This window comes from Nodosilinea sp. LEGE 06152 (genome assembly GCF_015207525.1).
Classification (GTDB): domain Bacteria; phylum Cyanobacteriota; class Cyanobacteriia; order Phormidesmidales; family Phormidesmidaceae; genus Nodosilinea.
Window position 1 is genome coordinate 114,881 of the sequence record NZ_JADEWR010000011.1, and the last position, 115,343, is coordinate 230,223.

Below are 115,343 nucleotides of genomic sequence, written 5' to 3' on the forward strand. Positions count from 1 at the left end.
CGAAGCCGGATTTACCATACTGGCGGCTCCGCCGAAAGCTACCACCGGCTGCTGTAAGTCCGGCAGGGGCAGAGTCATGGGGAACAGGCAGCGCTCCACCTCGTGGACTTCTCTAACTTCGATACCATGAAACTTGAGACGCTGGTGTAGGCGGCGCTCCAGCACATCTAGGCCCATGGCCGGAGCCAGAGCTAAGGAAGTTTCTTCTATGAGGTAAACATCCTGGCCGAAGTCCATGGCGTAGAGAAAAGTGGGCGGGGTTGAGGCTTTTTCCAAATCGGAGAGGTGATCGCTCCGAAAGTCCTGATGGACGAATCGCTCGGGCTGCACTGGCGGGGCCGAGAAACGTCCCACAATGCCGTAGGCGGCTTGATAGGCCACTGGCCCTCGGTTCTGGCGCTTAACGAAGACCGGATTGTGACCGCTGGCGTCCACCACCACCCGCGCCTTTAATTTCACACCAACATCAGTAGTGACGATTGACCCCAAGTCTTGATGAGTAATACCTTGGGCTTGGGCCATCTGCCAGCTCACTCCACCCGCCGCGCAGCGATCAAGCAGATAGCGCTGGAACTTAATTTTGTCGATCAGGCCGTAGGCGCGATTGTGCTTTACTTCCCCTTTAGCATAGTAAGAAACAGTGTTCTCCCAGCGATGACTCAAGAAGTCGCTCAAACCTAGAGCCGTTAGCTCATCTTCCCAGATGCCGTAGGTGTTGGGCCAAGGTTTATCCACGGGCGTAGCGGTCAAACCACCCACCTTGAGCCCCCGTTCTGCGAGGCTAGCCGCGATGAGGGTGCCCGCTGGTCCCGACCCAATGACTAAAACATCAAAATCGCACATGGTAAAACTTCAAGGAGATTTTACGAAATTTGTGTCGTCTTTTCCACATCTCAATTTGAATTCAACTGAACCCATTTGCCCATATTTATGGCTCAATGTAATGCGAGGCGCTACAGTACGTTATCTGGCTAGCAACAGGCTGAGTAATCGCTCAACACCGCTCATCCCACGATTACTATAAGTTAACGTGGCATGACGTCATTCAGCCGTAGCGTTAGCTGGGGCAACAGTGGCGAATCGATCGTCTCACCCAGTCGATACTGCTGTTGTTGATAATCTTCGCCAACCAATCGACACACGGTAAACGTAGGCTGCTTAGGGCTGCCAATAAACACCCGCCCACCCAAACCTCGATAATCCACAATCCAATATTCCGGAATGCCAAACAGGGCATACTCTTCTACCTTGCGAGCATAGTCTGTTTCCCAGTTAGTGCTCACCACCTCCGCCACCAGCTTTACCGAAGTGCCCAGGGTAATCACAGGTTCTCGTTCCCATAGCGGCTCATGTACCAGAGCTGGTTCGTCAAGCACCACCACATCCGGGCGGCGAGCCGTCGCAATATCGGCAAACGGTCGCAGCAAACAAGTGCGAGGAATAATCCACGGATGGCCCTGGCGATCAATTTCAATGCTGAGCTGGCTGGCAATCTTTCCGGCAGTGGTTTCGTGGAGGCCGGTAGGTGACCTGTCTATTAGCTCTCCATCGGCCAGTTCATAGCGCGGGTTATCGCCATAGCGGGTCAAAAATTCGTCAACGCCAAGTACCAGCGACGATGAGGTCTGAGTCATAGAAAAGACTCCCAGAGCTAAGCAGTCATAGAACAATGGTAGAGAATTAGAGAAAACTTGACAGACATCTCGACAGGTAGCAATTTTGACTTGATTTGAAGGCTTGAATGCAGTAAGTTACTGAGCTATGGCTGTGTGCGAGCAGTCTGAGCTTCCCAAAAATTTGGTCTAACGCCACTGGAAGGTGCTTGCAACACCAACCAGCAGCTAACCCCGTCGACTGAGCTAACCAGTCTCGGAGGCTAAGGTAAATTTTACCTGGCCGCCCTGAACTGCACATGTCTGGGGCGGCCAAGTTTTTGGGATTCCTTACCCACCGTTAGAAAAGGAATCCCTCAACTATGTTGTGTTTACCTTATCTGGTGTCGTCGGCCCGTTGGGGTGAGGCGACCAATCCACTGCTGCTGTCAAAGCCAGAGACCCAGCCGGGGCGCGAGCGATTGCGCCATTTGGTGATTGGCTCACCCACAGGTGTGAGAGGGGCTATCAACTACCTGCATCTGCTCCAGTACGCCGAGCAGCGCGAGTGGAGCCAGTTCGTGACAATCCCACCGTCTGGGATTTTGATTACCCCAGAGCAAGGCGAAGTGTTTAGTCTGCTGAGGCGCGATGGTCAAAGACCGGCTCCCTAGGGCCATCGGCAAATAGGTTAGTAGCAAATTACATTCCTGGGGGCTTGAAGCCCCTAGGAATCTTCCCTATTAGGCAAATAGAAGTAGGGTGGGCACTACCCACCGTCCACACACTGATACACACACAGCTGCAACAGTTCAAAACGCCTCAACTCCAGTACGAGTTGAGAGTTTACTGGCTTTGGGTATGGCTCAGACGTAGTAAGAGATGCTCCTCATCAAAATAGGTGCCGTCAACGCATAGGGAATCTCGCTCTAAACCAAACAGCTCAAACCCGCGCGACTGGTAGAGCGCGCTAGCTGCAACGTTACCCGCTGTGACGCTGAGCACGAGCTGCCGCAGGCCGTCTAGATCTTGGGCGTAGGCGATCGCGCGATCGAGCAGTGCCGAGCCGACGCTTTGACCGCGAAACTCCGGCAAAACATACATGCTCCACAGCGACCCAACGTGAAGCCGCTTTGGGCGGTTCTCCCGCGAAAAACCGAGCATGCCAATTAGCCGGTTGCTGTCGTCAAAAGCGCCCAACATGTGGCTAGCGGCATTCTCAGAGTTGGGGTGTAGCCTAGCGGCAAAATCGCTCAAAGAAAAACGCGCCTCCTGCTCGTAGCTGGAGGCAAACGCCGTGGGCGACTCCTGCAAAGCGTGAAGCCGGAGATCGCGGTAGGCGATGACATCCCCAGAGGTTAGGCGGCGAATTTCCATAGTGCAGTTGAGCTACGACCTGGCCTAGCTACTGTTCTAGCCCCTTGCTGCCACCTCGACCCATAAACTGCCCGTGAATGCTGACAGCGTAGGGCACCAGGTAGGTTAACCCGGCTGAGATCCATCGCGCCTGGGTCATGGTGCGCGATCGCACCGCTGCCCCGTGGTTAATGGCAAAAAGTAGCGTGCCGATCACAAAAGCCACTCGTACAGCGCGGCTGGCCAAATGCGGCGTTACCAGTGCCCTTAAGTAGCCGTTTACTGCTTCCATGCGCTCGTTTCCCAACCTGTAGTAAAGGAATCTACAGCACTAGCTCGTTAAGATTCTGTAACATGGCACCCAATCTACTCAGCCGTACAGGTTTTGAGCGCAACAGTAACAGCCCCTCTCCCGGGGGGAAAGGGGCTGCGATCAGGCATGGCCGGTAGGCTAAGACACCAGTTCCTTGGCTCGGTTTTCTTCCCACTTGCGGGGGGGGCTGGCGCGGCGAATGGTGCGCCAGATCTGGGTGGCGGCCAGGGTGCCGTCAGCCACGGCCACCGTCACCTGGTTAACGCCCTGCTTCAGGTCGCCGATCGCAAAAATGCGATCGTGGGTAGTTTGGCACATGTTGTTGGTGACTAGATTCTCGCCATCCCACTCCAGGTTGGGAATGCCCTTGAGGTACTGGTTGTGGTAGATCGAACCCATGTTGATCAGGCCAGTGGTGGCCTCAATGACGGTGCCATCGCTCAGCTCTACGCCGCTCATTTTGTGGTTCGCGCCAAGGAACTTGGCGATCGGGGCTTCGTAGAGGGGGTAGCCGTAGTCGGCCAGCTTCGCCCGCATCTCGTCGCCGACGGTGCAGAGACCGTGGGTAAGCACCGAAATGTAGGGGGTAAACCAGTCGAGCACAAAGGCGGCATTGATCTGCGACTCTTTGCCAGCAATCAGCACCGCTTTTTGATCCCACATGTCGAAGCCATCACAGATCATACAGACGTGCAGGGTGTAGCCCGCGTAGTCGTAGACGTTTTGCATGTCGTCAAGCTGGGGCAGCACGTCGATGACGCCCGAGGCCGCAATTAAGTACTTGGTGCGAAATACGGGGTAAATACTGTCCACTTTGCCCACCTTGACCTGCACTGCCAGGTGGTCGCCCTCGTCAACGACATCTTCGACGAAGCCGCGCAGGTAGTCGGCTCCCCACTCTACCGCCTGTTTAGCGCCGTGGATGAGCATATCGCGACCGGGAGTATCGGGGTTAATGCCGACCACGTTGCGAACCTCCTGCATCCACAGCGATCGCCCCTTGCCCTTTTCAATCACCAGGCACTTGAGCCCGTAGCGGGCCAGATAAATAGCCGCCGACAACCCCCCCATACCGCCGCCGACAACAATGGCGTCATAAACTTGGTCTGTCCGTTCATGAAGATTTTGACGGGATAATTTCATAGCGGTGATGGATGGAGAGGACTGCGATCGGCCTAATCTGTAGGGATGAGTTAGGCCATATCTCTAGGCTAAAGGATTTCAGAAAATCGAGATGAGAATTACCAAAGACGCTACCTAGGGGCTGTTATCAATTACCAGCTGACGGCCTAAGAATCAGCGGTTACAGCCCCTAGCCTGCTCTTCTGCGTCGAGCGTGGCAAGCTGCCAAAATAAGGATCGTAGCGGAAGTGGATGACACACCCCAGGTCAACAGAGTGCGGGCGCAGGCTAGCTTTACCTCTGATGTAAAAAGGCAAAGGGAATTGAACCAACCCCCTTTGCCTCAAAATCACTCAGGGTGAGCCAAAGAGCAATTAGCCGACGAAAGCCAAACGAGGCTCAGATACCCCAGCCGACTCGGTGCCCTTTAGGTAAGCCAGCATGGTGTCAGCATCAGACACCTCAAAGGGGTCGATGGGGCAGTTGTCGCCGAAGTCAGGCTCAACGAAAATCTTTTCGATGTTGCCGTCTGTGGCGAGCATGGAGTAGCGCCAGGAGCGCATGCCAAAGCCCAGGTTAGATTTGTCGACCAGCATGCCCATCTTGCGGGTGAATTCGCCGTTGCCGTCGGGCAGCAGGAAGACGTTCTTCGCGCCGACCTTTTGGCCCCACTGGAACATCACAAAGGCATCGTTGACAGAGACACAGACGATAGCGTCAACGCCGTGGGCCTTGAACTCTTCGTACAGCTCTTCGTAGCGGGGCAGGTGGTTGGAGGAGCAGGTGGGGGTAAACGCGCCGGGCAGAGAAAACACCACAACCTTCTTGCCAGCGAAGATATCGCTAGTGGTCAGATCTTGCCAGCGGTAGGGGTTGGGACCGCCCACAGACTCATCGCGCACACGGGTCTTAAAGACAACGTCAGGTACGCGTCCAGTAGCAACCATAGCAACCATAAATTACCTCGTTCGTAGTTCTACAACAGTTAACTGCGTTTCCAGCCTTAGCTGCTTAACCCAGAATAATTCTGAGTTAAGAAATCTTCAATAAGCATATTAACTCAAAAATCATAATTTTTATCAAGGCACATTGATTCTTAAGTGGGAATGCTAATCTATTAGAGATGAGTTATCGTGGTATGCCTAGCCTGAGCGGGTGTTGGGCAGAGTTGTCGTAGCGCTGAAGTTCCGGAGCCAGGGAAAATGCTGTCCCAAGCTGATCAAATCGTTACTGTGCTAAAGTCTCGGGGGCTGCGCGTCACTCCCCAGCGCTTTGCCGTGTATGCCAACCTGCTGGGCCGCTGTGACCATCCCACCGCCGACGATATTCTTCACGATCTAAATCAAGACGCGCCAACTTCGTCCCAAGCAACGGTTTACAGCTCTCTGCAAGCCCTGCGCAGCGCCAATCTGGTACGCGAGGTGCTGCTCGAAGAAGGGGTATGCCGCTACGACGCCAATGTTGGCCCCCACCACCACTTTCGCTGCCAGTCCTGCGGCGCGATCGCCGATATCCCCTGGGAAACTCTGTCTAGCCTCAACCTGCAAACCCTTAGCCCCCGCTGGCAGATCGAAGGCTATGAGGTAACTGTGCGCGGAGTCTGCGATCGCTGCCAACCCGAGTAGGCAATTTTAGATTTGCGATTTTGGATTTTGGCTTAGGTGACCTGCCTAGGCTATAAACTGCTGCTAGACAAGCCATAGAATGAGTCGGTACTGCCCGAGCCAGAATCGCAAATCCAAAATCCAAAATTGACTAAAACGATGACTGACCCTGCCCCAATCACCAGCCCCTGGCAGCTCAAACCCTGGTGGTGTCAACCCTGGTCGATCGCGCTAACAGGAGTGGCGATCGTGGGCGGCAGCTGGGCCTTGCTCCATCGTCTCTGGCTTACGGCCCTAATTGCAGTTCCTATCGGGGCGTGGATGGGCTTCTTTTTGCTGCTCTGGCCCCGCCTTATGCGCGAAGCCGGGCTGCTGGAGCCCCACCAAAACGCTGAGCATCCTAACGTTTGATCCCCTACGGCTGGTTGAGGTATGCCGGCGATATTGTCAAAAAATCGTGGGAAGATCTGCCTTATGCTGCGCCCCAAGCTGATAGTTCTTGCGGTCTTTGCCTGCTTGGTGCTGTGGTCGGGCCGGGGTATGGCGATCGCAGCTTCCAGTATTCTGGGCCAAGGCGCAGCTCCCCAAACCCATCACTGCGCCCTGGCTCGCTGGCTCAGGTTGGGCAGCGGGCCAACCCTGGCCGATCTGGCGCGGGGGCAAGACCTGTACGTGGGCACCGCCGTCAACTCAAAGGCTCTGGAACGCGATCGCCAGTATCGCCGCCTTTTGGCCCAGGAGTTTAACCTAGTTACCGCCGAAAATGACATGAAGCTAGAGCGGCTGCAACCTCGCCCCAACGAGTTTGACTTTAGCCGGGCCGACCGCCTGATCGCCTTTGCCTCCCACCACCACATGGCGGTGAGAGGCCACACCCTGGTGTGGCACCAGGCAATCCCCGACTGGTTAGAGCAGCAGGACTGGAGCCGAGCCGAGCTGATGGCGCTCTTAGAAAACCACATCAAAACCGTTGTCGGTCGCTATCGCGGACAAATAGTGGCCTGGGATGTGGTGAATGAGGCGATCGCCGATGACGGTACCCTGCGTGACACCCTCTGGCTGCGGGGCATTGGTCCCAACTATATCGAAATGGCCTTTCGCTGGGCTCATCAGGCCGACCCAGACGCTCTGCTGATGTATAACGACTACGGCGGCGAGGGACTGAACCGCAAGTCTGACGCTATCTACGATCTGGTGCAGTCGCTACTGGCTAAAGATGTGCCCATTCACGGGGTGGGGCTGCAAATGCACATTCAGAACAACGGCTCCCCCAGCCCCCAGGCGGTTGCTGACAACATGGCGCGGCTGGCCGACCTGGGCCTTCAGGCCCACATTACCGAAATGGATGTGCGAGTTCAGCAGCCCTCTAGCCTCGACGATGCTGACCGGCAGGCCAACATTTACCAAACCATGCTGCAAACCTGCCTACAGGCCGAAAACTGCAACACCTTTGTAACCTGGGGCTTCAGCGATCGCTATTCCTGGGTGCCTGGCCATTTTGAAGGCTGGGGCGAGGCCCTCATATTTGACCACGACTACCAGTCTAAGCCCGCCTACCACAGCTTAATAGAGGTGCTAACAAACTACTCAACCACAGGCGCAGACTAAAACGGCAGCTTTTTCTTGCTGGCTTTTTCGCTGTCGTAGTCCAGTTCCTTCAGCTTTTTCATAATGCGGCTGAAGTACTCCTGCATGTAGTCTTCGAGGGTGGTAATCTCCTCTTTGGCAATGCCAAACACCTCATAGACCTCGTCCATAGGGGCATCAAGGGGCTGACTGCCGGCTACCACCTCCACAAAGGCGAGGCGATCGGCAAAGTTCCAGCCCCACTGAAAGAACTGCGCCACCTTGCGAATGGCCCGCAGCAGTTCCAGCGAAATGCGAGAAACTCTCGCCTCCTGGCCGCACTTGCGCTCGCACAGGCGCATGATCTCGTAGCCCCCCCAGGCGCGGGTGCCCGCCAGCGGAAAACTGCGGTTCTCGGTTTCGGGTACCGACAGGGCCTTGACGGCAAAGCGGGCTATGTCCTGGGTATCCATGTAGGCGATCGGGGCGGCTTCACCCATCACCCAAATCGGCTGCTTTTCCAAAATGGGAATGGCGTACTGGCCAATCAGTCCCTGCAAGAAGCCGCAGGGCTGCAAGATGGTGTAGTTGAGCCCCGACTCGGCCAAAAACTTCTCAGTGCAGCGCTTGACATTCATCAGCGGCACGTGGGGAAACTTTTCGGAGTTAAGAATTGAGAAAAAGATGAATCGCTGAATGCCAGCGTCGCGGGCAGCCTTGATTAAGTTAACCTTGCCGCGCCAGTCAACCTCCATCACCGACTCCGATGGACGAGCGGTGGAGGCATCGATGACGGCGTCAACGCCCTCAAGGGCGGGGGGCAGGCTTTCTGGCCTTAACAGGTTGCCCCGCACCAGTTCTACCCCCCACTCTCGCAGAAAAGCAGCTCGTTGAGCACTTCTGACCAGGCAACGAACCTCGTGCCCCTCATCCAAGGCACGGCGGGCGATTTGCCTGCCAAGGGTGCCAGTAGCGCCAACAACCAATACTTTCATGAGGGAAATGATACAAAAGTTTAACTTCCTCTAAGAATATCAGATGGCTTCACCGGATACACCCCCGGCAGCAAAATCTACTCCTCGCCGCCCTGCACCCGCAGCATCAGAAACCCAATGCCCAGGCCCACTAGGGTGAGGGTAAAAATTATGATCGCCGTATTAAAAATTTCGCCGCCCATACGCTCTCCTTCCACAGCACTATAGTAATTGGGCCAGTTGCCCAGCCCGCCAGCGGTTGACATAACCCCTAGCCGCCCTCATTTTAGACCAGTTTGGTATCACCCCCTGCGCCTATGACCACCCCTACAACCCCGACTTTGAGCCAGCCTCCTGGGCCTCCCCGGCTGGCAATCACCCTGGGCGACCCGGCGGGCATTGGCCCAGAGGTCGTGCTAAAGGCGCTGGGGGCAAAAGACTGGGCCGCGATCGCAGGTATCTCGCTCCTGGGCACGCGATCGCTGCTCGACCAAACCCTCCAAGCCCTCCAGCGATCCGCCTACAGAGGGCCAGTGCCCCAACTCGACTCCCTAAACTTTGTGGATGTTTTCCCGCCGCTGCCCCTGGAGACAGTGACCCTTGGCCAGGCCAGTGCAGCCACTGGGGCGGTTAGCTTTGCCTACCTGAAAGCCGCTATCGAGGGAGCCGTAGCGGGTCAGTACGATGCGATCGTCACAGGGCCGATCGCAAAATCGGCTTGGAAAGCAGCAGGCCATCCCTATCCCGGCCAGACTGAACTTCTGGCCGAAGGCGCTCAGGCCGATCGCTTTGGGATGGCCTTTATCGCCCAGTCGCCCCATACGGGCTGGTGGCTGCGCGCCCTGCTGGCGACAACCCACATTCCCCTGCGCCAGGTGCCCGATGCCCTTACGCCAGCGCTGCTGACCCAAAAGCTCGATCTATTGATTTACAGCTTGAAACAAGACTTTGGCCTCAGCCAGCCCCACATTGCCGTAGCCGGTCTCAACCCCCACAGCGGCGAGGGCGGACAGCTAGGCCGTGAAGAAGTTGACTGGCTAATGCCCTGGCTGGAGACCCAGCGCCAGCGCTACCCCCAGGTGCAGATTGATGGCCCCATCCCCCCCGACACGATGTGGGTACGCCCAGGTCAGGCCTGGTTCGGCACTGAGGGTAGCGCCGTGGAGACCGCCCACGATGCCTACCTAGCCCTGTACCACGACCAGGGACTCATTCCGGTAAAGTTAATGGCCTTTGACCGAGCGGTAAATACCACCGTGGGGCTACCCTTTGTGCGCACCTCTCCCGACCACGGCACCGCCTTTGACATTGCGGGGCAGGGAGTTGCCGACGCCAGCAGCATGGTGGCGGCGATGGAGCTAGCGGCGGCGGTGGTGAGGGAGAGGAGGGGTGGATGAGGGGATGGGTAGATGAGGGGTTGTAGACGCTAAGCGGCTTCCCGAAGGGTGGGGATGAGGGGATGGGTAAAGTAAAGTAGGGTGGGCAATGCCCACCAGGCCTATTCATGCCTATTCTGAATAGGCTTCAGACTTGAGTTACAGGCAAATTACGCTGCTCTATGGCTACGCAAGAGGTTCTCTACGACCAGCTCTACCGCCTAGATGGTCAGGGCTACGGGGCTTACAAGTCGCTTAAGGGGGAGTACGATTTTGAGAACTTTACCCTGCACATCGACCATGTGCAGGGCGACCCGTTTGCGGCTCCGAGTCGAGTGAGGGTGCGGGTGTCACAGGCGGTAGCGGGGTTCCCTGACAGCCTGTGGGAACTGCCCTGTCGGGCGATCGCCCTAGCCGACTACCTGACCCGCGAGTTTTACCGCACCGCCGAGGGCAGCCAGCAGAAATCGGGTTCTGGCAAAAGCGGGCTGATTAGCATTGTGCGACCTAGTCAAGCCGTGCTCAACCGCAGCGCGGCCAGGGTGACGGCGGAGGCGGTAGAACTGAGGTTTACCGTGGGCCTGCCGGCCTTTGGGCGACGAATTGCGGGTCGGCAGGCGGCGGAGCTGTTGTGTCGCTCGGTACCTGCTCTGGTAACTCGAACGTTGCTCTACAAAGCGTTGAACGCCGCCGAACTTGAGCACTATGTCGATACGGCGGAGGACGCGGAGGCGCTGCGATCGCAGCTCTCCGCCCGTAACCTCGTTGCCTTTGTCGCCGATGGAGCCATTCTGCCCCGCCGCAGCGGCGTCGATGAGCGCCCTTTAACGGATCAGGCCATTCCCTTCAAGTCTCCCGACTCGCTGCGGGTGACGCTACGCTGCCCCCACGCTGGGGAGGTCACGGGCATGGGGGTGCCCCAGGGGATTACGCTGATCGTGGGGGGCGGCTACCACGGCAAATCGACCCTGCTGCGGGCGATCGAGGCGGGGGTGTACAACCACGTGCCGGGCGACGGCCGGCACCAGGTGGTGACAGATCTGGCAGCGGTGAAGGTGCGGGCCGAGGATGGTCGCAGCATTGCCGGGGTGAATATTTCGCCCTTTATCGGCAGCCTACCCCAGGGCAAATCGACCCAAAGATTCTCGACGCCCAACGCCAGCGGCAGCACCTCCCAGGCTGCCAATATTGTCGAGGCGATTGAAGCCGGAGCGACGGCACTGCTGGTGGATGAGGATACCTCGGCAACCAACTTCATGATCCGCGATCGCCGCATGCAGGCCCTAATCTCTAAAGATCGCGAGCCGATTACCCCTTTTATCGACAAGGTGCAGCAGCTCTACACCGACTGCGGCATCTCCACAGTGCTGGTGATGGGGGGCAGCGGCGACTACTTTGACGTGGCCGATACGGTGATTGCCCTGGACGAGTTTGTGCCCCAGGATGTGACCGATCAGGCTAAGGCCATTGCGGCGAAATTTAGAACGGAACGCGATCGCGAGGGCGGGCAGTCCTTTGGCACGCTCTCCCTCCGCACGGTGCAGCCCGACAGCATTGACCCCAGCCAGGGTAACCGCAGCGTTAAGCTCCGGGCGCGGGACGTGGACCAGCTCCAGATCGGCACCGAAGCCATTGACCTATCGGCGGTGGAGCAGCTGGTGGAATCGGGGCAGGTGCGGGCGATCGCGGCGGCGATCGTCTACGCCCAGCGCTACCACCTGACGGCAACAACCTCTCTGTCCGAGGCGATCGCCGCCGTCATGACCGACATAGCACAGTACGGACTCGACTGCTTGACCGAGTGGCCCACGGGCGACCTGGTTTGCTTTCGTGGCCTAGAACTCGCCGCCGCGATTAACCGCCTGCGCACCCTGCGTACCGTCTAATGAGTTAACAGGGGCGACGGCAGACCATAAGCTTTGGAACCTACGACAACAATCAAACCGCTTTTGCTTCTGCGACCATAGGCGAATCTACCGTCACGCTGTTGGCCACCCGCTGCAGCAGGCGAACGATCTGCTCAATGTGGTACTCACTCGTATGGTTTTCCAGAAAGTATTTGTAGGCCGCCTCTGCTCTGGCGCTAGCTTCCTCAGGATGGTCGAGGATGTATTCGACAGTCGCTTTCATTTGATTAGGGGAATCGGGTTGCACGCCCCAAACAAGCCCTTTATTAACCATCTCAGTGGCTAAGCCGGTTGTTTTGGTGATCACAACTGGTCTACGGCAGGCTATAGCTTCCATTAAAACCGTCAACCCGGCAGAATAAGTGTTGTCAATTAAGCTAATGACAGTTATATCTGCGCTGCGGTATAGATCGCGCAACTCGACCCAGTCGAAATAGCGCATTTCCATATTTTTAGGCAAAGGCTCTGGAATTCGGCACCGGGTTTTGGAGGTAGCATTGGGCGATACGGCACAGACTTTGATATCTAAGTCTAAGTCCTGCAATGCCTTAGCCAGGGTGACATAGTCCCGCTGCTCTAAACCAGCGCTAGCAATTAAAGGACGATGTTTTTGACCAGCCCCAGGCGCAGGGTAAAAGAACTGCCTGTCCGTTTGCTCAGCCAAGCACAGTACACGGGCCTCAGGTAACTTGAGCATGGCTCTCATCGTCTCAGCCTTGAGAACCGTGTTCACCATAAAGGTATGAACGAGACGATGGAGTTGCAGCCCCTTGAGCAGCAGACGCGGTCGCCAGCGTTCGGGGCACATCACGTTCATAACTAAGTGGGGGCGATCTTTTTTAAGCAATGCAAGAAATGCCAGCGGTAGACCCGCATCCTCGCCACAGCAGTAAACTATATCCCCTGAGCCGGTCTGAGCCAAAACTTGCCTTGCCAAAGTCCATTGCTGAGGACGGCCAATAATCTTGGCGAGCAGTTTGTCTAAAGCCGTAACGGCACTATCATCTTCAAAGTCTGGCTGGTGAACCTGCGCATCTAAATATTCTTTAAGTTGTAGCACCACATGCCTTGGGCCTTTGCCGAGGCTAGCTCGGGTTTTGAAGTGCTCAAAATCAATTTTTGTGCTCGTCAAAAGATGGAACTTAGCTGAAGATTTTGCAGTCATCTTTATAACCTTCTCTCGGTGCCCAAATCAGGAAAAACATGTGTGTAAAGTAAGTTATCACCAGCTACGCAATAGCTAGAATTCAATATTGGTCTCTCACGGCAAAAAACTAGAAACTGAGTCAGACCGGATAACCATGGGGGACCCATTAACAGAGACAGAATCCCTACAAGCTGTAGAAGAGTTCTGCAGAGGCACAAGTACACTTAAACCTCTGGAATCGCCAGGAGATTAGAGGAATTAGCGTAAGCAACCTTATTTCGCAGGTGCAATCTAAAAGTTGTAGGTGCTTGTTTCGGTAAGATATCACCCTGAGCCCTACAGGCGGTTCCCATACTTACGTATTCAACCAATCTTAATCAAGCCAGGTGATTTGGCAGTGGCTTATAAAGTTCCTGTGTTACGGCTTGTTCAACTGATGAAGGACTGGGGCAGATAGGCTCAGGAGGGCAGGGCAAAATCTCCTTCTTCTGATTGACTGCATAATTGACGGTATTTTCGCAACCGTGAAATCACAGAACCTTGACCAGGTTCTTGTGAAAGATTAATATACACTACTACTTGAGCACCTCCCTGTGTGGAAGAGCAGTAGCAGTCGTGCAGACTAACCTGTTCCCCACCGCCCTGCCGGAGACAGGAGGGCCGGGTGATAGTGTTGGCGGTTAAGTACTGACGCAAGAGCCGAAACTTCATCTCAAACCTGTTTGGGGAGCTCCAACTCGGTTAGGCAAACGACAGCCCGACCCCAAAGGACTGCCAGTTTTTGGCCAAAGATGAACCTGGCACCGTACCAAGTCCTATAGAAATACCCCTTAGGAGCATCGCACCGCAATGCCCTTAAGGGGTATCTATCGACCGCTGAGGTCTAGTCCTGTTACGGCACCACTGAGCGATGCCGTAACAGACAAATTTGTACAGAACAGTCTTTACTCGGCAAAGAGGCGCTCGCCAAAGTCTCGCTGGTGTAGATAGTCTCTAATGGCTTCCCGGTGGGCCAGCGTTCTCTTCACAAATTTAAGCGGGCGACCAACGGTTTTTTCAACCAGTGATTGCCGTAGCCAGCGCTCGTACCCCCAGGTAATGGGGCCTTGCAAGAGGTCGTACCACTTAGCGGATATACGGTCAGCCGTGTACTCTTGAGCCCTCATAAAGCCGTTTTCTACCACCGCCTGGTACAGATTGGGCATTTCCTTCAGCTTTTGAAGAGCCGCTATGGCATCCTCGGGGCTATGGACTTCAAAGTAGTCTAGTTCTGACTGTCGCAGTGCCTGGAAACTAGGTTCAGGGCCTAGAATAGCTGGGCAGCCGCCGTGCCAGGCATTGATGAGTTTGGTGGGCGGTTTTAGCTTGAGGTCGGTGTTGGTGATGTTGCGAACCGCAATGACCGCATCGCTACGGGAGTAGTCGGCAAAATCAATCAGTCTTTGGACCGGATCAGTGGAACTGTGAACAAACTGAATACCCAGCTTTTCTAGGCTAGCCAAAAATTCGGGAGACTGAAATGGCTTGGCCAGGTTGTACTGCACATCTCCTTTAAAGTCGAGAATCTCTAACCTGGTGCCCCTTGACTGATCTCGTGGAATCAGGTTGGTCTGAGGCCATTGGGGAATGAAGTAGTCATCCTGCGTGTGGAGGCAGGCTGGGCTTAGCACAGTGCGCTGCTCGCAGATTTCTGGACGGGCAGAATCTAGCTGACTACCGACCATGTAGCTGTGAAAGGCAAAGTCTTTGATGTAAAGGAAGTGATAGGGAGCTATGCAGATCTGGCCTCGAATTGGGCGGGGTACGAGATGAACATTAAGCCCCCTGGACTTGAGCTGAAGATAGGTTTGAACGCCCCAGATATCGTTACCGCTGGCTACCTTTCTGAGTTCGGTGTCGAGGTCAATCGTAGAGAAATCTGCATTAAACAGATGTTGCCACCTATCGACATCTTTAGTCAGAAAATAGACAGGATATTTTAAGGGCTCTAGCTTCATGACGAACTTAACTCCTAAAAATAAAATAACTGAGAACCCACAGCTTCAGAGTTTTGCAGAAAGAACTCATTACCCAGGATGGAACACAACTGCACTATAGATAATAAATGCAGCTGTTCGGGTGGTCTCTTTTGTATTTCAAATAAATAAAACTGTTCGGTATATCATCGATTAAACCCTCAGCAAACCTATCATACCCACTTACCAAAGGTGAGTTTACCCGAGGCTAAATGACAAAAACTTAACCAGCTAGCAGGGGTTTTGGGGTTTCTATAAAGTTTTTATGTCCCGTTCTGCTAGTTTGAGAGGGTGTCTGGTACTATCCAAGCCTCCAGGCGCAAGTGAGCAATTTTTTGAATTTCTTGTAGGGCGATCGCGATTTCAGCTTCCGTAGAATTGCGTAATCTGTGAACAAAATTCTCCAGGATGGAGGCTTTAGTGTGCCCTGCTACCGCCAGGATGAAGGGAAAGCCAAATTTATCTTTGTACTGCTGATTGAGGGTTTGGAACTGGTGGTACTCCTTTGGGCTGAGGTTGGTGAGACCAGCTTTGGTCTGTTCGGCCACAGAGGCCTGGGCCATGGTCACCCGAGTGCCCAAGTCAGGGTGAGCGCGGATCAGCATCAGCTGGTCTTCGGCAGCCATAGCCTGCACAAGGTTGACCATACGCTGGTGGAGATCGGCCACCGATGCAAATGGACGCTGGGGCCAAACCCGAGCGGCGATATGGGGCGTATCCTCAAAGGCCGGGCCGATCGCAGCCACAAACTCGGCCTCGGTCATGGTGTTGAGCTGGTCTAGGGTGTAGGGCATTGAGCGTAGGTGAGTCGGTAGGTTAAGGGAGTACGCGCCTTTTTTTCTGGAACGCTACGTGGGTGGGTGGCCAGAGAACATCATGGCCCATACCAAACGGCTTCGATCGCAGCGGCAGCGGCGGTCAGATCATCGCCAGGGCCAAGCCGCTGGGTGAGGTGGCCGAGCTTGCGACCGGGGCGAATGTCTTTGGTGTACCAGTAGAGGGTGGCGTTGGGCAGCTGTTGGAGGGTTTCAAGTCTTTGGTGGTGGGTGGCTTCGTCTGCCTCTAGGCCCAGCAGGTTGACCRTCACCGCCCGGGGGCAGGTGAGGGCGGTGGGGCCGAGGGGGCGATCGCTAACTGCCCGCAGCTGCTGCTCGAACTGAGACGTTTGGCTGGCATTGAGAGTGTAGTGGCCCGAGTTGTGGGTGCGGGGGGCAATTTCGTTGATGAGTATGCGATCGTCTTGAGTCAAAAAGCACTCGATACCGACGATGCCCACCAGCTGTAGCGCCTCGACCAGGGTGCGGGCGATACCCTCCATACGGCTGTCAACCCCAGCTCTGATCCTGGCCGGGGCCAAGACCCGACGGCAGACTTGGTTTACCTGCTGGGTTTCGACGGTGGGATACACGGCAATGGCACCGCTGACGGAGCGGGCCACCATGATCGCCAACTCTTGCTTAAAGCGCACAAACTCCTCTAGCAGCACTGGCGCATGGTTGAATTTGTCCCAGGTGGGGCTGAGTTCTGCCGCCTCTTTGACAATGGCGGTGCCCTGGCCGTCGTAGCCCAGGCGGCGAGTTTTCATCACTAGCGGAAAGCCAATGGTTTCTGCTTTGGCGGTTAGTTCTACCTCGTTTTCGTCACCTTCCAGGCAGTCGTAGCGGGGGTTGGGTAGGCCAATTTGCGCAAAGAACTCTCGCTGGTGGCGCTTATCGAGCACCAGGGCCAGCACGTCGAGGCCGGGACGAAAGATCGTGCCGCGATCGGCTAGGGATTGCAGCCCCTCGCGGTCGATGAATTCGTTCTCAAAGGTAATGACGTCGCACTGGGCGGCCAGAGCGGCGGTGGCGGCGACGTCGGCGACAGGGGCGAGAACGGTGGAATGGGCGATCGCAACGGCTGGATCGGACTCCTGGGGAGTTTGTACTACCAGCTCCAGGCCCAGCTTTTGGGCCGCTGCTCCCATCATCCAGGCTAGCTGGCCGCCGCCAATCACGCCGACTCGCTTAGCTGGGTTAGCCGTTTCCTGCGCCATAGTTCTGCACTGCCGTGCTGTTGTCGTATATGCAAGCTCCCATTATTCCACGGCGCTAGGGTTTCATAGCACCGACCTGGCCGTGGCCCGCGCAGTAGGGTCGTCAGAAATTAGTGGGAGAGCTGCAATCACGTAGGATCTGCAAGAGGCTTTGCAGTTTTGATTCATACCTGTACTCAGCAAATCCTACTTTAACTATGGGTAGCTGGCTTGGCTGTCCGTAGTTAATGCAGTCCCTAGGCTCTAGCCGCCCTGGCTCATGCGGCGGATCTTGAGCACGTCGGTCATTTTGCGGATTTGCACGAAGGTTTGATCGAGGTGGGCATGATCTTTGACGTCGAGCCCCAGGTCAATTTCGGCGGTTTGGCCAGGGAAGGTTTTAACCTGAGCCTTGTGAACGTTGATCTGCAGGTCCGACAGATGCGACAGAATATCCTTTAGCACGCCCACTCGGTCGATCACCTCGATGCGCACCTCTACTGGGTAAGTCTGGCGGGTGCCGTTGTGGTCGCCACAGTTCCAGCTGACTGGAATAATGCGATCGCCCGGAATGTCGGCCAAATTTGGGCACCCCTGACGGTGGATGGCAATACCCCGGCTGCCCAGCGACACGCTGCCCATGATCGGCTCGCCAGGCAGCGGGTTACAGCAGCCGGCGATGTGGTGCATTAGCCCCTCAATGCCCAAAATTGGGTCTTTGGAGGGGGCCTGACGGTGGCGATGGGGACTGGTGACGGCCCCGGCCAAAAACTGGTCAGAACCTTGCAGCGATGACTCGGGCGACAGCACCTCCAGGGGCTGCTTGGTCTTGATCGCCTCCCGCAGGCGGTTGACGAACAGATTGAGGGTGACCTCGCCGTAGCCCAGCCCGGCCAGCAGATCGTCGACGCTTGGGTAGTTGCAGCGCTCAGCCGCCATCTGGGCCGGTTCAGACTTGAGCAGGGCATCAAAGCCGCTGCGACCCAGCTCTTTTTCGAGCATGTCGCGGCCACGGGCAATGTTTTCATCGCGGTGGGATCGCTTATACCACTGGCGAATCCGATTGCGGGCGCTGGGGGTAACGGTAAAGTTGAGCCAGTCGAGACTGGGGTGACTGTTCTTTTGGGTGATGATTTCGACAATGTCGCCGTTCTCTAGCGGCGTGTCGAGGGTGACGATGCGGCCATTGACCTTGGCCCCGGCGCAGTGGTTGCCCACCTCCGTGTGAATGCGGTAGGCAAAATCTACCGACGTTGCCCCCCGGCTGAGGGGCACCACATCGCCATCGGGGGTAAATACGTAAACATCTTCGTCAAACAGGTTGCCCTTAACGTTCTCAAGAAATTCTTGCGCATCGTCTTTGAGGTCGTTTTGCCACTCTAAAAGCTGCCTGAGCCAGGTAAACTTTTCGTCGTCGGCGTTGATGCGGGTGTTGACCGAAGCCCCTGTTTCTTTGTACTTCCAGTGGGCGGCGATGCCGTACTCGGCCACGTGGTGCATTTCTAGGGTGCGAATCTGCACCTCGATTGGTTTACCCTTGGGGCCAATGACTACCGTATGAAGCGACTGGTAGCGGTTGGGCTTGGGCAGGCCAATGTAGTCTTTGAAACGGCCCGGCACCGGACGAAAGGCATCGTGGACAATGGCCAGGGCGCGGTAGCACTCTTCGTTGGTGCCCACAATTAGTCGGATGGCGGCGATGTCGTAGATTTCGCTGAAATCTTTTTGCTGCCGCTCCATCTTGCGGTAAATGCCGTACAGATGCTTGGGGCGACTGCTGACATCCACCACCTGAATGTCGGACTGGTGCATGCGCTGGCGCAGGGTTTCGGCCACCTGCACCAGCCGCGCCTCGCGATCGGCCCGTTTTTCGGTGATGTGCCGCTGCATCTGCCGGTAGGCGTCGGGCTCCAAATACTTAAAGGAGAGATCTTCGAGTTCCCACTTAAACCGCCCGATCCCCAAGCGGTTGGCCAAGGGGGCAAAGATCTCCATGGTTTCGCGGGCAATGCGGCGGCGTTTTTCGTCGCTGAGGTGCTCCAGGGTGCGCATGTTGTGGAGGCGATCGGCCAGCTTCACCACGATGACGCGAATATCCTGAGCCATCGCCAGGAACATGCGGCGAAAGTTTTCGGCCTGACGCTCGGTTTTGCTCTCGAAATTGAACTTGGAGAGCTTGGTTACCCCCTCGACTAGCCGCCGCACCTCGTCGCCAAAATGGGCCTCAATTTCTTCTGGGGTGATGTCGGTGTCTTCGACAATGTCGTGGAGAAAGCCTGAGGCAATCATGGCGCTGTCGCCGCCCAGGTCGCGCAGCAGCCCGGCCACGGCGATGGGGTGACAGATGTAGGGTTCGCCCGAGGCTCGGTACTGCCCCTTGTGGAGGGTGTAGGCAAACTCAAACGCCTGGCACACCAGCACATTGTTTGACTTGTCTTCGGGGTCTTGGGCAAGGTCATCCAGGTGGTCGTCGTGGTGAGTTAGCACACAGGTTTCGAGCCAACCGGGCAGGGTGCAGTCGTCGGGTAGAGGGGGATGAACCGTTGCAGTCATACAGATGCCAGTGACCTCTCAGGGAGACGGATAAGCTAAAAAGGTGCCAGGTTGAATGGCAGCTATTTGAACCAACTACTTGAACACGGCGTTCAGGTATGAACAGGGTTCAGGGATGGTAAATGCGGTGTAGAACGACTGGCCACCTCAATAGGAGGAAGATAACCGTTTCGGCGGATGGATTAAAGTTGAAAACTTCGACAGAACTCGTACAGGTGTTCTGCCTAAGTGTTCTGCTAAAGCGTGAGATGCTACTGCCCGAGGGCAGCCCGGTGAGATAGAGATAACCTACACCATAACCCTGAGGAAATTGCCTCTTCTGGCTAGGCCGCAATAAATGCATATAGCCAGTTTCAAGTTGATGGAGTGTTATGTATTAACCTTAACATTTGTCCCCCCCAGGGGGAATCAGTAATTTGCCTTTGGCGGCAATAAAACGCCACCAGGAGGCTTCATTTACGGCCCTAAAGGGGACATATATACATGATAAGTGCGCTGTCAAATCTGCGATCGCAGCTGCAAGACCTAGAGACCCTGGCGCGCTCGGCCAACCCCAGTGGTCGTCAGCTTCAGGAGCAATTTTTGCTGGCGCAGCAACACTTTCAGCAGCAGATTTTGCCCCTGGGCAACGAGTTGGCAAGCCTCCAGCCAATCCTCACCGAAATGAACCGCACCCTGCGACTGTTGGCGATGGACGTTGCCTTTTTGCAGGCGGCGCGCCAGTCGAGTACCGCCCAGCAGCGGCAGCGGCAGCTGATTGACAAACTTGAGCAACTGCTGAGCTTTTGCGATGCTCTAGAGCAGGCGATCGACGGTGCTAACTAACGCCCCCAGCCCAGGTGGTTTACCCAAGTGGTTTAATAGTAGGGGTTCGTTGGCCCCTGGTTCATAGCGCGGTGGAGAGTAGGTACGTTGTATCAGTGCCCTAAGGAAGGCAGTATTGACCTTCAAGACAGTCAGCTGGCCCCGGGTCTGCCGGTCAAGGCGTGCTCAAGCTGTGGCGGAGCCTGGATTCCGCCGGAGGACTATGCGAATTGGCAGCGATCGCAGATTGATCCCGATGCGCCCGTCAGCGTAGCGGTGCTGCCCCTGTCGCTGAGCACCTCCTTTCAGCCCGCCGACCTCGACAACCGGGCCGCCCTCTGCCCCGACTGCCGCAGCTACCTGGTGCGGGGACGCATTACCCTCAAGCAGGGGTCGTTTTATGTCGAGCGCTGCCCCAGCTGCAACGGCATCTGGTGCGACGCGGGGGAGTGGGAGCTGCTGGGGCAGCTCGATTTGCAGACCCACATCGACTATATTTTTTCTGCCGACTGGCAGGGGCAGGTGCGCGAGCTGGAGCATGGCGAACGCGAGCGGCAGGCCACCATCGACAAGCTAGGCGATGACATTGCCCACCGGGTTTTTGAGCTGGCTGAGCTACTGGAGCAGCACCCCAACGGGGATTTTGGGGTGGCTTACTTGATGCGACGAGTCGATCAGTGAGTGAGTGGGTAGCGAGCCCTGAGTGAAGTCGTTCGCGCTAGCGTCTCCCATGGGGAGAAAGGGGGTGGATGGGTGGATGGGTTGGATCACTGATACAGGCACTTGATCTCTCCCCAATCCGCATTCTTCGCATCCCTCCAATCTGCTACTACCGCACCCCTTACTCATCTACCCCCTACCCATCCACCCCCTGCCCCTCATGCTAGACTCCCTCCTCACCCTCGAAAGTTTCTCAGTCACGTACCCTGGTCAGGCGGAGCGGGCGGTCGATCGTGTTTCGCTGACCCTGTCGCCGGGGGAAAAGCTGGGTCTGGTGGGCGAGTCGGGCTGCGGTAAGAGCACCCTGGGGCGGGCGGCGCTGCGGTTGTTGCCTAAAGCGACTGAGCTCCAGGGACGGGTGTGGTTTAACAGTGAGTCGGTGCTCGATTTCACCAAGCAGCGGCTGCGGCAGTTTCGGGGCGAGGCGATCGCCCTGGTGTTTCAGGACCCAATGACGCGGCTCAACCCGCTGATGACCATTGGCGACCACTGCATTGAAACCCTACGGGCGCATCGACCCGAGCTGTCGTCGGCGGCGGCGAAGGCGCGGGCGATCGCGGTGCTCGAAAAAGTCAATATTTCCGCCAGTCGGTTTGGCCAGTACCCCCACGAGTTTAGCGGCGGCATGCGCCAGCGGGTGGCGATCGCCCTGGCGATGATTCTAGAGCCGCAGCTAATTGTGGCCGATGAGCCCACCACCAGCCTGGATGTGACGGTGTCGGCTCAAATTCTCGACGAGCTGACGCGGCTGTGCGACGAGTTGGGCACCGCCCTGGTGCTGATCTCCCACGACCTGTCGCTGGTGGCTGAGTACTGCGATCGCGTCGCCGTTATGTACCAGGGCCGCGTGGTTGAGGAGGGCACCGCCGCCACGGTGTTTCAGGACCCGCGCGATGACTATACGCGATCGCTGGTCGAGTCGGCTCTGAAAATGCAGCAGGCGGAGGGGTTGGCCTACAAGCCCTCCGCCGCTGCCCCCGTTCTGCGCCTGACGGAGGTTAAGCAGCACTACGTTCTGGAGTCCAACCCGATCGCCCGCCTGCTGGGCAACCGCGAATCGAAGGTGATCAAGGCCGTAGACGGGGTAACGCTAGAGATTTACCCCGGCGAGGTGGTGGGGCTGGTGGGCGAGAGTGGCTGCGGCAAGAGCACCCTGTCGCGCACTATTCTGCAGCTGGTCAAACCCACCGCAGGCCAGGTCGAGTTTAACGGCACCGAGCTGACTACCCTATCGCGCCAGGCCATGCGGCAGCAGCGGCGACAGCTGCAAATGGTCTTTCAAGACCCCCACGCATGCCTCAACCCGATGATGAGCGTGGGCAGAAGCATTGCCGACCCGCTGCTCATCCACGGCCTTGCCACCGTTGCCGAGGCCGAAAAGCAGGCCCACGACATGCTGGCCCGCGTCAGCCTCAACCCCACCGCCGACTATTTCAATCGCTTCCCTGGCGATTTGTCGGGGGGGCAGCAGCAGCGGGTGGCGATCGCCCGCGCCCTGATTACCCATCCCAAGCTGGTGATCTGCGACGAACCCGTCAGCATGCTCGACGCCACGGTGCAAACCCAGGTGCTAGAGCTAATGATTGCCCTCAAGCAGGAGTTTGACCTCACCTACCTGTTTATTACCCACGACCTGTGGGTGGCGCGCTTTATGTGCGATCGCATTGCCGTCATGCAGCAGGGCAAAATTGTGGAAATTGCCCCCACCAAAACCCTGTTTGAGTCACCCCAGCACCCCTACACCCAAGCCCTGCTGCAGTCGGTTCCTGTGCTCGCGGCTAGTGTGTAAAGGCCCATTGTATCTGCCTGTACGGCCCGGCTCGCTCTACGTTTCATTAACCTGTTGCTTTACCGTCTGGAAACGTCGGCTACGCTCTTGAAATCCTAACTGTTGGGTTTTTTAGGGCATCTATGAAACAGCTCCCTTTCATCATTCAAAAATTTGTCTTTGCCGACGAAAGCCTAGCCCAAATTGTCGATATGGATGATCCCGCCGGCACTGAGGGTAAGGTGCCGGGCTATTTCGTGATGAGTAGCGCTCCGCCCAATATTGAAGATGCTCAAGAATCTAGCGATCGCCACCAGCAGCAGGCCATGCAGGGCATTGACAACATTGCCGACCACCTGTGCCGCATGATGTCTGACGCCCCCGATCGCTGTGCCGAATTGGTAATTTCGGTGCACGGCTACAACACCAGCCTAGATGGGGTCCAGGCCTGGTACAAAAACATTTTTAAGTATATCAACCGCCACGATCCAGCCATTAGCGGCAGGCCCAACCGAGTTTTTGTCGGCTACCGCTGGCCTTCTGAAAATGTCGCCCTCACCAAGCCCAAAAAGGTGATGGAAGCCCTAGGGGCACTACCACCCCTGCCGCGAGATTTGCTGCTAACCGGGGCAGTGTGCGCCCTGGCATTGCTTGTCATTGAGATTTTTCTCCTGTTTGAAACCTCGGTGGTTGGGTTTGCGCTCAGCCTGGTGCTGGCGCTCTTTTTGGTGCTGGGGCTGCTGATGGCAGCGCTGGTAGTGCTGCGGCTCATCGTCTACTTTCGCGACAGCTACCGGGCCGACAACTTTGGCGTTCTCGATCTAGTTGAGCTGCTGCGCCAAATAGACCAGGCGATGGTGCAGCGCACGGCCAATAGCCAGTTTCCGCTGGCGGCCACCGCGCACGAGCAGCAGCAGGCGGTGCTTAAAGCCCGCGAGTACTGGGCAAAAAACAGCCGCAACAAGGTCAAGCTAAGTTTTATTGGCCACAGCATGGGCGGCTTTGTGGTGACGAATGTGATTCGCATTCTGTCAGATGTATTTGACTCGCGATCGATTGACAAACAACCCCCCAGCGACGTGGGCGATGTGTACCGTTTGGAGCGACTCATTCTCGCTTCACCCGACATTCCGGTACTGACAATTGTGTCGAGCCGGGCCAATTTTTTGGCGTCGTCGCTGCGGCGGTTTTCGGAGTCGTATCTGTTCTGTAGTGAGGGCGATATTGCCCTGCGCATTGCTTCGACAGCCGCTAACTATATTGCGTTTCCTAGCCGTACCCAGGCGCGGGGCTATCGTTTAGGCAACGTGGCGCTGCAAAACAAAACGAGTAGCGTTAACGACTACGGCCTGATCAATTTAAACTCCCTCGATCGCGATTTCCCAGTAGATTTGCCGGTGGGTGAGGCGATCGCCAAAACGAACCAGAACGTGATGGAGAATTTGTTTCTCACCTACAATCGGGTTCAGACTCGGGGCGTGGTTACCCTGGCCAAACTGTTTGAGGTGCAGGCCAGACAGGACAGCAGTCGCGCCACCGTGGCCGACTTTTTTACCTATTTTGACTGCACCGACTACACCGATCTGAAATTTGACCTGCAAAGCAATGTCTGCTCGACTCAGCCGGTTGGTATCTTGACCCGCGCCCTGGGCAAAGCGGCCCTCAAGCCGCTAGATTACTTTCTGCTCACCCTCGACTACAGTACCGGCAAGCGAGACGTGCACGGCGGCTATTTTGAGGGCCAATTTAGTCAGCAGTTGCTCTACCGGCTGGCATTTTTGGGGTTTGGCGGCTATCTCGATACGCTCGACGGCGATCGCCAGGTTGCCCTCAGCCAGCTCCACCTCGATTGCCAGAAGCTCAAGATTCAGGGCTACCTGTCGCCCATGCGCTACCGGGTCAGTATTCAGGGCGGCAGCGTGGATGGCACAAAGTCGGAGATGCTGGATGCGATGAGTACTCCGCAGTAGGAAAGTAGGCGGGTGGGGAGTGGGAGGGTAGGCGGCTGGGGAGTTAGGGTTTACCAGATGAGGGTTTGCCCTTACCCCCAAAAGCCGTCGTATTTGGTGACAGTGATATTGCCGAGCACTTGGGTTTGGCAGGCGAGGCGGAGGTCGCGGGCAGGGTTGTGGGGAGGGAGGGATCGGCGCGCCTGGTCTTTCCAGTTGACGGCTGAAACGTCGCCCTGAATTGCTACTGCGCAGGTGCCGCAGGTGCCAAGGCTGCGGCAGTTGATCACCTTGGCCTGGCCGTTGTACAAGTCCACACCGTTGGCCAGCAGAACCTGGCGCAGATTGGCCCCGGTATCACAGGCGATCGTTTTTCCCTGGGCGGTGACGGTGGGCATGGTATTTCCTGGCAGACGAAGAATATCTACGTTTTATAACGCGATCGCCGCGACGTTCTCAAGCATCCCCAGCCCAGGGCTTACTCTAGATAACTGTGACAGAGATAATCCCTAGGGCACCACTGGCTATGGCTGAGCGCGATTGCACCCCCATTCACATCTACGACACCACGCTCAGAGATGGTGCCCAGCGGGAGGGGCTAGCCCTGTCGATTGAAGATAAACTGCGCATTGCGCGACGGCTCGACGCCCTAGGAGTGCCCTTTATCGAGGGCGGCTGGCCGGGGGCCAATCCCAAAGACGTGCAGTTCTTTTGGCAGTTGAAAGAAACTCCCCTGACCCAGGCCAGCGTCACCGCCTTTTGCTCGACCCGCCGTCCCGGCAAAGTTGCTGCCGAAGAGCCGATGCTGCAGCCGGTGCTGGCCGCGGGCACCGAGTGGATTACGCTGTTTGGCAAATCCTGGGATTTGCATGTCACCACCGGCCTGCAGACCACCCTGGCCGAAAACCTGGCCATGATTGTCGACACTATTCGCTACTTTCGTAGCCAGGGCCGCCGGGTAATCTACGACGCCGAGCACTGGTTTGACGGATATTTGGCAAATCGCGACTATGCGTTAGAAACCCTCGAAGCAGCGGTGACTGCCGGGGCCGAGTGGCTGGTGCTGTGCGACACCAACGGCGGTACGTTACCTCAAGCAGTCGGCGCAATTGTCACCGCCGTGAACACCTGGCTTCAGCAGTTTCCGGCCCCCCGGCCCCAGTTGGGCATTCACACCCACAACGACAGCGGTACGGCGGTAGCCAACGCCATGGCGGCAGTCGAGGCTGGGGCCACCATGGTGCAGGGCACGATCAATGGCTACGGCGAGCGCTGCGGCAATGCCAACCTCTGCACGCTGATTCCAAATTTGCAAATTAAGCTGGGCTACCCCTGCATTGCCCCCGCCCGGCTCGAAACCCTGGCCGAGACCAGCCGCTTTATCAGCGAGGTGGTGAACCTGGCCCCCGACGAGCACGCCCCCTACGTGGGGCGATCGGCCTTTGCCCACAAGGGCGGTATCCACGTCAGCGCCGTGGAGCGCGAGCCCAAAACCTACGAGCACATTGACCCGGCTACGGTGGGCAACAGCCGCCGCATTGTGGTGTCGGATCAGGCGGGGCTGAGCAATGTGCTGGTGAAGGCCCGCAGCTTTGGCCTAGAGCTAGACCGCCACAACCCGGCCTCGCGCCAGTTGCTCACCCGGCTCAAAACCCTGGAGCACGAGGGCTACCAGTTTGAGGCCGCCGAGGCCAGCTTTGAGCTGCTCATGCGCGAAGCGTTGGGCGATCGCCCCCGATTCTTCGACCTCAAAGGCTTCTACATTAACTGCCAGCACCAGGGCAATGGCAGCGACCACAGCAGCCAATCGCTGGCCACGATCAAAGTCATGGTGGGGGATGAGGATATTCTCGCCGCCGCCGAGGGCAACGGGCCAGTGGCCGCGCTGGATACGGCCCTGCGGAAGGCGCTGCTGACGTTTTACCCGGCGATCGCCAACTTTCACCTCTCTGACTACAAAGTGCGAATTATTGACAGCGGCGCGGGCACGGCGGCCAAAACGCGGGTGCTGGTGGAGTCGAGCAACGGTGCCCAGCGCTGGACTACTCTGGGGGTTTCGACCAACATCATCGAAGCCTCGTACCAGGCGGTGACCGAAGGGCTGGAGTACGGCCTGATGATGGAAACGGCGCGCCCCCACTGCGCGATCGGCGGCGAAATTGACCGCTCTGACGCCAATGCCGCTTTGCAAAAGACCCGTGAAACGGCGCTGGCTAAACTTAAGCAAGAGCTGGGCTTTGAGTGAACGAGGGCAGGCTATATCCCCTTTATGGAGGCAATCGATAGGCGTCAGATTTGCAATACTTAAGTAATACTCCTGTTGCTAAAGTGCTGTTGCTGACGCCCTAGACCTATGACCACCGCCAACCCCCTGCTTGCCCTCGACTACCTGCCCGCCCTGGAGTCCTTAGGCGATGACTACTACGACGTGGTCGCCGCCGCCGAGTTTCCCCAGCACATTCTGCGGTTTCGCAACGACGACCTGGTGCGGCGGCTCGGCCTCGACCCTGCCACCGTCAGCGACGACCACTTCATTGAAGCCTTCGGTAAGTTTGAGGGGCGCGAGCCATTTCTGGCCCTGCGCTACCACGGCTACCAGTTTGGCGAATACAACCCCTTTTTAGGCGACGGGCGCGGCTTTCTCTACGGCCAGGTGCGCGGCACCGACGGTAACCTCTACGACTTTGGTACCAAAGGCTCTGGCACCACCCCCTACTCGCGCGGCGGTGACGGCATGCTTACCCTCAAGGGCGGCGTGCGCGAGGTGCTGGCCTCCGAGGCCCTCCACGCCCTGGGGGTCAATACCTCCCGCGCCTTTAGCCTGGTTGAAACGGGCCAAGCCCTGTGGCGCGGCGACGAACCTTCGCCTACCCGGTCATCAGTGCTGGTGCGCTTTAGCCAGTCGCACATTCGCTTTGGCACCTTTGAGCGGCTGGAGTACCACAACCGCCCCGATCTGATCGCCAAGTTGCTGGAGCACGTCATCGACGTTTACTATCCTGAGGCACGGCTGTTTACCGATGCCCAGGAGCGGTATTTGCACTTTTATGGGGAGTTGTGCGATCGCGTAGCCCGTCTTGCCGCCCAGTGGATGTCGGTGGGCTTTTGCCACGCCGTGCTCAACACCGACAACATGTCGATCACGGGCGAAAGCTTCGACTACGGCCCCTACGCCTTTATGGATGGCTACGACCCCCGCTTTACCGCCGCCTACTTCGACTACGCCGGGCGCTACAGCTACGGCAACCAGCCCGCCATCTGCCAGATGAACCTCAAGGCGCTGCAAAAGCCCCTTCAGCTAATCATGCCCGAGGTGGAGCTGGAAGCTGCCCTAGAACCCTTCAAAGATCGTTACGCCGCTTACTACCAGCAGCGTATGCTCCACAAGCTGGGTTTCGAAACCCTAGCAGATGACCTGGCTACGACTCTAGTCAGCCAAACAATCGCGCTGCTAAGTGCCGTAGACGTGGGTTACCACGACTTTTTCCTGGCCCTAGCCCAACAGTTCTCTCCCCTCTGGCGCGAACACGCTACTCTCATCTTTAGCACCACGCTGCACGCCTCAGACGCAGCAGCGGCTTCTCAGCTCGATGACTGGCGGCAAACCTACTACCGCTGCTTGCAGAGCCTCGATGCTGAGAAGATGGAGGGCGTTGCGTCGCTGCTGAAGCGCACCAATCCCGAAACCGTACTGCTGCGCCCCGCCATTGAGGCAGTTTGGGAACCAATTACCACCGACGATAACTGGCAACCCTTTTACGACTTACTTGATAAAGTCCAGCATCCCTTTGGGCAGAGCTAGACGGTTTCTGAAAAGATACTCGTTTCGAGTCGGTTTCCGGCTCTGGCATACCCAGGCTATAGGCTGCGCAAATCGTATGTAGAGGGCAAAGTTCCCCCTTTTCAGCCCATCGACAGACTCTAATACCCCAGATGCCCCTGGTTTGGCAATCCCTAGTTTGGCAATATGTAGATAGCTTTCAATCCAGAACCCTAACCATGTCCGACGACCCAGCTTCCGCCAGCCCTCTCGCACCGACGCCCACAGCGAAAATTCTGCAGTGCTTTAGCGGCGCTTTTGTGGCGGGCACCATTGCTGTACTGGCCTATCGCCTGATGCTCTCCATTGCCGCCAACTTTGCAACCCATCCGGTTGTATCAGACAATCCGGCGGTGGCCAACATTTCAGCGGCAGTCCGCACGCTGGTGGTGGGCATGGCGGCTCTGGGGTCGGGAGTTTTTGGCTTAGCGGGGCTGGGGTTGTTTTTGCTGGGCATTCAGCTGCTCTGGGGGCGACTGGCGGGTCGGCCTGCAGCCCCTTCTGAAGAGCAGTAGATCAGTCTCGATGGCGAAGCCGCCCTGCGATCGGTCAGTAACGAACACTTTTTCGGCGTTATTTTTGTTAGGTTAAAGACGTCTTTAACCTAACTGTTAGACACAAGCTAAAGGTTTTAGCTTGGCCTCAACCGAAGCTGGGGGGCAAAGTGTTTGATCAGTCAACGATCAAAGCACAAATTTTTCCTCAGTCAACGGGCCAAAGTTATATATTTAATAAAGAACATTAGGTAAAACGCAGCACTCCCCACCAAGATTCATGGTTGCCACTCCCAGTCTCAGCACCCTTAGCCAGCGCCCTCGCACCGGGGATGCCGAAATGCTGAGAGAAATTTTTACCGCCATAGATGCAACCAGCTGCCCCTATACCTACAACTTTCACATGCACACTGCCTGCTCCGACGGCAAGCTTACCCCTGCCGGTCTGATGGAGCAGGTGGTTGATATTGGCCTCAGCGCCTTCGCCATTACTGACCACCACACCGTCAAGGGCTACCAGCAGGCCAAAGCCTGGCTCGAAGACTGGCAGTGGCGCAACCCCACCTCGTTGCGCAGTCGGCGGCAGGGCAAGGGAGGGGCCGTACCCCGACTGTTTACTGGCGTAGAAATTACCGCCATTCTGGCCGAGACCGAAGTGCACATTTTGGGTTACGGCTTTGCGCCCGCCCACGATGCGATCGAGCCCTACCTGCGAAGCTACGCGCCCCGAGGCGATGACAAGCGAGCAGCAGCGGTGATTGCGGCGATTCAGTCTGCTGGGGGTATTGCGGTGCTGGCCCACCCAGCCCGCTACCGGGTGTCGGCTAAGCAGCTCATTCCAGTCGCGGCGGCGCTGGGTATTGACGGGGTGGAAACCTACTACGCCTACGCCAACCCCGAAGCCTGGGTGCCCTGCCCCCGCCATACCCCCACAGTCGAGCAGCTAGCCCAAGACTACGGCTTGTTGACGACCTGCGGTACCGATACCCACGGGCCAAGCTTGCTGCGGCGACTGTAGCCCCCTATGGCCGACTACGCTACCCTCAAGCGCGTGCTCGAGCACGGCATTAAGCAGCAAGAAGCCCGCTACGGCCTGATGGATGAAGCCCTTCACACTAGGGTCTGGCTCCAGTCTCAGCCTACTGAACGGGTCTGTCTATTTTTCCACGGCTTTACCGCTGGCCCTTACCAAATGGAGCGCATTGGCCAGCACCTTTACCGGGCAGGTTATAACGTGGTAGCTCCGCTGCTGCCTGGGCACGGTCGAGCTGGCCACTGGGGCAAAGACAACCCGCCACCTCTGCCCACCGACTTCAGGGTGTACCAAAACTTTGGCCTTCAGTGGCTCAATTTGGTCAGTCTGCTGGGCGATCGCGTGGTGGTAGGTGGCCTGTCGGGGGGTGGCACCTTGGCCAGCTGGCTGGCGCTAGAAAAACCGGCTCAGGTCGATCGCGCGGTACTGTGTGCGCCTTACCTCAGCGCCAGCAGCAAAGTGATCGATCTCTTTGTGAAAAGAGTTGATACCTACTTTGCCTGGGCCGCAGCCCCTAAGCAGATTGTCGATTCAGCTACGGCGGCTCAAGCACCACCGCTGGGCTACTCAGGCTTTACGACCCCGGCCCTGCGAGCCGTACTTGAGCTGGGGCAGCTGTGCCAGCAGCGGGTGAAACAGTCGGCGATCGCCCCCACCTTTACAATTTCTAGCGAGAGCGATCGGGCCGTCAGCAATGTTGACCATCAGCACTTTTTTGCCGCCGCCCTCAACCACCAGCCCATCAGCTGGTATGTGCTGTTTAACAAGGTGCTGGATATTCCTCACACCATGATGACGGCGCAGGAGGGCAACCGCTACCAGCACTTGCTCAACGTCATGATTCAGGCCTTTGTTGAAAGCGACCTGGCCTGGGCCGAAGTTGAAGAAATTGCCTACCGCATGACCAAAAACCGAACCTTTAACCAGGTGGTGGCCGAGCTGGGCTGGCAGACCAAAGTGTCTAAAGACATGCCTGCCATGGTCACGATGGTAGACAAGTGGGCGATCGCGGTAAAGCGCGAGCTGGAGGGTAGGCAGATGGGGGGACGATCGCCGCGCGATCGCTAGCTACCGCCGAAACACAAACAAATTGCCCGTAGCGCCGCGCCCAAACCGCAGATCTTCGTCCAGGTAGGAGGTAATCCACAGAGCCTCCTGACGCAGAAACTCCAGCACTGGAAGGGTAATTTGGGGCAGGTTTAGCCCGGTGATACCCAGCAGCCGGGTGGCCTGGACGCTAAAGGCTCCAAAGCTAACTCGAGCGCTTTCGCCTTCTTCGTAGGGTTGCCAAATGCCCTGGGCGGTGGCGGTGAGTTCGCCCAGGAACGGTAGCGAGAGCACGGCCCCATTTTCGGTGGCGATCGCCCCCAGGCCCTGGGTTTTACTAGCGCCCCGGTCTTTCAGCAGATTCCCCTGGCCCTCGGGGCCGGTCAATCGCTGCCACACCCGCTGAATCCCCACCGGCACCGGAAACTGGCGACTGATGCGACGGGTGACCACCGTGCCCCGCGAGGCGTAGACCAGCGCCCACGAGCCCAGCAGCATCGGCCAGTGCTCCTGACGCAGGGGCTGATCGATTGGGTTGAGCGCTTCTAGTTCACAGATAATTTGATCGATCGCAGGGTGCTCAGCAGGCAGAATGGCAGCCTCTGGTTCGAGAGCATCGATTTGCTGGAGCAGCTGAGTCTTGAGCTGGGCGCGGCGGCGGTGAACAGGAGTCATTGTGGCAGAGACGTGAAGGGAAGCAGGACCTACAGAGCCTTGAACCTTAGAGTACCCTCGCAGGTCAGCGATGATTCTCTAGGGGTAGCGGCACCCCACGAATAGAAAAATCAAGCAGCTCGATGGGGTGAAAGAGGGAGACAGAGCGCTGCTGCCCAGCCATGTGCTGCTGAATTTGCAGGGAGCAGCCGGGGTTGGGGGAGGCCACCAGGGCAGCGCCGGTATTCAGCAGATTCCTGACCTTCATCTGGCCCAACTCGGCGGCCACGTCAGGATGCAGCATGTTGTAGACCCCAGCACTGCCGCAGCACAGGGCAGCATCAATGGGTTCCCGCAGGCTAACGCCGGGAATCTGTTTGAGCAGATGCCGGGGCTGCACGCTAATTTTTTGCCCGTGCAGCAGGTGGCAGGCGTCTTGATAGACAATCGGTAGGGTGCCCTCGGCGATCGGGTGCAGGGGCGTGGTCAGGCCCACCTGGGCGAGGAACTCCTGCACGTCCCTGACTTTGGCCACAAAGGCTTTGGCGCGATCGCGGTACTCTGGGTCATCCTGCAAAATGTGGTGGTACTCCTTCAGGGTGTGGCCACAGCCCGCCGCGTTGATCACCACAAAATCGACCTCGGCGGCCTCAAAGCAGTCGATCATGTGGCGGGCCAGGGTTTGGGCCTGGGCCTCTTGCCCCTGGTGGGCGGGCAGGGCCGAGCAGCACCCCTGCTCGTGGGGAATCACCACCTCACAGCCGTTGGCGGCCAGCACCCGCGCCGTAGCGGCATTTACATCCGAGAAAAACACCCGCTGCACGCAACCCAGCACCATACCCACCCGGTACCGCGTTTGGCCCACCGCAGAGACGAGTTCGGGCAGGTCGTCCTGAAAGCTCTCGGCGGTAATCGGCGGCAGCAGCGACTCCATTGCCGCCAGGCTGGGGGAAAGTTTGGTCAGCAGCCCAGTTTTTTGCACCAGCCTAGAAATGCCCAGTTTTTGGTACAGGTACAATGGCCCTGCCACCGCCCGCAGTCGGGTGGGGTAAGGGAATAGGCTGAAGATTAGCGATCGCACCAGCCGTTCTGGCCAGGGCCGAGCGTGGTTGCGCTCGACCTGGGGCCGCACCGCCGCAATTAGCTGGTCGTACTGCACCCCCGAGGGGCAGGCCGTGGTGCAGGCCAAACAGCCCAGGCACGAGTCAAAATGCTGGGCCGAGGTAGCCGACAGGGGCGCTTCGCCAGTATTGATCGCATCCATTAAATAAATGCGACCCCGGGGCGAGTCCATTTCGGTGCCGAGCACCCGGTAGCTGGGGCAGGTGGTGAGGCAAAACCCGCAGTGTACACAGGCATCAATCAGCTTGGGGTCGGGGGGGTGCTGGGCATCGAAGCCATTGGCAACGCTGTCGGACGTGGGCCAAGCGAGGGGTGCTGAAGACTCGGAGGTCGGCATGGAAACGTGGGTAAGGGCTATGTTTAGGCTAGCGCGATTCCGCAACGGATACTCGTTCCAAGTCGGTTCCCGTTTCCGCTATGCCGCAGGCTATACGCTTCGCGAATCGCCCCCAGCTTTTGCCCTCAGCCGTCAAGGAAATTCTTTACTGATAACCCTGGGCCAACCGCAGGCCATCTATTGCGATCGAAGGGGTAGTCCAGGGTAGGTCGCCCCCAAAAGCAGTAATTGAGAGGCCTTCCAAACTTTTGCCATCAGGGTCATACCGCCTAGCATAAGATAGCCGACCCGGAGACCAAATCAATTACCGATGCCCTCGTTGGTAAGCTGTCTTGCCAATTGGGCTTGTGGGCAATTCCAGTCAAAGCAGCTTAGCTCTAAGCAGCAAGGGAGACGGCAAATCCTACCTTTTGCTCCTGACTCCCGACACAGTTCACCTATCAAAAGGTAGTCAGAATTACTCTTTAGAGAAGATGTAAAAACTATTCTGGTTAGGCTATCACCTTGATAAAGCTTCAAAAAAGACGACACAAGAATCAGATGCCAAAGGGATTTTTCGTATAGATTGCTAATAATTCAAATGGGCATCTTCAAGCAGGGTATAGCAGCTACCACCAAGGTGCCAGTAGCTATTAGAGCACCGCAAAGCCTTTGTCATAGCCTTGCTCTCCAAAGATTTGCAAGACTGAAATGAGTAAAGAGCCACAGATGATTTCGAGTGTGGCTCGACTAGCATCTACTTTGATTTTTTTAATCATTTTCAGCGAGACGGGTAGAGTAGGCTGCTTTGCCCTGCTCTAGCTTGGAAGAGTATTTTTTGAAAACCGATCTCAAAGCCTGAGGAGACAGTAAGGCTTTTCATAACAATTACTGTCAGCCATTTACCATCCTAGAACTATTCACAGTTCCACAGATTTTTGCCGAGAAAAATCTTGATACAAGAGCAACTTTATGAAAACACTCTTTGGTCAATCTATTTCAGCATTCAAGCCTAGAATTGTTCAGCAATGGGTAAGAAAAGTCAAACGAGCTATAAACTATGCCTTTGGCAAAGGCCCCTACGACCTAGCACCTTTTGAATATATTGAGAAACTTTCTCACCAAGTCAATTTGAATGCCACGGGTGTCGACTATCCTGACTCTACTACCGGTATTCTGTATCAAGAGAATACTGGCTGGTTTGAGTACAAAAAGTATACTAATAACTTGGACAGAAAGTTGATCAAGAAGAAAAAATCGGGTCGAGACCGATTTTTGACTAAAGGCATCCTGCCTGAGCAGCCTCGAATTCTCTACTCCATCTCTCAGGGTGGAGTGATTGTCAGTCGAAAGTCTGGATACGAATGCATAGTATACGATTCGGTCTCAAGACTAGCGGTAGAAGAAGTTACCTATATTTGGGAGGGAGAGCGGCGATATCAATATGCCATGATGTCGCCAAGAATTCCAGGCCCAAAGTACCTAGAGGGTATATCACTCAATTTGGTAACTCTTACTGGCTTCTGTTTTTTCCATTTTCTTCATCAGGCTCTACCTCAAGCGTTCTTTTGTCGGCAGTTGTTTGATAGAGTTGATCACATTTTGGTTAACGGCAGCGGCGAAATCTGGCGTCAGAAGTGGCTCGAACGAGCTGGTATTCCTCTTGAGAAAGTCATTTGGATGGACCGAGAGAACTTCTGCCACTATCGGTGTGAGCAGCTCTTGTTTACCTCCTGGGTAGTGTGGGATGCAAGACCCACAAACTGGAGCGTTGCGGCAATCAGAGATCTTTTAGACGCTTCACCATCAGGCCACGGCGATCGCTGGCTTTGGGCTAGTCGCTCTGATGCAGATCTCAGAGTGCTGGCTTGGGAAGATGAGATACTTAAGCGCTTTCCTAAGTTTGAGAAAATCTGTTTCTCCAGCCTATCGCCAGAACAAGCCATTGATGCCTGCCGAAGCTGCAGTGTATTTGCTGGCCCCCACGGTGCCGCATTTTCAAATATTGTATTTTGCAATCCTGGGGCTCAAATAATTGAGTTTTCACCATCAGTCACTTTACATCCCTGCTACATTAGACTCTCTGATATCTGTGGGCTAAACCACGCTAGCTTTGTGGTCGATTTCGAGCGTCTCCCAGACGACTTTGAGGACGTTGTTGAGGACATGGCTAGCCTGTTATGGCCGACACCTAAACCAGCGGACGGAGAGCTAGTTTACCCAGGGTTGCTAAACCCCTGAAGTGGATGAAGCAATTGATCTGAGCCTGCAGTGCTCGGGTTTGGGCGACTGCCGAGCTTGATCTTGAGCTTGAATTACTGAGCCCCTAGCAGTTGTTCAGCGGCGCTTGGCTGGGTCACAGCCTGTACCTCACTGGTCCAGCGGTTGGCGATGGGCATGCGCCAGCCCATGCCAAAGGCGCGATCGGTAACCTTGAGCACGGGCGGAGCCTGTCGCCGCTTAAACTCGGCCCGCGCCACTAGCCGCACTACCCGATCGACCATAGCGGCATCGTGGCCAGCGGAGACGATGTCGGCGATCGACTCATGGCGCTGCACCAGGCGTTCCAAAATGTCATCGAGCACGTCGTAGGGTGGCAGGGAGTCTTGGTCTACCTGGCCGGGCTTGAGTTCGGCGCTGGGGGGCTTGTCAAGAATGTGCTGGGGAATCAGGCCATCGGTGAGGGCGCTGGCGCGATCGCTCAATTCTCCCAGACCACCAGGGGCAGCGCCATCATGACCGCTGCCCACCTGCTGGTTGAGCCATTGACACAGGGCATAGACCCGCGTTTTGGGCAGGTCGGCAATCACCGCCAGGCCGCCGTTCATGTCGCCGTAAAGGGTACAGTAGCCCACCGCCATCTCCGACTTGTTGCCCGTAGACAGCAGTAGGTGGCCAAATTTATTCGAAATCGCCATTAGCAGGTTGCCGCGAATGCGCGACTGAATGTTCTCCTCGGCGATGCCGGGGCTGGTGCCCGCAAACAGGGGATCGAGCACCTGGTCGTAGTCGGCCATCAGCGGACCGATGGCCAGGGTTTGGTGGGCGATGCCCAGGTTTTGAGCCAGGGCCAACGCATCGGTGACCGAGTGGTCAGAGCTGTAGGGGGAGGGCATGAGCACGCCCAGCACGTTGTCGGGGCCGAGGGCCGCAGCGGCGATCGCCGCCACCAGCGCTGAGTCTATGCCACCGCTGAGGCCAATCACCACCTTAGAGAAGCCGCACTTGTGGGTGTAGTCGCGCACCCCCAGCACCAGGGCCGACCAGAGGGCTGCGTTTTCGTCGGCGGGCAGGGGCGCGATTGCGGCTGGGCACAGCTCGTGCCCGACGGGGTCGTACTCTACCACTGCCAGTCCGGCCTCAAAGGCAGGCAGCCGCGCCACCAGTTCCCCCTGACGGTTAAAGGCCATGCTGGTGCCGTCGAAGATTAGATCGTCGTTGGCCCCCACCTGGTTGACGTAGAGAATGGGGCAGCGAAACCGGGTCGCGCTGTGGGTCAGCATGGCGGCGCGGAGCTGGGCTTTGTTGAGCGAGTAGGGCGAGGCGGAGAGGTTGACGACCAGGTCAACGCCTGCGCTGGCCAGGTCAGCGATCGGGTTGCGGGGGTAGCTGCGCCCGCCCCAAAACTCTTCATCGTTCCATAGGTCTTCGCAGATGGTGACGCCCACCCGAATGCCCCAGTCGCCGCAGGGCAGGGTAAAGCTGCTCGGCCCCTGACCCGCCGCAAAGTAGCGGTTTTCGTCGAAGACATCGTAGGTGGGCAATAACTGCTTATGGAACACCTGCTGCACCCGCCCCCCCTGGAGCAGGGCGGTGCTGTTAAACAGCGGCTTTTCGCCGGAGTAGCGGGCTTTGGGGTTGGCAGCGGCGTAGCCAACCAGCACCGATAGATGGGGGGGCAGCTCTCTCGCCAGGGCGTCTAGGGTGTCGGCCATGGCCTGAATAAAGCCGGGGCGCAGCAGCAGATCGCGGGGCGGGTAGCCACACAGCATCAGCTCTGTGGTGACCAGCACCTGGGCTCCCATGCGATCGGCCTGGCGGGCGGCATCGAGCACCTGCTGCGCATTGTGGGCCAGGTCGCCAATGGTGGGGTTAAGCTGGGCGATCGCAAATTTCATAGGATTTATATAGCAAAAGAACGAAAATGGAAGAACGAAACGTGAAAAAGTGCTCGACAAGGTTGAATTTGGCATTTTGGGCTGTTTTGAGCCAAATTTCCCTTGCTCTATGGCTTAGAGTATTACTGCTCGCTGGACACAGATGTTTTGTATTCACCAAGGCTTAATTGCGCTCTAATACAGCGAAGTTGTTGTGTGCGCCCACTAACTGCAAGATCTCACTGCAAGTTTCATTCGGTGTCTTTGCTTTTGTATATACCGTGAATTTTGCAATTTTGTAGTTTGAAGGATGTCTTACAAAATACTCATTGATATTTAGGTTCCCGTCTGGCACGTATTCATTACGCTCGTTCAAAATCTTCACTGATTCATTCAAGTCTGACGAAGGCAGCAGTAGAACAATGTTGGAGTAAGATGCTAAAACCTGCTGGACTCTCTGAAACAGGACATTGTCCTCATAGACAGAATGGCCAGCGCCAAAATCAATAACACAATTTTTGTGCTCTGATAAAAACCTCTCTACTGCATGGGCTTCAAAAGGCTTCCAATACTGGTAAATTCCCCAAAAACCTTCGGTTTCTCTTTTATGTTTTGCCAGTTCCTCATCATATCCAATCTCTTTATAGTAATTCCATCGATACTCGTCCATTGAGCGCTGTGGAAGACCCATTTGAGTAGCTAAAAGCGACCCAACAGTGGATTTGCCAGAACCAATCGGACCTATCAAAATGATGTCTGATGACATGGCTGTTTTTAGTAGCAGTACGGATCTAGATTGGGCAGTAGGAACGCAGATTATCAGGATTTTGGGGGAATGGTTTTTGGGGGACGATTGCGGACGGCCAGGGTGTTGCGCTCCCAAAAGACGCCATCGGCGTAGCCCTGAATGGTGGGGTCAATATCAGCTAGGACCAAACGCTTTTCGGCCAGGCAGCAGTAGTCAACGTTTTGCTCAATACCCACATACTGCCGCCCCAGCTTTTTAGCCACCACCGAGGTCGTGCCGCTGCCGAGAAACGGGTCAAGCACCACATCATTAGGGCTAGAACTGGCGAGAATAAGTTTGGCAATTAGTTTTTCGGGTTTTTGCGTAGGATGATCGGTGTTTTCAGACATCGACCAGAAGGGCACAGTAATGTCGGTCCATAGATTAGACGGATGGGTGAGGCGATAGTGTTCTGGGCCGCTGTCATCCCAGTCTTTGGGTTGCCCAGCTGAGTTGCGATAGGGAGCCATCACCTGGCGTTTGAGCTTGACGGCGTCAACGTTAAACGTGTGGCGATCGGACACCGTGCAGAACCAAATATCTTCACTGGCGTTCTTCCAATTGGCCTGGGCACCGCGACCTTTTTCGCGCTCCCAGGTAATTCTATTTTTAATTAAAAAGTGCTTTTCTAGAACTGGATACATGGCCGTTGAGGTGGCCCAGTCGGCACAAAAATAGGCGGAAGCGCTGGGCTTAAGCAGGGGGATAAGCTGGGCAATCCAGCTGTCGAGCCAGTCGGCGTAGGTGGCGCGATCGCACTGCTTAAACACCTTGCCGTTGAAGTCTTTAGTCAGGTTGTAGGGCGGGTCAACAATCAGCAAATCAACGAAGTTGGGAGGAAGGTAAGACAGAGCAACCAGCACATCCTGGCAGATGGTTTTGTTGAGAATATCGGCGGCAGAGATGGTGCGCTCTAGACACACTAACTGCTGCAAAAACCTGTCCCGTTCCTCAGGCGTAAGATCGAGGGTTCGGTTGCGAGGTGCTCTCGTTTTCATGATCAAATAAACACCATCGGTTTATCTTTGCAAGGCTCAAATGCGGCGGCATCGAACCGGTACAGGCTGGCGGGCCGACCAGCCCCCCGCGAGGTTTTGCGGCCAGTATCCTGCAAAAAACCGAGCTTCAGCAGCCGGGCGCGAAAGTTGGAATAATCAGAAAAGCCATCCCCCAGTACGGTGACGTAGAGCTGGTAGAGGTCGCCCAAGGTAAAGACTTCGGGCAGCACATCAAAGGCAATCGGGCTGTACTCCAGCTTGTTGCGCAAACGGCGGTAGCCGTAGGCCAAAATTTCGTTGTGGTCGAAGGCGAGCTGGGGCACCTGGGCCAGGGGGTACCAGGCAATACCGCTGACGCCGTCGGCGATCAGCTCGGCATCTTCGAAGCGCACCAGGGCAAAATGGCTGACGGAGAGGTAGCGCACATCAAAGGCCGTCGGCGACTCGCGGGGGTCGCGATCGGGGCCGCCGAAGGTGTAGAGCTGCTCCAGGTAAAGGGTATTAACCCGAATTTTTTCGGCCAGCACGCGGTAGGCGGCGTCTTCTAGCGATTCGCCCTGGCGCACCAGGGTGCCGGGCAGGCTCCAGTAGCCCGCAAACGGTGGATCGGGGCGCATGACCACCAGCACCAGCAGCCGATTTTGCTGGGTATCGACGGAGAAAATGACGTTGTCGACCCCCACCTTGAAGTCGGCCAGGGGCACCGGGCTCAGGGAGTGGTTAGCGGTTCGGTGGAGTTTTGCGGACATGGGTAGAGGTGGTGTTGAGCAATATAGGACTGCACCGCTGGAGTGAGATTGGGGGCGCTGGAAGAGCTGGCACCATCGTCGCACTGCCGGTAGCGAGACGACGACACATCGATCGCAGGCATGGCCGCGACAGCTACCGTGGTGCGCTGTCGCAGACTGGCCAGCCTCGCCTCGGTGAGGTCATACCCTGGGCGCGGAATCACTAGAATGTTTACCGCAGCGAAGATCTCGTCAGCCCGGTGCCAGGTGGGTAACTGCTCGACCAGGTCGGCCCCGATGACGAGAGAAAACTGGGCCGTGGGCCAAATTTGTCGTGCTCGCTCCAGGGTGACAACGGTGCGCAGGTGGCTCAGTTCGGGGTGGACCTGCACCCGGCGAGGAGGGACATCTCGTTCGTCGGTATTTAGCTCGTCGATCAGCAGCTCTAGCATACGAAAGCGATCGCCCAAATCGGTCTGGTGCGCCTTGAAGGGGTTGTTCGCCGTCCATACGGCCACGTGGTCAAATTGAGTGGCCAGCCAGGCCAAAATAGCGGCATGCCCCCGGTGGGGTGGGTCGGCGCTGGTGCCAAACAGGGCGATGCGAAGCGTCTCAGGGCAATCCATAGGGCGGCGATTGATCTAGGTCAGGCGAGGTCAGAGGAGCCAGGCTCAGGGCTGAGGTAGCGGTGACAAACGGCGACGGGTGCGCGCCGCCAGATCCTCCAGCGCATTGGAGAGCGCTACCTCGTAGGTGGCAGGATGCTCTAGCTGCCGCACAGACAGGGGCAGGCTAGCCACCGAGGCCGCGGTGCGGGCGGCGATCGCATCCAGCGATTCTAACCCCTGCAAGGGTTGACCCTGCTTGACGACGAGCTGTAGGAGGGGCTGCTCACCGGAGGCAGCGGTCTCGTCTACCAGGCCGAGGCGATCGCCCACCGCCTGGTCGCCGTCGTAGCGCCGAAAAATTTGCTTCCGCCCTGGCAGGGTCGTCTTGTGGCTTGATTCTTTCATCACTGCTACGCCATCGATATCGACCAGCTTATACACGCCATTCACCGGGTCGCCGGTCACCAGTTTGGTGCCCAGGCCGTAGCCGTCGATCGCGGCCCCCGCCCGCCGCAGCCGAGCAATTTCGTACTCATCCAGGTCGCCGCTGGCCAAGATCTTGGCTTCGGGCAGGTGCGATCGCACCGCCTTCGACAGCTCCACCAGGTCCCCCGAATCGAGCCGCACTGCGGCTACCGGCGGCACCTGACCCGCCAGCCGTTTTGCCGCCGCCAACGTGTCGTAGGTATCGATCAGCAGGGCCGACCCCGGAAAGTAGCGCTGAAAGGCCTTAAAAGCGTCGTCCTCATGGCCCTCCAGGGCGGCAAAGACCATCACCAGGGCATGGGCCATGGTGCCCGCCGGTCTGCGCCCCAGCTCTAGCGCCGCCAGCACGTTGGAGGTTTCGTCTAAACCCGCCGCCAGGGCCGCCCGCGCCGCCCACAGCGCTCCCTGGGGGCTGAAGGCTCGGCGGGTGCCAAACTCCAGCAGTTTGGTAGTTGGCCCCGCCACGTCCCGCAGGCGAGCGGCGCGGGTGGCCACCAGGGTTTGGTAGTTGAGGGTGTTGAGCAGGTAGGTTTCGGCCAGTTGGGCCTGCCAGAGGGGGGCCTCAACCCGCAGCAGCGGCTGATTGGCAAATACCGCCGTGCCCTCCGGCACCGCCCACACATCGCCTGTAAATACCCCATTTTCTAGCCGTTGCCAAAATTCGGCGGGGGCGCGGTCAAACAGCCCCGTTTGCCGCAGGGCCTCTAGATGGTGCTCTGAAAACCGCAGATTGTTCAGATACTCGATCGCCTGGGCTAGCCCCATGGCAATTAGGTAGCCATAGCCGTTGGGCAGGCGGCGGGTGAAAAGTTCAAAACTGGCCCGGCGATCGGCTATGCCCTCACCCGCATAGCAGCTGACCATGGTGAGCTGGTAGAGATCGGTTAGCAAACCATAGTCTTCGGGAGCGGCTAGAAGCGCTGAATAGGTCATGGTGAGGTGCGGCTAGTTTTAGTTGTTTATACCATAATTACCCTGGGTTTGCCAGGGCTTCTTTGGTTTGAGGCCCCCTCTAGGCAATGGTTATCCCAATGGCGAGTAGCGCCCGTTACATAATGAGCTACAACCGCTGCATCAAAGCTGAGGTCTGTTTTTCAGACATTTTCCCCCAGGTTCTACAGGGCTAAAAACGGCTCGTGTTTTGGTAGTTTTTACTGATAAAAGCCGTCTGGTGGCTGGCTCAGGGTAGCGATCGCCAACGCCGATCAACCTGCCGACACAAACGATTCAATATCTGTCATAGGGCTAGCGTTGGGCCAGCGCTGCACCCCCTATCGTCCTTCATTACTGGTTTGGAGCAGTTCTAAAAGTACCGCTGCCCTGCTGAGCCTGTCACAGGCAGTACCCAACCATCACTTACAAGTAAGCACTCAACAAATCCCTCGGGAGGATAGCCATGAATCTGACCCACACCCTGGAACTCTTTGATACTCCCAAAGCCGCCCGAGTAGATTGCCCCATTACCGCCCAGCTAGAGGGGCGAGTTTACTACCAGGGCACCTACTGGCCGGCTCGTTTCTATGAAGGCGTCATTGATGCCGCCGGTACTGGACTGGCTCCGTCGAGCTGGGTCACGGTGGTAGGCCGCTACGGGCTGACGCTGCTCATTGTGCCGCCTCTGGCAGCGGCTTAGCCCAGTGCAAGTGGGGCGATCGCTCCGCCTACGGCCCTCCCAACGGCAGCTTGGGTACTCGACCCACCGCATTTTGGCAATAATCCTTGGATATTCAGCAAAAACCGCTATGCTTGAGGTAGTTTTACCCAATTCTTTCCGCCATCCCCGTTGACCTATGGATAGCCTGGCTCAAAACCTGCTGTGGCTAGTCTGGGAAACTAGCCTAGAGAGCGACCCCAACCTGGTTCAGCTAGCGGCTTCCCGTTCGGGTAAGGGGTGGCGAATGCCGGGCGCTGTGGCACTGACAGCGGGGGCGATCGTTTTAAGCAGTAGTTTAACGGGTCCGGCACTGGCTAACAGCCACCGCTGGGGCGGTACGGTCTACGTGGCCACGCCCGAGGGCTATGCCCTCAACGTCCGCTGGGGACCCGGCACCAACAACGGTGTTTACCGCAAGGTGCGCCGAGGCAGCGCCCTGCAGGTATCGGGGGTACGCCGCAACGGCTGGGTACAGCTGGTCGATACCACCTGGGTGGCGGGCAATCTGGTCAGCGCGTCCCCCGTGGGAACGGTGCCGACTGATCCGTCTACGGGCAGCGATCGCAACTTGGCCACGGTAGTCACACCGCAGAATTTTGCTCTCAACATTCGCTCTGGCCCAGGCCGTGAGTACCCGGTGGTAGGGCAGTTCACCAACGGCAGCCGTATTGCGCTAACGGGGCGGTTTAACGTGGGCTGGGCGCAGTTGACCAGCGGCAACTGGGTCGATAGCACCCATATTCAGTACAGCGGCCCCATTCAAAACGACCGACCACCGACCACCACTCGGCCCGACAACCCAGACCCCACCGCCGACGTTATAGAACTGCAGCGGCTGCTGCGCCAGACGGGCTTTCTGCCCCCCAATTTCATCGTCAGCGGCATCTACGACGCAACGACCCAGGCCGCCGTGCGTGAATTTCAGCGGGTCAACGGCCTACCTGTTACCGGCATCGTCGATGCGGCTACCTGGCAGGCTCTCTACCGGGCAACGGCCCCTACGCCCCAGCCCAGCCCTAACCCCAGCCCCAGCCCTAACCCCAGCCCCAACCCCAGCCCCAGCCCCAACCCCACCAACCCACCCTCGGGCAGCAGCCAAAGGCGGGTTGTTACCGATGGCGATTCAACCTCGGKGTTCGACGGCCCTGGCACTGAATTTGGCTTTGTCAGAAGCGTACCCAATGGCTCGATTGTTAACGTCACCGGGCGCACCTCGGGCAACTGGTCAGAGCTCAGCGACGGCGGCTGGATCTTTTCCCTCTGGCTGGAGCCTCTCTAGCGGTCAGCACAGCAGCCTTCAAAATTCTGGGGCATAGCCCTGATGGGTAGTTTCTTGTGCAATCGCCGTCTTGGCTATCTAGTCGAGCCAGGTGCAGAATGGTGATCGGACTGCCGACAGTTGCGATCGCCGCTTGCCTAGTCGCCCTCGATCGTGTCGCTAGGCTCAGCTCCTCCGCAAAGTTGAGCCTGTCGTAACGATGGGAAGACTGGGGCGTCGCCCTTAACCGTTCACCCAATTTCTCCGGCAGTCGAGGGCAGGAAAGCCCAAATATTGAAAGGAATCTATGATTTGCAAAAATCCATAGACTAAATTTAGCAAACGCCCCAACCCTAGATTCCATCGGCCTTTTAGCGGTTCTGTCGGCAGGCTTGGCCCCTGGGATTAGGGCTTAACAACTTGTGACTTTATGACGTTATGTGTATAACAGATCTAAGTAAAACCATTGATTTGCGCCTATAGCTATTTCGGTAGCTGCTTCAAGCGCCTCGGTGGAATCCCTAAAGATTCGGCGGATGAGCTGATTGGCTTGACCCTGACGAATCTCCGTAACTGGGTCAGTAGTGCAGAGGAGTTTTACCTTGCTTAACGATACCGAGTCATCCCCAGCGTTTTGGTCTGCTGTGCAAGACGTGGCCATCCAGGTACTCCAGGTCATTGACATTCGTGTGGCCTTGGTAATTGGTCTAGCGGCTTTCATGCTGGCGGTTGGGTTCGATTCGTCGGGCAACCAGGCTGAAGCGGCCGATTTGGTTACCCAGTCGGCTCTAGTTCCCGTTAAGGTGTCAGCTCGGGCGACTTCTCTTAGCGATAGCTTCCTTGAGCCATCGGCGACCGTGGGCAACACTCAGTTGGCAGCGACCCGTCGTCTACACCACGGCAATTTGACCAGCGCAATCCTCACCAACAATCGCCTGACCGAGGCCCACTTTTTCACCGATTTGCCCGCTGGAGAGTAGTCGCAGCATTCCCTGAGGGTCGACAGAGGCCAATGGTTGCCTCAATCTCCAGAACTCATGACAACTGAATCAACTCACAGCGTTGAGGGCCTAAAATAATATGTTGGCCCTCAACGCTATTTATTTCAGCGCTGTTTGTTGAGTGCCCCAGGGCAAATAGCCCACATTACCTAGCCCACTGGCTCGATTCAGTCCCCTAGCGTCAGCATTCCTCCTATGACCTCCTCCATTCGCTTTCTCATGTGCGCCCCCCACCACTACGAGGTGGACTATGTGATCAACCCCTGGATGGAGGGCAACATTCACCGCTCGTCGCTCGAAACGGCCCAGGAGCAGTGGCAGGGCCTTTACCAAACCATTGCCGATCGCGCCGATGTCGATCTGGTTAAGCCCCAGCAGGGCTGGCCCGATATGGTGTTCACCGCCAACGCTGGCCTGATTTTGGGCAACCAGGTGGTGCTGAGCCGGTTTTTGCATCCCGAGCGCCAGGGCGAAGAGCCCTTCTTTAAGGAATGGTTTGAAGCCCAGGGGCACCAGGTGTTTACCCTGCCCCCCGAGCTGCCCTTTGAGGGGGCCGGTGATGCCCTGCTCGATCGCGAAGGGCGCTGGCTGTGGGCGGGCTACGGCTTTCGCACCGAACTCGATTCTCACGGGCTGGTGGCCCAGTGGCTCAACATTGAGGTGCTGTCGCTGCACCTAATGGACGAGCGCTTCTACCACCTCGACACCTGCTTTTGCCCGCTGACCGGCGGCTACCTGCTCTACTACCCCCCCGCTTTTGACGCCTACTCAAACCGCCTGATCGAAATGCGGGTACCGCCCGAAAAGCGGATCGCCATCGACGAGCCCGACGCCATCAACTTTGCCTGCAATGCCGTCAATATCGATCGCATTGTGATCATGAACCAGGCCAGCGATGAGCTAAAGTCGCGCCTGGCCGAGGCGGGCTTTGAGGTGGTCGAAACCCCCCTGACCGAATTTCTCAAAGCTGGCGGTGCCGCCAAGTGCCTCACCCTGCGCGTCACCGAGCCGCTGCACCCCGAACCGGCCCGCGATCGCGGTCTGCTGGCCCGCACCGTCACCATGACCGGCCACCTGCTCGACTCGGGTCTGGTCAGCCGGGCGCTCGATTTAGTCATGGAAGGGGGCGGCAGCTTTCAGGTGCTGAACTTTGACCTGGGCGAGCAGCGCCAGAGCACCTCGTCAGCCGAAATTCGTGTCTCAGCCCCCGATCGCGAGGTGATGGATGAGATCATGGCTCAGCTGATCGACCTGGGCGCGGTAGCCCTGCCCGAAGATCAGCAGGATGCCCGTCTGGTCACCATTACCCAGGCCGGGGTGGCCCCCGACGACTTCTACAGCTCCACCATTTACCCCACTGAGGTGCGGGTGCGGGGCCAGTGGGTGCGGGTGCAGGGCCAGCGCATGGACGGCGTGATTGTGGTGTCAGAAACCGAGCCGGTGGCCACCTGCAAACTGCTGCGCGACCTGGCGGTGGGCGATCAAGTAATTGTCGGCTACGACGGCATTCGCAGCGTACGCAGTACCAAAGACCGCAGTCGCGCCGCCGCCAGCGCCAGCGCCGAAGAGTTTAGCTTTATGGGTTCCGGCGTTTCGAGCGAGCGCCGGGTGGAGCTAATTGTCGAGCAGGTGGCCTGGGATCTGCGCCGTCTGCGCGACCAGGGCGGCAAAGTAGCTGTGGTGGCTGGCCCGGTGGTAATTCATACCGGCGGCGGCGACCACCTGTCGCGGCTAATTCGCGAGGGCTACGTGCAGGCGCTGCTAGGGGGCAATGCGATCGCCGTTCACGACATTGAGCAGGCCATGCTCGGCACCTCCCTCGGTGTCGATATGAAGCAGGGCACCTCGGTGCGGGGCGGTCACCGCCACCACCTGCGGGCGATCAACTCTATTCGCCGCTGCGGCAGCATCGCCAGCGCCGTTGAGCAGGGCGTGCTGACGCGCGGCGTACTCTACGAGTGCGTCAAGAACAACGTGCCCTTCTCCCTGGCCGGTTCCATTCGCGACGACGGCCCCCTGCCCGACACCCAAATGGATTTACTCAAGGCCCAGGCCGACTACGCCCGCCTGATCGAAGGCTGCGACCTGATTTTGATGCTCTCGACCATGCTGCACGCGATCGGTGTCGGCAACATGACCCCGGCGGGCGTGAAAATGGTCTGTGTAGACATCAACCCTGCCGTGGTGACCAAGCTGGCCGATCGCGGTTCACTGGAGTCTATCGGGGTCGTCACCGATGTGGGCCTCTTCCTCAGTCTGCTGGTGAAGCAGCTCGATCGCCTCACCCAGCGCCACATCGTATCCAAGGCGTAAGCCATTACAGAAACCCGGTTTCTTCGTCGCTGCCCCACTGGCAGGCCTAACAGGCTGACCGAGAAACCGGGTTTTTAACCCTACTGTGCCAATGCCCTAGTAGCCTACAACTCGCTGGGGGTGTCTGGGGCCACGACCATACCCCGTTCGGCCCGCACCGCAGCAGGATCATCGTCCTCTAGATCAGAAAGGCCCTCGATCTCCACGTTCATTTCGCTACAGGCCGTCCTCAGCGCCGTCTGAAATTTTGCCGTGTCGTTGCCATAGCCACACCGCTCGGCTGCGGTTTCAAGCCCCTCGCTGGCGTTTGCTCGTGCACAATCTACCAAAATTACGCCGGTCAGCGGAGATGAACTAGCCATATGCAAAGCCATTTCTGATTACATCTGCTTCCCAAGCTATTACCAACATCCCCCCTCTACATCTAACCGATGGAGGACTTACGGCAGCGAAACAATCTCAAGGAAGAGACGGTTACTGTCCTGTTTCCCACAGAGGATAGATGAGATTTGCGAGCGGCTGCGGTTAGATAGAGCAGAACGCAGTCACACCGCAAAGAGTAACCAAATTTATGAGCATCAACATTGGTCTGTCCGATCAGCAGCGTCAGGGCGTAGTCGACATTCTCAACAAAGTTTTGGCCGATGCCTACCTGCTGCTAATTAAAACCAAGAAATACCACTGGGATGTTATTGGGCCTCAGTTCCGCAGCCTGCACGAGCTGTGGGAAGAGCAGTACGAAGCCCTGACCGCGAACATTGACGCGATCGCCGAGCGCGTGCGCATGCTGAACGGCTATCCTCTAGGCACAGCCGAAGGATTTCTTAAGAACGCCTCTCTGAAGGAGCACGCTGGCGATCTACCCCGTGCATCAGAAATGGTTCAGCGCCTAGTGGTCGATCACGAGCAGATTATTCGCAACCTGCGTGAGTTTGTCGACCAAACCTCTGAAGAATTCCATGACGAAGGTACTTCGGACTTTCTGACCGGTCTGATGGAAGAGCACGAAGGCATGGCCTGGATGCTGCGATCGTTTATTGAGGGCGAATCCCTAGAACCCAGCGGCCAGCGCGACAAAGAGCTAGTTTCTAACAAGTAGTAGAACGGCCTGCTGTCACCGCATCAATCGGCCCTGCTGACCCCGTAAAGGAATAAATTTCTTTTATTTCCAACTTCAAAGGTTAGCCGCGTTTCTACCTTAGCTTTGCAATTTACCCTGCTTTGCAGCCCCTTAAAAGAGAGAGGTTGCGAGCAGGGTATTTTTGTTGTGCCATTCTGCCCGCAAGAACCGATAACCTAGGGAATGGTGCCCGCAAGAACCGATAACCTAGGGAATGGTTCAGCTCATCCCAAAGGAATATTACTCTGAGTCCAACTCCCTCGGWTGGGCATCAGCAACCTTCGGAGGCGATCGCTAAAAGCCCCCAACCCGCTCACCCCCAGTAAACCACCCTCTCACCCATGCCCACCGTCACCTTTCCCCTCGCCTACCTGCAGCGGCTCACTGCTACCCCCCCACAGCAGCTAGCCCAGCAGGCCTTTGACTACGGCCTAGATGCCACTTTGGGCAACCAAACCCTGGAGGTTGAGGTGACCGCCGAGCGCCCCGACTTGCTGGCGGCGGAAGGGTTTACCCGCGCCATCAACATCTACAACGGACTGGCCCGCACCGTGCCCGACCAGCTCATTCCCTCAGGTCGCCAGGTGACGGTGCTGCCCGAGGTGCTGCCCCTGCGCCCCCACATTGCCGCCCTAGTGGTGCGCGGGGCCGATCTGCAGGACGGTGGGCTAGAGGTGCTGGTGCAGTTTCAGGAAAAAGTGACCCAAACCTTTGGTCGCCAGCGCAAAAAAATTGCGATCGGCGTCTACGACCTCGACCAGATCAGCGGCGACTTGACTTACGGTGCAGAATCGTTAGATCAGCTGACCTTTGTGCCCCTGCACAGCGCCCAGCCCATGACCGCGCGGCAAATCTTGCAAACCCACCCGGCGGGCAAACTCTACGCCCATACCCTGAAAGAGAATCACCATGCCCCAGTCCTGCGCGATGCCACCGGCACCGTGCTCTCCATGCCGCCAATCATCAACGGGGCCGGGGCGGGCGAAGTAACGGCTAGCACCCGCAACCTATTGATTGATGTCACCGGCATTTTGCCGCAAACGGTGCTGGAAACCGCCAACATTTTGGCCCACAACTTCTTAGACACCGGGGCCGAGGTGCAGACTGTGGATATTGTGACTGCCGAGGGTACCATTACCACTCCCAGTCTGGCCCGTCGCGCGGTGCCGTTTTCTGCCAAGTACCTGAACGAAATTATGGGTACCGCCATTCCCAAAAGCAGCTTGGGAAACGTACTGTCTCGAATGGATTTAGACGTCAGCGGTACCGATGTAGTGTACGTGCCCACCTACCGCACCGACATTTTTAGCCAGGTGGATATCGCAGGCGATCTGCTGGTCGCCCTCGGCATCGCCACCCTCCAGGCTGAACCCCTGGCAGTTAAGTTTCACCTGGGAGAGGCTGACCCGCTGCGCCAGGTCATGTTCAAGGTGGGTGATCTGGCCCAGCGCATGAAGCTAACCGAAGTTAAAAGCTACGTGCTCACCGACCCCGACATTCTCGATTGGTTTGCGGCCCCTTATTTACAGACCGGCAACGCCAAAAGCCGCACCTACAGCGCCACTCGCCCCACCCTACAGGCCGGGCTGCTCGATATTTTAGCCCGCAATATCAGCGCCCCCAAGCCCATTAACATCTACGAAACGGGAGAAGTGCTGCGGTTCAGCGCCTCGGAAGAGATTCACGAAAGCCAGTGCTGGGGCTTCGCCAGCCTCGACGCCCGTGCCTCGTTTACCACCGCCAAAGCCTATATGCAAACTATGTTGAAGGCGCTGGGGGTAAGCTACGACCTGGCGGTGTGCGACGCGCCTTACTACATTACTGGCCGCGCCGCCACGGTGCTCGTTAGCGGGCAGCCGGTGGGGGAGTTTGGCGAAATTCATCCCCAGGTGCTAGAGCATTTTTCGTTTCCGGAACCGGTCTGCACGGGCGAACTGAACTGCACCGCCAGTTTGATCCAAAAGTCCGGTGCGCGGGTTGAGTAAACGGCGTTGCTTAACGCAGGTGTAGCAAGGTTGGCTTTGTTAGAACACTCACGTGCCTGGTAACACATCCTGAGTATCGAGCGTCCTAGCCATCAGCTGATATTGCAAACGTCCACTGAGCTATGGCAGGTTCGGCCCAAGGGCATTGCGGTGCAATGTCCCTACCAGATGATTTTGCCCGTCAAAGTGTCTTAACTAAAGCGACTGCGGCTAACGTGTTGGCCGCACGGTGATCAAATATTACGGTTGCACACAAAATTGTGACGCGACCCGCCACGCTGACTTGGTTTGGCTAGCTTAGTCAGCATCCACCCTGACAGACCTAGCCATGACCGAACCATCTCCCGAGCAGCCCAACCGAGTTTACGCCAAACCTACCGAAGGCCATGTTTCCCTTGGCAGTGGCGTGCGGCAAGTGCTGTTTTTTGTGCCGGTGGTGGTCTTGTTTGCCCTCCTCTTTTTTGGGCTGGCTCCCCGCCAGCGCCCTGCTGGGCTAACGGCTGGTGTGGTGGTAGCGGTGGTCTGGGGCGTAGCAGTCGGCGGTGTGCGGGTGGCGGCCGAGTGGGAGCGGGGGGTGATTTTGCAGCTGGGCAAAATTCAGGATGTGCGAGGGCCGGGGCTGATGTACGTGGTGCCGGTGCTGGAGTCGGTGCAGTTTATCGACACGCGTACGCTGGTAATCAACATTCCGCGCCAGAAGGTGATTACCCAGGACAACGTGCCCGCTGAAATTGACAGCGCTCTGTTTTTTCAGGTCAGCGATGCTCAAAAGGCGGTGACCTCGATTCAAGACTTTCGCTTTGCGGTATCGCAGTATGCCCAGGCGGCGCTGCGGGACGTGGTGGGCGGCCTGTCGCTGGATGAGCTGCTGTCGGAGCGCGAGCAGATTCAAACTCAGATTGGCACCATTGTCGAAGCCCAGGTGCAGGAGTGGGGCATGCACATCGACTCCATTCGTTTGCAAGACATTGAACTGCCAGAGGATTTGAAGCGAATGATGTCGCGCCAGGCCTCAGCGGAGCGGGAGAAGCGGGCCACGATTACAAAAGCTGACGGCGATCGCCTGGCCGCCCAGAGCCTAGCCGCCGCCGCCCAGATCATGGCGGCCAACCCCATCGCTCTAGAGCTGCGCACCCTGCAAAGCATCGACGGGCTGGGGGCAAGTCCGTCCAATACGGTGATTTTGTTTCCGATGGAGCTGTCTCAGGCGCTGGGCCATCTGCGCCAGCCCGCCGAAGACTAGCCGTCACGCCTGGCGGTGTCGTGGCCATAATAATAAAGGCCAACTACGAGAGCAAACTCACCATGCGACTACTCCACACCATGCTGCGGGTCGGCGACCTCGATCGCTCCCTCCAGTTTTACTGCGATGTGCTGGGCATGCAGCTGCTGCGCAAAAAAGACTACCCCGGCGGCGAGTTTACCCTAGCCTTTGTCGGCTACGGCGACGAGGCTGACCACACGGTGCTGGAGCTGACCTACAACTGGGGTACAGAGTCCTACGATTTGGGTAATGCCTACGGCCACATTGCTTTGGGCGTAGACGACATCTACGGCACCTGCGATCGCATCAAAGCCCAGGGCGGCCAGGTGGTGCGCGAGCCTGGCCCCATGAAGCACGGCTCGACGGTAATCGCCTTTGTGCAAGACCCTGATGGCTACAAAGTCGAACTAATTCAGATGGGCAGCTCTGAGGGGCATCGCAAAGCCGCCGAGCCAGAGATGGCGGTTAGTTAGGAAAGGTAGACAGGGTATAGGGTTTCAGGTACGGGTTCAAGGTTTGGCCCTACACCTTAAACCCTATACCTTGCACCCCTGCTAGCAATCCTTAAAAAGCATAGTTAACCGTAGCCGTGATCTCCGCGTCGGTGTCGCTGGGCTTAAACAGCACGCTGCCGTTGATGTCGATGACTACACGGCGGGTGATGCCCCAGTCGAGCCCAGCGGTGATCATCGGGTCAATGGCAGAGCGACCGTCGGCGTTGTAGGCTACCCCGGCCCCAGCGTAGGGGTAAAGCCCTTGATCGAGGGCGTAGTCTACTGAGAGCGGCAACCGCAGTTCGGTACCGTTATCGAAGACCAGCGCTGGGCGCACCGAAAGGGTCGTTCTGGCTCCTAGCTCCAGAACTTGGGCTTTAGAGTCGATTACAAACGAGGTGCTGTCGTTAAACCCGGCTCGAATACCAGCACCAACATAGTATTCAGGAGCTTGCTGAGCTTGAACCGCAGCAGGAGCGATTCTTTCAGGCAGAGGCGCTGCCAACGCTCCCAATGTGACAACTGACAACAGGGCAAATTTTAGATTCATGGTCACTCCTCTCAGATCAGGAGCCAGCGCGCGGCTGGCCCACTTAGGCATCACAGGGTAATTTTCAGGCTTAAAGAGGCAAAATCCTGCTAAAAATTCGGGTAATGCAGCGATTTTGGGTAAAGGTTGTGTAAGCTTTCTCCCTAGGTACCAGCAACTAAGCCTGGGCATAGGCAAAGATCAGCTCAAAGCGCGATCGCCAACAGTATGCAGCCGCTGATAGGGGCCACTTCGCGCAGAGCCTGCGCTACTACTAAAGACAGGAATTACTTTAAAGCGAGCATCGCGGTGAACGTTGCCCAGACCAACAGCCTGTTTCAGCACCATTGCCCCAGCCCGTCTAGCCCCAATCAACCAGTGAGTCTGCAAAGCCCTAGATCTCATCTCAGTCCAAGTATAAAGTTGCGATTGATGACAGCCCCTAGCGCAGCTAAAAAATAACCCACTTCGCTGCGATGGGTTGAGAATAGCGCTTCCCTAAAAGCAGCTTTAGAATCTGGAGTTTGTTCAAATTGGCGGTGGCTTAGTCATCCGTTTCATGAATCTCTTGGCACACTAGAATAGTGACGCCCTTACCACAGTGCCAACCGCGTGCTAGACCTCGCCAAATTATTTCCATTTCCCCTCGACGATTTTCAGCACCAGGCGGCAGTGGCCCTCGATGCCGACAAGTCTGTAGTAGTGTGTGCCCCCACCGGTTCTGGCAAAACATTAATTGGTGAATACGCCATTCATCGCGCCCTAGCCCACGGCAAACGGGTGTTTTACACCACGCCTCTGAAGGCGCTTTCTAACCAAAAACTGCGCGATTTTCGGATGGCTTTTGGCTACGAAAACGTCGGGTTGCTAACGGGTGATCTCTCTATCAACCGCGATGCCCCCATTGTGGTGATGACCACCGAAATCTTTCGCAACATGCTCTACGGCACCCGCATAGGCGAAACCGGCACCACGCTGCAGCAGGTCGAAGCCGTGGTGCTCGACGAGTGCCACTACATGAACGATCGCCAGCGCGGCACCGTCTGGGAAGAATCGATCATCTACTGCCCGCCCGAAATCCAGCTGCTGGCCCTCTCCGCCACGGTCGAAAACTCGGGCCAGCTCACCGACTGGCTGCAAAAAGTCCACGGCCCCACCGAGCTAATCTATTCCGACTTTCGCCCGGTGCCACTGCAGTTTCACTACTGCACCGGCAAGCGGCTGGTGCCCCTGCTCGATGCCAGCCAAAAAGCCATTAACCCCCAGCTCAAAAAGCAGCGGGCTCCCCAGCGCCAGCCCGGCAAGCGGGGCGGCGGGCGGGTGAGCCTGCCCTTTGTGGTGGGGCAGCTGCAAGAGCGGGATATGCTGCCCGCCATCTACTTCATCTTTAGCCGTCGCGGCTGCGACAAAGCGGTGGATGAAGTCAGCTATATGTCGCTGGTAACCGACGAGGAAGCGCAGGAACTCAAGCTCCGCATTGACACATTTCTAGCCCACAACCCCGACGCCGGGCGGGCGGGCCAGGTGGGGCCGCTGTACCGGGGCATTGCGGCCCACCACGCGGGCATTTTGCCCCTGTGGAAAGGGCTGGTAGAAGAACTCTTCCAGGCCGGGCTGATCAAGGTGGTGTTTGCCACTGAGACCCTGGCGGCGGGTATCAACATGCCCGCCCGCACCACGGTAATCGCCAGCCTGTCAAAGCGCACTGACATGGGCCACCGCCTGCTCACTTCGTCGGAATTTTTGCAGATGGCGGGCCGGGCCGGGCGGCGCGGCATGGATGAGCAGGGTCACGTGGTTACCGTTGAAAGCCCCTTCGAGGGTTCGCGGGAGGCAGTGCACCTGGCCACATCGGGGGCCGACCCGCTGGTCAGCCAGTTTACCCCCGGCTACGGCATGGTGCTCAACCTGCTGCAAACCCACACCATTGATGAGGCCAAAGACTTGATCGAGCGCAGCTTTGGCCAATACCTGGCCACCCTGCATCTGGTGCCCCAGCAGCAGGAGATTGAACGCCTGGAGGGGGCGATCGCTCACCAGCAGGCCCAGCTCGCCGCCTTTGACGAAGGTTTGCTGGCCGAGTACGCCAAACTCAAAGAGCGTCTGAAGGAAGAGCGACGACTGCTGAAAACCTTGCAGCAGCAGGCGGCCCAGGTGCTGGCCGACGACGTGGCCAAGATGGTACCCTTTGCGATCGCGGGTACTCTGCTCTCCCTCAAGGGCAAGCACATACCCGTGGGCGAGCCGGTGCCCGCCGTGCTGGTCACCAAGGTACAGGGGTCGGGGCAGTTTCCCTACCTGGTGTGCCTGACCAAGACTAACCAGTGGTACGTGGTCACCGCCGCCGATGTGGTGGGCCTCCACGCCGATATTCCTCGATTGCAGGCGGTCGATACCCTGGCTCCACCCAGCGAGCTAGCGCCCAGTCCAGGCAAGCGCTGCCGGGGCGACGACTACACCGCCGCGATCGTCGCCACCATGGCCACCCCGCCCACCCTCGAAATGCTGGCCCCCGAGGTGCAAGACCAGCTCGATCGCATGCGCGAGGTCGAGCACACCCTGGCCAAACACCCCGCCAGCCAGTGGGAGAATACCAAGTCGCTGCTCAAGCGCCAGAAGCGGCTGCGCGATTTAGAGGATGAATGGCGCGATCGCAAGGCCAAACTTGCCCAGTACACCGGTCGCTACTGGCAAGAATTTCTCAACATCATGGATGTGCTGAAGCACTTTGGCGGCCTCGCCGATAACCGCCCCACCGAACTGGGCGAAATGGCCGCCGCCATTCGCGGCGACAACGAGCTGTGGCTGGCCCTGGCGCTGGAGTCGGGCGAGCTTAACCACCTCAACACCGCCCAGCTGGCCGCCGCCTTTGCCGCCCTCGTCACCGAAAACTCGCGCCCCGACAGCTGGTGCCGCTACAAGCTCTCCGGCACTGTAGAAGAGGCCCTGGGCGGACTGCACAGCCTGCGTCGGCAGCTCTACCAGCAGCAGCACCGTCGCCACATCACTGCCCCTATCTGGCTAGAGTACGACCTGGTGGGTATGGTCGAGCAGTGGGCCAACGGAGTTGACTGGGTAACGCTGTGCGACAACACTAGCCTTGATGAGGGCGATATTGTGCGTATTCTGCGCCGCACGATTGATGTGCTGTCCCAAATTCCCCATGTGCCCTACATCAGCGATGCATTGCGCAGCAACGCCCGTGAGGCCAAAGAACTTATGAACCGCTTCCCAGTTAATGAAGAAATTGGCTGAGGGTTACGGCCTAGCCCTTGATCAAGTTAACTGTGACAGGCTCTAACGGCCCAGGGTTTAAGGTGCACGGCGGGCTTTAACCACCACTAATACTAAATCCTGGTTACCTAGCCCCGATTGGTTAAGGGCAAACGGTTGTTTGCCCCTACGAGATACCTGTTCCGATCTGGGGTTTTTGAACTCGGACTTGGTATAACCCGTCCTCTTCGGCTTGGCAGACTGCTAGGCTCTATTTTGTCTAACCTGCGGTTGTAGAGCAGCCGCGGGCGTTGGCTTGTCTGGCGCTAAAAGCCGAGGTGGTCTTGGCTGCACCTTAAGGTTAGCGTCAAAGATGGGCAAGCTATGGAGGTGCGTTTCCGATCTACGTAAATATCCTCAGGCCACTGGCCCCTCTTTGGCTCCGTAGACCCCATGCTTGACCACTGCCCCACCGCCAGGCCCAAACCTACAAACCCTACTGCCCAGGGGGTGCAACCCCGAATTTCGATCCTGGTAAGCGATTTATCCCGTCAGGGGGCGGGGCGCTGGGGTGGTGCGGTGCGCCCTTTTCTGCTGGGGCAGGCGCTGCAAAGCATGGGCTATCCAGTGAAAATCGTCGGTTTTTCGCCGAAGGGCGATGGGCCTGGTGGGAGGGGCGATCGCCAGAACCCAATACAGGAAAACCCTACCGCTGCCGCTGGTATTCCCCTGCACACCATCCCCGTTGCCTCGGCGCACCTGGGGCCTCAGGCGGTGGCAAAACTTTTTCGTCAGCTCAGTGGCGACATTGTCTACGCCTACAAGCTCAAACCCAGCAGCTTTGGGCTGGCCCTGCTGCACCGCCAGATGTCTCACTCCTGGCCCCGCCGCCCAGTCATTCTCGATATCGACGACTGGGAGCTGAGCTGGCATGGGGGCGATGACTACCGCTATCGTCCCCAGCCCCGACAGCGGTTGCGAGATTTGCTCAAACCTGGGGGGGCGCTGCGCCACCCGGATCATCCCCTCTACTTGCAGTGGATAGAACGACTGGTTGCCAAGGCCGATTTGGTCACCACCCACAACAACTTTTTGCAGCGGCGCTTTGGCGGGGTCAAGATCCCCAACGGCAAAGATACCGAGCTATTTAACCCCGATCGCTACGACTCAGAAGCCAGCCGTGCCGCCTACGGCCTCAGCGACTACCGGGTGCTGATGTTCCCCGGTGCACCCCGTCCCTACAAAGGCGTCGAGGATGTGCTGATGGCGCTGGATCAGCTGAACCAACCCGACCTGAAGCTGGTGATCGTTGGCGGCAGCCCCTACGACGACTACGATCGCACCCTGCGTGATCGCTGGCCCCAGCACGTTATTCATCTGGGCAAACAACCCTACGGAGACATGCCTAGGGTGATTGCCGCCGCCCACGTCGTCGTTGTGCCCCAGCGCCAAACTCCCGCCGCCCAGGCCCAGTTTCCGCTCAAGCTTACCGACGGTATGGCGATGGCAAAGCCTATTTTGGCAACGCGGGTGGGCGACATACCAGAAATTTTGGCCGATACCGGCTACTTGGCCGAGCCAAATTCACCGGCTGATCTCGCCGCTCAGATCCAGGCTATTTTTGCCGACTGGCCCAAGGCCCAGGCCCAAGGGCAAAGGGCCAGAGCCCGATGTTGCGAGCACTACAGCATTACCGCGATGGCGACTCAGTTAGACCATTTGCTAGCCAATTTATAAATCACTATGAGTGCTAACCACCTAATTCTTAACGTTGCCAGAAAATCGCCGCTGTGGTTTTTATTGTCTATTGTATTTGGCCTGTCGGGAGCCATTTTTAACGGCATTGGCATTACGCTGATCATTCCGTTGATGCTCGATCTACTGGGCCAGGATATTCTTAGAAATACCGATTTTCCGCCGCTGCTCAATTCGCTATTCTCGATTTTCGACGGCGTATCTGACGACTATCGGCCCCTGGCGCTCATGGCACTTTTGCTGGTGGCGCTGCTGTTTAAGAACCTGGCTAACTACGGCGGCACAGCAATTTCTAGCCTGCTCAGCCGAGACTATGTTTGTAATTTGCGCCGAGACGGGCTGCGGCTTTTGCTGGATGTCGATTTAGACTACTACGCCAATGTTCGACTGGGCGATTTGATGAACTACCTCAACACTGAGGTCAATCGAGTCGCAACGGCGGTCAGAACCCTGGCTAGAATTGCGACGTTGATTGTAACCATTCTGGTTTTTTTGGCTATTTTAATGGCTATTTCCTGGCAGCTAACGCTGGTTTCGGCGCTGCTGATGGCCACGGTTGCGTTAGCCAATCAGGTATCTATTAATCAAGCTAAAGTATTTGGTCAAGAGCTTTCTAGCGCCGCGGCGGCGTTATCAAATCGACTGATTGAGGTGCTCTCCGGCATTCGTCTGGTCAAAACAACCGCCAACGAAGACCGGGAGTACGCCATTATCAACCGCCTGGTAGACCAGCGAGAAGAGGCCGAATTTAAGTCGCAGCTGGTATTTGCCAGCATTGGCCCGGTCAACGAAATGCTGAGCATCATGGCCTTCATTGCGCTGATTATTGTGGGGCGATCGCTGTTTGCCAGCCAGCTAGAAACCTTCTCTTCAATTATTTTGATTTACCTGGTGGTGCTGTTTCGCATGCTGCCGTTTATCGGTCAGCTCAACAGCAGCCGTAGCCAGTTTGCCAGCAACGTGGCCAGCACTGAACGGTTAGATGCCTTTCTCAACCGCAGCGACAAACCCTTTATGGCCTCCGGGCATCGCCCCTTTTCGCAGCTCAGCGAGGGCATTCGCTTTAACCACATTTCCTTTCGCTATCCCCAGGGCGATCGCTGGGCGCTGCAAGAGGTAGATCTGACGCTGCCCAGGGGGCAAACCCTGGCTCTGGTGGGGTCGTCGGGAGCCGGCAAGTCTACCCTGGCCGATCTGCTGCCCCGCTTTTACGACCCGAGTTCTGGGGCGATCGAGATCGACGGCATTGACCTAAAGGAGTTCGACATTCGCGCCTTTCGCCGTCGGGTAGGGGTGGTGAGCCAGGACACGTTTCTCTTCAATGCGTCGGTGAAAGACAACATTTGCTACGGCTACCCCGAGGCCAGCGAAGCGGAGGTAATTGAAGCGGCCCGCCGCGCCAATGCCGAAGAGTTTATTCTCAAACTGCCCCAGGGCTACGACACACCCATTGGCGATCGCGGCGTTATGCTCTCGGGTGGACAGCGGCAGCGGCTGGCGATCGCCCGCGCCCTGGTGCAAAACCCCGAAATCCTTATTCTCGACGAGGCCACCAGCGCCCTCGATACGGTCTCTGAGCGGCTGGTGCAGCAGGCGATCGACGAACTTAGCCAAAACCGCACCACCCTGGTGATTGCCCACCGCCTTTCCACGGTGCACCGGGCCGACCAGATCGCGGTGCTCGACCACGGGCGAGTGGTGGAGGTGGGTACGCATCGAGAACTTCTAGCCAGGGGCCAGCACTACGCCAAGCTCCACGCGATGCAGTTTGCTGAACAACCGGCGGTGACCCCATGACCAACTCACGCAAAACCATTGCCGTCTGGCAGCCCTATTTTCTCGGCGGCGGGGCCGAGGCCGTGGCGCTGTGGGTGCTGGTGGCCCTGGTCAACGACTACGATGTCACCCTGTGCACGCTCACGGGCGTTGACCTGGACCATCTCAACGCCATGTACGGTACCGATCTAAGCCGCGATCGCCTGCAAGTGCGCCCCCTGCTCAGCCCCGGTCTTACCCGCTTAGTCCACGGTCTAATTGCCAACCTGCCTTGGGTCAGACTGGCATTTATTCACTGGTCAATTCGCCGCTTCAAAGCAATCAGCGCCCAGTACGACCTGGCTATCTCTACCTACAACGCCGTTGACTTGGGCCAGCGAGGTCTGCAATACATTCACTGGGTCAATGTAGTCGAGCAGCCCTGGGCCAAAGCTGGCCCAATCATGAAGCTGATGCTGAAGCTGTCGCGGTTTTCTGAGGCCAATCTCAAAGCTAACCGCTCCCTGACCAACTCCTTTTGTACCGCTGGGGTAGTCAAGCAAACCTATGGCATCGACGCTCAGGTAGTCTACCCGCCCGTAACCACGGCGATCGCCCTCGTGCCCTGGCCCGACAAAGAGACCGCCTTTCTGTGCAGCGGGCGCGTAGTGGTGGCCAAGCAAACCCACCGCGTGATTGAAATTTTGGCGGCAGTGCGGCAGCGAGGCTTCGACGTCAAGCTGCATATCACTGGCGGCGGTGGTGGCACCTACGGCTGGGGTTACGAGCGCCGGGTGCAGAAGCTGGCAGCGGCCAACGCCGACTGGGTCACCTTCCACCGCGATTTGCCTTACGCCGACTATCTCAAGATTTTGGCCCGCTGCCGCTACGGCATTCATCACAAGCCCGAACCCTTCGGCATTTCGGTCGCCGAGATGGTCAACGCGGGCATGATTCCCTTTGTGTACAACCGGGGCGGCCAAATCGAAATTGTCAACGCCGCCAACTCAGACATCATTTTTAGCAATGCCCAGGATGCCGTCGAGAAAATCGTGGCGGTGCTGGAAAGTCGCGATCGCCAGTCCGCCCTGTTAGAAGCCCTAGTCCAGCAAAAATCCCTTTTCTCCACCGAACGCTTCACCCAGGAAATCGCCGCTGCCGTCGCCACCTGCCTCTCCCCTATCCCCACCCCTACCCACTCCCTCTAACCCACCTACCCATCCACCCCCCCTATGCCTCTCCCCGTTGTCGGCATGCTCTCTAGCTACGGTGGCCTCACCCAATGCGACTGGCTGTGGAAGCAGACCCCACAACCCTTCGGCGTGTGGGGCAATATGCAGCTTCATGCGCCAGATCCCCAGCCTGACTACCTGCTGCTGTATCAGTTCAACTTTCACGAGCGGTTTGCTCCCCCGCGCCGCTCTAAAATACAGCGGTTGCGCGATGTGCTGTCCCTGGCCAAGCCTAAAACAACAAATGCTATAGACAAGCTGCCGCCCCAACTTAGCCAAGTACCCAAAGAGCACACTGCCTTTTTGCTGCGCGAGCCGCCACTGCCGGAAGTGCGGTACCAAAACCTGCTCAACTACGCCTACGCCCGTGACTACTGCGGCTACGTCTCTGGCCCCGACGACTCGGCTCCGGTGCCTGCCTACATGCCCGCCATCTGGTACGTGAATGTGTCGTTTCGCGAACTCAACGAGGCCCCACCCCCCGAAAAGCACAGCCCCTGTAGCTGGATTACCTCCGGCATTAACCGCACCGAAAGCCACCGCCAGCGGCTGGCGTTTTTGCAGCAGCTTCAGGAGAGCGACGTGCCCGTCGAGGTCTACGGTCGCGACCTGCCCCCCGGCACCCGCACCGCCGGAGAACTGAGCAACAAGTGGTCGGGTATGGCCCCCTACACCTACAATCTGGCGATCGAGAACTTTGCCGACAACAACTGGTACGCCAGCGAAAAGCTTTGGGATGCCCTGCTAGCCTGGTGTCTACCCATCTACTACGGCGGCGGCGCAGCAGATAAGCTACTGCCCCCTGGCAGCTTCTTGCGCCTGCCCAGCCTGGATGAAAAGGGCATCGAGTACATTCGCGAGGTCACGGCCAGCCCCGATGCGTGGATTGAAGCAAAAGATGCGATCGCAGAGGCCCGCCAAGTAATCCTCCACAAGCTCAACCTAATGAACTGGCTGTCAGAGTGGGTGGGGAGTAAGGAGTAGATAGGTGGGTGAGTAGGCGGGTAGGTGGGTGGATGAGTGAATGGGCAGGGGCAAACCTGTTTTTCTAGATCAGCAAGTAGGGTGGGCACTGCCCACCATTGAGGTAGTTTGAATGGATGGCATTTGTACTCTCGGCAACGATCGCGTCTACGACCAAATCGTCGCCCTGATTAACAGCATTGAACTCTCCGCCCCGGGGATGCCGGTGTGCATTTACCCCTACGACAACCAGGTGGAGCGTTTAAGGGAACTGGTGCAGGAGCGGCCCCAGGTGACGCTCTACGACGATGGCCCTTCTATTCGCCGCTGGGATGCGTGGGTTGAGCAAATCTGGGCTACTCACCCCACCGCTCGGCAGCAGTGGGATGCGATCGGCAGTGCGGGCATTCACCGCATGGGCACCCACCGTCGATTCTGTGCCTTCGACGGCCCCTTCGATCGCTTCATCTATATGGATGCTGATACGCTGCTGCTGAGCGACCCACTTCCGGTGTTCAATGCGCTGAACGAGTACGACTGGGTCACCTACGACTTTCAGCACAAAGACCTCAGCCACGTATACGACGTGAATTCTGGCTGGATGGAAAAATTATTTTCAGCAGAACAGCTCCAGCGGCAAGCATTTTGCTCAGGGTTCTACGGCAGTCGCCGAAACTTGTTTGATCCTGACCAAGGCCAAGAAATTTTGACTTGGCTGAAATCTGGGGAAGCGGCGGTGCTATACTCCATGGCCCCCGACCAAACCATTCTCAACTACCTGGTGATGCGGAGCGGGGCGAACTCCTGCAACCTGGCGCTGACGCTGCCAACCGAGCAACGCACCGGCAACTCGGTCACCTCTGGCCACTTCACCGTTGAGAATTGCCGAGTCTACGACAAGGGTGTGCCGCTGCTGTATCTGCACTATATCGGCCTATCGTCCAAACTCTTTGCCCGTCTGTGCAACGGCGAGAATGTGGAGCTGCCCTACCGCGATATGTTCTTGCACTACCGTTATCTGCACAATCCTGAGACCCGTCCGGCTCTGCTGGGCAAACTAGTGACAGCCAAGCCCCAGGGCTGGCGACGGTACCTAAAACCCCTGGCCCAGCTGCTCCCCTGAGGATTGCTATGACTTCGCGCGGCATTTACATCACAGCCAACGACAAGGTGCTCGACCATGCGATCGCCTGCCTTAACAGCATTCGCGCCCACGACCCCAGCATCCCCGTCATGCTGATTCCCTACAACGACGACTACCACCAGGTGGCCGAGGTGCTGGGCCGCGACTACGGCGTGGAGGTCTACCCCGATCTGGAATTCATTCAGCGGTTGTCAGAAAATTTGCACGGCATCTTTGGCGAGGGGTTCTTTGCTCGACCCAACCAGTTTCGCAAGCAGGCCTGCTGGTTTGGCCCCTTCGATCGCTTCCTCTACATCGATACCGATGTGGTGGTGTTTAGCGCGATCGCCAATGTGCTTGACGCCCTCGACGACCACGATTTCATCAGCTACGACTACCAGCACCGGGGCGGCATTCGCAACGTGTTTGCCCCCGCGATCGTTGAGCAGGGGGTCTTCACCGCCACCGAGCTAGAGGATATGTTTAACTGCGGCTTTTGGGGTTCTAAAAAAGGACTGGTCAGTGAGCAAGACCTCTACGACACCTTTGCTGAATGCGCCGCCCACCCCGACTATTTCGACTTCTCCGAAAAGACCTCCGACCAGCCAATTATCAACTACCTGATTCTCAAACGCATGGCGAGGCGGTTTAACCTGGTGCGCCAGCCCGGCGGCGGCCCCGGCAACTGGGCGGGCAGCCCCCACTTTGTGCAAGAGGGCATGACGCTCAACGACCCTAACGTAAATAAGCCCCTCGATTACCTGCACTGGGCGGGCTACCGCATTCAACCGGGCTGCCCCTACTGGGATATTTGGGCTCACTACCGCTACCTGCGCGACCCCGACAGCCGCCCGGTAGAAGTTCCGACAGCAGCCCCCTCCCCCATGAAAGTTTTAAGCCGCAAGGCAGGCAAACTGCTGAGCCGTTTGAGCAAATAGCAGGATTTTGTAGGGTGGGTTAGGCCTCATTCACTCTGGCCAAACATTCCAATACTTCGTCAGGCCGTAACCCACCAATCGAGCCTTATTGACCGTCAAAATATCCATGTATCGAGACCCCAGGGTTCTTTTGCAACTGTCAAAGAATTTTGGCTTACCTCAGAAGAACCCTGGGGTCTAACCTCGCTAAAACAGGCGGCCTTGTTGAACGTTCTCTAGCGCCGATCGCGCCGTGCCGGAAGACGCTAGGCGATCGGCGTAGCGAGTAGTTTCGGGCAAACGGTATTTCGTACTGCACTGCAACACCAGGTCAATAGCAGTCTCTAGCGATGTGTAGTGGCCAGGGGAAATGTACAGTGGCTTGGTGTTGGCGCGGTTGCGCAGTACGGCCCCGATGCGATCGCCCCGATCTGTCAGCGGTACCCAGGTACCTTTGTCGGAAGGTACCTCGATGTGGGTGCCGACTAGGCGCGACTTGGCGACGCCAACGGTAGGGCGATCGCACAACAACCCCAAATGCGACGCAATCCCCAACCGCCGAGGATGCGCGATCCCCTGGCCATCGCAAAGAATTACGTCCGGCTCGGTTTTGAGCTGCGCCAGGGCCGCCAGCACCGCAGGCACCTCCCGAAACGACAGCAGCCCCGGCACGTAGGGAAAGACGGTAGGCTGCCGCACCAGCACCTCATCTACTGGGGTCAGGTCGGGGAACGACAGCACCACCACAGCAGCACGGGTGGTTTCGCCCTCATCCTCAAACCCCGCATCGACCCCGGCGACGTAGCGAATCGGGTTGGGGATACGGTCTTCGAGGACGACCTGGGGGGCAAGGGTTTGCTGGAGTGCGATCGCCTCGGCAGGCGTGGTCGGCCAGCTCTTTGGAAACTGAATCTGCATAGGCAAAGCCTTCGTTACGCCATAGCCTCTACCTTGCCGCAAATGTCATAGTAGAAACAATCCCCGTTAGAAGGAGACGCAAAAATTTGGTAGGCAGAGCAAGGATTGCAAAACCAAGGATTCAAATCAGAGGAATGACCTGATGAGCAGTGTACAAATTGACGTTCCTGATGAGGTTTTAATTAGCTTGAAGGAAACGCCAGAAACAATTTCACGAGAGCTATCGATTTTAGCGGCTGTCAAGCTTTTTGAGTTGGGAAAACTTTCTTCAGGTCGGGCAGCCCAACTGGCCCAGGTCTCACGGGTTGAGTTTCTCAATCTTATTGGGCGATATCAGGTATCGCCCTTTGCCCTTTCCCCAGAAGAGCTAGCGCAAGACGTATTGAATGCCTGAGAACCCAACTTTTATCAATACATCTCCTCTGCTCTATCTTCATCAGGTTGGGCAACTGTCAATCTTACCCAAGCTCTACGGCACAATTATTGCCCCTGCCGCTGTAGAGCAAGAATTATTCATTGGTAGAGAGCGAGGTGTTGATGTTCCTGACCTGACTGACCTGAACTGGTTACATATTCAAACCATTGAGTCAGCTTTAACAGTTCCTAACATTGTCGATCTCGGTCGTGGTGAAGCTGAGGTCATTGCTTTGGGCTTACAGAACCCCACTGGACTACTCATTCTTGATGATCAATTGGGTCGGCGTATCGCAGCGCTCTCTCAACTTCGCTATACAGGTACTCTAGGAATTTTAGTCAAGGCTAAACAAGCTGGATACCTAACTACCGTAAGTCCAGTCATTGCGAAATTAAAAACGAAAGGAATGTGGCTAACTCCAACGATTGTTCAAACCGTATTAGAACTGGCAGGGGAGGCTGATAAATTATGAGTCCTTCAAGTTGTTACAGCTACCCTACAAGCTGCTTAGCCTATGGAGAGAATTTCTAAAGCTCCTCAATCTCAAACCCTAGACCGTAAACCCTCTAACTACTGCCATGCTAGGGTGATCATGCCCTTCACTGCCTCACCTTTATGACCAATCGTCTGGCAGATTCGCCCAGTCTGTATCTGCGCAAGCATGCCGAAAACCCGATTGACTGGTGGCCCTGGTGTGACGAGGCGCTAGAGCGGGCCAGGGCTGATGACAAGCCAATTTTTCTGTCGATTGGCTACTCTAGCTGCCACTGGTGCACGGTGATGGAGGGCGAGGCGTTTTCGGATGAGGCGATCGCAGCCTACATGAACGCCAACTTCATCCCTATCAAGGTCGATCGCGAAGAGCGCCCCGATATCGACAGCATCTATATGCAGGCGCTGCAAATGCTCACCGGGCAGGGGGGCTGGCCGCTGAATGTGATGCTGCACCCTGAGACGCGAGTGCCGTTTTATGGCGGCACCTATTTTCCGCTAGAGCAGAAGTACGGGCGACCTGGGTTTTTGCAGGTGCTCACGGCCCTGCGCCAGTTTTACGACACCGAAAAAGCCCGTCTGGCCGAAATCACCGAGGCGGTGATGGGCAACTTGCACCAGGGGGCGCAGTTACCAGAATCCCCCACAATTCCGTCGGCGGAGGTGCTCTATGCGGGGCTGACCACCAACGCCAAAATCCTGATTCCTTCGGGTCAGGGTACCTGCTTTCCGATGATTCCCTACGCGGCAGCGGTGCTGGGCGGGCGGCGGTTTGACCTGGAGCTAGATGTGGCCCACATCTGCGGCCAGCGGGGGCAAGATATGGCCCTAGGCGGCATCTATGACCACGTAGGCGGCGGCTTTCACCGCTACACCGTCGACCCAAGCTGGACGGTGCCGCACTTTGAGAAGATGCTCTACGACAACGGCATGATTGTGGAGTATCTGGCTGACCTGTGGGCTAGCGGGCAGCAAGAACCGGCCTTTGAACGGGCGATCGCCCTCACCCACACCTGGCTCTTGCGCGAAATGACCGCCCCAGAAGGCTATTTCTACGCTGCCCAGGATGCCGACAGCTTTGTCGCCGCTAATGATGCCGAACCAGAGGAAGGCGCATTCTACGCCTGGCCCTACAAGACTCTGGAATCGGCGCTGACCCCTGACCAGCTGCAGGCGTTGGCGAACGCTTTTGCGGTGACCCATGAGGGCAACTTTGAGGGGCAAATCGTGCTGCAACGATTTGATCTTGGCCCCCTGACCACTGAGGTCGAAGCGGCCCTCGATCAGCTCTTTACCCTGCGCTACGGCACCCCAGCGGTCGAGCTAGAGACGTTTCCCCCAGCGATCGACAACCAGGCGGCTAAAACCCAAACCTGGCCGGGCCGCATTCCCCCAGTCACCGACACCAAGCTGATTGTGGCCTGGAACAGTCTGATGATTTCTGGCTTGGCCAGGGCAGCGACGGTATTCCAAAATCGCAATTACCTAGCCACAGCTGTAGCCGCCGCTGAGCACATTCGCCAGCACCAGTGGATCGGCAGTCAGCTGCACCGCCTGGGCTACGACGGCACGCCCCAGGTACCGGCTCAATCGGAAGACTACGCCCTGCTGGTCAAAGCGCTCCTCGACCTGCATCAGGCCAACTTGGCCATGCCAGGGTCTGCTACCGACACCGACTGGCTGACGCTGGCGATTTCAACCCAGCAGGAGTTCGACTATTTGCTGTGGAGCGCTGACCAGGGCGGTTACCTAAGTGCGGCGGGCGGCGATGACCTGCTGGTGCAGGAACGAGCCTACCAGGACAGCGCGACTCCGGCAGCCAATGGGGTCGTTGTGGCCAACCTGGTGCGCCTCTCGCTGCTCACCGAAAACTTAGACTATTTAGATCGCGCCGATCGCACCCTGCAAGCCTTTGGCACCGTCATAGAGCAAATTCCTCGCGCCTGCCCCAGTTTGCTGGCGGGCCTCAACTGGTTTCGCAACGGCACGGTAGTTAAAGCGATAGCAGAAATCATTCCTGAACTAGCGGCAGAATACTGGCCAACGACTGTTTTCACGGTTGCTGACGATCTGTCTGCTGGGGCCGTGGGCATGGTGTGCCGAGGCACCACCTGTTTAGCCGTGGCCGATTCTGGCGATAAACTACGGCAGCAGTTGCAAACTCTTCGGCCTCGATAAGCTATGCCCCACAACCCAGATCTGTATCGGGTGCTGTGCGATCGCATCCACCAATCGCCCCACCAGCGCATCACCTTTGCCGAGTTTATGGAGCTGGCCCTCTACCATCCTCAAGGGGGCTACTACACTACCAAAGACGCCATCCTGGGGTTTGAGGGAGACTTTGTCACCTCTGCCCACTTGGGCCACGACTTTGGTGAACTGCTGGCCATCCAGTTTGCCGAAATGTGGGAGCATTTGGGCCGTCCCAACCCCTTTTCGCTCGTAGAAATGGGGGCGGGTCAGGGCTTGATCGCGGCCGATGCACTGGGTGCCTTGCAAAACCACAGCCCCGACTGCTTTGCCGCTCTGAGTTATCAAATCGTCGAAAAGTCTGACCGACTGCGGGCTGCCCAAGAGCAGCGCCTTTCGCCCTGGGCCGGACGCATCACCTGGCTAAACCTAGACGACATTCCCGACGACAGCATCACCGGCTGCTTTTTCACCAACGAACTGGTCGATGCCCTGCCCGTGCATCAGGTTGTGATGGGAGAATCCGGCTTGCAAGAAGTTTACATCACCCTAGCCGACAACCCAGACGCCCCTGTAATGGAAGTCTTAGATACGCCATCAACTCCACGTCTAGCTGACTATTTCACCTTTGTCGGCATCGACCTGGCTGATCCCCAGTACGCTTCCGGCTACCGTACAGAGGTACACCTGGCCGCCCTCGACTGGATGAAAACGGTTGCGGCTAAGCTACACCAGGGCTACGTACTCACCGTTGACTACGGCTACCCCGCCAGCCGCTATTACAATCGGGCGCGTTCCCAGGGCACCCTTCAGTGCTACTACCAGCACGCCCACCACGACAACCCCTACAGCCACCTGGGCCACCAAGACATTACCGCCCACGTTAACTTCACCGCGCTAGAGCGCCAGGGCGAGCAATGCGGTTTAGAAACCCTAGGGGCAACCCAGCAGGGTATGTTTTTGATGGCGCTGGGCTTGGGCGATCGCATTGCCGCCCTGGGCCAAATTCAGGCTAGCGACCCCACCACCGTCAACCTTGCCATTCAGCGGCGCGAAAAACTGCACCAGCTAATCAATCCCATGGGCCTGGGGAATTTTGTGGTATTGGTGCAGGGCAAAGGGCTAACGGCTACGGCCAAGACACTCAAAGGACTGACGGTGCCACCGCTGATGTAGTTCAGTTTGAATGATCGCCACAGCTGTTAATTGTTTCAAACAGCAAAAAAAGCCCCCCGACAGTATCGGAGGGCGACGTCACAGGCGCAGGTAAACGTTGCATCAGTCAAACCGGGGAGACTGTCCTAACCCTACTGATCAAATTGTGATCCAGCCGAACCACGACAGCACCACCGCTACCGCTATAAGGGTAAAGAAGATGGCCAATCCAGCCGTCACGGCCCCAGCCGCCTTGCGCACGCCGTCGGGCGTTGCTATCCAGTCACCCTGGTCAAGGCGGCGATCGCTCGAAAAGTCGTAGCCCAATGCCTCCAATGTGGTCAGGTGATCGCGGGTGTAGCGAGGCATGCGCTCAAAGGGGAGGTCGCCCTGCGATCGCTGGGGCAGCACCCGCCGCCGTTGGTAGGGGACGGTGCGATCGCCAAAGTTGGTCATATATTCCTCACTGCTGACCAGGGCATCTACCAGCCCCTCAACCCCTTTTGTCGCCAGCACAATCGACCAGGCCAGGGTTTCCTTATTGTCGTAAACGCTGCGGCCGAGTAAGCGCTGCACGCACAACTCTGCGAAGCGATAGTTGTTGTTTACTTCATAGTTCCAGGTGCGAAAAGCATCAGAGGTAGCGAGGCCTCGCACAAAATCTTTTACCGAAATCAAACCGCCCCGCAGCTGGGATTCTAGCTGCGTTTGGCGATTGCTTTTCAGCATTTGCTGTTCGTGAAAAATTTGTCGATAGGCTGCCGTCACTAAGGCATCAACATCGTCTTTATCGTAATTTTGTTCCAGCGTAAAAATTCCAGCATGCTCATCTCCAGGCACTTCGTAGCTTTCTACACGCTGGTTTTGGCTGCTAGGGGCATAGGTTAATAGCGGCAAAGTCACAACAGTTTTTCCTCCACACATAGAATAAAATGGTTTCAGTTAAACGTTAGAGATCGCAGCAAATTGAGCATCTCTATTGTTATTGATAGACCCAGAACTATGCTTAGGTTTTAGCTGCGATCGGGCCAGAAACAGCTAAGGCCTAGCCTAAGAGCAATGGGGATCAAACATTCTTATTTCGACAGGGAGAGTAACAACCAGTCACGTTTCTTCAAAGTTGCTTGGCGGTATTATTTCTACTGTCCCCTGAGCAGAGTTGTTGACAAAGTCGCCTAGAGGTCCAGAGAGCATACCGGCAGGGTTTCGGCTCTGCTTAGCCGACCTAGGGCCAGGGACACTTACCGCCTTTTTTTATTCTGAAAAAGAATTAAAACCATGCCGGAAGTATTACTTCCCAAATATTTGGCATGACCTGGATATCCAAATTAAAAGCGCGGAATTCGGCAGAGGCGGCTAATAATAGCCTCTATGCGATTATGGGAGGACAACCGTCGCCCCCCGAGAAGCCCTATAGGTCGAGTTTGGGATAGATTGAAGTTTAAGCCTAGAGCCAGCGACGTGTGCGGCAGAGCCCTCTCCGATTCAGGGAAGGACTCTGCCGATGGAGATACTATTTGCGCTACCGGCGAGGACTCAACCAGTGCTTACCAGCCAAAGGCTGAGACAGGGGCTAGCGCTTGTACCTCAGCCTCTTCAGCTTCAATGGCAGGCTCGGCCAAACGCGACTCGGCGCAAAACGACGCCGTGCTAAAGCCGCCAAACCGCTTCACCACGCTGGTGCGCAACCTCAGGTTAGGGTTGGCAAACCAAAACCGCTCAACCGAGCTCATAGTTTCGTACTCGGTAATCAGCAGCAGCCCGCCATCGCCGTCGATTTCGTAGCGACCAATCACAGGCACAATTTCGGCGTAGCCCCGCTCGCGCAGGAGCTGCCCACGGCTGGGATCGTCAGCATCGGGCACCAGGGCAAACACCGTGCTGCCGGCGTGGTTTTCGTCGTCCTTATCCCAGGCCATAGCCCCATCCCAGGTCACGTAGGCCCCTCCTACTGCTAGGGCCGGGTCGACATCGTGGAGCTGGCAAATTTCGACCACGCTGGGGTGCCCCTGATCGAGAGCTTCTACCGAAATAGTAGAGCCGCCCAGCTCGGCCCGGCGAAAGGGCAGGTGGTGGGTTGTGCGTTGAGAATTCCACTGGCCCGCACTGAGGCGGAAAAAGTCCATTACGTCCATGGGGCAGGTTCTATCGCTACTAGCGTTCTCAGAAATGTATTGACTCAGCCTGGCCAGTACTGGGGCGCACTGGTCTTTCTGGATCATACCGCTGTCGCTGGGGCCAACGCAGCTAATCCCTGTAATAGCTGGCCGCAAAGGGCGCGATCGCCCTGGGAGAGAGGGTTTAGCCCCTTTGTAAAGGCGGCACCAGCGCCCGTCACCGGGCTGCCTTGGGCACGGCTATTGTTGCGTAATGTTACGCCACCTGAGAAGACTTGAGGAGTCCTGCAAAGGGCCAGAGTGCCCAGAATGACTGAATTCTTTCGCTTTGCCCCTGCGGCGAAGGTAGCTTTTCCTTAATAACTTGTAAAAGATAAAGACACACTGGCGGTGTATAAACATGTCTGGAGGGTTAATTGAATTAGCGAAAGCCAATTCAGGCAACGGTTTCGAGGAATGTTGCGGATCTCTTACAGAACCGCTTTTTCCCCTTCTCATCAGCCTTCTTCTTGAGTGTGTTGAGCCGATTGTGTCGAAGCTTGAACAAACTTGAAGAAATGTAAACTAGATGAGAAAACCGAGCACGCTGATCTTTAAGATCCTTCCTATAGATTGGTTAGGCAGCTCCGGCTGAACTAATGATTAACTCGGTCTTTGGACCATTTTCAAGCAAACTCAGCGACAAAAATATTAGGAGATTTGAGTCGATGTTTGACGCATTCACTAAAGTCGTTTCCCAAGCTGACGCACGAGGCGACTTCCTCTCCACCGATCAGATCGATGCTCTTCAGCGCATGGTTGCCGACAGCAACAAGCGTATGGACTCCGTGAACCGCATCACCAGCAACTCTTCCAAGATCGTTTCTGATGCTGCTCGCGCTCTGTTCGCCGAGCAACCCCAGCTGATCGCTCCCGGTGGCAATGCCTACACCAACCGTCGCATGGCTGCTTGCCTCCGCGACATGGAAATCATCCTGCGCTACGTTACCTACGCTATCTTCTCTGGCGATGCTAGCGTTCTCAACGATCGCTGCCTGAATGGTCTACGTGAGACCTACGTTGCTCTGGGTACCCCCGGTGCTTCCGTGGCCGCTGGCGTTGAGAAAATGAAAGGGGCCGCTATCGCTATCGTTAACGACACCAGCAACATCACCCAAGGTGATTGCAGCTCTCTCGTTTCCGAGATCGGCAGCTACTTCGACCTGGCTGCGGCTGCAGTTGCTTAGGTTTAACCAAGCGCTTCGCCGGTTTGCGCCCATTGGCCAATGGCCACTTGCGCAATACCTTTCATTTGATTTATTCGCTGTGAAGACAACTGAAGGAGAACCTTAAGCTATGAAAACCCCTTTGACCGAAGCCGTGGCTGCTGCTGATTCCCAGGGCCGTTTCCTGAGCAGCACCGAGATGCAAACCGCTTTTGGCCGTTTTCGCCAAGCTCAGTCTGGTCTAGAAGCTGCTAAAGCTCTGACCACCAAGTCTGATTCTCTGGTGAGCGGCGCTGCTCAAGCCGTGTACAACAAGTTCCCCTACACCACCCAAATGCAGGGGCCTAACTACGCTGCTGACGAGCGCGGTAAAGCCAAGTGCGCCCGTGACATCGGCTACTACCTCCGGATGGTCACCTACTGCCTGATCGCTGGTGGTACTGGCCCCATGGATGAGTACCTGGTTGCTGGCCTAGATGAAATCAACAGCACCTTCGAACTGTCTCCTAGCTGGTACGTGGAAGCTCTGAAGCACATCAAAGCTAACCACGGTCTGTCTGGCGACGGTGCCGTTGAAGCCAACTCCTACATCGACTACGCCATCAACGCTCTAAGCTAGGTTGGCCATTTGCCCGGAGGGGCAGACAGTTGTTAGCGACTTGTTAGCGATTGTTTGTTGCTCCGGGCATTGTTGTATCTATACACGCCCAAGGAGGCAACCATGGCAGTAACCACTGCGGCGGGACGCCTTGGCGTTTCGCCCTACAATGAGTCGATGCGGGTTGAGCTACGGCCCAACTGGGTTGAAGGTGATGTGGAAGCGGTTATTCGCGCTGCTTACCGTCAGGTCTTTGGCAACCAGTACATTATGGCTAGCGAGCGCAATACCAGCGCCGAGTCTTTACTCCGGCAGGGAGATATTTCAGTTCGTGATTTTGTGCGGGCTTTGGCCCTATCCGATCTGTATCGGGATAAGTTTTTCCTGAGTGGTCCGCAAAATCGCTTTATTGAGCTGAATTACAAGAACCTGCTGGGTCGGGCGCCCTACGGCCAGGACGAAATCGCCTTTCACACCGACCTTTACAACACCTACGGCTACGCAGCGGAAATCAACTCCTACCTTGATTCCCAAGAGTACCGCGACAACTTTGGGGACAATGTAGTGCCCAGCTATCGCGGTCACCTGACCCAGCGGAGCCAGAAGACGGTCGGGTTTACCCGGTTCTTTCAGCTCTACCGGGGATATGGTACCAGCGATCGCACCCAAGGTGGTACGCGAGCCAGGCTGGTATCTGAAATTGCTAAAAACTCTGCCTCGCCCGTGGGCAGCGGAGCTACCGGAGCCGCCGTTGTGGGTGGATCTGGTGGCGATCGCGAGAAGCTCTATCGGGTTCGGGTAACCCAGGCTGCCGTGGCGGGTAGCCCCCAGGTGCGGCGCACCTGCACCGAGTTTTTGGTGCCCTACGAGCAGCTGTCTCGCAAGCTTCAGCAAGTTAACCGCACTGGCGGTCGGGTAACTAAAGTCGACCTGGCCTAGGTCCGCGGCTTTAATACCTCTCTGGCGGAGTGCTTGGTCTTGCTTTGGCAAGGCTGCGATGGCGACCTCATTTGAGCGAGGGCGACGAGGGCTTAGGTCTGCGATTGCTTTGGCTTTAGATGGGGTTAGCCTGGGGTGCTCCGTCATTTTTTTATTCTGCTGCACCGAGTGGGCTCACGCTCACTGTGTCGATAAGACTGTGTTGATAAGGAGGATATTCCTGTGCCTATTACAACGGCAGCATCCCGTTTGGGAACTGCTGCATACGACGAAAGCTCGCCCGTAGAGCTACGCGCCAACTGGTCTCCCGAAGACGCCGAACTCGTCATTAAAGCTGTGTACCGCCAGCTGCTGGGTAACGACTACCTGATGAAGTCTGAGCGCCTGGTCGGTGCCGAGTCGCTGCTCAAAAATGGCTACATCAGCGTACGCGACTTCGTGCGAGCCGTGGCTAAGTCTGAGCTGTACAAAGAGAAGTTCTTTTACGGCAACTTTCAGACCCGCGTCATTGAGCTGCACACTAAGCACCTGCTAGGTCGCGCCGTCTACGACGAGTCTGAGGTCGTTGAGCACCTCGATCGCTACGAGACCCAGGGCTACGACGCCGACGTTGATTCTTTCATCGACAGCGAAGAGTACCAGGCCAACTTTGGCGACAACGTAGTGCCCTACTACCGCAGCTTCGTCTACCAAGCCGGGCAGCGTTCTGTGGGCTTCACCCGCATGTTCCAGATGTACCGGGGCTACGCCACCAGCGATACCTCTCAAGCGGGCGGCAAAAAGTCTCGCCTGGCGGGTGAACTGGGCCGCAACACCTCGTCATCGGTGATTGCTCCCACCAGTGCGGCAGCAGGCTGGTCGTCTCAAGCCAACAAGCTGGCTACCCCCAGCCAGGCCCTAGGCGGGTCTACCCCCTACGGTGCCAACGCTGGTCGGGTCTACCGCATTGAGGTCATGGGCGCTAACCTGCCCCGCTACCCCAAGGTACGGCGGATCAACACCTCCTACCTGGTGCCCTACGAGAAGCTGTCGGCTAAGCTACAGCAGATCAACGCCATGGGCGGTAGGGTAACCAGCGTTACCCCTGCTAGCCTCTAAGCCACTGCCAGTCGGCGTATCTCGAGAGGTGCGCCGACTGGAGCCAATTGCCACATTCGAGATCTCGCAACGACCAGGAGAGTTTCCTATGCTCGCTCAAAACGCCTTTGGCAGTCAGACCACTTCCCCCTCGGGCAACCGCATCTTTCTCTATGAAGTTGAGGGGCTGCGCCAAAACGACGCCACCGACCAAAACAATTACCCCATCCGTCAGAGCGGCAGCACCTTTATTAAGGTGCCCTACAGCCGCATGAACGAAGAAATGCAGCGCATTACCCGCATGGGTGGCAAGATCGTCAGCATTCAGCCCCTGGCGGCTGACTAGACGATCGGGCATCGCTAGGCATCGCTGGAGACCCACTGGAGTATGGAACAGGATTCGCAACCGCTGGTCGCTGTTGAGGGGGCTGAGGCAGAATCTCTCACCGCAGAACAGGCCATTGCCAACCTGCGCCAGACGGCTGACATGGGATTGCGCTACTACGCCGCCTGGTGGCTAGGGCGCTTTCGCGTGGCCGAGCCAACGGTTATTGAGTCGCTGGTGCTAGCCCTAGAAGACGAAAGCGATCGCGCCCCCGATGGGGGGTACCCACTGCGGCGCAATGCGGCCAGGGCGCTAGGAAAACTGGGCGATCGCACCGTTGTTCCTGCCCTGATCAAATGCCTAGCGTGCGACGACTACTACGTGCGCGAATCGGCGGCTCAGGCCCTAGAGTCCCTGGGCGATCCTCTGGCTATTCCGGCGCTGAGGGCATTGCTAGCGGGCGGTGTCGCCGCTGCCGTAGCGGTACCCGGCAAGCCCCACCTGGTGCAGCCCTACAACGCTATCCTCGAAGCCCTGGGCACCCTGGGCGCAACCGAGGCTATCGAGGACATTGCGCCGTTTTTGGAGCACGACGTAGCCCAGGTGCAAAACGCGGCCACCCGCGCCCTCTACCAGCTGACCGGCGATGCCACCTACTGCGATCGCCTAGTCGAGCGCCTGCAAGAGCTCAACCTACAGCTCAGGCGATCGGCCATGATGGATTTGGGGGCAATTGGGTATTTACCAGCGGCGGAGGCGATCGCGACCACCCTGGCCGAAAATAGCCTCAAGCTGATTGCCCTTCAGGGCGTTTTAGAATCGCACCTGCGCCAGTCTAACTTTCCCAGCCAGGCGCTGAGCGACGACGCCCGCCGGGTGCTAGTTCTAATGGATGAGCTGTTGTAAGCGGGAAGGCGCGATTAAATGTATAAAAGGTTTCGCTAGCGCAGCCCCATCTCCACCGGCACACCGGCCCCAACGATATTTGATCAGGCAATATGGTTAATGGTCTCCAACCAACGAAAGCAGGCGTGGGTGCACCCGTAGCAGAGCTAGTTCGAGCGATCGAAACCGCCGATTCTAAGGGCGCAATGGTAGTTGCTGTCAACAACTTGGCTGCTGCTCAAGATGTTGACGCTATTCCCACGCTGATTACGGTATTGGGCTACAACAACCCCGGTGCAGCCGTAGCAGCCGTCAACGGCTTAGCCGCTTTGGGTAGCGCAGCCGTACCCGCCCTGCTCGAACAAATCGACGGCTATAACTACGGCGCACGGGCCTGGGCTATTCGCGCCCTAGCGCTGATTGGTGATCCTCGCGCCCTGCCTGTGCTGCTCGAGACAGCCAAAGGCGACTTCGCCCTCAGCGTCCGCCGGGCGGCGGCGCGGGGGCTGGGCACCATCCACTGGCCGCTGCTGCCCCCCGACCAAGCCGCGATCGCTCAGCGCGATGTGCTAGAGGTACTCACGCAGGCTACCGCCGATCCAGAATGGGTTGTGCGCTACGCTGCGGTAGCCGGGCTGCAAGCCCTGGCGACTGACTCAGTAGAGCCCATTCGCCAAAAACCGCTGATTCTTGCCTCCCTCCGTCGCAGCTTTGAGCAAGATGAAACCCTTGCGGTGCAGGCCCGCGCCCGTCTAGCCTTAGACACCCTTGCACTCCAATAAAGCCTTTGCTTCGATGTTGAGAAATGCGACACATTAACTCAATTTCGAGGTATTGTCTCTATGGTTAATCGCGGCTTTAGAGAGGCATTGACGATTTAAGTCCTCTGGCTGAAATATTCAGTTCAGCCGCTGGGCCGTTTTACGTTGAAATGCAGGTTCGGAAAGGGTCGTATGGTGTTGGCACGGTCAAATACTCCAGAAGTTTTGAAGGTGATGGGTTTACCCGTTCACTGGCGGGCCGACTATGCAGGCTGGCTAGTCGATCGGTACCGCCAGGGGCACGGGGGCCACGTGGTTACCCTCAATGCCGAAATGGCTATGCAGGCCGACCAAAACCCGGCCTTGCGCCAGGTCATTCTCAATGCTGAACTGGTAATCCCCGATGGGGCCGGGGTGGTGCTGTACTTTCGCACCAAGGGGCAGCGCATTGAGCGAGCACCAGGCATTGAGCTAGCCGCTACGGTGCTCAAGCGCCTGTCACCGTCCGAAACCGTCTTCATGTACGGCGGTGTGCCCGGTGTGGCCGATCGCGCTGGCATCTACTGGCAGCGACAGCTAGCTGGTTTGCAGGTCGTCGGCACCCAGCACGGCTATCTGGGGCCTGAAGACCAGCCCGAATTTTTGCAGCGCCTAGAGCAGCTTCAGCCCAGCGTAATTTTGGTCGGCATGGGCGTTCCCCGGCAGGAACTGTGGATTCATGAGCACCGCCATCTCTGCCCCAACAGCATTTGGATTGGGGTCGGTGGCAGCTTTGACATCTGGGCCGGGGTTAAGTCGCGCGCTCCGCAGTGGATGTGTGACAACCACCTGGAGTGGCTCTACCGCCTGTACAAAGAGCCCTGGCGCTGGCGGCGAATGCTGGCGCTGCCCCACTTTGCCCTGCGATCGCTGACCTATTCTGCTCGTTAGCAGGTTTGAGGTTCTGGGTTTCAGGTGCTGAAAAATCTCTTGAGCCCTGAGCCCCAAACTGCCTTAATCTATCCTTAAATTTGCCAGTCCCAAATACCGAATTCCGGCTGGCGTGATTTCAAAGCGACAGGGCAGCACCTTTACCCCCTTAAGCATGGCCTCCCGCAGTAGCACGCCGTAGGTAGGGTCGGCCTCGTCGCCGGGGGCAAAATCGGTGCAATCGCTGCGGTTGATAAAATACAGCATCACCGCCTGAGCCTGCGGGATGAGCGCGGCTAGCTCCCTCAAATGCTTCTGGCCACGGGTCGTCACCGTATCCGGGAACAGGGCAACGTTGCCCTTGGCCCAGGTGGTGTTTTTGACCTCGATATACGTAGGGAGCGCGTTATCCTCCCCCGAGACAACGAAGTCGATGCGGCTTTTACCGTCGCCACCGTAGCGCACCTCGGGGCGAATGGCGCTGTACTCTCCCAGCTCTGGAATCTGCCGTGCTTCCAGCAGCGACTTTACGACCCGGTTCGGCAGAGCCGTATTCACCCCTGCCCAGGTGGGCACCGTATCGTGCACTTCGGCCAGCTCCCACGTGTAGGCCAGCTTGCGCTTGGGGTCGGAGCTATGGGAAACCAGCACCCGCCCGCCCAGGTGGCAAACCCCCGTCATCGGTCCAGTATTGGGACAGTGAGCGGTGATTACCTCGCCTGTCTCTAGCTCAATATCGGCAAAAAAGCGCTTGTAGCGCGACCGCAGCGTGCCCTTCAGGAGCGGGGGAAAGGGGTAGAACCAGTCGGTGGCCATAGCAGGGATATGTGATGGGCAGTGCTCACCCTACCAGGAAAGCGCCGTTACCGGCACCTGGGCAAAATAGCGACGGCGAAACTGCTCCTCTTGAACCGCATCTAAGAATCGTTGCACCATCTTTGCATCGGGCTCTAAATTGGCAGCAGCAGGGTCTGAGTCAGCCTGAATGGCGATCGCGTCGCCCTCTAGAGCCGTAACCTCGAACCCAGCCGCCGCTAGAGCAGCCAGACCGAGGGACAGACTAGTGGGCGCAAGGCTCAGCCGATCGCTGAGCTGCGATCGCGTCACTACTAGCTCAGTCCGCACCAGGTACTTGGCAATACCTACCAGCTCTTGCCAAACCCCAACGGGTGACAGGTCATCGTTCTCGGCAGAGAAGGTCAGGGCCAGGGGCAACCCAGTCTGAGCCGCCTGACGCTGCCAGGCCTGCCAGTCGCTCCACTGCACCGGGGCTTGATCAACCCTGAGCACAGCCTCTGGCTCAGCGGGAACCGCCTGCCGCCAATCTAAAACTGGAGCGGTAGGCGGTGGGGGCAGCTCCGTTGCCTCACGCAGGGCGGGGCGCACATCTACTAATTTGACGTGGTAGCCGTTGTAGCTGTTGAAGTCTAGCTCCACTACCACATCGCAGCGGCCCGGCGGCAGTTCGTCGCGGTAGTGGCCCCACCACTCGCCTGGAAACCCGGCCAGAGCACCGCCGTCCCACAGCTCAAACTCGGTTTTGATAAACCCAACGGCCTTGTTCTGGCGATCGCGCAGCCGTTTGTGAAACGTATTTTGGAACCAGGCGTTGCGGACCAGCAGCCGCGGCACCGGATTGCCCATACCGCAGGGCTCCAGCCACTTGAGTTCGCGAAACAGGGGCTGGCCCAGCTCAGCCACCGTCACCGTCAGATCTACCTCCAGAGCAGGCTGGGGCACACCATCGCCGCCCAACTGCTCGCGCACCATGCGGTTGAGCGCCGCCGCCAGCACCTCAATGTGCTCCACCGGCAGGGTCAACCCCGCCGCCAGGGGATGCCCACCAAAGCCCGTAAGTAATTCGGCCTGAGCTTGAAACAGCTGGTACAGATCGAGCCCTTTGACCGATCGCGCCGACCCCCGCGCCAGCCGGGGGCGACCGCCCTGGCTAGGCAAACCCTCCTGGCTGGGCGGATCAATGCGCAGCAGAATGGTGGGTCGCCCCAGAGCCTGAGCCACCTGCCCCGCCACCAAGCCCAAGATACCGATAGGCCACTGCTCGTCAGCGAGCACTAGACAGCGGGTAGTGGCGAGATCGATCTGAGTCACCCGCGACATCACCTGCTCGTAGAGGTCGCGCTGAAGGGCTTTGCGGCGGGTATTGGCCAGCTCGGCTTCGATGGCCAGGGCTTGGGCACGGTTGCCATCCTGGCTGGTCAACAGCTCCACACAAAAGCTGGCATCGCCGTGGATGCGGCTGACGGCATTGATGCGCGGTCCCAGCCCAAAGGAAATATCGGTGGGGCGATCGCCCGTGCGCTTGCACAGTGCCAGCAGCTCCGCCAGCCCCGGTCGTGGATAAGGCGGCTGGGGTTGGGTCTGGCTTTGCAGCCGCGCCAGCCCTCGCTGGGCCAGATATCGACAGTCACCGCGCAGCTCTACCAGGTCGGCAATCAGGCCAATCGCCACCAGGTCTAGCACGTGGTCTAGGGGTAAGGGCGGCGGCGAAGCAAGCGATTCGTACAGCCCCTCCAGCAACTTGTAGGCCACCGCCACCCCCGACAGCGTCGCCAGGGGATGCTCCGGCGGCAGACGGCGGGGGTTAATCAGGGCCACCGCACTAATATCGACCTCTGGCAGGGTGTGATGATCGGTCACAATTACCGCCATACCAAGGGTCTTGGCATAGGCAATTTCGGCCCCGCTGGTGCTGCCGGTATCGCAGGTTACCAGCAGGGTAGCCCCCCACTCGGCTAGCTGGTCAAGACCGCGCCGCGACAGCCCGTGGGATTCGCTCAGCCGGTTGGGGATAAAGTAGGTGAGGCGATCGCCCTTGGGAATCACCTGGCCCAGCCCATCCCAAAGCACGGCGGTAGCGGTTACCCCATCGGCATCAAAGTCGCCCCAGATAGCGACTTTCTCCTGGTTAGCGATCGCCTGCTGGAGTCGGGTAACGGCGATCGCCATATCGGCCCCCAACGCGCTAGCCGGTGCAGGACAATAGGCAGCAGGGTTGAGCCAGCCCGCCAGTTCGTCGAGCGAACACACCTGGCGCTGCCACAGCACCTGGGCTAGCCGACGGCTCGTTCCCGGCAGCGCCTGGGCGACCGCCTTGACCCAGCGATCGGGGCAAACATCATCTGGAGGCAGGTGCCAACGCAGCGCTAAGGCATCCATAAATTTGCTTAAGAATAGTTAAGAAACTCAGTCAGGAAAAAGTGATATTGGGATGGTGCAAGATGGACGGACGAGGGCAGTTTAAATAAGCTTCCGTAAAATTAAGAGAGCCTGAAATTGTAGATCTATGTCCTGCGATAGAGTTACTGGTATTGAAAGTTGGTCTATTTGGCTGAATACATTCATACTTATATCTGTCCTAGGTTGGCACAAGGGGTTGAAAAGCCCTTATCGTCTCTAAATTCCACCAGGTTCACGTTTAACGGAAGCCCCAGGCAAACGCTGCCTTAGCCCCTGGTTGAGCAGGTGCCTCTGGGGTTGTGTACTCCTCACGAACTACTATGACTAAGCATAAGCATAGCCACCCTGAGCTAGACGGGCAAAACCCTCAAACCCTGTATACCTTCCAACTCAAGCGCCCCGGCCAAACTTTGCGAGAACGAATTACCTGGGGCGCACTGGGGCTCTCGGTGGGGCTGGGGATAGCCGCCAGCGCTTTTCTGCTGACTCCCCAGGCGAGATCCTGGTCTTGGCCAAACCGAGCCGCCGCCGCTGCCCAAACCGATCCCTTCCGCCAGGGAGCCGGGCAGGCCATGGCCGCTGCAGAGCTGACTCAAACCGCAGAATTTAGCGAAGACTGGGCCGAGGTTGCTATGCTTTGGCAGCAGGCGATCGCTCACATGCGAGCGGTGCCCAAGGCCAACCCCAACGCTGCCCTGGCCCAGGAAAAAGTGGCCGAGTACGAGCGCAACTTGAAGTACGCCCAGAGCAACGTGGGCAGCCGCGCCAGCCGCACCCCCACCGACAAAACTTACTGGACTCTTGGCTCTGACAGTGACCTGGTGAGAGCGATTCAGGGGGCACCCTCTCAGACCATGCAGTACCAAACTGCCTGCCAACAAACCCTGCGCTACGGCAACAGCTTTGTTGAGCTGCACAACGGCTACGTCAAACAGTATGACAACGCCGACGGCAATCTGCGGGTACTCGCCAACGAGTCGGCCGTAGTGTCGGCGAGGGCTGCCCAGGGCAGCTGGACGCTGGGGTCAACCCAGGCCGAGGTGGCACAAATCCAGGGCGCACCCACCCGCCAAGAGCAGTACACTTCAGAGCGCTTTACCACCTTCTACTACGGCAAAAGCTCGGTGCTGTTCGAAAATGGCCAGGCCATTGGCTACCTAAACTCCGACAACAACCTCAAGGTGTCGCTGCAGCTGCCCGCCCCGCCCCCCGACCAGGCAGCCCCTCCGTTCTGGACCATGGGGTCTAGCCGCACTGAGGTGCTGCGGGCTGAGGCTCAAACTCCCATTGCCATCAGCCGCAACGATACCAACTGTGAGGAAGTGTTTCATTTCAGCGACGGTGAAGTAACCTTTCGCCAGGGGTTGGTTACCGGCTACCGCGATCGCGGCGGCTCCCTCAAGGTGCGCTAAGGCAGGCCTTGAGGCGTTTCCTACTGCTTCCACTGACAAATCGCTCACCGCCAGGGTGCTTAACAATTCAGGTAGTTACCCGGCTACGGGTCGAGTAACGGCGCTACCCTAGAGCTGAGGGTATAGATTCGGTGCATCGTTTCGGCTCAATGCCCCTATGCTTAGACCAATGACGTAGCCTGCCTGCCCCCGCGTTGTGGATGATGCCTCCGCCGCCATTGATTTAGTCATCGTCGACGACGATACTGAGACATCGTGCCTCCTGCAGCGGCTGCTGAGCCAGCAAGGGTACCGAATTCGGGTGGCTGAAAGTGGCCAGCAGGCGATCGCGGCCATTTTGGCGTCTCGGCCGGGTCTGGTTTTGCTCGATTTGCTGCTGCCAGATATGGACGGCTATACCCTCTGCCAGCAGCTCAAGCAAAATCCCCTCACCACCGAAATCCCAGTAATTGTGCTGAGTTCTCTGGTAGACTCCATCGACAAGGTCAAAGCCTTTCAGGTTGGAGCGACCGACTACATCACCAAGCCCTTTGCGGTGCAGGAGGTGCTGGTGCGTGTGCAAAACCAGCTGCGATTGGCCCAGCAGCGGCAGCAGCTCAGCCAGCAAAACGCCCTGCTTACCCAGGAGGTGCACGAGCGCACCCAGATGGAGCAGGCGCTGATTGCGGTTGAAATGAACTACCGCAGCATATTTGAAAATGCCACGGTAGGCATCTTTAAAGCCTCATCGCAGGGGCAGTTGCTCAGCGTTAACCCTTCGATGGCGCGCCTCTACGGCTACGAGTCGGCCCAGGAGATGGTGGCTACCGTCGCCGATATCAGCCGTCAAATCTATCTTCAGCCCAAGCGGCGCGATGAGCTAGTGGTCTACCTCAACCGCTTTGACAAAATCACCGACGCTGAATCGGAGGTGTTTCGCAAAGACGGCACCACTTTTTGGGTCAGCGAAGACATCTGGAAGGTGTGGGATAAACAGGGCACCTTTTTACATTACGAGGGCATCGTTCACGACATCAGCGAACGTCGCCAGATGGAGACCGAACTGCGCCAGCAGCGGCAGCAGGCCGATCGCCTGCTGGTCAACATTCTGCCCTACCGCATTGCTCAACGACTGAAGGGCGGTGCCCGCACCATTGCCGAAAGCCTCGACCAGGTCAGCGTGCTGTTTGCCGACCTGGTTGACTTTACCGCCGCCTCTAGTCAGATGACGCCGCGTCAGCTGGTCAAGATGCTCAACGAAGTCTTTTCCATGTTCGATCAGCTGGCCGAGTTTCACCGTTTGGAGAAAATCAAGACCATTGGCGATGCCTACATGGTAGCGGGGGGTTTGCCTACTCCTAACGATGACCATGCCGCTGCGATCGCGCAGTTTGCCCTCGATATTTGTGACGCTATTAAGCAGTTTCAGCGCCCCGATGGCAAAACCTTTCAAATTCGGGTGGGTATCAACACCGGCCCGGTCGTCGCTGGGGTGATCGGGCGGCGCAAGTTTGCATACGATCTCTGGGGCGACACCGTCAATATCGCCAGCCGCATGGAAGCAACCGGCGAAGCCCAGCGTATTCAGGTCACCCCAAACCTATACGAGCGGCTAAAAGACCAGTTTCAGTTTGAACAGCGCGGCTACGTGGCGGTTAAGGGCCGGGGCCAGATGATGACCTACTGGCTGGTAGGGCGGCTGTAACCAAGCCGTGGATACGTGTGATTTTGGTACATGTGATAGCGTAATCAAGGTTTACATAAATCGCCTTTCCTGGCGCTTGTTGCGAGGGAGACAATGCCTGCGGGAAGGATAAGGCCAGGGAAAGATTGGGGGTGACCCCAGATCATTCATTAGTTTGCCCACTTGTTTGACAATGAGCGGTTGGGTTTGCGGTCCAGGGGCGGGGCGGGGTTCGATTCAGTCACGCCAGAGCCTGGTAAGGCTCCGGTAGAGGATTGCAGGGATGACGTTACTTCAGCAAGCAACGGTTTTAATTACAGAAGCTGCCCCTCACCAGACAGAGGCCCTGGCCCAGATGCTAGTCGCCGCCAGCTACCAGGTGCAGGTGCGCGCCGAAGCAGATCTACTGCCCCAAATATCGCCCCAAACACCGCAACTAGAGCCATGGCCCGACCTCATAATATTGCAGGTCGCTGGGGCCGACAGCAGCGGCTACCACCTGGGCCAAAAGCTGAAGGCCAACCCTTCCACAGCCGTCATACCGCTGATCTTTGCTGGCAGCTTTAAAGATACTGCTAGCCGAGAGCGGGTTTTTGCGGCGGGCGGCGTAGACTACTTGGAATCTCCCTTTTTAACAGCAGATGTGTCCGCCCGCGTTGGTCACTGGCTTGAGGTCGCTACGGCCAAACCCATCCGTCCCTCTTTACTGAAAGACAGCCTGCAGCGCCTGCACAATACCCTCGATCTAGACACCATTTTGCAGACGGCTGTGCAGGATGTGCGACAGCAAATCTTGGCCGATCGCGTCATCATTTACCAGTTTGGCCAGAACGGGCGGGGCATGGTGACCCACGAAGCCGTAGTCGATGAGCGCCTTACCGTGCTGCGCCGCCAGGTAGAAGATGCCTGCTTTGACCAGGAGCACGCGACCAAGTACTGGTCAGGGCGAGTAGGGCAGATCAACGATGTAAAGGCTTTGGGAAACATCAGTCAGTGCTACCGCGACATGCTGCTGAGCTTCGGTATCCAAGCCAACCTGGTGGCACCCATCATTCACACCCTGCCGGGGCAAAACCGCTACCTGTGGGGACTAATTATCGTGCACCAGTGCTACCAGCCCCGGCGGTGGCAAACCCATGAGATTGAGCTGCTGCAAGAAATATCGGCCCACCTGGCGATCGCCATTCAGCAGAGTCGTCTGTTTGAGCAGGTGCGTCACCAGGCTCGCCAGGAAATGCTGCTCAATCACATTCTGGATGAAATTCGCGCCAGTCTGGATGTGCAGCATATTCTCACCTGCACCGTAGAGCACCTGGGCACGGCCCTTAACCTACGCCAGTGTGGCATTACGCTGCTGCGCCACAACCTGACTAGCCTGCCCACGCCGTTTGTGGTTACCGTGCAGGCTCCAGCCCTGAGTGAACCTATCGCTCCCTTGGAGATTACTGAAACGCTGCGTCAGCAGCTCATGCTCGACAACAACCTGATCGTGCTGCCCTACCGGGTGAACCCACTGCAGATGCGCCCCAACGCTGCTCAGCTGGTGGCCCAGGGCGAAAACACCTACCTGGCTACGGCCATTCGCATTGACAACCAGGTGCAGGGGGTGTTGTGGGCCTGCCCCGCGCCCAGTCGCCTGGCCAGCATCGACAAAATGAGCCTCTGGGAGCACAGCGATCTGAGCCTGGTTGAAGAAGTAGCTATGCAGCTGAGTCAGGCGCTGCAGCAGGCGGCCCTGTACCAGCAACTCCAGGCGGCCAACGACGAACTCCGTCGGCTGGCCCACCTCGATGGGCTCACCCAAATTGCCAACCGTCGCGAGTTTGACCGCTACCTGGCCCAGGAGTGGCAGCGGCTGCAGCGCGAACAGGGCAGCCTGGCCCTGGTGCTGGCCGACGTTGATCACTTCAAGGGCTACAACGATACCTACGGCCACCTGGCGGGCGACGACTGCCTGCGATCGATCGCCCGCCTGCTGGCCCAGGTAACCAAGCGCCCGGCCGATTTAGCCGCTCGCTACGGAGGGGAAGAATTTGCCTTGGTTCTGCCGAATACGACCGCGGCTGGGGCAATCTCCCTCACCGCAGAAGCCCAAACCTATCTAACCCGACTGGCCATTCCCAACGCAGCCTCGCCCCTGTACGGACAGGTCACGGTCAGCTTTGGCATTGCTGTTCTTACGCCGGCCCCGGCCCTCTCTACCGAACTTCTGATTCAGCGGGCTGACCAGGCTCTCTACGCCGCCAAGGAGAGCGGCCGCAATAGCTACTGTCTGTGGTCTGAGGGGATACAATCGACCTAAGGGGTTAGCGCCAGTTTGGGTTGAACGAGGACTCGAGGGCTAGAGCAATCTGCACAGGTTGCCGGGGACAAGTCGAAGGTTTAGACCGTCGAGCTTTTCAACTTGCAAACGTCTCAACCGGCAAACCTAAGCGACAGGTTAGTCTTCCGCTGCCCTCGAACTCGGGTTAGTAAACGCTTGATTTAACGTATGGTGATTAGCCTGTCTCCTACCCTACAGCAGCGGCTGCGATCGCCTTTAGCCATTGGCGCTGTAACCTTGCACAGCCGGGTCTTGCAGTCGCCCCTGTCCGGGGTGACCGATCGCGCCTTTCGCCAGCTGGTGCGCCGCTACGCCCCCACCTCCATGCTCTACACCGAAATGGTGCAGGCCACCGGGTTGTGTCACGCCCAGCAGCTCGAAAAGATTATGGACATTGACGCCAGCGAGCAGCCGATCAGCATTCAGCTATTTGACTGTCGGCCTGACTTTATGGCCGCTGCCGCCCGCAAAGCTGCGGCCGAAGGAGCCCAAACCATCGACATCAACATGGGCTGCCCGGTGAATAAAATCACCAAAAAAGGGGGGGGCTCATCGCTGCTGCGCCAGCCCGAAGTCGCCGAGGCGATCGTGCGCACCGTCGCAGCGGCTGTCCCCGTACCCGTCACCGTTAAAACCCGCATTGGTTGGGATGACGACCACATCAACGCCATTGACTTTGCCCGCCGTATGGAGGCGGCAGGGGCGCAAATGCTCACCCTGCACGGCCGCACCCGCGATCAGGGCTACCACGGCCCCGCCCGCTGGGACTGGATCGCCAAGGTCAAGGCAGCGCTGAGCATTCCGGTGATTGCCAATGGCGATATTGTCTCGGTAGAATCGGCGGTGCGCTGCCTGGAGCAGACCGGGGCCGACGGCGTTATGTGCTCTCGGGGCACCCTGGGCTACCCCTTCTTGGTCGGCGAAATTGATGCTTTTCTCAAAACCGGCACCGTTCCTGCAGTGCCCACGCCTACAGATAGACTGCGCTGCGCCCGCGAGCACCTGGGCCTGCTGTGGCGGTACAAGGGGCAGAAGGGCATCCACCAGGCTCGCAAGCATATGGCCTGGTATGTCAAAGGCTTTGAGGGGGCCGCTCCCCTGCGCCGACAGCTCTGCCAAATTGAGACTGTCGAGGCTGGGTATGCGCTGCTCGATGGCGCGATCGCTGAGCTAGAAAACGCGATCGTAGCGGTCGAACGCCCCGCGCTCTGGTCGGTTAGATGTAATGAAGTTCTACCCATCGGATAACCGACCCTTGACTAATGGGCTTTAAGGTAGGATCTATTAATAAATTTAATTTGCAGTTTCCACCCCGTAATCTCCATGACCTCGTACGCCACCGCCACTGCCCGCGCCGATATGGGTGAGCTTCGCCGTCTGAGAAGCCTACTGCCCCCCGAGCTTCAGAGCTGGGTGACGGTGGAGTCGGCGATTGACGTCACCCCGCCGCTGATTACCTGCGAAGAACTGGGCAAAGACCAGGTCGAAATTCAGGTCGATCTGATCAAATGGGAGCAGCTGGCCCTCGATCAGCGCAACCTGCTGTTCTGGCACGAGGTGGGTCGCATTCAAAACGACACGATTCCCCGCGACGGTTGGGAAATGGCGGCGTTGGCCATTGGTTTGGGCGGTGCGGTGGGCGAACTGTGGGTGCAGGACGGTCTGCTGCTGATGCTCGCCCTGAGCCTGTGTGGCTTCTCCAGCTGGCGGCTCTACAAGCGCAACAACAACCAAAAAACCCTCCAAGAGAGCATCAGTGCCGACGAGCGGGCGATCGCCATTGCCACTCGCTTTGGCTACACCCTGCCCAACGCCTACAAAAGCCTGGGCAGCGCTCTCAAGACCCTAATTGAGCAAACCCCTAAGAAGCGCCAGCGCGATCGCTACATCAAGCGTCTAGAGGCTCTCAAAAAGAGCGCAGCGAAAGCCAAGGAAAGCGCTCGGGCCGAGCGGGGCGACATGCGATCAGCCTATTAAGGCTCTATACAGCTATTTAGGAACCGGGTGTCTGTGCTTAAGCCTAGATCTAGGTAATCAGCACAGGCATTCGGTTCCTTTTCATACGAGCTAATGCACCGCCTGCAATATCGCCTCTACTACCGCTGGCTCAATCCCCAGCGGCAAGTTCCTGCTGGCCCCAACTACCGCAAACCCAGACCCCTGAGGAATCACTCCCGTCAGCTCAGCCGCCGTCAACTGTGGCGCGACCTCAGCACTCTGCCTAGGCAGCACGATCAACGGCTTTGGCCCCTGACGGTAAACCCCCAAGCGCTGTACCGTTAGCCCAAACGAGCCGGCTTGAAAGGCTGGGTTTAGCCCACCGTCATACTCAAACTTGCTCAGCATCAGCTGCATTGAATAGAGCTGCGCCGGGTTGAGCGACGTAGCCTCTGGCACCGTGCGGGCGCGACGGGTGGCCACCATCTCTAAAAAAGGAACCCTAACCTCGCTCAACCGATCGGTTTGGGTATCGAACGAGCGGCAGTAGGCCAGGCTATCCCAGCCGGGGTTGTCGCGCAAGATCCACTTGTAGCGCTGGCCGTCGCCCTGAGCATAGAGCACCGTGCCCTGCCACTGCCCCAAATTTAGCGGCGGCTCAAGATTGCGCGTGCGAACTGAGGCAAACCCACCGCTGTTGGCCGTAGAAACCTGCCCCACAAACCGCAGGCCGTTCTGCCACTGCACCTGGCTGGTGCTAACACCCCCCATCACTCCGTCGTCCAGGCTGCCCCACAGCGCTGCGATCGCCGGATCAGACTGCCGAAAATCGAACAGGGTAGCCTCCTGATAATTGGGCATTTGGCTCACTCGCTCCAGCCAAGGCTGAAGACCACCCTCAGGATCGGTGGCTGACCAAACAACTAGCGCAACATTCCTCATATGAGCGGGTTCAGCGGCCTGCGGTGGGGCCTCAACCCTGTACCCCAGTGAACCAAGGGGTTCGATCAGGCTGTTGACCCAGTCAGCTGCGCCGCCCAACAGGTACACGCTCGGCTGAGCTAAGGCTGGGTTCAAGCTAGCGGGGTCGAGAGACGGCGTCATTGCACTACCTGGATCAGCTAGCTCAGACAGCCCTCTCAATACTGGCGCTAAAGGCCCTGCCACATCAAAGTGGACCAGTGTTTTAAGCAGCCGTAGAGGGTTCCAAACCATAGTGATAACTTACAGCAAAATCTCGGATGGCACAGAGCTATGGCTGTGCGAGGCGGCAGCAAAAGAAAAGTTTTTCTGTGAATTTACTCATTAACCCGGTGAATAGGCCTGGGTATGCTGAGTTTATCGATGGCTTCGGTGCTGATGACCACTGTGACGATGGCTAGAGTGCCCGGCCACCGGGCAGACACTTTGGCTTGCAGCTCAGCGGTCTAAGCTGCCTCCAGGCGAAGCTTCTATGAGGTTAACCAGGGCAATGCATCAATCTTCCATAAACAACACCCAAAGGCGTCCTGACTACCCCTTAGACTTTCAGTTTAATGAAAGCGGGCCAAGTACTGCGCCCGGACACCATTCCTAAAGTGAGCCTGAAACTATTGCTGGACTGGGCTTAACCAGAATCTTGCCCCAACAGCCGTCTCCAATAGCCCCCCTTTCCCAACAGCCCCTACAGACATCTTGCACGCGGTTTTCTAGAGCAGGCGTTGTCCATGCGAATTCTGATTTATTCCTACAACTACCATCCTGAGCCTATTGGTATTGCGCCATTGATGACTGAGCTGGCTGAGGGGCTAGCCGCTAGGGGTCACCAGGTGCGGGTGGTAACCGCCATGCCCAACTATCCTGAGCGCACTATTTATCCTCAGTATCGGGGCCGTCTGTACGCTACCGAACAGCGCAACGGCGTTACTATTCAGCGTTGCTTTGTACTGGCTTGCCCGAAGCGGGGGCTGGTGGGGCGACTGCTGCTGGAGTCGAGCTTTATCACCCTGAGTCTGTGGCCAGCGCTGCGGGGCTGGCGTCCCGACGTTATTCTCAACACCAGCCCGTCGCTGCCGGCCTGCTTGCCTGTCGCCATTCTCAAGACGCTGTTTCAGTGCCCCAGCGTGCTCAACCTGCAGGATATTTTGCCTGAGGCCGCCATCCAAACCGGATTACTCCGCAACCCGTGGGCCATTCGACTGTTTGAGCTGCTGGAATCGTTTGCCTACCGCAGCGCTACCCGCATCAGCGTGATTGCCCAAGGCTTTCGCGATAACCTGCTGGCCAAAGGGGTACCCGACACCAAAATGGTGCCTATTTCGAACTGGGTGGATGTCGATTTTATTGCACCTCGGCCCCAGGCCAGCAGCGAGTTTCGCCGTCGCCACCAGCTACAGGACAAATTTGTGGTGCTCTACACGGGCAATATTGCCGAAACTCAGGGGGTCAGAACGGCTATTCGCGCCGCCCAGGCGTTAGCCGCTTACCCCGATATTCGTATGGTAATTGTAGGCGAAGGGAAACAGCTGGCGGTGCTCGACCGGTTTCGCCAGCAGCTGGGGCTAACCAACGTTTTGCTGTTGCCCTTTGTGCCCCGAGCTGAATTGCCCGATATGCTGGCCGCCGCCGATGTGGGGCTAATTTTGCAGAAGCATGGCGTGGTGGGCTTCAACATGCCGTCTAAAACTCAGGTGCTGCTGGCCAGCGGTCGGCCAATTTTGGCATCGGTACCGGCCCATGGCACGGCGGCCCAGGCCGTTAGGGCCAGCGGCGGCGGCATTGTGATTGAACCCGAGAACCCAACGGCTCTAGCTAAGGGGATTCTCGACCTGTATCACCAGCCCGAGAAAGCTCAGGCTTTGGCCCGTCAAGGCCGTCAGTATGCGCTAGAGCACTACTCGGCTAAGCGCGCGATCGATCGCTACGAGGCCCTGTTTTACACGCTGACTGCGCCTCAGCGGCAACCGCTGGATGGAGAGGTCATACTGGCGCTGCAGCCGGTGCAGAAGTAAGGGGGCGAGCCGGCTTGGCTACTGGCCCAGGGTGACGGGAGGGGGTGATGACGATCGCCTATTCTTCGATCGCAAGAGAGACCCGGTTGCCGCCTACGGAACGCATTTCGCCCAGAAACTGCATGACCTGCTCGTAGGGGAGGTCTTGATTGGGCAACAGGAACACAATATTTTCAGGGTTGCGGCTGAGATAGGCGTCCATCTGACCCTTGAGGGTATCGACTTCGATGGGCTGACCGTTGAGCTGCACCTGATTTTCGCCGACTAGCTCCACAATGAACGGATCGGCGGGCAGCGGGGGTGGGGCGTTGTCTTGCTGCTCGGCGGGAAGCTGAACTTCGATCAGCGTCTCGCTGCCCAGGGTCATGGTGATAGTAACGAAGAAGGCCAGAATGCCCATCATGACCGTGAGCATGGGCACCAGATCGACCTGGGGCGGGTTAGGGCTTAATTTAGATTTAAAGCGCATGGAGGCCTACTAAATTCGCTCTGGGGTACCGACAAAGTCGCTGTGGCGGGCCTTGTCGGTGGCGAGGGCGGCAGGCTCGTACCAGTATTGGCGATAGATTAGCTCTAGCTCGTTGCCAGCATCGGAGAAGTAGTCGATCTGCTGGGCCTGGAGGGTGACCAGAACGCGAAAGATTAGCAGCGCCATAATGGCAACAATCATGCCAGCGGCGGTGGTAATTAACGCTTCACCAATACCTGCCGCTGCCGCCGTAGCCTGATCACCCGTGCCGCCGCCGCCAATGTTGAGGTTGCCAAAGGTGGCAATCAGCCCTGTTACCGTGCCCAGCAGGCCCAGCAGGGGGGCTATAGCCACAATGGTTTCGAGCAGTTTGTCGCCCTTGCGCATTTTGACGAACTCGCGATCGCCCGTTGTTTCCATCGCCAGCCGAAAGGTGTCGGGGGAGGGCTGCTTGAGCCGCAGGGGCGCGAGCAAAAACCGACCGATGGGTAGGTCCTGGGACTGGGCTGCGATCGCGGCCGCCTGCGTCAGATCACGACGGGAGGCATCGAGCACCTCGCTGACCACCTGGTCTTCCCGGCGCAGTAGCTTAGTCCAAAACAGGGCGCGCTCTAGGGCGGTGGCGATGGTTAGCACCGAGCAGCCCAAAATGGGCACCATGACCGGCCCACCCTTCGCTAAAAAATCAAGAACAGTTGTCATAGCCCAGAACTAAGGTTGAAGTTGGTTGTGCGAGCAGGTCTGCCTACCAGGATAAGCGTATCGAAAGCCGCTGCCTCACACATTAACGCATGGGATTTAGCGCTTTAAGAACAAATTAAACCCGCAGCTCTATTATTCCCACATTAGTCATTGTCGCCCGGAAGGTAGGGACGGTTGATGACCCGGCCCGTGGGACCGGTCACAGCGGTAGTTTTGACCGTCGGAGCGGCCTGCGGCTCAGCCCCATTGGCCGGGGGAGCAGACGCAGGTTGGGCTGGCACCGCAGGGGCGGTTGAGGCACTGCTGAGCGCTACCGCCGCTGACGCTGCCGTGGTGGACTGCAGCTCTTGCCAGCTTAAATTGCCGTCGGGGTCGATTCTGACTAGCACTGAATCAATGCTACTAGACCCTGTTTCTAAACCACCCACTACCTGACACTGGAAGCGATCGCCCGGCTGGTTGACCCGATATGTGGCGGTGCCACAGTCGATCAGGGCGCGCTGCCCAAAGGCCTGAGACAGCTCCTGCTGAATCGTGTCTTCAACCGTGGGCAGGTTGAGCAGCACCTTAGAGTTGGGCACCTCCCAGGTAACATTGCCCTGGTTGTCCTGCTGGGTCACATTGATCGTGAACGTACCCTCAGGGTCTAACTCTCCCACACAGCGAAAATAGGCCCCCGCCTGGCGGCTGACGTCGCTGGGGCAGCGTACCGCACTGAGTGACAGTCGCCGCCCCTGGCGCTCGATATCGGCCTGAATGTTGGCTTCGATGTCGGCGGTGTCGAGGCGATTGCCGCAGGCCGTCAAGCCCAGGACTGCCAGCCCGAGCAGCCCGAGCAGAGATGGCGAAAAATTTACGCGAGGTATTGGGTTGCGCCTGTCCATCGAGCCAGTGAATCCTTAGAGTTAAGTTGGGTATTGACTATGGTAGTACCCCAATTGTGGCAGCCAGGGGGGTCTAAGGCACGCTATCTCCACTACCTTCAGCACCCAAAGCCGTGACCAAAGGGAAGGCACAATTTTTGCTGGACTGACCCCAGTCTCCACCATAATGAAGACAGCTCTTAACACTCGTTCACAAACATTTCGGCATTATGGCAAAAGATCTACAGCAATTTTTGACCCTGCTCGAGCAGCGTGGGCAGCTGCGTCGCATTGCGGCCTCCGTTAGCCCCAATCTAGAAATTGCTGAGATTGCTAACCGCCTGCTGCTCGGCGGTGGCCCCGCGCTGCTGTTTGAGAATGTGCAGGGAGCCACTATGCCCTTAGCTATCAACGTGCTGGGCACCGTAGAGCGGGTGTGCTGGGCCATGGGTATGGAGCATCCTGAGGAGCTAGAAACCCTGGGCGAAAAACTGGCACTGCTCTACCAGCCCCGTCCTCCCAAACAGTTTTCCCAGGCGATTGATCTGGGCAAAGCGCTTTTCGATGTGGTCAAGGCCAAGCCCGTGCGCGATCTGCTGCCGCCCTGTCAACAGGTGGTGCTCAAGGACGATGCCGTTGATCTCAACCAAATACCGCTGCTGCGGGTCTATCCTGGCGACGCCGATAAGGTGATTACCCTAGGCCTAATGATCACAAAAGACCCGGAAACTAATATTCCTAACGTGGGGGTCTACCGGCTACAGCAGCAGTCGAAGAATACCGCCACAGTCCAGTGGCTCTCGGTGCGGGGCTGTAGTCGCCACCTGCGCAAAGCGGCTGAAATGGGCAAAAAGCTGGAGGTGGCGATCGCGATCGGCGTTCACCCCCTGGTAATTCTGGCTGCCGCCACGCCGCTGCCCATCGATCTGTCGGAGTGGCTATTCGCTGGACTCTATGCGGGCAAAGGACTCAGTCTGGCCAAATGCAAAACCGTTGATTTAGAGGTACCTGCCGCCTCTGAAATCGTTCTAGAGGGCACCATTACCCCTGGTGAAACCGCCGTTGACGGTCCTGCAGGCGACCACATTGGCTACTACGGCGGCATCAATGAAGCTGCGCCCCTGCTGCGGTTCCATTGTATGACTCACCGCAAAAACCCAATCTATATGACCACCTTTAGCGGTCGCCCGCCCAAGGAAGACGCCATGATGGCGATCGCCCTCAACCGCATTTACAATCCCATCCTGCGCCAGCAGGTGCCCGAGATTCAGGACTTCTTTTTGCCGATGGAGGGGCTGAGCTACAAAGCGGCCGTACTCTCAATTGAAAAGTCATACCCAGGTCAGGCTAAGCGGGCAGCCCTCGCCTTTTGGTCAGCCCTACCCCAGTTCAGCTACACCAAGTTCGTGATTGTGGTTGATAAAGCCATCAACATTCGCGACCCCCGCCAGGTAATGTGGGCGGTGACATCCAAGGTCGACCCCGTACGCGACGTGTTTATTCTGCCCAATAACCCCTTCGATCGCCTCGACTTTGCCACCGAAAAACCGGGGCTGGGCAGCCGCATGGGCATCGATGCTACCACCAAGGTCTACCCCGAAACCGATCGCCCTTGGAGCGAGGAACTCACCCCCGACCCGGCGACAGCGACGCTGGTAGATGGCCGCTGGGCAGAGTATGGGTTGGGTGATTTAAACCTGGGCGATGTCGACCCCAATTTATTTGGCTACGACCTGCGCTAAGGGGAGAGCACACGATGGTATGGTGAAACTTTTATTTTGGCGCTAGTTGAGCTTGTAGTCTTGGGAGGATGGTTAAGGCTGAGATGATGATGCCTTGTAGCCAGCAAGCTCTGTCGCCACATGGAGGGGCAGCAAATCTGCATCAACTCTATCAAACGTAGTACAGAATACTTCGGGGAATATCGATTGTTGGTTAGCGTAGAGAGCAGCCGTCAACCCCTAAAACGCTAGACTATCGCCAGTCTGCGGCGGCTTTGGAGAAAAAAAGGATTTTTTCACCTAAAATTGCCATCCGGTAGCTAATTTGTGATTTAGTCCCTCACTGGCTACTTCTCATTTCGAGAATGGCCGCATAGACCGCTATTAGTCGAACCGCAATTTTGTCACATGTATAATTATCCAAAATGAATTTACGGGCACGAGCACCTACAGCTTTAGCCGAAGACCAATCGGATAAGCAGTTAATTAATGCTTGAGCAATAGCCTCTGAGTCAATAGCAACGACTTGGGCTACCCCAGCCTCTGCAGCTTCAGGAAAATTGCAGCCAGTGGTGATGATGCATGGTAAACCAGAAGCCATGGCTTCTAACACCGAGATGCTAAAACCTTCTGAATAGGATGGCAATGTAAATATGCTAGAAACGTTTAGAGCGGCTTGTTTCAACTCACCGGTTAGCATTCCGGTAAAAGTTACGGCGTCTAAACAACTTACATCGGCAAAGTATTTTTTAACCTTGGCGCTGTAACCAACGCTATCAGGCCCGGCAATAGCCAAGTGAATGTTTGGGAATTTGGCTCGGGCTTTAGCAAATGCCTTCGCCAACAAGTCTAAGCCTTTTTTCGGATCAAGACGGCTCATAAAAAGGATTAGAATTTTTCCTTTTGCTTCAGGAAAATGCTGATAAAAGAGCTCAGAGCCAAAGGGACATGGCAAAGCCTTGACATCAATTCCATTGGGTAATAGGGCCATATTCTTTAGGCCCATAGCGGCCAAGTTTTTTGCTTCACTGTGGGTTAAGACTTGAATGGCAGATGCCTTGGACAAAGCATTTTTCTCCACCATTTGCAAGTAAAAAGCTTTCTTTTTAGATTTGTGGGCGAGTGCCCAAGGCTCTAACATACCATGGGGAGTCATGAGGTAAGGAATGCTACGGCTCCAGCACAGACGATGCAACCGCGACAGCATGGGAGAAAACAACGTGTGAGTATGCACTAAATCATAGTCATTAACATGCTGGTTCAACCATTTAAGTAAAGACAGGCTAAATACTAGATCGTATCGATGCCAGCAAGGAAAGTACTGAATTCGAAAACGGGTCTCGATCACCCATTGCTCAAAAGGTACATCTAAAGTGTTGCCGTCGTTGGCATTTGTGGTGACTATATCCACATGAATGCTTTGCTGGCCAAGGGCACAGGCTAGATCTCTAACAACACGAGCTGTGCCGCCATAGACAAAACTAATATAGGGCACAACTAATAAGACCTTCATGCAAGGATGTTAGTAGAGGTCTTAAAAGATCGACTTGTCTGAATAATGCAGTCTGTGAGAGCAATTGCCCAGCTTTCAAGGCTAAAATCTTGAATAATGCGTTGAGAAGCTTGCCCCATATCTTTTTGAAGACTGACAGAATAATGACTAAAGGATGTCATGGACTGATTGATGCTTTGACTCTCCCACGGATTAAACACAGAGCCATTAATACCAGGAAAAACCAAGTCGAAAATCGCTCCACATTGAGAAGATGCCAAAATTGGCAACCCGCAAGCCATTGCTTCATTAATTACTAAACCCCAGGGTTCACTAATGCTTGGTAGGATAAATGCTGAGGCTAAGCCATAGTAAGCTGGCAACTCACTAATTTGCTTAAACCCGGGCCAGACTATGTTCTTCAAGTCCAACCTCTTTGCTTTATCCTTAAGAACTAATTCTTGATCTCCACTGCCCACTAGAACTAGCGTTAATGGCTCGGAAGGATGTGCGTTTTGATATAACCCAAATGCTTCTAGCAGACGCAAGAGGTTTTTTTCTTGGGAAAATCGACCTACATAAAGAAAAAACCTTTCTGGTAAGCCTAGTCTCTCACGCTCATAAATTTTATTTTGCTTGACTAAATGCGAAGCTTTGCTGAAATAGTGATTGTCGATAACATCGTAGCCCCGCCATATTTTGTGCTTAGGGAAACCAAGTTTTTCTAGATAGCAGGCAGCACTCGCTCCTGCGACAAAGGCGGCATCGCATCGTCGACAAATCCATTGTCCTTTAATGGCTTCTAAAACAGGGTTGCGGGGGCGATCGCAATATTGCGAGTCCGACAACAGAATAACCGGAATTTGATTCCGATTACTCCATTTAATAGCTGCCCTCATTGCAGGTTGATTATATCCTGCAACAATGAGTATGGAAGGTCGAGTTTTTGTTAAGTGCTCAAGCAGACCTTTGATTAGATCGCTAGCTGCGTATGCTTCTAAAACTCCGTCAGCAATAGTTGTTACTTTAACTGAGCAATCATCTACAATCCACCGGCGCTGACTTTCTTGAGCAGCGAGCTGAATAAGATCTACATTTCCAGGATAAGCAGAGGTAAGTGCACGGATGCGAGCCAAGTGGTAAGGGCCGCACTGGGTATGAATAATCGCTATTGGGCTCACAGTACTTACCCATGTAGAATCAAAAACCTCATTTATAAAAAGATGATTGCATCGGTGATGTATGGGAAGAGTAGGGCAAAACAGAGGACTGGGTTTGAAAGGAGCGACCGTCAGTGGAATATTTCCAAATTAGCCAAGCTGCACCGGTCATTAGCAAAAACCGAAAAGCCATTGCTTCTAGAGTCTGCATTACTAGATATACCGAAAGAGCTGCTAGTAGTGTGTAGATTAAAATCCACAAACCTCCTCTCCTAATCGCTCTTCGCCATGTCATTCCATAAAGCCAGCCGATGGCAAATAAGACAAAAGGAGAGAACCACCAAAATTCTAGCCACATATCTGCCACAATGCCCGGAGCGGAGCCAACTGCTCCAGCCCAACCCAGAGTTTCAACAAAAGTTTCTCCTCCTGTACCCAAGTTTAGTTCTAGATTTGGGATTCCTAACATTCTGCTAGCATCTTGGTACTTAGACGGCCAGAGAAATCTAGGGATCGGGCGAATAAACAGAATTGTAAAATATCGTCTTCCCCAAAAGAACGTATTTGTACTGTTTGCATTAACTATAACACCACCGCCATAAATAAACTCGTTACTACTAACTATTTCAGAGGCGTAGCTAGAGGAATTCGTGAAGTCAAAGTCTGAGCCAAGATAAATACTGCCTCGATTTGCTACTAGAAAAAGCATTAACGTCCCAAGAGCCACTGCCCCTAGAACGACTTGCCTAAGATGAGGACGCTTAAAGCGAACAAAGAACCAACCGACTACTGATGCAATTAAAATCATGGCTGTTGGGCCACGCCGAGCGCCCAACAGCCCATGTATCAATATGGGAGCAGTAAACAGAAAAATCCATCCCCAGTCCTTCAATTTCATCTTTTGGTGTAAGTGACTCACCATAAACCAAAGAAGGGCAGGCAAGGTCAAAAGAATCGCCTCACGAATATAGCCCGACTCACTCCATCCTCCACCATAGGCACGACCGTAGGCCGAGCTCAATCCTCCGCGTTGAATAATGCCATAAACAAATCCTAAGATGCCGAGAAAACCGCAGACGATAGCACCACGCTGAAGTCGCCTTCGAACGCTAATCGTGAGTATCCACGAATTCTGAAGAAAAGGACTAAATGAAGTTCTCCTAGCGCTGATTAATACACCAAGACAAATACTTAAAACCCCAACAAAATTTATTGTTTGAACATATTCTAGCTGTTGAGCGGAAAGAAAAGTTTGCAAATGAGCAGAATTTTTTTGTGCAAGGCTTAAGGGTAGGTAGCTATATAAGTAGAACAGCATTAACCCTAAAAAAATCATGGGATGCAAGGCATCATGGCTACGTCGATAGGCAATCCAAATTGCGCCCAAGGAAACCACTCCAATAGAAATTGTCAAGGCTATGAAATAGTCAATCAGCATATTTTAGGACTCGTTCCACTAAAACTAAAACTATGCTCTCGAAATTTCGGAAATACTTAGTTACTTATCCTTTGTTTTTCTTTGCTAAAAGTTTATTAACCCTTTCTCCAAGCACATAGCAATTCTGCTCCTTCGAGAGAACTGAGCTAAAAATTTTGCTGATTCCATAGGCAGAGTGGTGCGTAATGATAAGACGGTGAAGAAATATACAAAATTTAAATCACTAAAAGATTCTCTGTAGTACACTTCATTTAAAAGTTGAGGACGTACCAATCACGATAACCTTTTATAACTTTTACGGTGAAGATTTCGATATATCTCTGATCCAGTAGAGATGGTCACTATGAGTTCGTTCCGGACAAGATGACGCTAAGCAAATTCGAGAAAATTTGAGACGGCAGGTAAATGTTCGATAACGTGGGCCGAAAAAAATAACATGAAATTCGCCTTGAATATCTGACAAATTATTTTTGACACTAACACCTAATTGTTGACAAGCGAATTCACTATGAGGCTTAAATATCTCAAAACCTTTTACTCGATAACCTGCTGCTTGAAATTGTCGAGATCTATATCATCAGGAACAGCTATAATTTAGAATTGACTTCCCAGGCTTTACTTCAAGGGCCTCAAAAAATTTCAAGTAAGATGTAAAATCCTTTTCTAAGTTCGCAGATCCGGTTCCAAGATGATCATCGAGTCAGGTATTATCAGGAACTTCTGTTGTAACTCCTTGAGTATAATCTTGCTGATGAAAATGCTGACTTTCTTAATCACTTGTGTCAGGTATGATAAATAGAAAGACGCAGTTTTTGCACCACCTCAAATCTGTAATCAAATATTTTCTTTCAACCACTTCTGCTATAGAATGGCCGCAGCTCAGGCATAGATTGCTTTGCGATAAAAGTCTCTTTTTAGAGAAGAAGCAAGATACTTAACTTTTATATTCATTTTGCTGAAGTGAGGTTTTTGCATTGTCACTGTTCTGAGGATCCAATGCCTTTTGTAGTCGGTCTCGGTAATGCATCCAGGTAAATTCTTGAGCGCGGCGGCGGGCAGCCTGCCCCATCTGAGCACGGAGTTGCCGATCGTTGGTTATCCGTTCGATTCTTTCCGCTAAAGCCTCAGCATCTCGGATGGGGACAATAAAACCTTCAACCCCATCGCGCACCACTGAGCCACAGTGGGGAGTGGTAATTACCGGTACGCCGCAGGCTAAAGCCTCTAGATGAACCAACCCAAAACTTTCCGATAAGGTCGGTAGAACAAAGACATCTGCCTGACAAAATTCCTTGTAAATGAGTGATCGAGGTACTTGACCCAAATACTTTGGTCCCCGGAAAAGTGAGTTTTCAACGTTGACAAGCCAAGGCCCTACGACTCGAACTTCTCCTTGAAATCCTCGGGTTTTGAGTAAACGTGTTGCTTCTGCTAAATAATGATTGCCTTTTCGCAGGCCCACTTGGCCGACAAACAAAATTCTACCTGGTGCAGGGTTGGCAGGAAGCTTTAGCCACTCTTCCTGGACACCGTAGGGAACAATCCATAACTTGTTGGGGTCTCCTCCTAGGGCAACGCAGCTGTCAAAACAATACTGTGAGGGCACTAGTACCCGATCTACGGTTGCCCATTTTTCCTGATCTTTCTGAATACCTGCCTCAACAACTGCTTTTGTTTCTCCATGGGGTTCAATGCCGGGAAATTTACGTCGTTCTTCCAATAAAACACGCCCAACATCTATACTGATAATCAGTTCGTGGATGCAAAATAAACCAGCGGCTTTGGCGGCACGAACGACGGGTAAATCGTTATTGATAAAATTAGTGTAGAGAGCAGACGCCTGGGCAAAGTGTTCCTGCCGTGCTCGTTCTAATACAGCTTGTTCAGAATCGAGGTAAACACCAGGTAGTCGATTCAGCAGCGTGGCCGTCAGGGTTCTAAAGGGCTGATCCCGAACGAGTGATCGCGGAATATCGGCAGGAAGTTTGCGCCCCAATAGACGCTTAAGAGATTTTGGCGTCGGCAGTTCCTCCTGGTTGAGCCACTGTAACCAGCTATGATTGCTGTGTAAATCTGTATAAAATGCCTTGAGCTGATGGGTTTGTGCCAGAAGTGCTGGAACAGCATAGTGCATGCGTGCCCCGGCCTGTAAGACCGCAAAGGTTGGTTTAGAGCTAGAAATGGTCATAGGAAAAGGTGTCTGCTCCTTGCCAGAGTTGAATGAATTTGTGAACAGTGTTGTTCCAAGAAAACTCTTTGGCTCTTGCTGCAACCCGCTGCCGGAGTTCTGCATAGCGATCTAGGTCTTGAATGTAAGTTGCTAAAACATTAGCCACTACATGCGGAGGGGTTCCTGGAATAAACAAGTGCCCTAGCTCTTCCGGTAGGGTAGCAGGAATACCACCAACTCGATGGGCGATCGCCGGAACTCCTAGCCTTAAACATTCTACATTTGAAATACCAAACGCTTCTGCCGCTGAAAATAAACAGCCAAAGTGGAAGCTTTGCACAAGCTGAACATAGTCGGCCAGATGAGTAGATTTGTTGATAAATCCCACGCTTCTGATCGCTGGGTGTGTTGGCAGATCATCGGTTGAGGGGCCAACAACAACGACCTCAACCCGCATTTCTTTCTTCAAGAGCACATCAGCAATTTGGAGCAGGTAGGGCAAGCCTTTTCGGTTCCAATCCTTGCCTACAAACCCAAGACGCAAGGGTTGCAGGGGCGAAAAATAAGCGGAAGATGGCGGTAACGCTTCGTCGTCGAGATTGGCCCCGCCAGGTATGATGTGCACCTTCGACGAACAGATGCCATAATCTTTGACCACCGACTGGGCGGCCCAGGTGCTCATGCAAATGATTCGATCGCACGCTTGAAAATTAGCTTTTTCCCGTTCTAGGGCCGTTCGTCGAATGTTAGGGCTTACCTTAGTCCGTAACCCATAATCTTCAAAAATTTGCTTCGTTGTTGCATCTAGATAATAACTTACACTCCATGATGATGGCCAGGGCATAGGAGGCAGCAGGGGGAAATGACTAATGATATCTGTTGGTTTATTGCCTAACTTTGCCTGAGCAAATAGCCGATTAAGACCAGCTGTGGAGTACTGAAATCCTCCATGATGAGCAGTGGTAATGTGCTGCCATCCATTCCACAGCAGGCGCTGTAGGTTTAGTTTTTCGGGTTGAAGGGGCAGGCCACGATGCAGAAATCCTGCTGCTTGCCCAGCCTTTAGGAAAAAGTAGGGAATATTACTCCAAGTATTAATTTGATTAGGGTCTCCTACTAAGGTCAGCACCCGTTGAGTAGAAGTCATACAGGTACTCTAGGATTCAGCAACTGGCCATACCAGCGCTGGGCACAGGTATGAATACTGTAGTGATTGACGGCCCTATTGTAGGCCAACTGACCCCATTGCTTACGCTCATCAACCGATAGGATAAAGCCTTCCAATACCTTTGCCATAACAGAAACATCCTTCGCTGTAACCAGGACTCCGGCTTTTCCGTTGTCTAGTACTTCCCGGCAGGCAGCAACATCGCTTGCAACGATTGGCAAGGATGCCGCCATTGCTTCAACCAAGGCAATGCCAAAGCCTTCTGCTTCAGTAGTACTGAAGACATAAACATCCATTTGCCCTAAGAGCTCCGGTACATCAGAGCGTGTTCCAAGAAATTTTACGCCTCTGCTTAGATTTAAGCGATCGCAGAGCTTCTCCAAGTAACTTTTTCTAGAACCTTCCCCGATTAGCCATAGCTCGACATTTTTGTAACTTATGAATAAGCGTGAAAATGCATGAATTAGGGTTGCCTGGTCTTTAATCGCATCTAACCTTGCGACCATACCAATAATGAAGACGTCACAATTGACCTTTTTTTTCTGAGTCAATTGTGATCGTCTCACTATATTCTCAATATCACAACCATTTGGAATTGGAAAGGAAAACCTAGGCAGTTGTGCTAACGTCTGCAAAGAATTATGTGTAGCCTGCGAACAGGCATGAATAGGAATATCCAAGAGCCTAGATACCTGAATGATACGCTTCCACTGACGCCTAGATCGGCTGTTGAACGGTGCAGGATTTCCAGCATGAGCAACTGCTACATCAATGGCCGCTAAGCGTGCAGCAAAACCAACTAAAACGTGGATTCCAAATGGCTGAATTAAGATTGCATTAAGCTTTTCTCGCCGAAGAAGGTAGGCAAGAGAGAGTACAAACATGACTTTATTCCTTGACTTATATTGGCAATTTATTATCCTTAAATTACTGATTTGCTGAAACTTAGGGAGCATATCTAGCTTCTCAGAGTTTAGATTTATTAAGACATGCTCGGTTTCGCTAGGGGAATGAATTATTAGCTGAAGGCAAAGATTTTCAATTCCCCCTCTATCTAGGCCATTCAGTACATGAGCTACTCGAATTGTGTATACTCCATCCATGTTTCATCACTTAAGGTGAGGTGCAGAAGATCTGTAGCGATAAATTTCATAGCCATCGAAAATGACTTGATTATCGCTTGATATGTAGCCTGCTTGACTGAAGTTTTCATGGATATCCAAGGGATCTATGCCTCGACTTTCTAAAATTGTTTTGTGATAGTCAATTGCTACAGCCTTTATCTTCCCCATTGCAAGAGACTTACGCATACCACAAACGACTTCGTACTCATAACCTTCTACATCAACTTTAACGAAGTCTACTGCCTCAATATTTTTATTTTCTAACAAAAAGTCGAGGTTAAATGCATGAATTTGTTGCGCTTTTGAACCCCATCGGTAATGCCTGGCCACGGAAGATGCTCCTGTATTTGTCTCAGGCCAGAGATTTATCGACAACTTTTCGTTGGGCTTATCCGATAGACAAAAGTTGAAAACAGTAGCGTTAAAACATAAATTTTCATTGAGGTTTTCAAAAATTAGCGGCAGGAGGCGAAACTGCGGTTCGATAGCAAGCACTGTGCCAGTTTTTCCAGCAAGCTTTGCCATTAAGCAGGTGAAATAACCTTCGTTTGCTCCTACATCTATGCAGATGCTGCCTTCATGAATTGAGTCTGCTAAAATCTTCTGCGTGGCCTGCTCATAAGTCCCGATGGAAACCAAAGAGCTGCCTAAGTTAGAAAAGGGATCTACCCAATGACTAAGACCTGTTTCTTTATCTGAAACTAGAATTCTACGCTTCTCCAAGTTTCCATAAATGAAGCGAATTAGCAGGCTTTGCAGACTCGCAGGTCTAATAGCTTTTATTAGTTTCTGAAAATCTATATTTTGAGGAATAGTTTTTAAGAACATACGTGTTGTTATTCTAGCTTTTTTAGATTAGATAAACTTAAAACGAAGAGATAGCTATAAGCGTTGGGATTTATATTGTAGGTTCTGTCCTCATTTAAAGTTAGTAAAGCTGTCATTTAGATTTGCCAATTTCTTAAGTAAAAACTGTTTGATTAACCATTAAGAGCGCGTTGCTGTGTTGTTTTGTTGCTCAATCTGAGTTCATGGGAATAGGCTTGAGCCATTGCTTCAATGCTAAAAACTGATTGGGCACGTTCACGAGCGATCTGAGTCCGTTTTGCCGCTTCATAGGGCAAATTCATGACGGTCAAAATTCCTTTGGCAAGGTGCTCAGGACTTTCTGGTTTAACTAGAATCCCGCTTAAACCATTCTGAAGAATTTCTCTACAAGCCCCAACATCGGTCGCTACAATCGGTACTCCTGCTGCCATAGCTTCCACGAGAGCTATCCCAAAGCCCTCGTCGGGTTTGGCCGAAAATACAAAGGCATCCATCTGCTGGAGCAAGGATGGAATGTCGCGCCGCATCCCTAGCAGGTACACCGTGTCCTGCAGCGATAACTCATCAATAAGAGTTTCGTATTCTTTGCGGCGACGACCTTCTCCAACTAAGTTAACTTGAATTTTGAACCCCTGGTTCTTTAGCAGTCCTGCCGCTCGAATTAGGGTCGGCTGGTCTTTGTGCTGCTCTAGTCGCGCTACCATTCCGACAATGAAAGGACGATTGTCGGAGCGAACGGTTACTTTCGCTACTGGATTAGCTACGCAATTAAAAGGACAGCCGTTATAGATCGTGACAGCCTCGGTAGGAGTGAGATTAAAGTGCGCTAGTACTCCCTGACGGATGTAGTTACTACAACAAATCAATCGATCTGTTACTGGACGCCCTAGCTGAATTTGCAGGCGAAATTTTTGAAATGCCAAGCCGCTCCAATGCGGTGGGTAATTTCCTACATGGGCGGCTACTCGCTTAACACCAGCGCATTTTGCTCCGTAAGCAACACAAGTATGCCAGCCCAAGGGCATAGAAAGCACTGCCGAAGGTTTGAGTTGATAACAAAGTTGGTAGATTTCTTTAGTAAGTTTGGCGTAACGGCCTAGACCAGCTTTGGGAAGTTGAAGGTAGATTAGAGGAATGCCCAATGCCTCAAACTCAGGAGCCAAATCATTGGGCTGAGGATAAAAAAGTACAATAGTAGGCCGAATGCCGCAAATCAACCACCAGCGGCAGAGTTCGAGAACAAGCACAGGGGTGCCTTCGGCGCAAAGAGAGGTGAGAACAATCAGAAGCATCCCAGCTTGGAGAATTTAAATTTACAATGAGGTTCAAACTGCAACAGACTTAGTTACACGTGCTGAGTCTTTGCAAAACGAAATCCTTGCGGTCTTTGCTGATGAACAAAACATCATTCCAAGTATCTGTCTTGAAATCAAGGCGATTTGAGTCTGCATCATAGGTAGAAGCCTCATACCCGAAATCTTCTAAGAGGCAGTAAATATCTTTTTCTGAGTATCCATACCTTGAAAAAGAATTATTAATTTCTAGTAATATAACAGGAGGGTTAGAATTTTTCAAAAGCTTATATGCACCACGAAGAAAAAATAGCTCATAGCCCTCAAGATCAACCTTAGCCATTGCCCAAGGAATATCCAATGGAACTGCTTCGCTCAATGGCATAGAAGAGACAGAAACAGCTAAATGCTGAGATGCATCGGGAACTACATGGTTTGTTTCATCTTGGTCAAGAGTAAATTTTAATTGTTCAAAGCTTTCACCTAGTGCTATTTGAAAGGACTTAATGTTTGTAATATTATTTTGAGTGATATTTTTTTGAAGTCTGCGAAAAGTTGAAGGGATGGGCTCAAATGAATATACACAACCCTTTATACCGACTAAAGAGGATGCTAGTAAACTGTAAATTCCTATATTTGCACCTGCATCAATAAAAAAGTCATCAGTCTTTAAATATCGCCGAATAAAGTTCATGCCATGATAATCTTTGAGCGCTGTGTAGTAGATATAGCTTCTTGAAAAGTCCGCTTTTGGGTCTAAAAATAGATTATATCCAAATGCAGGTATTCTTATTTCCTGGCCTTTCACTAAGCAAGTGTAGTACTGACTAGCCGATCTTAATACCGCACCTAGACGATTTTCATGGTTGGAGGGATGATTCCATATGCTTTTGACTTGGCGAATATAGTTGTTAATTGACATAAAAGAACTAGCTCAAAATAAAGAAATTTATAATAGGGCGTTAAAGGCACTAGCGTCAGCAAGCTACAAATCTTGCACTATCGACTAAAAAGAAAACAAATGAGCATTTAATTAGAATAAGCTCGAATTTAGCCTGGAACGCAAAAAGACTAGTTTAGTATGACCAAATATGTCAGATATTGATTCCCCATACGCTGAAGATGATGGGTATTTAAAGTACTCGTGTGCATGATCTAAAGCAATGCTCTAGCTGTTCAAACCTTGAAATCTCATATTTTAAGTGCTTTGTCAGGCATTCTATGAAGCGCAAAAAACTGGAATAAAAGCTCAGACCAGAACGAAACACTCGTCGTAATGATTCTCATTCTTGTTGGATATAGGAATAAAACCACAGTTTTTCATGTAGTCATAAATATCAAAATCGGAATTGGCTAACCGCTTGGATCGTTGATGATCAATTTCAACAATAACCTTGCGTACTTTGCCGGATATCAACGCTGCTTTCATTCCAAGTAAGACTTGTGGCTCAAAACCTTCAACATCAATCTTTATAACAAATGAGTTGTTCAGATTATTGTCCATGAGATTGTAATATTCTTTATATGAGTTCACCAAGTGATCTACTGTTACCATTTGAACTGTTTGAGTTTGGCAAATATTCTGAGAAATACTATCAAGAAGGATTGAATTGCCGCCACTGTGCGAAATTTCTTGTACATGTATCTTGCTTAGGCTGAGTTTACTCCCTGCTGCTCCTAGAATAGGGACAACATTGGTACACTTGTTGAGTGAAATATTTCGTATAAGCTCTGAGAATTCTCTGGAAGATGCTTCTATGGAAATAACCATAGAGCACTGAGAAGAAGCAAGAATTGTAAAGAGGCCTATATTAGCACCTATATCGATAAAAACATCGTTTGCCCCTAAGTCTTGAAGATGATCATAACAACCTTCATTGCCGTAACGGGCCATAAGCCAAAAAGTGCTATCTTTAAATCTTGCGCTTAGTTTTGGCCCATAAACCGAGGTGACAACTGCTCCATCTAGAAAATGGCTAATCAACGTAGCAATTTTATATTTTCCTCGTTTGATCGGAAAATTCTGTATGTACGACAGGAAAAATTCTGAAAGCAATGTTTTCAGATTAAGTTTTCTACCCATCAAATTAGCATTCCTTGCTGTTGCTGATTAATCTACTCACAAATTTGAGCATTAAAATTTCCATACTATAAATACTCGAAGCTTTGCAAGTCTAATAAAAAAGAAAGCATATGAAGATACCGTAAAACATATTTAGGATATTACTTTCAAATATTGCTCAACCATAACGTCTGCACTGAAACGGGTTTCAGCAGTGTGACGGCAAGTCCATCGGTCGAGAATGTGAACTTGCTTAACTGCTTCGACCATTGTATTCACTGACTCACACAAGAAGCCAGTTTTGCCATGGTCAATTACTTCTGGAGTCGAAGCGCGGCGGGTGGCGATGATAGGCGTGCCGCAGGCTAAGCTTTCAATCATTACGATGCCAAAGGGTTCATCCCATTGAATGGGGAAGAGTAAAGCCAAGGCATTGCCCAAAAGCTCGTTTTTTTGTTCGTCGTCTACAGGGCCAACCCACTCACAACCATAACCAAGATGAGGCTGGATAGCAGCTTCAAAGAACTGACGATCAGATAAATTATTAGGAATATTGCCAGCAATTTTGAGAACAACACCTGCGGCTTGAGCTACTGCGATCGCGACATCTACTCCCTTGTTCTGAGTTAATCGACCAAGAAAAAGAAGATAAGGAGGTGATTTTTTTGAATCACCCAAAAACTGAAAACGCTCTAGCTCAACACCATTGTAGACAACATGAAAACCTCTCTCAAATTTTAGATGTGCAATCTGAGCTTGGCTAATACCAACAAGGTTAAGTTGTTTTCTATTTCTACGACTAACTAAAAAATCAATCTCAGTTTGGTGGATTGGATTTGCAAATCTACAAACCAGGGGTTTAGATGTCTTAAGCAGTAGCTCTAGGTAATCAATTCGTCCAAAATTTAGGATTATATCGACGTTAGATAAACTAGTTGCACATAGGTATTGGAACCACAATTTCCTAGATGCACGACTGGCGTAGGCTAATGTCGGTGCTTGGTGGATCTTTAAATGTCCTCCGTAGGAACGAGACCCCGCACCCGCAATCAGATCAATAATATGACCGCGATTTTGTAGTCCTTGGCATAGCAAATGAATGATTCTCTCTGTTCCTCCATAACAGTGGGGCGGAATCGGAATGTGAGGATCAGCAATAACCAACAATCTCATTAGTTTAGACTGAGGTAGAGAGTATTTAAGGCTGTATTTAGCTCTTTAAAGCTTGGATATTGCTTTGGCTGATTGTTTAAATAGTGAGGGGAACTAACTATTTTTGCAAGTATGTTACTCCAACTATCAATTTCAGAAGGTATCAAAAAACAACCCTCCTGGTTTTTCAAGAGCTCTCGAATACCTCCTAGATCCGAACCAATGACTGATAACCCTGCGGCAAAGGCTTCTAAAACCGTTAGAGGCCCGGTTTCTAACCATGTGGAGGGAATCAAAGCCACATCGTACTGCTGCAGTTTTGGCAGCAGCTTTTCTTTCGGCAAATTCCCGTGGACTGTGAAGCGAGGGTCATGGACAATTCGACTCAGCATAGCTTGACCGTAGGCATTGTCCCAGTGGGGCCCATAAAATGATACTTTTATGGGCAAATGGATAGGAAGCTTCTGCACTGCATCAATAATGATGTGAATGCCTTTTACCTCTGCGCAACGTCCCCAGTAAACGCAACGAAGCGCTCCGTCTTCCATGGGTTTTCGCTGCTTCAGAGGTAGTGGTTCTGGCCCAGCAGTGCGAATCAGGTGAAGCTTCGATTCAGGCACCTCATTACGGCGCAAAACTTGTTGAGACCAGTTGCATAGTACGTGGAATGCATCTACATCATGGACAACTTTAGCCCAAGCCTGACGAAATGCTGCTGTCAACTGTTTTGCTGTCAGTACATGGCGCACTTTGCTGTTTCCTTCAGGAGATATATAAGGCCAGCGATAGGTAGCTATTAAGCGGGCTAGAAGTGCCGGCAGTCTCCCATTGATCACTCGACACTCAGTACATTTTTCATCACGAATAGCGCCATCACAAATTGTTTTACGGCGATATAGCAAACTTCCTTGTATACAAGTAAAGCCAGGAGCATGAACAGTCATAACAACTTTTGCGCCTGCTGATTTAGCTAATTTAATGTGAGCTAAACCACATTGATAAGAGAGGGAGTGTAAATGGACAATATCAGGCTTGAAGTGAGCTAAAAGATCGGCAAAGCCAGTTGCTTCTCTACAACAATGGGAAACGGTTTCGATTCGATTACCCTTGACAATTGGCGGCAAGGTAAAAACATTAATTCCTTTATGACAGTCTTCACCTAGGGGCTGGCTGTCATTATTTTGATGAGCTGCCCATAAAACCTCATGTCTGCATAATTGTTGCTGAGAAACTTGCTCAATGAAAAGTTCAGTACCGCCAGTAACATCGCGAGATAAATTGTTACTTAATTGAAGAATTTTCATTACTTTAAGCTTGGGCGCATTATGCCAGAACCAATCTGCCGCTTAGACACTAAAAGTTGTTAGACAAATAGGCTTTTCTAGCACTTTTGAGTTCGTACTTCCTTGCCCAAGGATCATAAACCAAAGCATCAAAATCATCGGCTTTTACTAAACCGAGGCTAAGAAGCAAGCGAGTTACCTGAATAACTAATTCATGGAATCTAGTCTGCGAAAGCCTGTGCAAAACCTTTTGTTGCCAATTCAGCTTAGGGGCAAATCCTAGCGAGCGTATTAACCTATATTCTTGTGCCCTAATAGCATCGTTTGATGTCAGTTGCTTGCCATGCCATCGCATTGACGAGAAAATTGCGGTGGTCAGCAAAGGCTTGCTCCTGCTGAGCAAAATGTTATGAAGAGCTGTATCAAATATGTTTTTCAACTCTTTTGGAACTTTTTGGGAAGCCTGGTTGAACTCCTCTAATTGCACGAAGGTCGCATCTTGAGGAAAGAAACCCTGGCCAAAAGCTAACAGATTTGGGCTTCTGATCCAGGGACAAGTACTTCTAACGCAGTACCCCTCTTTATTAATGTCAATTCTGCCGCCAGAGATCCACTTGTATGTTTGGCAAAAGCTTGCAATTTCAGCAAAATTAAAAAGGCTGTTTGGCATTAACACATCATCACTATTAAGCCAATTAAACCACTTTCCAGTACACATTTTTGAGCCCTTCAGAACTGCATCCCATGCTCCTTGATCCTTTTCGGAAATCCAGCCTGTTATGTGTTTGCTGTACTTTTTTATGATTTCTACCGAATTGTCGGTACTTCCGCCATCAATAATGAAATACTCAAGATTAGGATATCCTTGTGTAATAACTGATTGAATAGTCTCTTCAATAAATTCTCCTTGATTATAGCTAGGAGTTACAATGCTGATGCGTGGCCATGCTGAACCATTGGGCATATACGCTGACAATGATTGGCTAGCAATAGCCCAGGACCAGTCTGCTTTATCTGCCAATGACTTAGATAAACTTGCTGAAGTAAAAGCGGAATAATTTGCTTTCATTAAAATACGATTTGGTATAGACGGAGGGGAATCAGACCTCGTTGAACGTTATTGAAGGGTTGCTTAGGCAGATCTGGAATGAGTTAAAGTTATTTATTTAGCAACTGTTGGTACAGGCGCTGGTATCGCTGGGCCTGTAGTTCAAGAGAATACTCTTCTAAAGCAATACGCCGACAGTTTCTGCTTAACCGCTGGCGTTGAATATCGTCACTAAGAAGTTTAATGATGCCGCCGCAAAAATCGCTAGTGTCTTCAGGGCGGGCTAGATAGCCAGTGATGCTGGGGCGGACCAGATCGGACACACCACCAATGTCGAAAGATATTATAGGGGTGCCGCAGGCCATGCTCTCTTGCAGTACTAGGGGTAAGTTATCGGCGCGGGTAGGAAAGAGAAATAAGTCTGCGGCAGAATAGGCAACAGCCTTAAGTCGATCGCTACTGATGTAACCCAGATGTATTGCCGGTATATCGACTGCTGCTTCTAGCTGAGTAGTGCGTTTACCTAGGGTAAGCAATACACAGTCTTGCTTAAGCGCAGGAGGGAGGTGCTCGAGCGCCTGAATTAGCAAGTCACTCCCTTTGCGAGAATCTTTAAGGTTCTCAGCACTAAACATTAAAACTCTTTTCCCTAAAGGGATGCCTAATGTGGCACGACAGAGTTCGGAATCAAGGGGATGATAGGCATCGGTGTCAATACCATAGGGTATATGGTGAACTGGAAAACGACCTAGCATGCTGGCCTTAGCTTGGGATGTTAACCAACGACTAGGCGTAACTATCGTTAGGTCTGAGCGGTTATAAACCCAATCCTTTAGCTTCCATTCCCAACGGGTGCTGTCGCGGCGGATGGCGGGATAAGTTTCTGGATAAGGGCACTGACCACAGCCGATTTGCCATCGGCTGCAATCATAGCTGTAAGCACAGTGACCAGTAAAGCTCCACATATCATGGAGGGTCAAGACAGCTGTTTTTTTACGAATGAGGTAGGGTATGGATAAGTAACTGAAGAAACCACTGTGAATGATGTGAAAGTTAATAATATCAGCATCAATAAAAAATGGGTCTTTGTCTATATTAAAAGAACTGATACAGTGAACGTCGTTTAAACCTAGCTTATAAGTGAATTTTCGAATAGCTGATTCGTACCTTGGTTGCCTATCTATAGATTTTGTGTATGACAGATCGGTAGTTTTAATTCCGCTAAGACTCTTACAGTCTATGCCTAGATTCCTTAAACTTTCTAATAAACGGAAGTGAGCAATCGAGCCGCCGCCGCCTTCAGCATAGTCACTGAAATTTATTTGTAAAACTTTCATCAAATGCTTTTCTTAAAAAGCGATTACCTATTTACAAGTAGCGATATTCTTCAACAGTCCAGTAGGCCTTAGGATTGTCTTTTTGCATTCTATAGATCCTTTTACCTACGTATCCAACTTTTAGCTTCAAATATTTTCTTGCTTTAGGGATTTGATCTACTTTTAACTTAAGAAGTGTTTTCCTAACCTTATGAGGCTTCCAGCCTTTAATCTTTCTTAATTTATTTAATGAATCTACTGCTTCTTGTGAGTATAGATCCATATTACGACTCTTTTGAAAATGCTGTCGTCGAAATCCACCTAAAGGAGAAGCTATACCGTAGAGATCGGTATGTTGAAAAAAACGACACCAAAGATCGAAATCACTGGCAAGCTTGAGATCAGTACTTAGATAACTACCTGCTTGGTTCCAAAGCTCTCGATTCCAAAATGTCGACTCTTGTTGAATAAAAGCTTTGCCCCCAATAGGAGGTAAATAATATCCATCTAGAAATGCTTCTAGAGAGTAGCCATTAGTAACGCCGATATTAGAGCAAAAAGAGTGATAATCCCAGTAGGCAGGGCACAAAGTTGAAAGCCACTTTATTTGTGGTAGTTCAATCATCACACTAGCAATTGTTCTTAGTGCCCATGGACATAGCATATCGTCGCTGTTTAACCAGGTCATAATCTGACCAGAGGCGTGGGAAAAACCTTTATTTATGGCATCATATTGACCTTGGTCAGGTTCACTACACCAAAAGTAAAGATGCTCTTGGTAGCGCTCGATGATTTCTCGACTCCCATCATCAGAGCCGCCGTCAATAATAATGTACTGAAGATTGGGATAATCTTGGTTTAAAACACTTTTGATAGTCGCTTCGATAAAAGTAGCTTGATTGTAGGATGGAGTGACTACACTAATGAGTGGGAATTGCTCAACCATTTTCAGTAACTTTCTGTATCAAATTTTGATCAGATTAACAACTGATGATCGCGGTTCCACCGCCAATATCTGACTGGTTTACCTGGAGCACATTCATAAACACAAGGAGTTTGGAAAGAAACGGGCATTAACACTAGGGCAAGGTTTAGTAAACTAAAAGTCAGATTTTGTTGAGAAAGTTTTTTGTCTTAAGGGAATACTTAAACTTAAAATACAACTGGGAAGCAAGGCTCTTACTAAAACTTTCAAAATCAAAAAATATCGAACTTTAATTTTCCAGTTGAATTGAGTTATGTATAAAATCTGAAAAGCGCATACAAATTTCTTTAAATTAATGAAATCAAGAATTAAAGGCTGTAGGAGGGTACCCCATGCAAGTCTACCCCCAGGTGAAATATATATAAAATTCCACAGGGGATACAATTGCTTAATATCATTGAAGCTTAGTTCCCCAGCCTTACCTTGTGGAATTGACCAATAGTTAAGAAACGAGTTTCTATCCAGAGTACCCAATATAGCCCACCAAAGGCGTTCATAGCTTTTTTTTGGAAAGTATGAGCGATTACCGATGGTATCAACAACAGCGCCTAGTGCAATTTTGTAAGAGCAAATCAACTGACTTTCGCGATGCAATACACTTATTCTAGGGCCATCATCTAGACGACGTTTCAATAAGACTTCAGGCAAGTTTTCTACGCGGGAGTGGCAGCTTAATCTCCACCACAAGTCATAGTCTTCTGCCCGACGCATCTGCTCATTATAGCCACCTATGTGCATCAACAAATCTCGACGAGCCATTAAAGTAGAGTGATGCATAAAGTTATTGATTAAAAAAAGCATTTTTAAGCTTTCATGGTCTGTAGGAGGATGGGATTCACCTACTTTTTGTCCTTGAGAATCAATAATTTCAACAGCGGCTCCGATTGCTCCCACAGCAGGAGTATGTTCTAAGAAGGAAAACTGCTTTTCTAAGCGATTTTCAAAAGAAATATCGTCAGCGTCTTGGCGGGCAACGTACTTGCCTTGAGCTATTGCTAGCCCTATGTTTAAGGTTTTTTCTATACCAAAATTTGATTCATTCTTGTGAAGCTTGATACGAGAATCTAACGCAGCATAAGCGAGAAGAATATCGTATGTTGAGTCAGTAGAGCAATCATCAATAATAATAAATTCAAAACTGGAAAAGGTTTGAGAAAGAATACTTTCAACTGATTGTTCTAGGTATACTTTTCCATTATAAACAGGCATCAAAACACTAATTTCTGTCATTTATCTGGCCAAAAACAGCAAGCTCTATCTTTTTAATTTGACTTCCTCCAAAATTTTTTGATAAGCAATTATCCCTGCTTGAATTTGAGCACGAGCGGCATCCAGCAAAATTGGTCTAAGGGTTTCAGCTTCGTTCCAGAGATTCTTAGTGCAGTCAGTTAGTTTGTTTTCTAAATCGATTTCGTCAAGCATGAGAACCGAACAGCCCACACCAAACTGATCGGCTAAGCCAAAAAATTTATCAACATAATATTTTGATTTGGCTAGCCCAACAACTGGGATGCCCTGTGAGAGAGCAAATACCCCAGCATGGTAACTGCCAGTTATAACAACCCTGCAACGACCAACTTGCTCAATGATCTTAAGGGGTGTATCTAATTCAGCGCCTCCACCTAGATCTCTAGAATCCTGACCAACTAGTTTTTCAATTGTTGTGCTATCAGGATCTACTAAGCCATCATAAGCAGAATGATCTATCGGTATAGGGATGAGCGAAGCCTGGAATTTACTAGCTATATTTAGGAAAACTAGCCGTAAAGTTTGGACAATGCTTTCTCCCACTTCGGAGTAGGGTGCTACTCTAAGATTAATGCCAATACCACTACCTATGTGCTCTGTACGAGCTTTGTAGGCTAATTCAATAGCGTCATCTCCAGTGATTAAAATTGGTACATTAGGGATTCCTATGTAGTTAATAAGGGCTACGCTTGCGAGCTGTTCTCGGAGACAAATCAGGTCAGCTTGAGCAAGAGTTTTCTTAATTTGCCGCTGCAACTCTAAATCT

General features: G+C 54.9%; 100 protein-coding genes (2 of these 100 running past the window's edge). 50 read left to right on the plus strand and 50 right to left on the minus strand.

From position 1 onward, the window contains the following. On the minus strand, positions 1-843 hold the 5' portion of the coding sequence (gene crtL / locus IQ265_RS15995) for a lycopene beta cyclase (RefSeq protein WP_194055357.1). 411 nt of this gene lie to the left of the window's left edge; the window shows 843 of its 1,254 coding nt (coding positions 1-843); its start codon is at positions 841-843; its stop codon lies off the left edge, out of view. A gap of 182 nt (positions 844-1,025) precedes the next feature. Then, positions 1,026-1,634 carry a Uma2 family endonuclease gene (locus IQ265_RS16000; protein ID WP_194055359.1) on the minus strand — a complete coding sequence of 203 codons (609 nt, stop codon included), beginning with the start codon at positions 1,632-1,634 and terminating at the stop codon, positions 1,026-1,028. A gap of 341 nt (positions 1,635-1,975) precedes the next feature. Here IQ265_RS16000 and IQ265_RS16005 point away from each other — a divergent pair, with 341 nt between their 5' ends. Beyond that, positions 1,976-2,266, plus strand: coding sequence for a hypothetical protein (locus IQ265_RS16005; protein ID WP_194055361.1), 291 nt, complete (start codon positions 1,976-1,978; stop codon positions 2,264-2,266). Positions 2,267-2,438: 172 nt separating this feature from the next. Here IQ265_RS16005 and IQ265_RS16010 read toward each other — a convergent pair whose 3' ends face one another. From IQ265_RS16010 to IQ265_RS16025, 4 genes are all read right to left on the minus strand, one after another. Next, entirely contained in the window at positions 2,439-2,969 is a 531-nt protein-coding gene (locus IQ265_RS16010; protein ID WP_194055363.1) for a GNAT family N-acetyltransferase, read from the minus strand. A gap of 28 nt (positions 2,970-2,997) precedes the next feature. Continuing rightward, positions 2,998-3,240: a nitrate/nitrite transporter NrtS gene (gene nrtS, locus IQ265_RS16015; protein WP_194055365.1), complete on the minus strand. Its 243-nt coding sequence runs from the start codon at positions 3,238-3,240 to the stop codon at positions 2,998-3,000. Positions 3,241-3,399: 159 nt separating this feature from the next. Next, positions 3,400-4,404, minus strand: coding sequence for an NAD(P)/FAD-dependent oxidoreductase (locus IQ265_RS16020; RefSeq protein WP_194055367.1), 1,005 nt, complete (start codon positions 4,402-4,404; stop codon positions 3,400-3,402). Between the two features lie 353 nt (positions 4,405-4,757). Beyond that, positions 4,758-5,330, minus strand: a complete 573-nt coding sequence (locus IQ265_RS16025) for a peroxiredoxin (RefSeq protein WP_194055657.1) — start codon at positions 5,328-5,330, stop codon at positions 4,758-4,760. 255 nt (positions 5,331-5,585) lie between these two features. On the opposite strand from IQ265_RS16025, the gene IQ265_RS16030 reads away from it, so the two are divergent. From IQ265_RS16030 to IQ265_RS16040, 3 genes are all read left to right on the plus strand, one after another. Further along, a complete protein-coding gene (locus IQ265_RS16030) occupies positions 5,586-6,008 on the plus strand; it encodes a Fur family transcriptional regulator (protein WP_194055369.1) in 423 nt (140 codons plus the stop codon). A 138-nt stretch (positions 6,009-6,146) separates the two neighbouring features. Then, on the plus strand, positions 6,147-6,398 hold the full coding sequence (locus tag IQ265_RS16035; RefSeq protein ID WP_194055372.1) for a DUF6737 family protein: 252 nt from the start codon (positions 6,147-6,149) through the stop codon (positions 6,396-6,398). Between the two features lie 63 nt (positions 6,399-6,461). After that, positions 6,462-7,595 carry an endo-1,4-beta-xylanase gene (locus tag IQ265_RS16040; protein ID WP_228037979.1) on the plus strand — a complete coding sequence of 378 codons (1,134 nt, stop codon included), beginning with the start codon at positions 6,462-6,464 and terminating at the stop codon, positions 7,593-7,595. On the opposite strand, the gene IQ265_RS16045 is transcribed toward IQ265_RS16040, so the two are convergent. Further along, on the minus strand, positions 7,592-8,548 hold the full coding sequence (locus IQ265_RS16045; RefSeq protein ID WP_194055374.1) for an SDR family oxidoreductase: 957 nt from the start codon (positions 8,546-8,548) through the stop codon (positions 7,592-7,594). The genes IQ265_RS16040 and IQ265_RS16045 overlap by 4 nt on opposite strands. Before the next feature lie 77 nt (positions 8,549-8,625). Next, on the minus strand, positions 8,626-8,730 hold the full coding sequence (locus IQ265_RS16050; protein ID WP_194055660.1) for a PetM family cytochrome b6-f complex subunit 7: 105 nt from the start codon (positions 8,728-8,730) through the stop codon (positions 8,626-8,628). A gap of 114 nt (positions 8,731-8,844) precedes the next feature. On the opposite strand from IQ265_RS16050, the gene pdxA reads away from it, so the two are divergent. Further along, positions 8,845-9,924, plus strand: a complete 1,080-nt coding sequence (gene pdxA / locus IQ265_RS16055; RefSeq protein ID WP_194055376.1) for a 4-hydroxythreonine-4-phosphate dehydrogenase PdxA — start codon at positions 8,845-8,847, stop codon at positions 9,922-9,924. 161 nt (positions 9,925-10,085) lie between these two features. After that, entirely contained in the window at positions 10,086-11,789 is a 1,704-nt protein-coding gene (locus IQ265_RS16060) for an ABC-ATPase domain-containing protein (protein ID WP_194055378.1), read from the plus strand. A gap of 52 nt (positions 11,790-11,841) precedes the next feature. Here IQ265_RS16060 and IQ265_RS16065 read toward each other — a convergent pair whose 3' ends face one another. From IQ265_RS16065 to IQ265_RS16085, 5 genes are all read right to left on the minus strand, one after another. Next, positions 11,842-12,975, minus strand: coding sequence for a glycosyltransferase (locus IQ265_RS16065; protein ID WP_194055380.1), 1,134 nt, complete (start codon positions 12,973-12,975; stop codon positions 11,842-11,844). A 926-nt stretch (positions 12,976-13,901) separates the two neighbouring features. Continuing rightward, positions 13,902-14,954, minus strand: coding sequence for a glycosyltransferase family 1 protein (locus IQ265_RS16070; protein WP_194055382.1), 1,053 nt, complete (start codon positions 14,952-14,954; stop codon positions 13,902-13,904). A 296-nt stretch (positions 14,955-15,250) separates the two neighbouring features. Beyond that, positions 15,251-15,766 carry a 2-oxo-4-hydroxy-4-carboxy-5-ureidoimidazoline decarboxylase gene (uraD, locus tag IQ265_RS16075; RefSeq protein WP_194055384.1) on the minus strand — a complete coding sequence of 172 codons (516 nt, stop codon included), beginning with the start codon at positions 15,764-15,766 and terminating at the stop codon, positions 15,251-15,253. Between the two features lie 80 nt (positions 15,767-15,846). Further along, positions 15,847-17,007: a 5-(carboxyamino)imidazole ribonucleotide synthase gene (locus IQ265_RS16080; protein ID WP_194055386.1), complete on the minus strand. Its 1,161-nt coding sequence runs from the start codon at positions 17,005-17,007 to the stop codon at positions 15,847-15,849. A 243-nt stretch (positions 17,008-17,250) separates the two neighbouring features. Further along, positions 17,251-19,539 carry a bifunctional (p)ppGpp synthetase/guanosine-3',5'-bis(diphosphate) 3'-pyrophosphohydrolase gene (locus IQ265_RS16085; protein ID WP_194055388.1) on the minus strand — a complete coding sequence of 763 codons (2,289 nt, stop codon included), beginning with the start codon at positions 19,537-19,539 and terminating at the stop codon, positions 17,251-17,253. A gap of 483 nt (positions 19,540-20,022) precedes the next feature. On the opposite strand from IQ265_RS16085, the gene patD reads away from it, so the two are divergent. From patD to IQ265_RS16105, 4 genes are all read left to right on the plus strand, one after another. Further along, the gene (gene patD / locus IQ265_RS16090; protein ID WP_194055390.1) at positions 20,023-20,364 is read left to right on the plus strand and encodes a heterocyst frequency control protein PatD; all 342 of its coding nucleotides are present in this window, start codon (positions 20,023-20,025) and stop codon (positions 20,362-20,364) included. An 87-nt stretch (positions 20,365-20,451) separates the two neighbouring features. After that, positions 20,452-21,024, plus strand: coding sequence for a zf-TFIIB domain-containing protein (locus IQ265_RS16095; protein ID WP_194055392.1), 573 nt, complete (start codon positions 20,452-20,454; stop codon positions 21,022-21,024). Between the two features lie 199 nt (positions 21,025-21,223). After that, on the plus strand, positions 21,224-22,852 hold the full coding sequence (locus tag IQ265_RS16100) for an ABC transporter ATP-binding protein (protein WP_194055394.1): 1,629 nt from the start codon (positions 21,224-21,226) through the stop codon (positions 22,850-22,852). A gap of 122 nt (positions 22,853-22,974) precedes the next feature. Further along, a complete protein-coding gene (locus tag IQ265_RS16105) occupies positions 22,975-24,801 on the plus strand; it encodes an alpha/beta hydrolase (protein ID WP_194055396.1) in 1,827 nt (608 codons plus the stop codon). A gap of 71 nt (positions 24,802-24,872) precedes the next feature. Here IQ265_RS16105 and IQ265_RS16110 read toward each other — a convergent pair whose 3' ends face one another. Next, entirely contained in the window at positions 24,873-25,178 is a 306-nt protein-coding gene (locus tag IQ265_RS16110) for a 2Fe-2S iron-sulfur cluster-binding protein (protein WP_194055398.1), read from the minus strand. A gap of 128 nt (positions 25,179-25,306) precedes the next feature. Between IQ265_RS16110 and cimA the strand changes: the two genes are divergently transcribed. The 5 genes from cimA to IQ265_RS16135 all read left to right on the plus strand — a co-directional run bounded on the left by cimA (position 25,307) and on the right by IQ265_RS16135 (position 31,195). Continuing rightward, complete coding sequence (gene cimA / locus IQ265_RS16115) at positions 25,307-27,025, plus strand: citramalate synthase (RefSeq protein ID WP_194055400.1); 1,719 nt, start codon at positions 25,307-25,309, stop codon at positions 27,023-27,025. 108 nt (positions 27,026-27,133) lie between these two features. Next, a complete protein-coding gene (locus IQ265_RS16120) occupies positions 27,134-28,582 on the plus strand; it encodes a YdiU family protein (RefSeq protein ID WP_194055402.1) in 1,449 nt (482 codons plus the stop codon). Positions 28,583-28,779: 197 nt separating this feature from the next. Next, positions 28,780-29,115, plus strand: coding sequence for a DUF3082 domain-containing protein (locus IQ265_RS16125; RefSeq protein WP_194055404.1), 336 nt, complete (start codon positions 28,780-28,782; stop codon positions 29,113-29,115). 259 nt (positions 29,116-29,374) lie between these two features. Continuing rightward, positions 29,375-30,112, plus strand: coding sequence for a PHP domain-containing protein (locus IQ265_RS16130; RefSeq protein ID WP_194055406.1), 738 nt, complete (start codon positions 29,375-29,377; stop codon positions 30,110-30,112). Positions 30,113-30,118: 6 nt separating this feature from the next. Continuing rightward, positions 30,119-31,195, plus strand: a complete 1,077-nt coding sequence (locus tag IQ265_RS16135; protein WP_194055408.1) for an alpha/beta fold hydrolase — start codon at positions 30,119-30,121, stop codon at positions 31,193-31,195. On the opposite strand, the gene IQ265_RS16140 is transcribed toward IQ265_RS16135, so the two are convergent. Both IQ265_RS16140 and IQ265_RS16145 read right to left on the minus strand, forming a co-directional pair. Then, positions 31,196-31,849: a PAP/fibrillin family protein gene (locus IQ265_RS16140; RefSeq protein WP_194055410.1), complete on the minus strand. Its 654-nt coding sequence runs from the start codon at positions 31,847-31,849 to the stop codon at positions 31,196-31,198. Positions 31,850-31,913: 64 nt separating this feature from the next. Next, positions 31,914-33,287 carry a (Fe-S)-binding protein gene (locus tag IQ265_RS16145; RefSeq protein WP_194055412.1) on the minus strand — a complete coding sequence of 458 codons (1,374 nt, stop codon included), beginning with the start codon at positions 33,285-33,287 and terminating at the stop codon, positions 31,914-31,916. Positions 33,288-34,238: 951 nt separating this feature from the next. Here IQ265_RS16145 and IQ265_RS16150 point away from each other — a divergent pair. After that, positions 34,239-35,507 carry a glycosyltransferase family 61 protein gene (locus tag IQ265_RS16150; RefSeq protein WP_194055414.1) on the plus strand — a complete coding sequence of 423 codons (1,269 nt, stop codon included), beginning with the start codon at positions 34,239-34,241 and terminating at the stop codon, positions 35,505-35,507. Positions 35,508-35,581: 74 nt separating this feature from the next. On the opposite strand, the gene IQ265_RS16155 is transcribed toward IQ265_RS16150, so the two are convergent. The 6 genes from IQ265_RS16155 to IQ265_RS16180 form a co-directional block, all read right to left on the minus strand. Then, positions 35,582-37,384 (minus strand): NAD+ synthase, encoded by a 1,803-nt coding sequence (locus IQ265_RS16155; protein WP_194055416.1) that lies wholly within the window; start codon positions 37,382-37,384, stop codon positions 35,582-35,584. A 163-nt stretch (positions 37,385-37,547) separates the two neighbouring features. Then, positions 37,548-38,129: a shikimate kinase gene (locus IQ265_RS16160; protein WP_194055418.1), complete on the minus strand. Its 582-nt coding sequence runs from the start codon at positions 38,127-38,129 to the stop codon at positions 37,548-37,550. 53 nt (positions 38,130-38,182) lie between these two features. After that, on the minus strand, positions 38,183-39,148 hold the full coding sequence (locus tag IQ265_RS16165; RefSeq protein ID WP_194055420.1) for a DNA methyltransferase: 966 nt from the start codon (positions 39,146-39,148) through the stop codon (positions 38,183-38,185). 2 nt (positions 39,149-39,150) lie between these two features. Further along, positions 39,151-39,897: an NUDIX domain-containing protein gene (locus IQ265_RS16170; protein WP_194055423.1), complete on the minus strand. Its 747-nt coding sequence runs from the start codon at positions 39,895-39,897 to the stop codon at positions 39,151-39,153. After that, positions 39,858-40,502 (minus strand): nicotinate-nucleotide adenylyltransferase, encoded by a 645-nt coding sequence (locus IQ265_RS16175; protein WP_194055425.1) that lies wholly within the window; start codon positions 40,500-40,502, stop codon positions 39,858-39,860. Before IQ265_RS16175 ends, IQ265_RS16170 begins: the two co-directional genes overlap by 40 nt. 45 nt (positions 40,503-40,547) lie before the next feature. Next, positions 40,548-41,903: a nicotinate phosphoribosyltransferase gene (locus tag IQ265_RS16180; protein WP_194055426.1), complete on the minus strand. Its 1,356-nt coding sequence runs from the start codon at positions 41,901-41,903 to the stop codon at positions 40,548-40,550. A 463-nt stretch (positions 41,904-42,366) separates the two neighbouring features. Here IQ265_RS16180 and IQ265_RS16185 point away from each other — a divergent pair, with 463 nt between their 5' ends. The 4 genes from IQ265_RS16185 to IQ265_RS16200 all read left to right on the plus strand — a co-directional run bounded on the left by IQ265_RS16185 (position 42,367) and on the right by IQ265_RS16200 (position 47,196). After that, positions 42,367-42,603, plus strand: coding sequence for an NfeD family protein (locus IQ265_RS16185; RefSeq protein ID WP_194055428.1), 237 nt, complete (start codon positions 42,367-42,369; stop codon positions 42,601-42,603). 157 nt (positions 42,604-42,760) lie between these two features. Further along, entirely contained in the window at positions 42,761-43,903 is a 1,143-nt protein-coding gene (locus IQ265_RS16190) for a peptidoglycan-binding protein (protein WP_194055430.1), read from the plus strand. Between the two features lie 581 nt (positions 43,904-44,484). After that, the gene (locus IQ265_RS16195; protein WP_194055432.1) at positions 44,485-44,862 is read left to right on the plus strand and encodes a hypothetical protein; all 378 of its coding nucleotides are present in this window, start codon (positions 44,485-44,487) and stop codon (positions 44,860-44,862) included. A gap of 216 nt (positions 44,863-45,078) precedes the next feature. Then, on the plus strand, positions 45,079-47,196 hold the full coding sequence (locus tag IQ265_RS16200; RefSeq protein WP_194055434.1) for a TIGR00300 family protein: 2,118 nt from the start codon (positions 45,079-45,081) through the stop codon (positions 47,194-47,196). 104 nt (positions 47,197-47,300) lie between these two features. Here the strand turns inward: IQ265_RS16200 and IQ265_RS16205 are convergent, their stop codons facing one another. After that, positions 47,301-47,558: a hypothetical protein gene (locus IQ265_RS16205; RefSeq protein WP_194055436.1), complete on the minus strand. Its 258-nt coding sequence runs from the start codon at positions 47,556-47,558 to the stop codon at positions 47,301-47,303. 209 nt (positions 47,559-47,767) lie between these two features. Between IQ265_RS16205 and IQ265_RS16210 the strand changes: the two genes are divergently transcribed. The 4 genes from IQ265_RS16210 to gloA all read left to right on the plus strand — a co-directional run bounded on the left by IQ265_RS16210 (position 47,768) and on the right by gloA (position 52,038). Next, positions 47,768-48,295 carry a Dps family protein gene (locus IQ265_RS16210; RefSeq protein ID WP_194055438.1) on the plus strand — a complete coding sequence of 176 codons (528 nt, stop codon included), beginning with the start codon at positions 47,768-47,770 and terminating at the stop codon, positions 48,293-48,295. A 362-nt stretch (positions 48,296-48,657) separates the two neighbouring features. Next, positions 48,658-50,301 carry a phenylalanine--tRNA ligase subunit beta gene (pheT, locus tag IQ265_RS16215; protein ID WP_194055441.1) on the plus strand — a complete coding sequence of 548 codons (1,644 nt, stop codon included), beginning with the start codon at positions 48,658-48,660 and terminating at the stop codon, positions 50,299-50,301. Positions 50,302-50,629: 328 nt separating this feature from the next. After that, positions 50,630-51,544 (plus strand): SPFH domain-containing protein, encoded by a 915-nt coding sequence (locus tag IQ265_RS16220; protein WP_194055443.1) that lies wholly within the window; start codon positions 50,630-50,632, stop codon positions 51,542-51,544. 62 nt (positions 51,545-51,606) lie between these two features. After that, the gene (gloA, locus tag IQ265_RS16225) at positions 51,607-52,038 is read left to right on the plus strand and encodes a lactoylglutathione lyase (RefSeq protein WP_194055445.1); all 432 of its coding nucleotides are present in this window, start codon (positions 51,607-51,609) and stop codon (positions 52,036-52,038) included. A gap of 91 nt (positions 52,039-52,129) precedes the next feature. Here the strand turns inward: gloA and IQ265_RS16230 are convergent, their stop codons facing one another. Further along, positions 52,130-52,609 (minus strand): hypothetical protein, encoded by a 480-nt coding sequence (locus IQ265_RS16230; protein ID WP_194055447.1) that lies wholly within the window; start codon positions 52,607-52,609, stop codon positions 52,130-52,132. A 591-nt stretch (positions 52,610-53,200) separates the two neighbouring features. Between IQ265_RS16230 and IQ265_RS16235 the strand changes: the two genes are divergently transcribed. The 7 genes from IQ265_RS16235 (at position 53,201) to IQ265_RS16265 (ending at position 63,567) form a co-directional block, all read left to right on the plus strand. Then, positions 53,201-55,843 carry a DEAD/DEAH box helicase gene (locus tag IQ265_RS16235; RefSeq protein ID WP_194055449.1) on the plus strand — a complete coding sequence of 881 codons (2,643 nt, stop codon included), beginning with the start codon at positions 53,201-53,203 and terminating at the stop codon, positions 55,841-55,843. A gap of 411 nt (positions 55,844-56,254) precedes the next feature. Beyond that, positions 56,255-57,538 carry a glycosyltransferase family 4 protein gene (locus tag IQ265_RS16240; protein ID WP_194055451.1) on the plus strand — a complete coding sequence of 428 codons (1,284 nt, stop codon included), beginning with the start codon at positions 56,255-56,257 and terminating at the stop codon, positions 57,536-57,538. Between the two features lie 6 nt (positions 57,539-57,544). Further along, the gene (locus IQ265_RS16245; protein ID WP_194055453.1) at positions 57,545-59,353 is read left to right on the plus strand and encodes an ABC transporter ATP-binding protein; all 1,809 of its coding nucleotides are present in this window, start codon (positions 57,545-57,547) and stop codon (positions 59,351-59,353) included. After that, a complete protein-coding gene (locus tag IQ265_RS29500; RefSeq protein WP_194055455.1) occupies positions 59,350-60,519 on the plus strand; it encodes a glycosyltransferase in 1,170 nt (389 codons plus the stop codon). The genes IQ265_RS16245 and IQ265_RS29500 overlap by 4 nt, the downstream gene beginning before the upstream one ends. A gap of 24 nt (positions 60,520-60,543) precedes the next feature. After that, a complete protein-coding gene (locus IQ265_RS16255; RefSeq protein ID WP_194055457.1) occupies positions 60,544-61,527 on the plus strand; it encodes a glycosyltransferase family 10 in 984 nt (327 codons plus the stop codon). Positions 61,528-61,639: 112 nt separating this feature from the next. Further along, positions 61,640-62,629, plus strand: a complete 990-nt coding sequence (locus IQ265_RS16260; RefSeq protein ID WP_194055459.1) for an Npun_R2821/Npun_R2822 family protein — start codon at positions 61,640-61,642, stop codon at positions 62,627-62,629. 8 nt (positions 62,630-62,637) lie between these two features. Then, positions 62,638-63,567 (plus strand): Npun_R2821/Npun_R2822 family protein, encoded by a 930-nt coding sequence (locus tag IQ265_RS16265; RefSeq protein ID WP_194055461.1) that lies wholly within the window; start codon positions 62,638-62,640, stop codon positions 63,565-63,567. A gap of 186 nt (positions 63,568-63,753) precedes the next feature. On the opposite strand, the gene nfi is transcribed toward IQ265_RS16265, so the two are convergent. After that, positions 63,754-64,464, minus strand: coding sequence for a deoxyribonuclease V (gene nfi, locus IQ265_RS16270; protein WP_194055463.1), 711 nt, complete (start codon positions 64,462-64,464; stop codon positions 63,754-63,756). Between the two features lie 142 nt (positions 64,465-64,606). On the opposite strand from nfi, the gene IQ265_RS16275 reads away from it, so the two are divergent. The 4 genes from IQ265_RS16275 (at position 64,607) to IQ265_RS16290 (ending at position 68,737) form a co-directional block, all read left to right on the plus strand. Further along, positions 64,607-64,858 (plus strand): UPF0175 family protein, encoded by a 252-nt coding sequence (locus IQ265_RS16275; RefSeq protein ID WP_194055466.1) that lies wholly within the window; start codon positions 64,607-64,609, stop codon positions 64,856-64,858. Continuing rightward, complete coding sequence (locus IQ265_RS16280; RefSeq protein WP_194055468.1) at positions 64,851-65,351, plus strand: DUF3368 domain-containing protein; 501 nt, start codon at positions 64,851-64,853, stop codon at positions 65,349-65,351. Before IQ265_RS16275 ends, IQ265_RS16280 begins: the two co-directional genes overlap by 8 nt. Before the next feature lie 143 nt (positions 65,352-65,494). Beyond that, positions 65,495-67,549: a thioredoxin domain-containing protein gene (locus tag IQ265_RS16285; protein WP_194055470.1), complete on the plus strand. Its 2,055-nt coding sequence runs from the start codon at positions 65,495-65,497 to the stop codon at positions 67,547-67,549. Between the two features lie 3 nt (positions 67,550-67,552). Continuing rightward, positions 67,553-68,737: a class I SAM-dependent methyltransferase gene (locus IQ265_RS16290; RefSeq protein WP_194055473.1), complete on the plus strand. Its 1,185-nt coding sequence runs from the start codon at positions 67,553-67,555 to the stop codon at positions 68,735-68,737. A 138-nt stretch (positions 68,738-68,875) separates the two neighbouring features. Here IQ265_RS16290 and IQ265_RS16295 read toward each other — a convergent pair whose 3' ends face one another. Next, positions 68,876-69,619 carry a phycobilisome rod-core linker polypeptide gene (locus tag IQ265_RS16295; RefSeq protein ID WP_194055475.1) on the minus strand — a complete coding sequence of 248 codons (744 nt, stop codon included), beginning with the start codon at positions 69,617-69,619 and terminating at the stop codon, positions 68,876-68,878. A gap of 644 nt (positions 69,620-70,263) precedes the next feature. Next, complete coding sequence (locus IQ265_RS16300) at positions 70,264-70,851, minus strand: phycobiliprotein lyase (RefSeq protein WP_194055477.1); 588 nt, start codon at positions 70,849-70,851, stop codon at positions 70,264-70,266. Positions 70,852-71,540: 689 nt separating this feature from the next. On the opposite strand from IQ265_RS16300, the gene IQ265_RS16305 reads away from it, so the two are divergent. The 8 genes from IQ265_RS16305 (at position 71,541) to IQ265_RS16340 (ending at position 77,553) form a co-directional block, all read left to right on the plus strand. Beyond that, the gene (locus IQ265_RS16305; RefSeq protein ID WP_106868037.1) at positions 71,541-72,059 is read left to right on the plus strand and encodes a phycocyanin subunit beta; all 519 of its coding nucleotides are present in this window, start codon (positions 71,541-71,543) and stop codon (positions 72,057-72,059) included. A gap of 109 nt (positions 72,060-72,168) precedes the next feature. Beyond that, complete coding sequence (cpcA, locus tag IQ265_RS16310) at positions 72,169-72,657, plus strand: phycocyanin subunit alpha (RefSeq protein WP_106868038.1); 489 nt, start codon at positions 72,169-72,171, stop codon at positions 72,655-72,657. Between the two features lie 102 nt (positions 72,658-72,759). Then, entirely contained in the window at positions 72,760-73,575 is an 816-nt protein-coding gene (locus tag IQ265_RS16315) for a phycobilisome linker polypeptide (RefSeq protein WP_194055479.1), read from the plus strand. A gap of 222 nt (positions 73,576-73,797) precedes the next feature. Further along, complete coding sequence (locus IQ265_RS16320) at positions 73,798-74,673, plus strand: phycobilisome linker polypeptide (RefSeq protein ID WP_106868040.1); 876 nt, start codon at positions 73,798-73,800, stop codon at positions 74,671-74,673. An 88-nt stretch (positions 74,674-74,761) separates the two neighbouring features. After that, on the plus strand, positions 74,762-74,998 hold the full coding sequence (locus IQ265_RS16325; RefSeq protein WP_106868041.1) for a phycobilisome linker polypeptide: 237 nt from the start codon (positions 74,762-74,764) through the stop codon (positions 74,996-74,998). 42 nt (positions 74,999-75,040) lie between these two features. After that, the gene (locus IQ265_RS16330) at positions 75,041-75,883 is read left to right on the plus strand and encodes a HEAT repeat domain-containing protein (RefSeq protein WP_194055481.1); all 843 of its coding nucleotides are present in this window, start codon (positions 75,041-75,043) and stop codon (positions 75,881-75,883) included. Between the two features lie 92 nt (positions 75,884-75,975). Next, complete coding sequence (locus IQ265_RS16335; protein WP_194055483.1) at positions 75,976-76,644, plus strand: HEAT repeat domain-containing protein; 669 nt, start codon at positions 75,976-75,978, stop codon at positions 76,642-76,644. A gap of 213 nt (positions 76,645-76,857) precedes the next feature. Next, positions 76,858-77,553 carry a WecB/TagA/CpsF family glycosyltransferase gene (locus IQ265_RS16340; protein ID WP_194055485.1) on the plus strand — a complete coding sequence of 232 codons (696 nt, stop codon included), beginning with the start codon at positions 76,858-76,860 and terminating at the stop codon, positions 77,551-77,553. Positions 77,554-77,616: 63 nt separating this feature from the next. Here the strand turns inward: IQ265_RS16340 and sfsA are convergent, their stop codons facing one another. Both sfsA and recJ read right to left on the minus strand, forming a co-directional pair. Next, complete coding sequence (gene sfsA, locus IQ265_RS16345) at positions 77,617-78,348, minus strand: DNA/RNA nuclease SfsA (RefSeq protein ID WP_194055487.1); 732 nt, start codon at positions 78,346-78,348, stop codon at positions 77,617-77,619. A gap of 30 nt (positions 78,349-78,378) precedes the next feature. Further along, positions 78,379-80,709, minus strand: coding sequence for a single-stranded-DNA-specific exonuclease RecJ (gene recJ / locus IQ265_RS16350; RefSeq protein WP_194055489.1), 2,331 nt, complete (start codon positions 80,707-80,709; stop codon positions 78,379-78,381). 341 nt (positions 80,710-81,050) lie between these two features. Here recJ and IQ265_RS16355 point away from each other — a divergent pair, with 341 nt between their 5' ends. The 5 genes from IQ265_RS16355 to IQ265_RS16375 all read left to right on the plus strand — a co-directional run bounded on the left by IQ265_RS16355 (position 81,051) and on the right by IQ265_RS16375 (position 88,105). Beyond that, positions 81,051-82,142 carry a hypothetical protein gene (locus tag IQ265_RS16355; protein ID WP_194055491.1) on the plus strand — a complete coding sequence of 364 codons (1,092 nt, stop codon included), beginning with the start codon at positions 81,051-81,053 and terminating at the stop codon, positions 82,140-82,142. A gap of 196 nt (positions 82,143-82,338) precedes the next feature. Next, positions 82,339-83,826 carry an adenylate/guanylate cyclase domain-containing protein gene (locus tag IQ265_RS30685; RefSeq protein WP_194055494.1) on the plus strand — a complete coding sequence of 496 codons (1,488 nt, stop codon included), beginning with the start codon at positions 82,339-82,341 and terminating at the stop codon, positions 83,824-83,826. Between the two features lie 262 nt (positions 83,827-84,088). After that, a complete protein-coding gene (locus IQ265_RS16365) occupies positions 84,089-86,107 on the plus strand; it encodes a diguanylate cyclase (protein WP_194055502.1) in 2,019 nt (672 codons plus the stop codon). A gap of 192 nt (positions 86,108-86,299) precedes the next feature. After that, entirely contained in the window at positions 86,300-87,376 is a 1,077-nt protein-coding gene (gene dusB, locus IQ265_RS16370) for a tRNA dihydrouridine synthase DusB (RefSeq protein WP_194055662.1), read from the plus strand. Positions 87,377-87,451: 75 nt separating this feature from the next. Continuing rightward, complete coding sequence (locus IQ265_RS16375; protein ID WP_106868565.1) at positions 87,452-88,105, plus strand: DUF3318 domain-containing protein; 654 nt, start codon at positions 87,452-87,454, stop codon at positions 88,103-88,105. A 90-nt stretch (positions 88,106-88,195) separates the two neighbouring features. Here the strand turns inward: IQ265_RS16375 and IQ265_RS16380 are convergent, their stop codons facing one another. Further along, on the minus strand, positions 88,196-89,170 hold the full coding sequence (locus IQ265_RS16380; protein ID WP_194055504.1) for a CIA30 family protein: 975 nt from the start codon (positions 89,168-89,170) through the stop codon (positions 88,196-88,198). Between the two features lie 602 nt (positions 89,171-89,772). On the opposite strand from IQ265_RS16380, the gene IQ265_RS16385 reads away from it, so the two are divergent. Continuing rightward, positions 89,773-91,056 carry a glycosyltransferase family 4 protein gene (locus IQ265_RS16385; protein ID WP_194055506.1) on the plus strand — a complete coding sequence of 428 codons (1,284 nt, stop codon included), beginning with the start codon at positions 89,773-89,775 and terminating at the stop codon, positions 91,054-91,056. A gap of 58 nt (positions 91,057-91,114) precedes the next feature. Here IQ265_RS16385 and IQ265_RS16390 read toward each other — a convergent pair whose 3' ends face one another. The 3 genes from IQ265_RS16390 to IQ265_RS16400 all read right to left on the minus strand — a co-directional run bounded on the left by IQ265_RS16390 (position 91,115) and on the right by IQ265_RS16400 (position 93,111). Continuing rightward, on the minus strand, positions 91,115-91,525 hold the full coding sequence (locus IQ265_RS16390) for a biopolymer transporter ExbD (protein ID WP_194055508.1): 411 nt from the start codon (positions 91,523-91,525) through the stop codon (positions 91,115-91,117). Positions 91,526-91,534: 9 nt separating this feature from the next. Continuing rightward, positions 91,535-92,227, minus strand: a complete 693-nt coding sequence (locus tag IQ265_RS16395; RefSeq protein WP_194055510.1) for a MotA/TolQ/ExbB proton channel family protein — start codon at positions 92,225-92,227, stop codon at positions 91,535-91,537. Between the two features lie 143 nt (positions 92,228-92,370). Continuing rightward, the gene (locus IQ265_RS16400; RefSeq protein WP_194055512.1) at positions 92,371-93,111 is read right to left on the minus strand and encodes a DUF4333 domain-containing protein; all 741 of its coding nucleotides are present in this window, start codon (positions 93,109-93,111) and stop codon (positions 92,371-92,373) included. A gap of 209 nt (positions 93,112-93,320) precedes the next feature. Here IQ265_RS16400 and IQ265_RS16405 point away from each other — a divergent pair, with 209 nt between their 5' ends. Further along, positions 93,321-94,832: a UbiD family decarboxylase gene (locus IQ265_RS16405; RefSeq protein ID WP_194055514.1), complete on the plus strand. Its 1,512-nt coding sequence runs from the start codon at positions 93,321-93,323 to the stop codon at positions 94,830-94,832. Between the two features lie 319 nt (positions 94,833-95,151). On the opposite strand, the gene IQ265_RS16410 is transcribed toward IQ265_RS16405, so the two are convergent. From IQ265_RS16410 to IQ265_RS16490, 17 genes are all read right to left on the minus strand, one after another. After that, positions 95,152-96,324, minus strand: coding sequence for a glycosyltransferase (locus IQ265_RS16410; RefSeq protein ID WP_194055516.1), 1,173 nt, complete (start codon positions 96,322-96,324; stop codon positions 95,152-95,154). Then, positions 96,321-97,484: a glycosyltransferase family 4 protein gene (locus IQ265_RS16415; protein ID WP_194055517.1), complete on the minus strand. Its 1,164-nt coding sequence runs from the start codon at positions 97,482-97,484 to the stop codon at positions 96,321-96,323. Before IQ265_RS16415 ends, IQ265_RS16410 begins: the two co-directional genes overlap by 4 nt. A 28-nt stretch (positions 97,485-97,512) precedes the next feature. Next, positions 97,513-98,901, minus strand: a complete 1,389-nt coding sequence (locus IQ265_RS16420) for a hypothetical protein (RefSeq protein ID WP_194055518.1) — start codon at positions 98,899-98,901, stop codon at positions 97,513-97,515. A 934-nt stretch (positions 98,902-99,835) separates the two neighbouring features. Next, on the minus strand, positions 99,836-101,089 hold the full coding sequence (locus tag IQ265_RS16425) for a glycosyltransferase family 4 protein (RefSeq protein ID WP_194055519.1): 1,254 nt from the start codon (positions 101,087-101,089) through the stop codon (positions 99,836-99,838). Further along, positions 101,076-102,218 (minus strand): glycosyltransferase family 4 protein, encoded by a 1,143-nt coding sequence (locus IQ265_RS16430; RefSeq protein WP_194055520.1) that lies wholly within the window; start codon positions 102,216-102,218, stop codon positions 101,076-101,078. The genes IQ265_RS16425 and IQ265_RS16430 overlap by 14 nt, the downstream gene beginning before the upstream one ends. Further along, the gene (locus tag IQ265_RS16435) at positions 102,215-103,123 is read right to left on the minus strand and encodes a glycosyltransferase (protein WP_194055521.1); all 909 of its coding nucleotides are present in this window, start codon (positions 103,121-103,123) and stop codon (positions 102,215-102,217) included. The genes IQ265_RS16430 and IQ265_RS16435 overlap by 4 nt, the downstream gene beginning before the upstream one ends. 225 nt (positions 103,124-103,348) lie before the next feature. Further along, on the minus strand, positions 103,349-104,191 hold the full coding sequence (locus tag IQ265_RS16440; RefSeq protein WP_194055522.1) for an FkbM family methyltransferase: 843 nt from the start codon (positions 104,189-104,191) through the stop codon (positions 103,349-103,351). Between the two features lie 152 nt (positions 104,192-104,343). After that, positions 104,344-105,483: a glycosyltransferase gene (locus tag IQ265_RS16445; protein WP_194055524.1), complete on the minus strand. Its 1,140-nt coding sequence runs from the start codon at positions 105,481-105,483 to the stop codon at positions 104,344-104,346. 49 nt (positions 105,484-105,532) lie between these two features. After that, the gene (locus tag IQ265_RS16450) at positions 105,533-106,405 is read right to left on the minus strand and encodes an FkbM family methyltransferase (protein ID WP_194055526.1); all 873 of its coding nucleotides are present in this window, start codon (positions 106,403-106,405) and stop codon (positions 105,533-105,535) included. Positions 106,406-106,732: 327 nt separating this feature from the next. Further along, positions 106,733-107,566 carry an FkbM family methyltransferase gene (locus IQ265_RS16455; protein ID WP_194055528.1) on the minus strand — a complete coding sequence of 278 codons (834 nt, stop codon included), beginning with the start codon at positions 107,564-107,566 and terminating at the stop codon, positions 106,733-106,735. Between the two features lie 132 nt (positions 107,567-107,698). Then, a complete protein-coding gene (locus IQ265_RS16460; protein WP_194055530.1) occupies positions 107,699-108,718 on the minus strand; it encodes a glycosyltransferase family 4 protein in 1,020 nt (339 codons plus the stop codon). Further along, positions 108,718-110,001 (minus strand): glycosyltransferase, encoded by a 1,284-nt coding sequence (locus tag IQ265_RS16465; protein WP_194055532.1) that lies wholly within the window; start codon positions 109,999-110,001, stop codon positions 108,718-108,720. Before IQ265_RS16465 ends, IQ265_RS16460 begins: the two co-directional genes overlap by 1 nt. Before the next feature lie 49 nt (positions 110,002-110,050). Further along, complete coding sequence (locus IQ265_RS16470; RefSeq protein WP_194055534.1) at positions 110,051-111,049, minus strand: glycosyltransferase family 2 protein; 999 nt, start codon at positions 111,047-111,049, stop codon at positions 110,051-110,053. A gap of 89 nt (positions 111,050-111,138) precedes the next feature. After that, a complete protein-coding gene (locus tag IQ265_RS16475) occupies positions 111,139-112,365 on the minus strand; it encodes a glycosyltransferase family 4 protein (RefSeq protein ID WP_194055536.1) in 1,227 nt (408 codons plus the stop codon). A gap of 31 nt (positions 112,366-112,396) precedes the next feature. Further along, positions 112,397-113,290, minus strand: a complete 894-nt coding sequence (locus IQ265_RS16480; RefSeq protein ID WP_194055539.1) for a glycosyltransferase family 2 protein — start codon at positions 113,288-113,290, stop codon at positions 112,397-112,399. A gap of 153 nt (positions 113,291-113,443) precedes the next feature. Next, positions 113,444-114,559 (minus strand): glycosyltransferase, encoded by a 1,116-nt coding sequence (locus tag IQ265_RS16485; protein ID WP_194055541.1) that lies wholly within the window; start codon positions 114,557-114,559, stop codon positions 113,444-113,446. Positions 114,560-114,583: 24 nt separating this feature from the next. Continuing rightward, positions 114,584-115,343: the 3' portion of a polysaccharide pyruvyl transferase family protein gene (locus IQ265_RS16490; RefSeq protein ID WP_194055543.1), read on the minus strand. Its footprint extends 527 nt past the window's final position; the window shows 760 of its 1,287 coding nt (coding positions 528-1,287); its start codon lies beyond the right edge, outside the window; the stop codon is at positions 114,584-114,586.

Excerpts from the sequence above, each read along its gene's own strand:
- IQ265_RS16000 (WP_194055359.1), bottom strand. The coding sequence starts at position 1,634 with ATGACTCAGACCTCATCGTCGCTGGTACTTGGCGTTGACGAATTTTTG.
- IQ265_RS16005 (WP_194055361.1), top strand. The coding sequence starts at position 1,976 with ATGTTGTGTTTACCTTATCTGGTGTCGTCGGCCCGTTGGGGTGAGGCG.
- IQ265_RS16010 (WP_194055363.1), bottom strand. The coding sequence starts at position 2,969 with ATGGAAATTCGCCGCCTAACCTCTGGGGATGTCATCGCCTACCGCGAT.
- nrtS (WP_194055365.1), bottom strand. The coding sequence starts at position 3,240 with ATGGAAGCAGTAAACGGCTACTTAAGGGCACTGGTAACGCCGCATTTG.
- IQ265_RS16020 (WP_194055367.1), bottom strand. The coding sequence starts at position 4,404 with ATGAAATTATCCCGTCAAAATCTTCATGAACGGACAGACCAAGTTTAT.
- IQ265_RS16025 (WP_194055657.1), bottom strand. The coding sequence starts at position 5,330 with ATGGTTGCTACTGGACGCGTACCTGACGTTGTCTTTAAGACCCGTGTG.
- IQ265_RS16030 (WP_194055369.1), top strand. The coding sequence starts at position 5,586 with ATGCTGTCCCAAGCTGATCAAATCGTTACTGTGCTAAAGTCTCGGGGG.
- IQ265_RS16035 (WP_194055372.1), top strand. The coding sequence starts at position 6,147 with ATGACTGACCCTGCCCCAATCACCAGCCCCTGGCAGCTCAAACCCTGG.
- IQ265_RS16040 (WP_228037979.1), top strand. The coding sequence starts at position 6,462 with ATGCTGCGCCCCAAGCTGATAGTTCTTGCGGTCTTTGCCTGCTTGGTG.
- IQ265_RS16045 (WP_194055374.1), bottom strand. The coding sequence starts at position 8,548 with ATGAAAGTATTGGTTGTTGGCGCTACTGGCACCCTTGGCAGGCAAATC.
- IQ265_RS16050 (WP_194055660.1), bottom strand. The coding sequence starts at position 8,730 with ATGGGCGGCGAAATTTTTAATACGGCGATCATAATTTTTACCCTCACC.
- pdxA (WP_194055376.1), top strand. The coding sequence starts at position 8,845 with ATGACCACCCCTACAACCCCGACTTTGAGCCAGCCTCCTGGGCCTCCC.
- IQ265_RS16060 (WP_194055378.1), top strand. The coding sequence starts at position 10,086 with ATGGCTACGCAAGAGGTTCTCTACGACCAGCTCTACCGCCTAGATGGT.
- IQ265_RS16065 (WP_194055380.1), bottom strand. The coding sequence starts at position 12,975 with ATGACTGCAAAATCTTCAGCTAAGTTCCATCTTTTGACGAGCACAAAA.
- IQ265_RS16070 (WP_194055382.1), bottom strand. The coding sequence starts at position 14,954 with ATGAAGCTAGAGCCCTTAAAATATCCTGTCTATTTTCTGACTAAAGAT.
- uraD (WP_194055384.1), bottom strand. The coding sequence starts at position 15,766 with ATGCCCTACACCCTAGACCAGCTCAACACCATGACCGAGGCCGAGTTT.
- IQ265_RS16085 (WP_194055388.1), bottom strand. The coding sequence starts at position 19,539 with ATGACTGCAACGGTTCATCCCCCTCTACCCGACGACTGCACCCTGCCC.
- patD (WP_194055390.1), top strand. The coding sequence starts at position 20,023 with ATGATAAGTGCGCTGTCAAATCTGCGATCGCAGCTGCAAGACCTAGAG.
- IQ265_RS16100 (WP_194055394.1), top strand. The coding sequence starts at position 21,224 with ATGCTAGACTCCCTCCTCACCCTCGAAAGTTTCTCAGTCACGTACCCT.
- IQ265_RS16105 (WP_194055396.1), top strand. The coding sequence starts at position 22,975 with ATGAAACAGCTCCCTTTCATCATTCAAAAATTTGTCTTTGCCGACGAA.
- IQ265_RS16110 (WP_194055398.1), bottom strand. The coding sequence starts at position 25,178 with ATGCCCACCGTCACCGCCCAGGGAAAAACGATCGCCTGTGATACCGGG.
- cimA (WP_194055400.1), top strand. The coding sequence starts at position 25,307 with ATGGCTGAGCGCGATTGCACCCCCATTCACATCTACGACACCACGCTC.
- IQ265_RS16120 (WP_194055402.1), top strand. The coding sequence starts at position 27,134 with ATGACCACCGCCAACCCCCTGCTTGCCCTCGACTACCTGCCCGCCCTG.
- IQ265_RS16125 (WP_194055404.1), top strand. The coding sequence starts at position 28,780 with ATGTCCGACGACCCAGCTTCCGCCAGCCCTCTCGCACCGACGCCCACA.
- IQ265_RS16130 (WP_194055406.1), top strand. The coding sequence starts at position 29,375 with ATGGTTGCCACTCCCAGTCTCAGCACCCTTAGCCAGCGCCCTCGCACC.
- IQ265_RS16135 (WP_194055408.1), top strand. The coding sequence starts at position 30,119 with ATGGCCGACTACGCTACCCTCAAGCGCGTGCTCGAGCACGGCATTAAG.
- IQ265_RS16140 (WP_194055410.1), bottom strand. The coding sequence starts at position 31,849 with ATGACTCCTGTTCACCGCCGCCGCGCCCAGCTCAAGACTCAGCTGCTC.
- IQ265_RS16145 (WP_194055412.1), bottom strand. The coding sequence starts at position 33,287 with ATGCCGACCTCCGAGTCTTCAGCACCCCTCGCTTGGCCCACGTCCGAC.
- IQ265_RS16150 (WP_194055414.1), top strand. The coding sequence starts at position 34,239 with ATGAAAACACTCTTTGGTCAATCTATTTCAGCATTCAAGCCTAGAATT.
- IQ265_RS16155 (WP_194055416.1), bottom strand. The coding sequence starts at position 37,384 with ATGAAATTTGCGATCGCCCAGCTTAACCCCACCATTGGCGACCTGGCC.
- IQ265_RS16160 (WP_194055418.1), bottom strand. The coding sequence starts at position 38,129 with ATGTCATCAGACATCATTTTGATAGGTCCGATTGGTTCTGGCAAATCC.
- IQ265_RS16165 (WP_194055420.1), bottom strand. The coding sequence starts at position 39,148 with ATGAAAACGAGAGCACCTCGCAACCGAACCCTCGATCTTACGCCTGAG.
- IQ265_RS16170 (WP_194055423.1), bottom strand. The coding sequence starts at position 39,897 with ATGTCCGCAAAACTCCACCGAACCGCTAACCACTCCCTGAGCCCGGTG.
- IQ265_RS16175 (WP_194055425.1), bottom strand. The coding sequence starts at position 40,502 with ATGGATTGCCCTGAGACGCTTCGCATCGCCCTGTTTGGCACCAGCGCC.
- IQ265_RS16180 (WP_194055426.1), bottom strand. The coding sequence starts at position 41,903 with ATGACCTATTCAGCGCTTCTAGCCGCTCCCGAAGACTATGGTTTGCTA.
- IQ265_RS16185 (WP_194055428.1), top strand. The coding sequence starts at position 42,367 with ATGAATCTGACCCACACCCTGGAACTCTTTGATACTCCCAAAGCCGCC.
- IQ265_RS16200 (WP_194055434.1), top strand. The coding sequence starts at position 45,079 with ATGACCTCCTCCATTCGCTTTCTCATGTGCGCCCCCCACCACTACGAG.
- IQ265_RS16205 (WP_194055436.1), bottom strand. The coding sequence starts at position 47,558 with ATGGCTAGTTCATCTCCGCTGACCGGCGTAATTTTGGTAGATTGTGCA.
- IQ265_RS16210 (WP_194055438.1), top strand. The coding sequence starts at position 47,768 with ATGAGCATCAACATTGGTCTGTCCGATCAGCAGCGTCAGGGCGTAGTC.
- pheT (WP_194055441.1), top strand. The coding sequence starts at position 48,658 with ATGCCCACCGTCACCTTTCCCCTCGCCTACCTGCAGCGGCTCACTGCT.
- IQ265_RS16220 (WP_194055443.1), top strand. The coding sequence starts at position 50,630 with ATGACCGAACCATCTCCCGAGCAGCCCAACCGAGTTTACGCCAAACCT.
- gloA (WP_194055445.1), top strand. The coding sequence starts at position 51,607 with ATGCGACTACTCCACACCATGCTGCGGGTCGGCGACCTCGATCGCTCC.
- IQ265_RS16230 (WP_194055447.1), bottom strand. The coding sequence starts at position 52,609 with ATGAATCTAAAATTTGCCCTGTTGTCAGTTGTCACATTGGGAGCGTTG.
- IQ265_RS16240 (WP_194055451.1), top strand. The coding sequence starts at position 56,255 with ATGCTTGACCACTGCCCCACCGCCAGGCCCAAACCTACAAACCCTACT.
- IQ265_RS16245 (WP_194055453.1), top strand. The coding sequence starts at position 57,545 with ATGAGTGCTAACCACCTAATTCTTAACGTTGCCAGAAAATCGCCGCTG.
- IQ265_RS29500 (WP_194055455.1), top strand. The coding sequence starts at position 59,350 with ATGACCAACTCACGCAAAACCATTGCCGTCTGGCAGCCCTATTTTCTC.
- IQ265_RS16255 (WP_194055457.1), top strand. The coding sequence starts at position 60,544 with ATGCCTCTCCCCGTTGTCGGCATGCTCTCTAGCTACGGTGGCCTCACC.
- IQ265_RS16260 (WP_194055459.1), top strand. The coding sequence starts at position 61,640 with ATGGATGGCATTTGTACTCTCGGCAACGATCGCGTCTACGACCAAATC.
- IQ265_RS16265 (WP_194055461.1), top strand. The coding sequence starts at position 62,638 with ATGACTTCGCGCGGCATTTACATCACAGCCAACGACAAGGTGCTCGAC.
- nfi (WP_194055463.1), bottom strand. The coding sequence starts at position 64,464 with ATGCAGATTCAGTTTCCAAAGAGCTGGCCGACCACGCCTGCCGAGGCG.
- IQ265_RS16275 (WP_194055466.1), top strand. The coding sequence starts at position 64,607 with ATGAGCAGTGTACAAATTGACGTTCCTGATGAGGTTTTAATTAGCTTG.
- IQ265_RS16280 (WP_194055468.1), top strand. The coding sequence starts at position 64,851 with ATGCCTGAGAACCCAACTTTTATCAATACATCTCCTCTGCTCTATCTT.
- IQ265_RS16285 (WP_194055470.1), top strand. The coding sequence starts at position 65,495 with ATGACCAATCGTCTGGCAGATTCGCCCAGTCTGTATCTGCGCAAGCAT.
- IQ265_RS16290 (WP_194055473.1), top strand. The coding sequence starts at position 67,553 with ATGCCCCACAACCCAGATCTGTATCGGGTGCTGTGCGATCGCATCCAC.
- IQ265_RS16300 (WP_194055477.1), bottom strand. The coding sequence starts at position 70,851 with ATGGACGTAATGGACTTTTTCCGCCTCAGTGCGGGCCAGTGGAATTCT.
- IQ265_RS16305 (WP_106868037.1), top strand. The coding sequence starts at position 71,541 with ATGTTTGACGCATTCACTAAAGTCGTTTCCCAAGCTGACGCACGAGGC.
- cpcA (WP_106868038.1), top strand. The coding sequence starts at position 72,169 with ATGAAAACCCCTTTGACCGAAGCCGTGGCTGCTGCTGATTCCCAGGGC.
- IQ265_RS16315 (WP_194055479.1), top strand. The coding sequence starts at position 72,760 with ATGGCAGTAACCACTGCGGCGGGACGCCTTGGCGTTTCGCCCTACAAT.
- IQ265_RS16325 (WP_106868041.1), top strand. The coding sequence starts at position 74,762 with ATGCTCGCTCAAAACGCCTTTGGCAGTCAGACCACTTCCCCCTCGGGC.
- IQ265_RS16330 (WP_194055481.1), top strand. The coding sequence starts at position 75,041 with ATGGAACAGGATTCGCAACCGCTGGTCGCTGTTGAGGGGGCTGAGGCA.
- IQ265_RS16335 (WP_194055483.1), top strand. The coding sequence starts at position 75,976 with ATGGTTAATGGTCTCCAACCAACGAAAGCAGGCGTGGGTGCACCCGTA.
- IQ265_RS16340 (WP_194055485.1), top strand. The coding sequence starts at position 76,858 with ATGGGTTTACCCGTTCACTGGCGGGCCGACTATGCAGGCTGGCTAGTC.
- sfsA (WP_194055487.1), bottom strand. The coding sequence starts at position 78,348 with ATGGCCACCGACTGGTTCTACCCCTTTCCCCCGCTCCTGAAGGGCACG.
- recJ (WP_194055489.1), bottom strand. The coding sequence starts at position 80,709 with ATGGATGCCTTAGCGCTGCGTTGGCACCTGCCTCCAGATGATGTTTGC.
- IQ265_RS16355 (WP_194055491.1), top strand. The coding sequence starts at position 81,051 with ATGACTAAGCATAAGCATAGCCACCCTGAGCTAGACGGGCAAAACCCT.
- IQ265_RS16365 (WP_194055502.1), top strand. The coding sequence starts at position 84,089 with ATGACGTTACTTCAGCAAGCAACGGTTTTAATTACAGAAGCTGCCCCT.
- IQ265_RS16375 (WP_106868565.1), top strand. The coding sequence starts at position 87,452 with ATGACCTCGTACGCCACCGCCACTGCCCGCGCCGATATGGGTGAGCTT.
- IQ265_RS16380 (WP_194055504.1), bottom strand. The coding sequence starts at position 89,170 with ATGACGCCGTCTCTCGACCCCGCTAGCTTGAACCCAGCCTTAGCTCAG.
- IQ265_RS16385 (WP_194055506.1), top strand. The coding sequence starts at position 89,773 with ATGCGAATTCTGATTTATTCCTACAACTACCATCCTGAGCCTATTGGT.
- IQ265_RS16390 (WP_194055508.1), bottom strand. The coding sequence starts at position 91,525 with ATGCGCTTTAAATCTAAATTAAGCCCTAACCCGCCCCAGGTCGATCTG.
- IQ265_RS16395 (WP_194055510.1), bottom strand. The coding sequence starts at position 92,227 with ATGACAACTGTTCTTGATTTTTTAGCGAAGGGTGGGCCGGTCATGGTG.
- IQ265_RS16400 (WP_194055512.1), bottom strand. The coding sequence starts at position 93,111 with ATGGACAGGCGCAACCCAATACCTCGCGTAAATTTTTCGCCATCTCTG.
- IQ265_RS16405 (WP_194055514.1), top strand. The coding sequence starts at position 93,321 with ATGGCAAAAGATCTACAGCAATTTTTGACCCTGCTCGAGCAGCGTGGG.
- IQ265_RS16410 (WP_194055516.1), bottom strand. The coding sequence starts at position 96,324 with ATGAAGGTCTTATTAGTTGTGCCCTATATTAGTTTTGTCTATGGCGGC.
- IQ265_RS16420 (WP_194055518.1), bottom strand. The coding sequence starts at position 98,901 with ATGCTGATTGACTATTTCATAGCCTTGACAATTTCTATTGGAGTGGTT.
- IQ265_RS16425 (WP_194055519.1), bottom strand. The coding sequence starts at position 101,089 with ATGACCATTTCTAGCTCTAAACCAACCTTTGCGGTCTTACAGGCCGGG.
- IQ265_RS16430 (WP_194055520.1), bottom strand. The coding sequence starts at position 102,218 with ATGACTTCTACTCAACGGGTGCTGACCTTAGTAGGAGACCCTAATCAA.
- IQ265_RS16435 (WP_194055521.1), bottom strand. The coding sequence starts at position 103,123 with ATGTTTGTACTCTCTCTTGCCTACCTTCTTCGGCGAGAAAAGCTTAAT.
- IQ265_RS16440 (WP_194055522.1), bottom strand. The coding sequence starts at position 104,191 with ATGTTCTTAAAAACTATTCCTCAAAATATAGATTTTCAGAAACTAATA.
- IQ265_RS16445 (WP_194055524.1), bottom strand. The coding sequence starts at position 105,483 with ATGCTTCTGATTGTTCTCACCTCTCTTTGCGCCGAAGGCACCCCTGTG.
- IQ265_RS16450 (WP_194055526.1), bottom strand. The coding sequence starts at position 106,405 with ATGTCAATTAACAACTATATTCGCCAAGTCAAAAGCATATGGAATCAT.
- IQ265_RS16455 (WP_194055528.1), bottom strand. The coding sequence starts at position 107,566 with ATGGGTAGAAAACTTAATCTGAAAACATTGCTTTCAGAATTTTTCCTG.
- IQ265_RS16460 (WP_194055530.1), bottom strand. The coding sequence starts at position 108,718 with ATGAGATTGTTGGTTATTGCTGATCCTCACATTCCGATTCCGCCCCAC.
- IQ265_RS16465 (WP_194055532.1), bottom strand. The coding sequence starts at position 110,001 with ATGAAAATTCTTCAATTAAGTAACAATTTATCTCGCGATGTTACTGGC.
- IQ265_RS16470 (WP_194055534.1), bottom strand. The coding sequence starts at position 111,049 with ATGAAAGCAAATTATTCCGCTTTTACTTCAGCAAGTTTATCTAAGTCA.
- IQ265_RS16475 (WP_194055536.1), bottom strand. The coding sequence starts at position 112,365 with ATGAAAGTTTTACAAATAAATTTCAGTGACTATGCTGAAGGCGGCGGC.
- IQ265_RS16480 (WP_194055539.1), bottom strand. The coding sequence starts at position 113,290 with ATGGTTGAGCAATTCCCACTCATTAGTGTAGTCACTCCATCCTACAAT.
- IQ265_RS16485 (WP_194055541.1), bottom strand. The coding sequence starts at position 114,559 with ATGACAGAAATTAGTGTTTTGATGCCTGTTTATAATGGAAAAGTATAC.